We start from the raw sequence: 114,686 nt of genomic DNA, 5'->3' as shown, positions 1-114,686 counted from the left end.
CGGTGCGCATCTCGTCGGTGGTGGTCTCACCGAAGTAGCGCAGGTGCACCTTGGAGGACTTGTACGAGCAGTGCTCGCTCCACATCACCGAATACATCGCCAGCTCGGTGTCGGTGGGCCGCCGGCCCAGGATCTCCCGGATCCGCTGGTACTCGTCGTCCTTGAGACCCAACTCGTGGAAGGGTTGCGGCTGGTCGGGGCTGGTTGCGGCGTGCTCGACGGTGTCGATCGATGAGGGCTGCGCGCTCGTCACGCAGTCAGTCTAGGTTCACCCCGGCAAGCCGGCTGACTCTCGTACCGTCGAACTGCTCGGCCCACCAACCGGCCAACGCCGCGGGATCGGTGGAGTCGAAGGTGACGATTTCCAGTGTGGGCGTCGTAGCCCACGGCCCTAGGCCGGGGCCGAGTCGGGCGAAAGGAACGCGCTGAGCGCAGCCGCATAGGCGGGCACATCGTGCGCGCCCATCAACTCGCGCGCGGAATGCATGGCAAGTTGCGGGGCACCGACGTCGACGGTCGGGATGCCGGTGCGTGCGGAGGCCATCGGCCCGATGGTCGACCCGCAGGGCAGATCCGCGCGATGTTCGTACCGCTGCAACGCAACTCCGGCCTGGCGGCACGCCATCGCGAAAGCCGCTGCGGTGCGTCCGTCGGTGGCGTAGCGCAGATTCGGGTGCACTTTGACTACGGGCCCCCCGTTGACCTCGATGAGATGGCCCGGCTCGTGCCGCTCGGGATAGTTCGGGTGGGTCGCGTGGGCCATGTCGGCCGACGCCAGCAGCGAAGCGGGCAGCAGCCGCAGGTAGTCCTCCCGGGATCCGCCGCCCGCGAGCACGATTCGTTCCAGCACGGTCGTCAGGAGATTGGACTGTGCACCGTGATCCGAGGTCGACCCAACCTCCTCGTGATCGAAAAGCACCAGCACGGGCAGGAACTCGCCGGGCGAAGCATTCAGCAGCGCTTCCAGTCCCGCGTAGCAACTGGCCTGATTGTCCAGCCGCGGCGCGCTGAGCAGGCTGGCGTCCGCGCCGATCACCGCCGAGGGGGTCAGGTCGTGCGTCATCAAATCGGCGCCCAGCACGTCGGCGGCGGAAACCTCGGCACGCTCGGCGACGTAGGCGAGGAAGGACTCGACCGCGGTGCCGACCCCCCATACGCCGTTGACGTGCCGCTGCGGATCCAGCGTCAACGCCTTGCGATCGTCGGCCAGGTGGATGGCAAGCTGGGGCACCCGCAGGATGGGTTCGTCGATCCGGACCAGTTGGTGAGTCACCGTCGTGCCGTCGCGCAACGACAACCTGCCGCTGACACCCAGGTCGCGGTCCAGCCAGGAGTTCAGCCACGCGCCGCCATATGGCTGCAGCGCCACCACCTTCCACCCGGCCACCGACCGGTCGGGATGTTGTTTGACCCGCAGGTTGGGGCTGTCGGTGTGCGCGCCGACGATCCGGAACGGAGTCACACCGTCCAAGCCGTGCCAGGCGACCAGCGACCCCGCGCGGACGGTGAAGTAGCGGCCGGGCTGCGCCGGCCAGCGGTCGGTCTCGTCGAGTTCGCGGTATCCGGCGTCGAGCAACCGCGCGGCCACCGTGGCACAGACGTGGAAGGGCGACGGCGAGGCGTCGATGAACTGAGCGAGACCCGCGGCGCTCGCCGACATGGCGGACATGGTCACCATCATCGCTGTCCCGGACAGCACCGTTGGAGTTAGGGTCTGCAGCGTGCCTCCGGTTCAGCCCCAACCCGTTCTAGCACCGCTGACGCCCGCCGCCATCTTTCTCGTGGCGACCATCGACGAGGGCGGCGAAGCAACGGTGCACGACGCGTTGGGCGACGTCTCCGGCCTGGTGCGCGCGATCGGATTCCGCGAGCCCGCCAAGCGTTTGTCAGCGATCGCCTCGATCGGTTCCGACGCCTGGGACCGGCTGTTCTCCGGTCCGCGCCCGGCCGAGCTGCATCCGTTCGTCGCCTTGGCGGGACCGCGGCACACCGCACCCGCCACACCGGGAGACCTGCTGTTCCACATTCGGGCCGAGAGCCTGGACATGTGCTTCGAACTCGCGGGTCGCATCCTCGAGGCGATGGCCGGTGCGGTCACCGTCGTCGACGAAGTGCACGGTTTCCGGTTCTTCGACAACCGCGATCTGCTCGGCTTCGTCGACGGCACCGAGAACCCCGACGGCCCGATCGCGGTGAGCGCCACGGCAATCGGCGACGAAGACCCCGACTTCGCCGGCTCCTGCTATGTGCACGTGCAGAAGTACGTGCACGACATGACGTCGTGGAACTCGTTGACGGTCACCGAACAGGAGCGGGTGATCGGGCGAACCAAGCTCGAAGACATCGAGCTCGACGACAACACGAAGCCGGCCGATTCGCATGTCGCGCTCAACGTCATCACCGACGAGGACGGCGACGAGCTGAAGATCGTGCGCCACAACATGCCGTTCGGCGCGGTCGGCAAAGGCGAGTACGGCACCTATTTCATCGGCTACTCACGCACCCCCACGGTCACCGAAACGATGCTGCGCAACATGTTTCTGGGCGATCCCCCGGGTAACACCGACCGCATCCTGGAGTTCTCCACCGCCGTCACCGGCGGCCTGTTCTTCTCCCCCACCGTCGACTTTCTCGACGATCCGCCGCCACTGCCGCAACATAGACCGGCCGTTGCGGTACCCGGCCCGCCACCCCACGACGGTTCACTGCAAATCGGCAGCCTGAAAGGAACCTCCCGATGAACAACCTCTATCGCGATCTGGCGCCAGTCACCGAAGTCGCCTGGGCCGAAATCGAATTGGAGGCCACCCGGACATTCAAACGACACATCGCGGGTCGCAGGGTGGTCGACGTCAGCGAGCCCGGTGGTCCGGTGACGGCGGCGGTCAGCACCGGGCGACTCCTCGACCTGGAGTCCCCCGCCGACGGCGTGATCGCCCACCTCCGGGACAGCCGGCCCCTGGTACGGCTACGAGTGCCATTCGTACTGTCGCGCAATGAAATCGACGACGTCGAGCGCGGCTCCAATGACGCCGACTGGGAACCGGTCAAGGCAGCCGCCAAAAAGCTTGCGTTCGTTGAGGATCGAGGAATCTTCGAGGGCTATGGGCCGGCATCGATCGAAGGCATCCGCGGCGCCAGCTCCAACCCGCCGCTCACGCTGCCGGAGGACGCGCGTGACTTTCCCGACGTGATCACCCAGGCGCTGTCGTCGTTGCGATTGGCCGGGGTCGACGGACCGTATTCGGTCCTGCTTTCCGCCGACGCCTACACCAAGGTCAGTGAGACCACCGAGCACGGCTATCCCATCCGTGAGCACCTGCACCGGTTAGTGGACGGGGACATCATCTGGGCACCGGCCATCGACGGCGCTTTCGTGTTGACCACGCGTGGCGGCGATTTCGACCTGCAGTTGGGTACCGATGTGTCGATCGGTTACCTCAGCCACGACGCCGACACCGTGCAGCTGTATCTGCAGGAGACCCTGACCTTCCTGTGCTACACCGCCGAGGCTTCGGTGGCGCTCGCGCCGCCGGCGTAGCCCGAGAGCACCAGCACAGGCAGGAACTCGCCGGGCGAAGCATTCAGCAACGCTTCCAGTCCCGCGTAGCAACTGGCCTGGTTGTCCAGCCGCGGCGCGCTGAGCAGGCTGGCGTCCGCGCCGATCACCGCCGAGGGGGTCAGGTCGTGCGTCATCGTTGACGTGCCGCTGCGGGTCCAGCGTCAACGCCTTGCGATCGTCGGCCAGGTGGATGGCAAGCTGGGGCACCCGCAGGATGCTGTTGGGTGTCGGGTCAGCGCCGCGCCGTAGGTACCACAATGGCTCGGTAGTGGGCGACGGTCCTGCCCAAGTCTGCCCCTGGAGCCAAATATCTGCTGAGTGGGATGCCTGACCCAGAATATCCCGCGGCTCGATCTTCATCGATCCGGGCCGATGCATCGATGGCGCCGTTCGTGCATAATGGGATGGACAACCCATTACGGGGTGAAGGAGGACTTACATGCCGAAGGTTCATCACCATTACCTCGCCGTGGATGGCCGCCAACTGTTCTACCGCGAGTCGGGCAGTCCCGAGAGGCCCACAATCGTTCTCCTGCACGGCTTTCCGACCAGCTCATACATGTTTCGCAATCTCATCCCTGCTCTCGCAGGTCGCTATCACGTGCTCGCACCCGACCATCTGGGTTTCGGGTTGTCCGACGCGCCGCCGGTCGAGGAATTTCATTACAGCTTCGATTCGCTCACCGATTTGACTGCCGGATTGCTGCAACAGTTGGGAATCGATCGGTATGCCCTCTACGTCCAGGACTACGGTGCTCCGATCGGTTGGCGGTTGGCACTGCGCAACCCGGACGCGATCACTGCGGTCGTCACCCAGAACGGCAATGGGTACGACGCCGGCTTCGTGCCGCAATTCTGGCAGCAGGTGTGGGCATATCAGGACGACCCGTCCGCCGGCAACGAGGCCGCTATCCGAGGGTTCCTCAGCTTGGCGGCCACCCGGTGGCAATACCTCACGGGCGTCGCCGATCCGACGCTGGTGGATCCCGACTGCTGGCATCACGACTATGCACTGCTCGCGCGCCCCGGGAACGACTCGATACAACTGAAGCTGTTCCGCGACTACGCAACCAACGCGCCGATGTATCCCCGGCTGCACGAATACTTCCGCGCCACCGGGGTTCCGCTGTTGGCGGTGTGGGGCCGCGGCGATGAGATTTTCGGTCCGGCCGGTGCCGAAGCGTTCGCCACCGATCTGCCCGACGCCGAAATTCATCTACTCGAAGGCGGGCATTTTCTGCTGGAGTCGGCGCTGGATGACGTCGCCGCACTGATGCTCGGTTTCCTGGACCGGAATCTGGTACCAAGCTGACCAGCCGCCCGATATCAGTGGGCTGAATATCCCATAATCGCAGTGGCGGTCACGTTAGCCTGACGCGATGGATCCGGATGCCGACTCCCATCCGCGGTTGACGGCGAAGGGGCGTGCCACCCGCGATCGGATCGTGCTCGCTACCGCCGAGTTGATCGTGACCGACGGCCTCGCGGCATTCAACATGGACAACGTGCGCCGCGCCGCCTCGGTGAGCGGTTCTCAACTGGCGCATTACTTCACCGATAAGGGCGCCTTGATTCGTGCGGTGATCGGTCGCCAGATCGGCGTGGTGCTTGATTTCCATCGGCAGCCCAAGCTCGGCGGGTTGACCACCTTCGCCGACTTCGAGCGGTGGATCGATCTCAATATGCGCTACCTCAGACGCATCGAGTACACCGGCACACCGACCTACCACGCCCTGGCCGCCCAGCTGGCCAAGTCCGACAGCGCCACCCGGGAAGCACTTGCAGCGGGTTACCGGCAATGGATCGTGCTGCTCGAGCGCGCACTGCAGCAGATGAAAGACGACCGAGTTCTCGTCGCCGACGCCGACGTGCATGCGTTGGCCTCGGTCATTGTCTCCGCCCACCAGGGTGGCGGCACCCTGGCCTTCACCTATCGTGCCGAGTGGCCGCACGCCGACGCGATCCGCTTCGCGATCAACTATCTGCGCACCTTTGCGGTCGATCCCGCTGAACGGGTGGCGCGAGCGCCGCGGCGTGCGCGCGGACGTGCGTCCATCCCGACCCGAAGTGACGCGCCCGATGTTCGGTTGACCAGCAAGGGTTTGGCGACCCGGGCCCGCATTGTCGACGCCGCCGCCCGGCTGATCTTCGAGCGCGGGGTGGCGAATACCAGCATCGACGACGTGCGATCCAGTGCCGGGGTGAGTGGATCGCAGATCACGCACTACTTTCGCGACAAGCGTGAACTGACCCGGCACGTCATCGCCGCGCGTCACACTGGCGTGCAGGCCTTCCACACCCGCCCGGCGTTCGGCCGCCTGGACAACGTGGACGCCCTACAAGCCTGGGCCGACGCGTGTGTCGCCGATGTCGACTCCGTGTATCGGCTCGGAGGGTGCGTCTACGGTTCGCTGGCCGGTGAACTCATCGACGCCGACGATGACATCCATGCCGATCTGTCCGCCGGCTACGACGCCTGGATCGCGCTGTTTCGCGACGGCCTGCTCCAAATGCAGAGTCGCGGCGACTTGCGGCCCGAAGCGGATGCACGACATCTGGCAACATCTCTCGTCGCGGCACACCAAGGCGGTGCCATGCTGACCTTCGTGGCCGGTGATCCGGCTCCGATAACCGCCGCCGTGTATGCCGCCGTCGACTATGTGCGTTCGTTTTCCAGCCAACGCAAGGCCCCTCGTGCCCGATCGGGAAACCCCAGACGCGCCTCGAAATCCTGACCCGGTCTGGACATTATGGGTTGCCCAGCCCATAATAATGGGACATCTGGCCCATTACTGATGGAAAGTCTGAAAAGCTATGCCTGTCAAAGAAGTCAGCGTGTTGCCGAGCGCACCAGCCGTGGTGCGTGAATCGGCCGCCGTCGAAAACATGCGTGCCATCGTCTTGGAGCGGTTCGGCGGGCTGGACAGCCTGGTGTACACCGACATACCGAAACCGCTCCCCCGGAACGGCGAGGTGGTGATCGAGGTCAAGGCCTTCGGCATCAACCACGCCGAGTTGCACATGCGGCGAGGCGAGTGGGCCGAAGCTGCCGAGGTCAGTGGTATCGAATGTGTCGGCATCGTCGATTCCTGCCCGGGTGGCGAATTCCCGGTGGGTGCGAAGGTCGCGGCCTTGATGGGCGGCCTCGGACGGACTGTCAACGGCAGCTATGCACAGTTCACCCGGGTGCGCACGGGGAATGTCGCGCTCATCGAATCCGATCTACCGTGGTCGCAACTGGCTGCGTTGCCGGAAACGTACGCCACCGCCTGGACGTGTCTGTTCCGCAACTTGACCTTGCAACCCGGCCAGAGGCTGCTGATCCGCGGCGCCACATCGTCTTTCGGCCAGGCTGCGGTGAAAATGGCGGTCGCAGCCGGCGCCCACGTCGTCGCCACCGTGCGCAGTCCGAAACGCATCCCGATGCTGGAGGCACTGGGTGTAGAGCGCGTGGAACTGGAACGAACCAACCTGGCCGCTCACCTCGCCGAAGCCAAGAACCTGGATGCCGTCTTGGATCTGGTGGGAAACAGCACCATCCTCGACTCCCTCGACATGTTGCGCCGTGGCGGTTCGGCCTGCCTGGCGGGATGGCTGGGCGGACTCGCGCCGATCAGCGACTTCAACCCGCTGCTGCGGATGGCAAGTGGAGTGAACCTGAACTTCTTCGGCAGCTTCGTCTTCGGCACCCCCGGCTTCCCACTGTCCGACGTGCCGCTACAGGACATCGCCGAACAGGTCGCCGACGGCTTGCTGGATGCCCGCCCGGCACGGATATTCGGCTTCGATCAGATCCGCGAAGCACATCGGGTGATGGAGTCCGGCGATGCCGGCGGAAAGATGGTCGTCACCATCGATGCGGAGCGCAACTGAAGCCCGGAGCATGGTAACCCCGAACGCCGACGCCGAACGAGTTCGGCAATTCTCCCATGGTGTCTTCGCGGTGATCATCACCATCCTGGTGCTGAAATTGGAACCGCCGAAAGCTGATTCGTTCGGTTCGCTGCTGCCGCTATGGCCAACGGGTTTGAGCTACGTAGTCAGCTATTTGTTCATGGCGGTGGTGTGGGTCAATCATCATCATCTGTTCCATTACGCCCAGGCAGCCACAACAAGGCTGGTCTGGTCGAACTTCGCGCACCTGTTCTCGGTGTCGTTGATCCCGTTCACCACCGAATGGATTGCCGAATCCCGCCTGGCCGGGGCACCCGTGGCGGTATATGCGGCGGTGTTCGTACTGGTTGATGTCACCTATCTCGCGCTGTGCCGGGAAGCCATCGAGCGTTGTGCCGCCGAGGATGTGTCGCGACGGATGCGCACAATGTTGCACATGAGATCTTTCGTCACGATCGGCGGATTCGCGGCGGCGGCAGTCATCGCACCCAAGTGGTCAATGGCAGCGATGATCCTGATCTGCCTGTGCCTGGTCGGGTACTTGCGTCCCGACATCGGCGCACCTTCGAAGCGGGCTGCGCGGTAGCTGTGTCGCCTTCGATTCTGGTCTTCGACGTAAACGAGACATTGATTGATATCGACTCGACGGCAGCAGTTTTCGGTGAACTCTTCGGCGATCGCCGAGTGCTGCGCGAGTGGTTCGGTCAACTGGTGATGTATTCGATGACAGTGACTCTGGCTGAGCGGTATGTCGATTTCGGCGCCCTCGGTGAGGGCGTGCTGCGCATGCTCGGCCAAATTCACCAAGTGGATCTGACCCAGCATGACGTCAACCGGGTCAGCGCGGCGATGCGAATGTTGCCGGCGCATGCCGACGCCGCCGACGCGTTAGCCCTGCTGCGCAACAACGGCTTTCGACTGGTCACCCTGACCAATTCCCCGCACGTTCCTGGCCTGCCGACGCCACTGGAGAACGCCGGGCTGGCCGGTCTGTTCGAGCGGCAGCTCAGCGTCGACCCGTGCCGCGCCTTCAAGCCCGCGGCGGACGTCTACCGGCATGTCTGCCGGAAACTCGACGTGGCGCCCGATGAGTGCATGATGGTGGCGGCTCACGGCTGGGATCTTCTCGGAGCACAAAACGTAGGCTTCAGCACGGCGCTGGTCGTTCGCCCAGGCAACCAGCCGTTGCTCGTTCCGGGGCTCCCACAACCGGACCTCGTGGTGACGGACCTGCACGAGCTGGCTGAGCGCCTCACGGCCGCGAGGTAGCCGAGCTCGCTCACCGCCCGGGTAGCTTCATTGACAGAACCGAGCCGAAAGGACCGTGCAGCCATGCCGGAGGAGCAGGAGTTCGACGTCGTAGTGCTCGGCGCCGGTCCCGTCGGGCAGAACGTCGCCGACCGGACACGGGCCGCGGGCTTGAGCGTCGCAGTGGTCGAACGCGAACTCGTGGGTGGCGAGTGCTCCTACTGGGCCTGTGTGCCGAGCAAGGCGCTGCTGCGTCCGGTCCTCGCCGTCTCCGACGCCCGCCGCCTCGACGGTGCGCGCCAGGCGATCATCGGCCCCATCCATCCGGGAGGTGTCTTCGCCCGCCGCGACCGCTACGTGAGCGACTGGGACGACACCGGACAGGTCGAGTGGGTGGAAGGCATCGGCGCCACACTGATCCGCGGACACGGACGGCTGGATGGTCCGCGACGAGTTGTGGTCACCACACCCGGCGGCAAGGAGGTGGCGTTGTCGGTCCGGCATGCGGTAGTCGTCTGTACCGGGAGCCGGCCGGCGTTGCCCGACCTGCCGGGTCTGTACGACGCCCGGCCGTGGACCAACCGCGAAGCAACCGACAGCAGCGAGGTCCCGAACCGGCTCGCCGTGGTCGGCGCCGGGGGCGTCGGCGTCGAAATGGCAACGGCCTGGCAGGGATTGGGCGCTCAGGTCACATTGCTGGTCCGAGGATCACAGCTGTTGCCCCAGATGGAGCCGTTTGTCGGTGAGCTCGTCGGCCGCGGACTCGCCGACGCGGGCGTGGATGTACGCATGGGCGTATCGGTGCAGGAGCTGCGCCGGGCCTATCCCTATTGCCCGGTGTCGCTGGCGTTGAGCGACGGCACCGACCTGGAAGTCGACGAGATACTTTTTGCCACCGGCCGAAAACCGCTCACCGATCACATCGGCTTGGAGACGGTCGGGCTGACGCCGGGCAGTTGGCTGGATGTCGACGACACCTGCCGGGTCAAGGGAATCGAAGACGGGTGGCTGTACGCGGCCGGCGACGTCAACCACCGCGCGCTGCTGACCCATCAGGGCAAGTACCAGGCCCGCATCGCCGGTGCCGCCATCGGTGCGCGCGCCACGGGACGACCGCTGGACACCGAACCGTGGGGCGCGCACGCGACCACCGCGGACCATCACGCCGTGCCGCAGGCGTTCTTCACCGATCCTGAAGCCGCGGCGGTGGGACTGACCGCCGAGCAGGCCGCCCAGGCCGGCCGCCGCACGAAGGTCATCGATGTCGAGATCGGCGATGTCGTCACGGGCGCCAAGCTTTTCGCCGACGGATATGTCGGTCGGGCCCGCATGGTGGTCGACGTGGACAGCCGGCATGTGCTGGGCGTGACCCTGGTGGGTCCGGGTGTCACCGAACTGCTGCACGCGGCCACCATCGCCGTCGCCGGCGAAGTGTCCATCGACCGGTTGTGGCATGCGGTCCCCTGCTTCCCGACCATCAGCGAGCTGTGGCTGAGACTCCTTGAGGCTTACCGGGATTCGTTCTATGTCGTCGTCTAGCCGAGCCGGTTTCTTCGACACTCGCGTGGGTCTCATCCTGGCTCTGACGATCAACGGCCTGGCGGTGAGCGCGTACCCCGATATAGTTGCCGTCTCCCAGAAAGCGGAACGCTACGGCTTTGATTCGGTGTGGTTGTGCGACCACTTCCTGACCATCAGTCCCGACGACTACGTCAAGGACGCCGGCATTGCCGACGGACCCGCCGGTGTCGACTCCGGCGCGCAGCCCACGTCGCTGCCTTTGCTGGAGTGCTGGACGGCGCTGAGCGCGCTGGCTCGCGACACCACTCGACTGCGGCTGGGCACCAGCGTGCTGTGCAACTCCTACCGCCACCCTTCGGTGCTGGCGAAGATGGCCGCCACGTTGGACGTCATCTCCGACGGGCGCCTGGATCTGGGCCTGGGCGCGGGCTGGTTCGAGCGCGAGTTCAATGCCTACGGCATCCCGTTTCCGCCGGTCCGCGACCGGGTCTCGGCACTCGAGGAGTCGCTGCAGGTGCTCAGGGCGGTGTGGACAGAGGCGAATCCCAGCTACGCCGGTCAGTTCTACACACTCGACGGTGCCGTGTGTGATCCGCCGCCGGTCCAGCAACCCCATCCCCCGCTGTGGGTGGGTGGTGAAGGCGACCGCGTCCAAACCATCGCCGCCCGTTCGGCGCAGGGGCTCAACGTGCGGTGGTGGTCACCCGAGCAGGTGAGCCGGCGCCGGGACTTCCTGAACCGGGCGTGCGAGTCGGCCGGGCGTGACCCCGGCACGCTTCGGGTGTCGGTGACGGCGTTGCTGGCACCCACCGAATCCGTCGAGCAGGAAGCGCGGATCCGCGCGGAATTCGCTTCGATTCCCGAATCGGGACTCATCGTCGGGTCCCCCGAACGGTGCGTCGAGCGCATTGGGCAGTACCAACGCTGCGGAATCGATCAGTTCCTCTTCACGATCCCGCACGTCGTCCGGTCCGATTATCTCGATGTCGTTGGGCGTGAGATCATTCCCTCGATCAAGGCGGCCTGAGCTGGGCGCTGTCGCTCAGCGAATTCTCAACTGATTCTTGGCAATCGCTTTCCGTCGCAGAAGGATTCGCATAGCCGCCGGCCTCAGCATGGCTACCATGACTGCGCTTTCGGCCGAGCCCTTCAGCACCAGCCTGATCGAACGCTATCTGTATAGCCGCGGTCGGCGCTTCTTCCGGGGCCGGCACGACGGCGAGTTCTTCTTCGTCCTCTCCGACAGCCGGCGCCTGCACGTCCACCTCGAGATCCCGGCCCTGCACGCCGACGTGTGCACGATCCGGGTCACACCGGCGTGCTTCTTCCCGGCCATCGAGCGCGCCCACCTGTCTCAGTTCGCCGACAGCTGGAACGAGCACAACCGCGACATCACGGCGATCGTGCACGCATCGTCGGATCCGCAGCGCATCGGCGTCACCGCCGAGCAATCCCGCTGGTTCGGCGAGCAGGTCAGCTTCGACGACTTCGCGGCCTTCGCCGACCGCGCCCTCAGCGCCGCGATCGACCTCTTCCGCAGGCTGGACCCGGCCGTCGAACTGCCGACCGCGCCGTTGCTTCTCGACGCCGGCTGACGGTCAGCCGATCAGCACCTTGTCCACGCGCGGCTCGCCCAGTTTGCGGCCTATCGCACCCCACGGGTCGGCGTAGCAGCCCGGCGCGTCCCGGTACGCCGCACGTCGCCGCAGCAGCATCCGCGCCAGCGGTGCCACCAGTCGCATCGGATGGCGACGCCAACCGGTCGCCGCACGCATCTCGGCCAGCATGTCCGGCCAGCTGTGCTGCTGAAATGCCAATGCCTGCTGAGCCTGGGTGGTGTCCATCCAGTCGGTGACGAACCAGTCCTCGTCGCTGTCGGGATTGCCGGGCCGGCCGACCGGCAGCACATCGTTCAGACCGCGGGTGGCGGCGAGCGCGGCGCCGACCTCGCCCTGCCGCAACTTGTGCGAGTCGTCGCCGGCAACCAGCAGGATCTCGCCCACCACGGCATCCCGTGCGGCAGTGGTCGCGGCGGCGAATGCGGCCGCGACATCGCGGACATCGACGCTGTGCATCCGCCCGTCGGCCGGCAGCGCACTTTCGAAGAACAGCGCGTCGAGGGTGAACGGCATCGCACCGGGGTCGACGCTCATGACGCCGCCGAGTCGCAGGATCACCCAGTCCAGGCCGGAGTGGCGGACGTGCTGCTCGGCCTCGGCTTTGTGCGCGCCGTAGAGATCCGAGGGATCCACCGGGCTCTCAGCGGTGAGCAGTTCGTGGTGACGGTGCGGGTTGCGGGCGCCGTGCACGGCGTTGCTGGACGCCTGGATGAAGCGGGGTGGACGCCGGCACGACTCGGCGGCGCGCAGCAGCGAGACGGTGGCGTCGACGTTGACCAGGCGCGCCAGGTCAGGCTTGCCGTAGATGACCGGCGGGATGACCGCGGCCAGATGGATGATCACCGTCGGTTCGACCTCTGGGACCAAAGTCGCCACGGCGTCCGGGTCGGTCAGGTTGGCCCAGCGCGCCTTGACGCCCGCCGGCAGTGCCCTGGCGGCTTTGCGCTGGGCGGAGGTGCCGATGTCGGTGGCGACCACTTGATGGCCGTCCGCGGCCAGCCGTCGTACGGTCTGCGAACCGACGAGTCCGAATCCTCCGGTGACCAGAACTTTCTCGGGCATTCTCTCCCCTGACCTCGCCATATGTGCGGTATGCCACATCCGGTGATAATGACATTCTCTTAATTTGAGAGTAGCATGTTCTCTACGGACGTAGAGAGGTCTAAAGGGGTAATTCCCATCACAGGCCGGATATCAAACGCAATCGGAGAACATTCATGGGCGCCGCCAGCAACACCCCTGACCACCGCGAGATCGCCAAGTGGGATCCCGCGTTCACCAAGCAGGTCATCGATGCCGTCGCGCCCGCGATGAAAGTCTGGCATCGCGCGGAGGTGCGGAACCTCGACAACATCCCGCCGGCCGGCGGTGCGTTGGTGGTGTCCAACCACTCCGGTGGCATGTTCACCCCGGACGTGTTCATCTTCTCCCCGGCCTACTACGACGCTTTCGGCTACGACCGGCCGGTCTACACCCTGGGCCACTACGGCCTGTTCATGGGACCCATCGACGGCTGGCTGCGCCGACTCGGGGTGATCGAGGCAAGCCGGGAGAACGCCGCCGAAGCGCTGCACTCCGGCGCGCTGGTGTTGGTTTTTCCCGGCGGCGACTACGACTCGTACCGGCCCACGTTCAGCGCGAACACCATCGACTTCAACGGACGCACCGGCTACGTCCGGACGGCCATCGAGGCCGGGGTGCCGATCGTTCCGACGGTGTCGATCGGCGCTCAGGAGACCCAACTGTTCCTGACCCGCGGCAACTGGCTGGCCCGCCGCCTGGGCCTGAACAGGTTCAGGTCAGACATCCTGCCGGTCAGCTTCGGTTTTCCGTTCGGCCTGAGCGTGTTCTTCCCGCCGAACGTGCCGCTGCCCGCCAAGGTGGTCACCGAGGTGCTCGAGCCCATCGACATCCTCGCCGAGTTCGGTGAGGATCCCGATGTCGCCGAGGTCGACGCCCATGTCCGTGCGGTGATGCAGGAAGCGTTGGATCGCTTGGCCGGCCAGCGCCGGCTGCCCATCCTGGGCTGATCGGAGGCCGTGACGTGCGAAGGCTCAACGGCATGGACGCGATGCTGCTCTACAGCGAGACGCCCAATCTGCACACGCACACCTTGAAGGTGACCGTCATCGACGCGTCGGGCTTCGACGGGACGTTCGGATTCGACGTCTTCCGGCGGCATCTGCAGCGCAAACTGCACCAGCTGGAGCCCCTGCGCTACCGGCTGGTCGAGGTGCCGTGGCGGCTCAATCACCCGATGTGGCAAGAGAACTGCGCCGTCGATCTGGACTACCACCTACGGCGGGTGCAGATCCCGGCACCGGGTGGACGCCGCGAACTGGATCGGGTGATCGGCGAGATCGCGTCCACGCCGCTGGACCGTAGCCGACCCCTGTGGGAGTTCCACTTCGCCGAAGGACTGGCCGACGGCCGGTACGCCGTGATCGGCAAGGTGCACCACTCGCTGGCCGACGGCGTCGCTTCGGCGAACCTGCTGGCGCGCGCCATGGATCTGACCGAGATGACCCTCGTCGCGGGCGAAGAAGGCAGCGGCACAACGACGTTCGCACCGCTGGTGCGCCAGGCGATGCGTGACCATGTGCGGCAGATCGCCGAACTGCCGGGTCTGGTCAAGGACGCCGCGTTGGGGATGGCCCGGGTGCGCCGCCGCGCCCGCGAGCGCGGCAGCCATCCCGATCTGGCCGCCGGGTTCGACGCTCCGCCCACCTTCCTCAACCACGTCGTGTCGCCGCAGCGCCGATTCGCCAGCGCCGCACTGCCGTTGGCCGATGTCAAGGCGACCGCAGCCGACTTGGGTGTCACCATCAACGACCTGATCCTGGCCACCGCCGCCGGAGGCCTACGGACGCTGCTGCTCGACTACGACGGGATCGCCGATCGTCCGATCATCGCGTCGGTCCCGACGGCCACCGACAAGTCAGACCGCGTCAGCGGCAACGAGATCAGCGGTCTGTCGGTGTCACTGCCGGTTCACGTCGCCGACCCGATGGAACGGGTGCGGTTGGTGGCGTTGGCCACCCGGGTGGCCAAGGAAGATCACGAACTCCTCGGCCCCAGGCTGTACGGGCGACTGATGAACTACCTGCCGGCCGCCGTCGCCCCGGCGATGTTCCGGTGGCTGGGCCGGCGCGACGCGCCCAACAAGATCATGAACGTCGCGGTGTCCAGCGTCATCGGACCGCGTCGGCGTGGCCACTTCGGCGGCGCGCCGGTCACCGAGATCTACTCCACAGGCGTGCTGTCACCGGGCGCACCCGTCAACATCACCGTCTGGAGTTACGCCGACCAGCTCGGCGTCGCGGTACTCACCGACGACCGGACATTCGCCGACCCGCACGACGCGACCGACGCGATCAGCGCCTCCTTCGACGAATTGCGCACGGCCGCAGGGTCTTACGTGAGCCTGTCGGCCTGAGTCTCAGGCGGTCAGCACCGCGTCGAGCGCCGAGTAGAACAGGCCCAGGCCGTCGTCGGAAGGGCCGGTCAGCGCTTCGGTGGCGTGTTCGGGGTGCGGCATCAGTCCGACGACGCGGCCGTTGGCCGAGCTGATACCGGCGATGTCGTTGAGAGAGCCGTTGAGGTTGTCCCGGTAGCGGAACACCACCCGGCCCTCGCCTTCCAGCTCGTCGATGGTTTCTTTCGGCGCCACGTAGCGGCCCTCACCGGACTTCAGCGGGATCAGCACGTCCGCGTCGGACTCGAAACGAGACGTCCACGCCGTCGACGTCGAGGACACGCGCAGCCACACGTCGCGGCAGATGAAGTGCAGGCCGGCGTTGCGGGTCAGGGCGCCGGGCAGCAGCCCGGCCTCACACAGCACCTGGAAACCGTTGCAGATTCCCAGTACCGGCATGCCGCGACCGGCCGCGGCGACCACTTCGCCCATCACCGGCGCGAACCGGGCGATCGCCCCCGCGCGCAGGTAGTCGCCGTAGGAGAAACCGCCGGGCACCACCACGGCGTCGACCGCTTTGAGGTCGGCGTCGGCGTGCCAGAGGTTGACGGCCTCGGCTCCGGCCAGTCGCGCCGCGCGGGCGGCATCTACGTCGTCGAGGGTGCCTGGAAAGGTGATGACGCCGATACGGGCCGTCACCGCGGGTCCCGGCTGATCGTCCAGTCCTCGATCACGGTGTTCGCCAGTAGCGATTCCGCGATCTCGGCAAGCACGGAGTCGTCGACGGAGTCGTCGACCTCCAACTCAAACCGCTTGCCCTGCCGCACATCTGAGATCCCCGGATGTCCGAGGCGCCCCAGCGCGCCGACGATCGCCTGACCCTGCGGGTCCAGAATCTCCGCTTTGGGCATCACGTGCACGACCACCCGGGCCACGCGCTCCTCCTGTCGAAAGTGGGTCCACCCGGCAGACAACAGTCCAGGCGGCAGGCCGGAGCCAACTCTACCGGCGATCGGCGGGGTGTGGTCAGGCGACCAGAATCAGTCCGTCGCCGCCGAGGTCGGTGATCCGTCGGTGCGCTTCGCCGGCGGGGTCCAGGGCGGCTTCGGACAGCGCGGTCCAGGCGTTGAGCGTCAGCGGGTCTGCGGATCGGGACGATCTGGCGCGCGCGGTCCGGGCCGCCTGGAAGAACTTGGCGATGCGGGGATGCTCGAGGTTTACGTTCAACGCGTCGCACCGGGCACCGGCGATTTCGGCCAGCGCAATGCTGTTGACCCCGAGCAATACCGGCGGCCTGGGCGTCGGCAACGGAAAACCGGCCCAGGTCGCTTCCCTGGCGGGGTTCCACTGGGCGTCGCACAGGTCCAGCACCTCGATCAGACGCTGATGACGCAGCGGCATCGAGTCGGCCAACGGGATGCCGAGGAGTTGGTGCTCCCGCGACCACGGACTGCTCGGCGCGGCGCCGGCCCCGAGGCCGAACACGAAGCGCCCGCCGCTGATCTCCTGCGCCGAAGCGGCCGCCGCGACCGTGACTCCGGCCGGCCGGTTGGCCGCGTTCACCACCAGGGTGCCGATCCGGATCGACGAGGTGGCCGCGGCCAGCGCACCGGCCAGTGTGAAGCACTCCAGCATCCGGGTTCCCGAGAGCATCGCACCGGACAGGTGGTCGAACACCCACGCCGTGCCGAACCCCTCAGCTTCGGCGCGCAGTACCTTGTCCCGCAGCTCCGGCCACGGATGGATGGCCGCGCTGTACAGCACGTCGACGGTGACCATTCGCCGAACCTACCGGAAAGCCGCAGCAGCAGAGAACATTTCAGTGTTCACGGGCAGGAGCCGAGGTAGGCCTCGCACAACGGGGCGGTGATGGCGTCCAGGACCGCGGCGTCGGAGAGCACCGGCCACGGCACCTCCGGGGACCCCGTCGTCCACAATGTGAGCTCGCTGATCGTGCTGCTGGCCGCGTGCGCCACCAGATAGGTGTGCATGACGACCGGTCCGCTGATCACCGCCGCCATACGCGTCGGCTCGTCGTCGGTGACCGACGGCGACTGGGCGGGGGCGCCGAGCTGACAGCCGCGCAGCGCGGCGACCGCGGTGCCGTACACCGACGCCGCGACGGCGCCGCCCCGAGCTGTGTCGCCGCGCCAGTGCAGGATCAGCGCCTGCAGTTGCCACTGGCCGTCGGAATGAGTCACCAGCGCGCGGGACGAGACCGCGGAGTCGCGGCTGTCCCGCGGGAAGGCTGGGGTGTTGCAGACCTGCTCGAACCTGAATTGGGGTGTCGGGGCACCGCCGGTCATGGGCACGGCCACGCCCGCCAAGGCCGGCCACCGGTACACGGCGTCGAGCGGCACCGACGGGTGCTGAATCCAGGCCGTCGCCGGGATTTGATCGCAGATCGGCGGACACGTTTGCGGATCGGCGTGCGCGGGCGTCGCTACGATCACCGTCGCCACGGCGAGGACCAGGGTGCCGGCGACCATCATCGTCGCCAGAAACATCCTCAGCTGCACCGCCCCCATCAAGGCACAATCGTAAACATGCAACTGACCCATTTCGGGCATTCCTGCCTACTCGCCGAGTTCGGTCCAACCAAGCTGCTTTTCGATCCCGGCAGCTTCGCGCACGGATTCGAGGGCATCACCGGCTTGTCCGCCATCGTCATCACGCATCAGCACCCCGACCACGTCGACGTGTCCCGGCTGCCGGCGTTGCTGGACGGCAACCCGGACGCCGCGCTGTACGCCGACCCGCAGACCACTGCGCAGCTGGGCGAGCCGTGCCGCGCGGTGCACGTCGGCGACGAGCTTTCGGTTGGGCAGCTGACCATCCGGGCGGTCGGCGGGCGTCACGCCGTCATCCACCCGGAAATCCCTGTGGTAGACAACATTTCGTATCTGGTCGGCGACGGCGAGCACCCCGCCCGGCTGATGCATCCCGGTGACGCGTTGTTCGTGCCGGACGAGCCGGTGGACGTGCTGGCCACTCCCGCGGCGGCGCCCTGGATGAAGATCTCCGAGGCCGTCGACTACCTGCGCGCGGTGAACCCCGCGCGGGCGGTGCCGATCCACCAGGGCATCGTGGCGCCCGACGCGCGCGGCATCTACTACGGCCGGCTGACCGAGATGACCAGCACCGACTTTCAGGTACTCCCCGAGGAGGACGCGGTCACCTTCTAGCGCCGAGGGCGGTCACCTTTTAGTGCCGAGCAACTCAGGTGATGTCGGAGGCGGCGCCGCGCCCGGCGGCCCGACCCGAAAAGATGCAGCCGCCCAGGAACGTCCCCTCCAGGGCCCGGTAACCGTGCACACCTCCGCCGCCGAAACCCGCGACCTCTCCGGCCGCATACAGACCGGTGACCGGGGTACCGTCCGACTTCAACACCCGTGAATCCAGGTCGGTTTCGATGCCGCCCAACGTCTTTCGAGTCAGGATGTGCAGTTTGACCGCGATCAGCGGCCCGGCCTTCGGGTCGACCAGGCGGTGCGGCGCCACCACCCGTCCCAGTCGGTCGCCCAGATAGGTACGGGCCGCGCGGATCGCGGTGATCTGTCCGTCCTTGGTGAACTTGTTGGCCACCTCGCGGTCCCGGGATGTGACGGCAGCCTCGACGGTGTCGTAGTCCAGCGGCTGCACGTCGGGCAACTCGTTCATGGCATCGACCAAGTCGCGCAACGAGTCCGCGCTGACGAAGTCCACTCCCCGGTCGACGAACGCCTGCACCGGCCCGGGTGGACCGGATCGGGCACGGGAGCGCACCAACTGCCGAACGCTCTGCCCGGTCAGGTCGGGATTCTGTTCCTGCCCGGACAGCGCGAATTCCTTCTCGATGATCTTGGCGTTCAACACGAACCACGTGTAGTCGTAGCCCGTCTGAGCGATGTACTCCAGGGTCCCCAACGTGTCGAACCCGGGATACAGCGGGACCGGCAACCGGTTGCCCGCGCCGTCCAGCCACAACGACGACGGGCCGGGGATGATCCGGATGCCGTGCCGCGGCCAGATCGGGTCGTAGTTGGTGATGCCCTCGGTGTAGTGCCACATCCGGTCGGGGTTGATCACCCGCGCGCCGGCTTTCTGGGCGATGCCGATCATCCTGCCGTCGACGTGGGCCGGCACCCCGCTGAGTAGCTGCTTGGGCGCGCGGCCCATGCGCCGCGGCCAGTTCTTGCGCACCAGGTCGTGGTTGGCGCCGATGCCGCCGCTGGTGACGATCACCGCCGAGGCCCGAAACTCGAACTTGCCCACAGCCTTCCGCGACGACGGCACGCCGCGCGGCTCGTCGGAGGGCTCCAGCACGGTGCCCCGCACGCCGGTCACCGCCTCCCGCTCCACGATCAGCCGGTCGACCTGGTGGCGGTGGACGAACCGTACATTGGGCCGGTTGCGCAGTTGCCGGGCGAAGATCTCGACCAGCGCGGGCCCGGTGCCCCAGGTGATGTGAAAGCGCGGCACCGAATTGCCGTGTCCCTGAGCGTCGTAACCGCCCCGCTCGGCCCAGCCGACCAGTGGGAAGAGCTTCAGCCCGCGGGCCCGCAGCCAGCTGCGTTTCTCTCCCGCCGCGAAATCGACGTAGGCATGCGCCCACTGCTCGGGCCAGTAGTCCTCGGGCCGATCGAAGGCGGCCGTGCCCAACCAGTCCTGCAGGGCCAGTTCGTGACTGTCGCGGATCCCGAGCCGGCGCTGCTCGGGACTGTCGACGAAGAACAGGCCGCCGAACGACCAGAACGCCTGCCCGCCGACGTTGGCGCTGTTCTCCTGGTCCACGATGAGCACCCGCAACCCGCGGTCGACCAGCTCGCAGGCGGCAACCAGCCCGGCCAGTCCGGCTCCCACGATGATCGCGTCGGCTTCGAACCCGTCCGGGACGGGACTCGCATCGCTCATGTCGGTACAGGTTAGTGCCACCCGCACGGCGGCCCTCAACGAGCGCTAAGCGGCGTCCAGAACCGCCTTGTCGGCCTGCCAGGTATAGACCATCGGCGTGCACTGCTGCATCAGGGCCAGGTCGACGGCGTCCAGCATGGCCTGCCGCGGCCCGGGCTTACGCAGGTGCCGCGCCGCGACCGCGATCCGGACCACCCCGCCGCGCCGGGCGGTCCGCTCGGCCGAGATCACGACCATCCGGCACCACCACGGCTCGGCCAGGTAACCTTCGCCGATCCCGAGCACCCGCGCCCGCACGGTACTGTGCCGCACCAGATCGGTCACCCCGTAGGCATCAGCGAGGAGCCGGAAACCGTTGGCCGGCAAGGCTTTGACGACTCCCGGCGAGACCAGCCAACCCGGCGCGGCGAACAGTCGGGTGCGTAGCCCCAGATGCTCGAGCACCCGGTCGGCGCCCTTGAGCCGCAGGTTGGCCTCGTGGGCGTGCAGGGTGGCGAACTCCCCGCGCCTCCTCTTGGTCGCCGATTCGTCGTAACCGTGCAGGACCAGGGCGTCTCCGTTCGTGCGGCGCGCGGTCAGCCAGTCGACGGTGTGGGGGTCGCGGTCCAAGCGGTATTGCTCACCAAGGCGGGGTGCCACCAGAAACGAGACAGGGACGGAGCGGGCATCCATCTCCGCGCAGAAGTCCTGCACGTCGTCCAGGGTGTGTTCGCCGATCCCCGAGACCGAGACGATCAATTTTCCAGACACGCTTGTAGTTTGCCGAGGTCAGATGTCGAGACGGTGAAGGACACGCTGCCGGCAGGCGTCTATCGCGCCCGAAACGGACGACGCGTCGGGGCAGGCCCGATCGATTAGATATGCTCAGCAACGCCATGGACGAGGCAGTTGCCACACCCGTCGAGACCGTCGACTACCCCGACAAGCTGGACGCAGCGACCCTGCGGATAGCCGGCGTCTGCATTCTCGCCTCGATGATGATGGGCCTGGACAGCACCGTCGTCAGCGTCGCGCAACGCACCTTCATCGCCGAGTTCGAGTCGACGCAGGCCGTGGTCGGCTGGACCATGACCGGCTACACGCTGGCGCTGGCCACCGTCATCCCGATAGCCGGCTGGGCCGCCGACCGCTTCGGCACCAAACGCCTGTGGATGGGTTCGGTGCTGGCGTTCATGGTGGGCTCCCTGTTGTGCGCAATCGCGCCGAACATTCTGCTGCTCAATGTGTTTCGTGCGGTACAGGGCATGTGCGGCGGAATGCTGATGCCGCTGGGGTTCATGATCCTGACCCGCGTGGCGGGCCCGAAGCGGTTGGGCCGGCTTATGTCGGTGCTGGGCATTCCTATGTTGCTGGGCCCGATCGGCGGTCCGATCGTCGGAGGCTGGCTGATCGGCGCCTTCAGCTGGCCCTGGATTTTCCTGATCAATCTGCCGATCGGGTTGTGCGCGTTCGTCCTTGCCGCGTACGTGTTTCCGCGGGACGATCCGGCGCCCTCGGAGACGTTTGACGCGGTCGGAGCTCTGCTGCTCTCCCCCGGTCTGGCCACCTTCCTGTTCGGGGTCTCCTCCATTCCCGGACGCGGCAGCGTGGCCGACCGGCACGTGTTGATACCGGTGACCATCGGCCTGATCCTGATCGTCGCGTTCCTGTTCCACGCCTGGTTCCGCGCCGATCACCCGCTCGTGGACCTGCGGCTGTTCAAGAATCCGGTGGTCACCAACGCAAACATCACCGGCTTTCTGTTCGCGGTCGCCTTCTTCGGCTCCATGCTGCTGCTCCCCAGCTATCTGCAGCAGGTCATGCACCTGACGCCGATGCAATCCGGCCTGCACCTGATCCCGCAGGGCATCGGTGCGATGCTGACCATGCCGTGGGCCGGGATCTTCATGGACCGCAAAGGTCCCGGCAAGAGCGTCCTGTTCGGCATCTCACTGATCGCGGTGGGGCTCAGCATCTTCACCCTCGCTGTCGCCCGGCAGTCCGCCTACCTGCCGCTGATGGTGGCAGCCCTGGTCGTCATGGGCATGGGAACGGGTTGCACCATGATGCCGCTGTCGGGGGCTTCGGTGCAGGCGCTGGCTCCGCACGAGATCGCCCGCGGGTCGACGTTGATCAGCGTCAACCTTCAGGTGGGCGGTTCGATCGGGACGGCGCTGATGTCGATGGTCCTCACCAGCCAGTTCAACCGCAGCCAAAACATCACCGCGGCAAACGAACTCGTGCGGCTCCGTCAGGAGGCCGTACGGCGCCAGGTTCCCGTCGATCCCAACGCCATACCCCCGCGGACCCTCGATGCCGATTTCGCCAGCCATCTGCTGCAGGATCTTTCGCGTTGTTACACAGTGGTATTGACGATCGCGGCAGTCCTGTTGATCACGACCCTGATCCCCGCGTCATTCCTGCCCAAACGCCCAGCCGGCTAACCACCGGCGGTCGACAGCAGCCAGGCGTACTGGAACGCGGTTTCCTTCCATCGCTCGTAGCGACCGCTGATCCCGCCGTGGCCGGCCTTCATCTGCGTCTTCAACAGCACCGGCTTTCCGTCAGTGTTGCTGTGCCGCAGCGCCGCGACCCACTTGGCCGGCTCCACGTAGTACACCCGGGTGTCGTTCAGCGACGTCATCGCCAGGATGGCCGGATAGGGCCGTTCGGCCACGTTCTCATACGGCGAGTAGGACTTCATGTACGCGTACACGTCACCGTCGTCCAGGGGATTTCCCCACTCGTCCCACTCGGTCACGGTCAGCGGCAGCGAGGGATCCAGGATCGTGGTCAACGGGTCGACGAAAGGCACCTGCGCCAGTATCCCGGCGAACAGGTCCGGCGCCATGTTGACCACCGCTCCCATCAGCAGTCCACCCGCGCTGCCGCCGAGGGCCACCAGCTGCTGCGGGCGGGTCAGTCCGGAGTCCACCAGATGCGTTGCGACCGCGATGAAGTCGGTAAAGGTGTTCTTCTTCTGCAACAGCTTGCCGTGCTCGTACCACAGCCGGCCCATCTCGCCGCCGCCGCGCACATGGGCGACCACGAACACCATTCCGCGATCCAGCAGCGACAGTCTGGCGATGGAGAACCGCGGATCCTCACACAACTCATACGCGCCGTAGCCGTAAACCATTGCCGGTGCCGGGAATTCGATACCAGCCTTGTGCACGATGGAGATCGGGACGCGGGCGCCGTCGTCGGCGACCGCCCAGTCCCGCCGTTCCACATAGTCCTCGCGACGGTATCCGCCGAGCACCGGCTGTTCCCGCAGCAGGGCGCGTTCCCCGGTGACCAGGTCCATGTCGTAGATGCGCACCGGCGTCACGAAGGACCCGGCCCCGACCCGCAGCTTCGGTGAGTCCCAGTTCGGATTGGCGCCCAACCCCGAAGACATCAGCTCGGAATCGAAGGCGATCTCCTCGGGCTCCCCGTAATCGCCGCCGGCTTGCAACGGCCACAACTGAATTCGCGGCAGTGCTTCGCGCCGGTAACTGACCACCAGTTGATTGGCGAAGGCGTCCACGCCGTCCAACCGGACGTCGTCGCGGTGCGCGATCAGGGTGCGTTGCCGGCTCGGATCGTCCACCGGGGCGTCGACCAGGGTGAAGTTGACCGCACCGTCGTTGTGCAGGATCAGGAACCGCTGTTCGCCGCCGACCACCGCGTGCTCGACCGAGTACTCGACACCCTCGCGGCGGGGCAACACGACGGTGAACTCCGCGTGGGAATCGGCCGCGTCGGCGTAGCGCACCTCGGAGGTGACCGACGAACCCGCCCCGATCAGCACATAGGCGTTGCTGCGGGTGCGCCCGACCCCCAGCCAGAACCGTTCGTCGGGTTCGTGATAGACCCGCTCGGACGGCTCCCCCGCGCCGAGTCGGTAGCGCCACACCGTATCCGGGCGCCACGCCTCGTCGACCGTGCTGTAGTAGACGGTGCGATTGTCGGTCGCCCAGGTCGCGCCGGCGCCGATGCCCGGGATTTCGTCGGGATAGACCTCACCGGTGCGTAAGTTCTTGAACCGCAACGTGTACCGTTCGTCGCCGACGACATCGACGGAGTAGGCCAGCAGTTCGGCGTCCAGGCTGACGCTGGCCGCACCCAGCGCGAAGAAGTCATGACCGTCGGCTTCCACGTTCTCGTCGAGCAGCACCTGCTCGCCGGGAATATCGGTGTGTTCGTCGAACTGCGGCGGGGTCCAGTCGTCGGGATCGGTGACCGGACAACGGCAGTGGACGCCGTACTGCTTGCCTTCGAAGGTCCGCGCGTAGTACCACCAGTCGCCGCGACGGGTCGGCACGGACAGGTCGGTTTCCTTGGTGCGCGCCTTGATCTCCTCGAAGATCTTCTGCCGCAACGGATCCAGATCGGCGGTCTGTGCGTCGACGTAGGCGTTCTCGGCCTCGAGGTAGGCGAGGACTTCGGGGCTTTCCTTGTCGCGCAGCCATTCGTAGGGGTCGACGAAGACGTCACCGTGATGTTCGCGACGGGTGTCCAAACGTTTGGCGACCGGCGGCGAGAGCCGTTGCGTCATGCGCCGGGACCGATCCAGTCGCCGAACCGCAGACCCGAAATCCGTTCGTATGCCTCAATGTAACGACCGCGAGTGGCGTCGACGATGTCGTCGGGCAGGGGTGGCGGCGGCTCGGTACCGTGCCGGTCCCAGCCCGATTCGGCGCTGGTGAGCCAGTTGCGGACGAACTGCTTGTCGAACGCGGTTTGCACCACACCCGGGCGGTAGTCGGCGGCCGGCCAGTAGCGCGACGAATCCGGCGTGAAGATCTCGTCGGCCAACACCAGGTTGCCCTGGGGATCGGTGCCGAACTCGAATTTGGTGTCCGCGATGATGATTCCCCGGCTCAGCGCGTGGTCGGCGGCCTGCCCGTAGATCTGCAGGGTGCGGTCGCGCAACTCCTCGGCGCGCACATCGCCGACCAGCTCGATCACCCGGTCAAAGTCGATGTTCTCGTCGTGGTCACCCAGCGCGGCCTTGGTCGCCGGCGTGAACAACGGCGTGCTGAACTTGCTGGCCTCCACCAACCCGGGCGGCAGCGGAATGCCGCAGACCTTCCCGGTGGCCTGGTAGTCCAACAACCCTGAGCCGGTCAGGTAGCCGCGGGCCACGCATTCCACCGGGAGCATCTCCAGCCGGCGCACCACCAGCGCGCGGCCCAGCACCTCGTCGGGGATGCGCGGATCGTCCGGCGGTCCGGCCAGGTGGTTGGGCACCCCGTCGAGTTCCGTCACCAGACCGAAGAAGAACACGCTCATCGCGGTCAGGATGCGGCCCTTGTCCGGGATGGTGCTGTCCAGGATGTAGTCGTACGCCGAGATCCGGTCGGTGGCGACCAGCAGCAGATGGTCGTCGTCGACGCGGTAGATCTCACGCACCTTGCCGCTGGCCAGATGCTGGTAATCGGACAATGCGGGTCGCATCGGGTCAGCCTATCGGGCGCCGCCGCGGGAAAAGACAATCCCATTCTGCTGCCGGCTGTGCTGGTATCGGTGTCATGACCCGCTATCTGCCTTACTCGACCCGGCCCGTCCGTCTGTTCGGTCAACTGATGAGCGACATCATCGTTTCGGTGTGGACGGTGATCTGGGTGCTCGTCGGTTTCGCCGTCCACGAGGCCATCGCGACGATCGCCGAGGCGGGACGGCAAGTGGAGGCCGGTTCGAAAGGGGTCGCCGGAAACCTGGCCTCGGCCGGGCACAGCGCACACAACGTTCCGTTGTTGGGTGACGCGCTGAGCCAGCCGCTCAACGCGGCCAGCGAGGCGGCGCTGGACATCGCGGGCGCCGGGCACAACCTGGACACCACCGCGAGCTGGCTGGCCTGGGTGTTGGCGTTGGCGGTCGCGTTGCCGCCCATCCTGGCGGTCACGATGCCGTGGCTGTACCTGCGCGTCCGCTTCTTCCGGCGCAAGTGGATCGTGACAGCGCTGGCCGGCACCGCCGCGGGTCAGCAGCTGCTGGCGCTGCGCGCGCTGGCCAATCGTTCCCCGGCGAAACTGGCCGCGGTCAGTGCGGACCCGGTCGGCGGGTGGCGCTACGAAGATCCCGTCGTGATGCGGGGACTGGCGGCCCTGGAGCTGCGGGCGGCCGGGATCAGGTTCCGCACGGAATGATCGCCAGCTCCTCGGTGAGCGCCGCGATCGCATACCGGATCTGCTCTTCGGTGTGGCAGCTGGTGATGAAGAACCGCAGCCGCGCCTGGTCCTCCGGCACGGCCGGATACAGGATCGGGTTGACGTTGATGCCGCGCTTGAGCAACGCATTCGACAACTGCAGCGCCGTCAGCGAACTGCCGACGATGCACGGGACGATCGGGGTGCCCTCGCTGTCGCCGGTGTCCAGACCCGCCGCGCGGGCCAGGCGCAGGAAGAGCGCCGACAGCTCGTGCAGCCGCCGCAGATGGCTGGGCTCGCTGCGCATCACCCTGATCGCGGCCAGCGCCGCCGCCGCGATGGCAGGCGGCAGGCCGCCGCTGAAGATGAAGCCCGGCGTCGTGTACTTCAGGAATTCGATCAGCTCCCGGCTGCCGGCGACGTAGCCACCGCAGCCGGCCAGCGCCTTCGACATGGTGCCGCTCCACAATTCGACGTCGTCCCGGTCGACGCCGAAGTGCTCGCCGATGCCGCCGCCCGTCGCGCCGATCACACCGATGCTGTGTGCCTCGTCGATCATCAGCAGCGCCCGATGCTTGTTCTTGACGTCGATGAAGGCGGGCAGGTCGGCGATGTCGCCGTCTTGGCTGTAGATGCCTTCGATGACGATCAGCACCCGGCGATATTGGTGGCGGATGTTGCCCAGCAGTTCGTCGAGCGCGGCGGGATCGTTGTGCGGGAAGGGTCGACGGGTGGCCCCGGATAGCTTGCAGCCCTGCACGATACTGTCGTGCGCGAGGCTGTCGTGGATGACGAGGTCGCTCTCGCCGAGCAGGTGCCCGATCACGGTGACGTTGGTGGCGTGGCCGTTGACCAGTGCCAAAGCATCCTGCGTGCCAAGGAGATTCGCCAACTCCTGCTCGAGGTCGCGGTGGATCGGCTTCTCACCGGACAGCAGCCGCGACGCCGAGCAGGAGCTGCCCCAGCGGCGCACCGCGTCCGCCATGGCCTCGGCCACCCGCGGGTGACCGGACATGCCCAGGTAGTTGAAGCTCGAAAAGTTGACCACCTCAACGCCATTGATGAACGACGTACCAGTGGTGACGCCGTCGTTGACCACGAAGTAGGGATTGTCGATGCCGGCCGCTTCGACCTGCGCGATCCGGTCGGCCAGCGCTTTGACCTCCTCGAAATCGCCGATGCGGAACTGTGGGGTGACGGCAGGCTGCGGCGCATCCACCGCCCCCAAAGTCGATCCCTGTCCCCCGGCCATGACGATCACGTCGCCGACTGTCGTCTGAGGCCCGAACGCCGCCAGATCGACTGTCGCGCTGGGGAGTTGGCGCTGCAGGCCGCTGATCAGGTTGGTCACCATGATGGAGTCGAAGCCCAGGTCCCCGACGATGGCCCGGCCCGGGCGCAGTTGCTGGACGGGGAACCCACTGAGGCGGGCGATCTCGGCGCGCACGAGATCCGCCACGTCGGCCGCTGCCTCCGATTCGGGCTGTCCGGCCGGCAGTTCGGCTCCCTGGCAGGCGGCCAGCACCGCGGCTTGCTCGCGGAACAGGGCGATGAGGTTGTCCATCGTGGACTCCTTGCCGGTGCTGGGCGTGGCGATGCCGGGTGGGCCGGCTTGCTCGGTGATGGTGAAGCGCTTGCGGGTGAATTCGTAGCCGCTGAGTCGGTGCGTGAACCTGGCCTGCGGGGGATACAGCGCGCTCCATTCGGGATTCAGCCCGTCGCGGTAGAGCGCGACGACGGCTTCGGTGATGCCGTTGGCGACGCTCAGCGTGGGCGGCGCATCAGGATGCGACCGGGTGATCATGGGGCCCAGCGTCGGCTTGGATCCGAACTCGACGAGGTGTGTGGGTTGGGCTCCCAGTGCGTCGGTCACCGCATCGGCGAACCGGACGGTGGCGCGGATGTGCGCCGTCCAGTAGTCGGCGTCCATGGGTTCGTCGTCCCCGAGCTCTCTGCCGTGCCGGGTGGAGAAGATCGGGACTGCCGGTGACTGGTAGGAGCATTGCGCGGCGACCGCCGCGAACTGCGCGAGCATCGGTTCCATCAGCCCCGAGTGAAAAGCGTGCGACACGTTGAGCCGGCGCACCTCGACACCCGACCCGGTCAGGATCGTCGCCGCCCGCTCGATGTCGCCGCGTGCCCCGGACAGCACGAACTCTCCGGTTCCGTTCACTGCGGCGAGATCGACTGGCAGGTCGGGCATTTCGCTGATCGGTGCGCGCACCGCCAACATGGCGCCACCGTCGGACAGTTGCTGCATCAGTTGTCCGCGTGCCACCACCAGCCGGCACGCGTCGTCCAGGCTGATGACCTCGGCGACGGCGGCGGCAGCGAATTCACCGATGCTGTGGCCGAGCAGCCAGGCGGGCTGGGCCCCGGCCTGGAGGAGCGCCTGCGCCTGCGCGTACTGCACGGCGAATATCGCAGGCTGGGCGAATTCGGTGCGGTGGATGCGGTCGTCGTCCATCACCTCCCCGAGACGCAGGCCGAGATAAGGCAGCATCGTCGTCTCGACTCGCTCGAACGCGTCGCGGAAGGCCGCGCCGGCTGCGGCGAAAGCCGTGTGCATACCCGGATATTGGGTTCCTTGACCGCTGAACAGCCAGCCCGCCGACATGCCGCCCGCGGTGCCGGTGTCGAAGTCCGCACCGCGCAGCGACGCGACCGCTGAAGCGCGGTCGTCGGCGACCATCCCCATGCGCATCTTGCCCATGGCCTTGATCCTGTTGCTCGACCAGCACAGCTGCGCGAGCGGCACAGTGCTGTTCTCGAGGTCATCAGCAAGCCGAACAGCGTTGCGCTGCAGCCCTTCCAACGAATCGGCCGACAGCGTCAGCACACCACCTCCGGCGGCGGCCGGCGCGGCGTCTTCCGGGACGGCAGTGGCGAGCACCACGTGACTGTTGGTGCCGCCGATGCCGAAGCTGGAGACCCCGGCGTAGACGACCTCGTCCGGCAGCTCCATCGGCTCGGCAAGCAACCGCAGGCCACCGTCGTGCAGCTTCAGCTGTGCGTTCTCGTCGTCGGCGAATCGGGTGGGCGGGACCACCCGGTGGTGCAGGCTGAGCACCACCTTGATCAGGCCGGCGATACCCGCGGCGCCTTCGGTGTGGCCGAGGTTGCCCTTGATCGAGCCGATCGCGCAAGGCTTTTCCCGTCCGCGGCGGTGGGTGTGGGCGAGTGCTCGCGCCTCGATCATGTCGCCCAACAGGGTGCCGGTGCCGTGCGCTTCCAGGAAGCTGATCTGCGCCGGGACGATGCCGGCGGCGCGGTACGCCGCGGCGGCGAGCTGTTGCTGCGCCCAGCGGTTCGGCGCGGTGATGCCGTTGCTGCGGCCGTCGCTGTTGACCGCGCTGCCCTTGATCACCGCGTAGACGGGCAACCGCTCGGCTAGCGCGTCGGCCAGTCGCCGCAGCACGATCACCGCGACGCCTTCGCCCCGGCCGATCCCGTCGGCGGATGCGCTGAACGGCTTGCACCTTCCGTCCGGCGCGGCCAGACCGGCCTGGGTGTAGAACGCGTTCAGCGCCGGGGTGAGCGTCAGGTTGACCCCGGCGGCCAGCGCCTGGTCGCACTCGTGGTTGCGCAGCGCCTGGGCCGCCAGGTGCACCGCGACCAGTGACGAGGAGCAAGCGGTGTCGACAGCGAGGCTGGGGCCTTTGAAGTCGAACTGATAGGACAGCCGGTTGGCCGTCATGAAATAGCCGTTGCCCGTGCCGGTTTGGGCGGTGATCCGGCCGTAGTCGCGCATCTGCAGGTGTGCCCATTCGTTGGCCATCACGCCGACATACACCCCGGTGTGGGAACCGGCCTGCCCACGCGGATCCAGGGTGGCGTTTTCGATTGCGCGCCAAGCGGTTTGCAACAGCAACCGTTGCTGCGGGTCCATGGCTTCGGCTTCGCGGGGCGGGATACCGAAGAAATCGTTGTCGAAAGCGTCGGCGTCGGCGATCAGACCTGCGCTGCGGTGGTTGATGGTCCCGTCTTGCTGCAGCGCGGCGGCGTCCCACCGCGCGGACGCGGGGATCTCGTCGATGCCGTCCTCGCCGCCCATCAGCAGCCGCCACAGCGCGGCCGGGTCGCTCGCCTTGGGAAACCGGCAGTCCAATCCGACGACGGCGATGTCGGTCATTACGCGACGGCTTCTGACTGCTCCACTAGGGCCGAGCTGATGTACTCGGCGATGTGGGACAGGGTCGGGTAATCGAAGATCAGCGTCGGATCGACGTCGATGTCGTAGAACATCTCCATCTCGCCGACCAGACCGACCGCGCGAACCGAGTCGACACCCATGTCGGCCAACGGGACCATGGGGTCAAGCGTAGAGGGTGCGACCTCCAGAGACGAGGCGAGAGTGGCGGTCAGCCAGCGCAATATCGGGCGGTGGTTCGCGATCATGGCCTGCTCCTCGAGTCGTTGCGGAACTGCTGTTGCAAAGACTTTGAGGCGCAGCGCTTGAAGCGTTCTAAAGAGTTTCTTGGAGCCCTCAGCCGGGGGCCGGGCTGGCGTGCAGAACGTCGGTGAGTTCGGACTTCAGGAAAGCTGTGCGCATCGAGGCGCGCTGCACCTTTCCGCTTGTCGTGAGGTGGATTCCGGCGCGTCCGACGAACACCACACCCGGGGACGGAACCTCGAAGGCGCGTGCGACGGCGCGCTTGAGCGCGGTGGCGAGTTCGTCGTAGGTCGTCTCGGCCAGTAAGCCGTCCTTGACGGTCTGGATCACTACGAGTCGCTCGGCGTCGTCGACATCGACCGAGACGACGACTCCGCGCGAACCGGCCAGCGCGGGGTGCACGGTCTGCACGAACTCTTCGATGTCCTGTGGGTACAGGTTGCGGCCGTTGACGATCAGCAGATCCTTCCGCCGCCCGGTGACGTACAACTCACCGTCGTGCAGCAAGCCGAGGTCGCCGGTGCGCAGGTACGGGCCTTCGCCCCCGGCGGTGCGAGCGCGGAATCGCTCGGCCGTCTCCGCGGGACGGTTGTGGTAACCGCTGGCGACGCTGCGGCCCCGCAACCAGATTTCGCCGACGCGATCTTCGGGCAGGCACTCCAGCGTGTCCGGTTCGACGATGCGTACCTCGATGCCGGGTCCGGGTGCACCGGAACTGACCAGGCTGACCGAACGTCCCGCCCCGGGCGTGTACCGGTTCTGCTCGAGGTCCTCGGCATCGGCGTCGAGGTAACGCTGGGCACCGCGGCTGACGGTGGCGAGCAGCGTCACCTCGGCCATTCCATACGCGGGACGGGCGGCCGAGGCCGCGAAGCCGGCCGGAGCAAGCAAGTCCTGTAGTCGTTCGATGGTGCGGCGGCGGACGGGCTCGGCACCGTTGAGCGCCACCTGCCACGACGAGAGGTCCAGGCCGGCGAGTTGCTCCGGTGTCAGCCGCCGCGCGATCAGATCGTAGGCGAAGTTGGGTGCGGCGGCATGCGTGCCGCGATAGTCGCTGATCGCGTTCAGCATCCGGATCGGTTGTTTCAGAAACGCCAGCGGCGACATGCCCACGACATCGCTGAGGCTGAAATAGGCGACCAGCACACTCACCAGGCCCATGTCGTGGAAGTGTGGGATCCAGCCGACGACAACCGATTCGGCGGTCACCTCGAGAGCCTGCGCCAGGGCGGACACGTTGTTCAGGACGTTGTCATGAGTGACGGCAACACCTTTGGGGTCACCGGTCGAGCCCGACGTGTACTGCAGGAAAGCGACGGTCTCGGGTGAGACGTCCGGCATGGTCCACTCGCCGGAGTCCGCCAGCGCGCCGTCGTCGACGGCCACGCAGTGGATCTTGCGGTCTAGTCCGAGACCGTCGATGCCCGCGGCGAGCATGTCGCGCAGGCCGGCGCTGGTCAGCGTGAGGCTGGTGTCGGCGTCGCGCAATATCCCGGCAACGCGCTGCAGGCTTCGCTCGTCGTGGGGCAGGGGCGCGGGGACAGCGACGACACCGGCGTACACGCAACCCAGGAAACCGATCCAGAACTCGATGCCCTGCTCGAACAACAGCAGCACCGGGCGATCGGCCTGCGGGCAGGAATCGAGCCACACCGCCACTTCGCGGGCGCACCGGTCCAGCTCCCCGAACGTGGTGACCTCCGGGATCAGGTCTCGTCGGGACTCGCGCAGGAACGTGAATCTTCTTGTTTCGCAGTAATCCTCGAATTGAGATCGAAAGCAGGCGACCAGATCGGGGTGCGCGGTGTCTGGCTGTGCTTCATTCATCGCCGCTCCTGTGACCAGGCATCTTCTACGGCGTCATCGTAAACCGGTGCCGGCCGAATAGGCGGAATCCGGCTGAGCTAGACGTCGCGCAATTCGACGATCAGGTGCCGGATGCCGGTGTGCCGGTTGCTGCGGGTCCATTCGACCGGCTCGGCCAGCCGGACGGCGCCGAACCGGGACAGCAGCTCCTCGTAGAGCACCCGCAGCTCCAGGCGCGCCAGGTTCGCCCCCAGGCAGTAGTGCACTCCCTGTCCGAACCCCAAGTGGGGATTGGGTTTTCGGGTGATGTCGAATTCGTCGGCGCGGTCGAAGACATCGTCGTCCCGGTTGGCCGATCCTTCCCAGATCTGCACCTTCTGGCCCGCCTCGATCGACTGTCCGGCGAGGCAGACGTCGCGGGTGGCGGTGCGCCGCTTGGAAGGCGACGGAGAAGTCCACCGGACCATTTCCTCGATCGCCGTCGGCAACAGGCCGAAATCGGCCCGCAGCGACCGCAATTGGGCGGGATGCTCGGCCAGCGCCAACAACCCGCCCGCGACCGCATTGCGGGTGGTCTCCGCGCCGGCGCTGAAAAGCAGGCTGAAGAACAGGTACAACTCCAGATCGGACATGATCGCGTCGTCGGCTCCGGGCATGGTGGCGTTGGCGACCACAGACAACATGTCGTCGGTCGGCTCGGCGCGTTTGGCGGCGATCAGCTCCTGGCCGTAGGTGATCATCCGCGTCCCGGCTTCTTCCAGGGAGAGCTGCGCCAGCGACGCCTTGCGGGAAGCGCCGAAGTCGAACTGCGGCTCGATGGCCTCGAACAGCCAATGGCGTTCGGACTCCGGCACTCCGAGCAGTATGCAGATCATCTGCATCGGCAGTTCGGCGGCGATCTCGACCACGAAGTCGAACGGTTCACCGGGCACCACCGCGTCCAGCAGCCGGCGGGCCCGGGTGCGCAGGTCGTCCTCGACGCGGGTGATCATCCGCGGCGTCAGCCCGGAGCTGACCAGCCGGCGGATCTGCGAGTGCCGCGGGTCGTCCATCATGTTCAGCACCTGACCGGCGATGGCCAGGTCTTGCAGCAACGTGCCGCCGAACGGCCGGTCACCGCCCGTCACCGACGAGTAGGTCACCGGATCGCGCAGCACGGCAAGGGTTTCGGGGTAGGTGGCCACCGACCAGAAGCCTTCGCCGTCCGGGGTGTTATCGGTCGGTTCGTGCCAGTACACCGGTGCCTCGCGACGATGCACGGCGAACAAGTCGTGCGGAAAACCCTGGGCGAAGTTGCCCAGATCAGTGAAATCGATCTGGGTGAGCGTCACAGTCACAAGATCGCCGCGGGCGTGTACTTGGCCGCCTCCGGATAGCGCTCGACGAGTTTCTCGACCAGCGCTACGACCTCGTCCACTTGGTCCCCGGCGGCACCGACGAATGCCTTCCTGTCGGCCAGCGCGGCGTCCAGCGCGGCCCGGTCCAGCGGCAGCCGGGGGTCGGCGGCCAGTCGGTCCAGCAGGTCGGGCTCAGCGCCCCGTTCGCGCATGGCCAGCGCGGTGGCGACCGCATGCTCGCGGATCACGTGATGCGCGACTTCGCGTCCCACGCCCGCGCGCACCGCCGCGATCAACACCTTGGTGGTCGCCAGGAACGGTAGGTAGCGGTCCAGCTCGCGCTGGATCACCGCGGGATAGGCACCGAACTCGTCGAGCACCGTCAGGAACGTCTCGATCTGGCCGTCGATCGCAAAGAAGCTGTCCGGCAACGCAACCCGGCGCACCACCGAACAGAACACATCACCCTCGTTCCACTGCGCACCGGACAGCTCGGCGGCCATCGACGCGTAGCCGCGCAACACCACCTGTAGGCCGTTGACCCGTTCGCAGCTACGGGTGTTCATCTTGTGCGGCATCGCCGACGAGCCGACCTGTCCCTCGGCGAACCCCTCGGTGACCAACTCGTGGCCGGCCATCAGCCGGATGGTGTGCGCCAGCGACGACGGTCCGGCGCCCAACTGCACCAGCGCGGAGACCACGTCGTGGTCCAGCGAACGCGGATACACCTGCCCGACACTGTCGAAAACCGTTGAGAAGCCGAGGAATTCGGTGATCGAGCGTTCCAACTCGGACAGCTTGGCGCCATCCCCGTCGAGCAGGTCGAGCATGTCCTGGGAGGTGCCCATCGGGCCCTTGATGCCGCGCAACGGGTAACGGTCGATCAACTCGCGCAACCGGGTCAACGCGATCAGCGTCTCCTGCGCGGCCGAGGCGAACCGCTTGCCCAACGTGGTGGCCTGCGCGGCGACGTTGTGGCTGCGCCCGGCCATCACCAGGTCGCGATAGGTCACGGCGCGCTCGGCCAACCGCGCCACCACCGCGACCCCGTGCGCGAAGACCACTTCCAACGAGCGCCTGATCTGCAGTTGCTCCACGTTCTCGGTCAGGTCGCGGCTGGTCATTCCCTTGTGCACGTGCTCGTGACCGGCCAGTGCATTGAACTCCTCGATGCGGGCCTTGACGTCGTGCCGCAACACCCGCTCCCGTGCCGCGATCGAAGCCAGGTCCACATCGTCGAGCACCCGCTCGTAATCGGCGATCGCCTCGGCCGGCACCGGCACCCCGAGTTCGGCCTGCGCCCGGACCACGGCCAACCACAGCCGCCGTTCCGCAGTCACCTTGGCCTCGGGCGACCAGATCGCCACCATCTCGGCGCTGGCGTACCGCGCGGCCAGCACATTCGGAATGCTCACAGACAGCTAGCTTACGGTCGCGCGCGACTCCGTACGTTCGCTCGGGTCGCCGCACGTCGCTCTCAGCGGGCGGCGACCCGGAAGCTACATCGTCACGCCGTCGGTGGCCGCGGGCGCGCTGATGATCCGTATCTGTGGTTGATCGACTGGTGCGAGCACATCGATCAGATCGATCACCGTCGCCAACGCCGCCGCCCTCGGGTCACGGCCCTCGACCAGCGCCGACACCACCGAACCGTCGACCGCGCAGATCAGCGTGCACACGAGTTCGATCTGAACCGACCGGCCTGATCTTTCGATGGCCTCGGCGACCGCCTCCGCCCGTTGCCGCAGGCTGCGGCGCATGCTCTCCCGCAGAGCGGGCAGCCGGGTACAGGCGATGTGCCGTTCATATCGGGATATCAGTTGCTCGGCGAGTCCTGGTCCGGACACGTCCCCCACAAGCAGATCGACCAGCACCTCGGCGGTGGTCTCAGGCCCCCGACGCCGCCGCGACAGGCCGTTGACCCTGGCCCGCAGCTGCGCCACCTCGATCATCCCGATGTGTTCGACCGCGCGGGCGATCAAATCGTCGAGTGACGAGAAGTAATACGTGGTAGACGCCAAGGGCAGACCGGCCCGGCGGGCAACTGCCCGGTGCCGTACCGCTTCGAACCCGCCCTCGCCGAGCAGCTCGGCGGCAGCGCTCACCAGCGCGTACCGCCTACGTTCTCCTTTTGGAGTAACTGCTGCTGTCACGCCCACCCATGCTGCCAGTCAAAGTGGTACAGCATTGCCATTTTCGCCAAACGGACATGGCATGATGGCCCGCATGCCTGACATCAGTCGCCGCACCGTACTGGGCCTCGGTGCCAGCGCGGCATGCGGTGCGGTCGGCGCATATGCGCTCGACGTGCTGTTTGCGGCACGCACGTCCGACGCCGCCCCTATGCCCCGAACTGGCACAAACGTTCCATTGGCTCCGACACGGCCGCTGGATCCGGCACCCGCCGGACAGGTGGCGCCGACGATGGTGACCGGCTCGTTCAATTCGGCCGCGCGCGGCGGGATATCCACCAACTGGGCCATCGCGCGTCCGCCCGGCCAGACCAAGCCGCTTCGTCCCGTCATCGCGCTGCACGGCAAGGGCAACGACGCGGCCACCGTGATGGCCGGCGGCGTCGAGCAGGGTCTGGCCCAGGCCGTCAACGCGGGATTGCCGCCATTCGCGGTGGTCGCGGTCGACGGCGGCGGTGGCTATTGGCACAAGCGGGCCTCGGGTGAGGACGCCGGGGCGATGGTGTTGAGCGAGCTGCTTCCGCTGCTGGACGGCCAGGGTCTGGACACCTCGCGGGTGGCGTTTCTGGGGTGGTCCATGGGCGGCTACGGCGCTTTGTTGCTGGGCGGGCGGCTCGGCGCGGGCCGTACCGCGGCGATCTGCGCGGTGAGCCCGGCGCTGTGGACGTCGGCGGGGGCGGCGGCGCCCGGCGCGTTCGACGGGCCGGAGGACTACGCGGCCAACTCGGTCTGGGGGATGCCGGCGCTGGGGTCGATCCCGATCCGGATCGACTGCGGCGACAGCGATCCCTTCTACGGCGCGACCAAGCAGTTCATCGCCCAGCTGCCCAATCCGCCGGCGGGCGGGTTCTCCCCGGGTGGCCACAACGGCGGTTTCTGGAGCTCTCAGCTCCCGGCCGAACTCACCTGGCTGGCTCCGCTGCTCACCGCATAGTGCCGAGCTGGGGGCACCTCCCGCTTGCGGGGAGACGCAAAAGCTCCCTATTCCGGCCGGAAACGGGAGCTTTTGCGTCTTTTCGCGGACGTGCGACGATCCGGGCGTGAGCACATCGTTCGGTTGGGACTTCCCCTACGCCTGGCCACGCATGCCGATATTGGGCGCCAACGTGGTCTGTACGTCGCAACCCCTGGCCGCCCAGGCCGGACTGCGCATGCTCGCCGACGGCGGCAACGCCGTCGACGCGGCCATCGCCACCGCCGTCACGCTCACCGTCGTCGAACCAGTGTCCAACGGCATCGGAGCGGACGCCTTCGCCATCGTCTGGGACGGTAAAGAACTGCACGGCCTCAACGCCTCGGGCCGCTCGCCGGCGGCTTGGACACCGGAATACTTTGCCGGACAACCGGTTCCAGCGATGGGCTGGAACACCGTGACGGTGCCCGGTGCGGTGTCGGCCTGGGCCGGGTTGCACGCCGAGTTCGGCAAGCTGCCATTCGAGCGTCTCTTCGCACCTGCAATCGCCTATGGCCGCAACGGTTTTCCAGTGTCACCGACCGTGGCGTCGCAGTGGGCGGCTCAGGTCCCGGTGTTCGCAACCCAACCCGGATTCGCCCCCGCTTTCATGCCGAATGGACGAGCGCCCAGGCCGGGTGAAGTGGTCACGTTGCGCGATCACGCTGCCACGCTGGAAAAAATCGCCGCGACCAAGGGCGGTGTCTTCTATCGGGGGGAGCTGGCCGACCGGCTCGAAGCGCATTCGGCCACGCACGGCGGCGCGATGCTGGCCACCGATCTGGCCGCCCACCGCGCCGATTGGGTCGGCTTGATCGACGGGGACTACCGCGGGTACACGGTGCACGAGATACCTCCCAACGGCCAGGGCATCGTCGCGCTGATCGCGCTGGGCATCCTCGAACACTTCGACCTGTCGTCGTGGGCCGTCGATTCCGCCGACAGCGTGCATCTGCAGATCGAAGCGCTCAAGCTCGCCTTCGCCGACGCGCAGGCTCATCTCGCCGACATCGACCACATGACGGTGAGCCCGGGCCAGCTGTTGGACCGCCAATACCTCGAAGCCCGGGCTGCCCTGATCGATCCGGCTCGTGCCCTGCCGGCGTCGGCCGGGTCACCTCGGGGCGGCACCGTATATCTGACCGCCGCGGACGCCTCCGGCTTGATGGTGTCGATGATCCAGTCCAACTACATGGGCTTCGGATCCGGAGTAGTGGTGCCGGGCACCGGCATCGCACTGCAGAATCGCGGCTCCGGTTTCGCTGTGGCGCTGGGTCACCCCAACCGGGTCGGTCCGCGTAAGCGGCCCTATCACACCATCATTCCCGCGTTCGTGACCAAAGCCGGCTCGCCAGTGATGAGCTTCGGGGTCATGGGCGGGCCGATGCAGCCGCAAGGTCATGTCCAGGTGATGGTCCGCATCGCCGACTACGGACAGAATCCGCAGGCGGCCTGCGACGGCCCACGGTTCCGGTGGATCCAGGGACTGCAGGTCGCCTGCGAGAAAGGGTTCGCGCCGTCCACCCTCGACGAGTTGCGCCGGCGCGGACACGAGCTGCTGGTCGTCGACGACTACAACGCATTCGGCAGCTGCCAGGCGATCTGGCGACTGGACGAGGGCTATCTCGCCGTGAGCGATCCACGGCGGGACGGGCAAGCCGTCGCCTTCTGACTGGTAACCGAACTTTAAGTATTAGGTATGTTTTGGTTAACAGAAGGTAGCCAGACAGTGAACAGCGCTATACCCTGATCCGTGGGCCTGGTGCTGGAGGGTGCGCCGGGCGGTTACGAACGGTGCGGTGATTGGGTTGATTCAGGTAAGTCCCGGCATCGGGTTGAAGGTCGAAGAAGTGTTCGCCGGATACACGATTGTCCGGTTTCTGGGATCCGGCGGGATGGGCGAAGTCTATCTCGCTCAGCATCCGCGGCTGCCCCGCCTGGAGGCGCTCAAGGTACTGGGCAGCGACGTCTCGGCTGACGAGGACTATCGCCGGCGCTTCGTCCGGGAGGCAGACCTGGCGGCCGCCCTGTGGCATCCGAACATCGTGCGGGTCAACGACCGAGGCGAGTTCAACGGCCAACTCTGGCTGGCGATGGACTTCGTCGACGGAACCGACGCGGCGACCCTGGTCCGCGAGCACTATCCGGTGGGCATGCCCGCCGAGAAGGTGGCGCCGATCCTCACTGCTATCGCCACCGCACTCGACTACGCACATCAGCAGCACGACCTGATGCACCGCGATGTCAGCCCGGCGAACATCCTGCTCGCCGAGCCGGCAGACGGTGACCAACGAATCCTGTTGAGCGATTTCGGGATTGCCCGGGCGCTCGGCGACACCAGCGGCCTGACCGCGACCAACATGACGATCGGCACGCTGCCCTACGCCGCACCCGAACAGCTGACGGACGAAGAGATCGACGGGCGCGCCGATCAATACGCTCTGGCGGCGACCGTCTACCACTTGCTGACCGGATCACAGCTCTTCCCGCACACCAACCCGGCCGTCGTGATCGGGCGCCATCTGTCGGCCCCGCCTCCGCCACTGGCCGATACACACCCGATGCTCAGGGTGTTCGACCCGGTGCTGGCCGTGGCCCTCGCCAAGGACCCTGCCGACCGATTCGCCACCTGCACCGAATTCGCCGAGGCCTTCGAAGAGGCGGTCCGTTCCGGGCGGCACCCGGCAGCCTCGGCGACGACCATGCCCCGACCTCTCGCGGTCCGGCCGCCCAAGAGCGCCGGCTCCGTCGACGCCGACCAACGGCCACGACGCAAACGGTGGGGAACTTTCGCGGCCGCGGCCGCGGTTGTCGCGCTCACCGCCGTCGGCGCCAGCGGATACCCCGGCAGCAGCAAGACCACGGCGGCGGAGGGACCTGCGATGTCGGCGCCGCCGCAACCGATGGTGCAGAACGCGCCACCGATCGCACCGCAAGCGGCACCGATTCCGACTGCGGCGCCCGCCCCGGCTCCCGCGCCTGCGGCCGCCCCGGCTCCCGCGCCTGCGGCCTCCCCGGCCGCGCGAGCGCCCGAGGTTGCCCCGCGGGCGCCCGCGCCGACCCTGGCGACGCCCGCGCCCGCTGCGAAGGCCCCGACGCCGGTCGCGCAACCGGCAGCGCCTGCCCCGCAGCAACCGGCGCCCAGTCCCGACCAGGCCTACCTGAATCTGATGTCGGGGATTCCTGGTGTCACCGTCACCGACCCGTCGGTCGCGGTCGCCACCGGCCGTAACGCCTGCACGGTCCTGCAGAACGGCGCCAGCCCCAACGACGTCGCGAACGCGACCGTGAACGGCAACGAGGGAATCACGCCTTCGCAGGCCGCGGCGGGGGTAAACGCGGCAATCAGCGTGTACTGCCCGCAATATCAGCAGTAGGACGCTCAGACGCTGATCGCGCCTTCGGCGGCCCGCTGGCCGATGTCCGTCCGAAAGTGGCTGCCGGGCAACTTGATCGAACCGAGGATCTGGTACGCCTGCGCGCGGGCCTGTGACAGGTCGGCACCGGTGCCGACCACCGAGAGCACCCGGCCGCCGGACGACACGATCGCACCGTCGTCGCGACGTGCCGTTCCCGCATGCAGCACACCCTCCGCATCCGAGCCGACGACGACGTCCCCGACCCGGGGGCGACCGGGATAGTTCTCCGCGGCCAGCACCACCGTGACGGCCGCACCGTCCCGCCAACGCAGCTCACCGAAGTCGGACAGCTTTCCGCTGCCGGCGGCGTGGAGCAACTGTCCTAGCGGCGAATCCAGTAGTGCCAGCACCGCCTGGGTCTCCGGATCGCCGAAGCGACAGTTGAATTCGACGACCGCGGGACCGTTGGAAGTGATCGCCAGACCGGCATAGAGCAGTCCACTGAACGGGCTGCCACGCCGAACCATCTCGGCCGCAACGGGTTCGACGATCTGGTGGACGATTTCGCGGTAGACGGTGTCGGGCAGCCAGCCCAGCGGTGCATAGGCGCCCATGCCGCCAGTGTTTGGGCCGGTGTCGCCATCGCCGACCCGCTTGAAGTCCTGCGCGGGAAGCAGTGGCACCACGGTCGCACCGTCGACCACGCAGAACAGCGACACCTCGGGTCCGTCCAGGAAGGACTCCAACAAGACCGGATGCCCGGCCTCGAGCAAGGCGGCTGCGTGCGCGCGGGCGGTGTCGCGGTCCGAAGTCACCACCACACCTTTGCCGGCCGCCAACGAATCGTCCTTGACCACCCAGGCCGGGTCGCCGGAAGGCGGCCCGAATCGGTCCAGCGCGCCGTCCAAATGCGATGGATTGTCGACTATTTCACTCGACGCGGTACGCACCCCGGCCGCGGCCATCACATCTTTGGCGAATGCTTTGGAGCCCTCGATCAGGGCGGCACCTTTGCTAGGCCCGAAGCAGGCGATGCCGGCGGCGCGTACCGCGTCGGCCACACCGAGCACCAGAGGGACCTCGGGACCGATGACCACGAGGTCGGCGGCTACCTTGCGGGCCAGCGCGATCACCTCATCGCCGGAGGTGATGTCGACGGCGTGCTGCTCGGCCAGCCGGGCGGTGCCCGCGTTACCGGGCGCCACGATCAGGCCCGTCACCTCGGGATCTCTACTCAGCGCCAGCAATAGGGCATGTTCACGGGCACCGGAACCGATCACCAGGACTCGCACGACACGTCACACTAGCCGCAAGGCCCGCCCCTTGCGCGAGCAGACACAAAAGCCCCCATTTCGTGCCGAAATGAGGGGCTTTTGCGTCTGCTCGGCAACCGGCCGATCAATTGCGCACTAATCGCGCGTGTCCCCCCGATGCATCTTCACCGCGCTGTCGACATTGCCCTTCTTGTCCTCTTCACCACCCTCGGCCGCCGCCTTCCTGCGCTTCCGCACGACGGCGTCGACCGCACCGTTGAGCGCCGAACCCAGCGGGAACCCGAGATAGTGGGTGAGGAACAGCGCCATCTCCTTGAGTTCGGTCTCGGACAGCTCCTCGTTGAGCAGCGCGGCGTTGATCTGGATCTCAGCCAGATCGCGGCTGCCTACCGCGGTCACCGCCGTCAGCGTCATGATGCGCTTGTCGCGCATCGACAATCCCGGCCGGGTCCAGATGGAGCCGAAGAGATGATCGACGGTGAGGTCGAAGTACGCGTCGCCCTCGATGTTGGGCATCTCCCAGCCGTAGACCTCGTTCATCTTGTCCAGGCCCTTGCGGCGCAGCTCGTCCATCACGACTCCTTCGATGTGTGCGGCACGCCAAGGCTCGCGGCCAGTCGTTCGTAGGCGATTCGGGCCAGCGGGAGATCCACCGACACCGCCTCTCCCAATGCCAGCGCCAAGCTCAGGTCTTTCTCGCCGAGGCCCCGGGTGTGCAGGAAGGGCTGGTAGAGGAAATTGTCCGGCTCCAGGTCGTTCATGTCTTCGCGCACCATGATGGCCCCCGGCCCGCCGGTGAGCGCGTCGGTGTGGCGCACCACCCTGCCCAGAGCCTGCAGATCCAGCCCGGCTGCCTCGGCGAGCTTCATGGCCTCGCACGCCGCCGCATAGGAGGTGAACGTCAACATGTTGCGGGCCAACTTCATTCGCGTCCCTGCACCCGGCTCGCCGGCGTGGATGACCACCGACGCCCAATGTTTGAACGCCGGCTTGATCCGCTCGTAGACCTCGCGTTCGGCGCCCACCATCGTGGCCAGCTCGCCCTTGGCCGCGGCAGCCGCACCGCCGCTTACCGGCGCGTCGACGATATGGATGCCTTGGGGTTTGAGTTCAGCGGCCAACTCGGTGGCGGTGCTGTCGCTGATGGTCGAGTGAATCGCGATCACCGTGCCGGGCTTGGCCTTGCCGGCCAACTCGCCGACCACCTCACGCACCTGGGCGTCATTGAGCACGGTGATGTGGATGATGTCGGCGGCGGCGACGTCGGCGACGCTGTCGGCCAGGCCGGCACCCTTCTCGGCCAGCGGCGTCATCGCCTCGGTCCGGATGTCGTAAACCGTCACTCCGCCAGGCCATTCGGTCATCTTCGTGGCCATCGGCGCGCCCATGTTTCCCAGGCCGATGTAGCCGAGCTTGAGTTCGGTCATGGCCGGAAAATCTGTCCGCCGTCGACGTTGAAGATCTGCCCGGTGATCCAGGAAGCCTGGTCGCTCAGCAGGAACAGACACATCCCCACCAAGTCCTCGGGTGTGCCTATGCGGGACAGGGGAAGACCCTTCACGATGTCGTCGACGATCTCCTTGGGCGTGGAAGTCCGGCTGGCCTCGGTGTCGATGGGGCCCGGCGCGATTGCGTTGATCCGGATGTTCTGCCCGCCCAGTTCGCGCGAAAGTTGTTGAGTCAGACCGTTGATGCCGACCTTGGCCAGACCGTAGTAGTTCGCGTACAGGTACGCCGCGGTCGACGACTGGTTGACGATGGCCCCGCCACCGCGCTTGGCCATCTTCTTGTAGACCGCGCGGGTGCACCACAGCGCGCCGTCGAGGTTGACGCTCATGAACTTCCGGTAGTACTCGGGGTCCACCGTGAGCAGGAAGTCGATCTTCATGCCGCCGAAGATCGCGGCGTTGTTCACCAGGTAATCGATGCCACCCAGCTCGGCCAGCGTGCGGTCGGCCATCGCCTTGGCCGACGCCGGGTCCGACACGTCCACCGGGACGCTGATGGCGGTGCCGCCGTCGGCGACGATCTGCTTGGCCACTCCCTCGGCCGCGTCGGCGTTGATGTCAGCCACCACCACCGCCGCACCCTCGCGAGCCAGCGCCTCGGCGTAGGCCTGACCGATGCCGCCACCGGACCCGGTGACGATAGCTACCTTGTTGTCGAACTGTCCCACCCAGATCTCCTCTAATTCGCTGCTGTCGCAATGAGTTTGGTTTCCAGGTACTCCTCGAAACCGGCCAGGCCCATCTCACGGCCGTTGCCGGACTGCTTGTACCCGCCGAACGGCGCGTCCGCGGAGTACCAGACACCGCCGTTGACGTTGATGGTTCCTGCCCTGATCCTCGACGCGACATGAGCGGCCCGCTCGGGGTCGGCACCGTACACGGTGCCGGACAGCCCGTAGGGCGAGTCGTTGGCGATGCGCACCGCGTCGTCGTCGCCGTCGTGGGCGATCACGGTGAGCACCGGCCCGAAGATCTCCTCCCGCGACACACGGGCATCATTGCCCAGACCCGCGATCACGGTCGGTGAGATGAAGAAGCCGACATCCCGGCCTTCGGGACGGCCGCCACCGCACGCGAACGTGCCGCCCTCGGCGACCGCCGAATCCAGATAGCTCTGCACCCGGTCCCGCTGCCGGGCCGAAATCAGCGGCCCGCAAATCGTTTTCGGGTTGGTGGGATCGCCGGCCCGGATGCCGCCCATCGTTGCCGCCGCGATGGCGACCGCCTCGTCGTAACGGGCCCGGGGCACCACCAGGCGGGTGGTGATCGCACAACCCTGCCCGGCATGCATGCACACCGAGAAACCGGCAACCCCGGCGGCCGCCCCCAGGTCGGCGTCGTCGAGCACTACGAAAGCCGACTTGCCACCCAGCTCCAGAAAGACCTTTTTGATCGTCATCGCACCGTCGCTCATCACGCTGCGGCCGGTGGCGGTGGAGCCGGTGAACGAAATCATGTCCACCCGTGGGTCTTTGGCCAACAACGCCCCCACACTGTGGTCGCTGGAGGTGACGATGTTCACCACACCGGGCGGAAAATCGGTGTGTTCGGCGATGAGCTCCCCCAAAACCGCTGCGCACCAAGGTGTATCGGGCGCAGGCTTGAGGACGACGGTGTTGCCCGCGGCCAGGGCGGGACCTAGTTTCGCGAGGTTGATCTGGTGCGGAAAGTTCCACGGCGTGATGGCGCCGACGACACCGACGGCCTCCCGGGCGACGGTGCGCTTGGTGGGGATGCCCATCGGCGCGGCCTGACCGAGGTCCTGGTTCCACTCGTAGGACTCGGCGGTGTCCGCGGCGAACGCCAGGTCGTTGACCGGCCCCTCGAGCTGGGCCATCGAGGTCAGCATGCGCGGCGCGCCGACTTCGGAGATCGTGATCTCGCGCAGTTCTTCGATGTGCTGCTGCATGGCTTCCCGCAGCTGGCGAACGCAACGCACCCGCAACTCGGTGTTGCGCGACCAGTCGGTGTCGTCGAAAGCCCGGCGCGCGGCTTCGATCGCGCGACCCATGTCCTGAGCGTCGGCGTCGGCCGCGAGACCCAACACCTCCTCGGTGGCCGGGTTGACGGTCGGGAAGGTGCCCGCGCCGCCCTCCGATAACTTGCCGTCGATGAACAGTGCGCTAACGCCGTCGGCCAACAGGGCCATCTGCCACTCCCGAGAATCATCTTCAATGGACAGCTGTCCGATATCTTCGCATCGCACCATAGCCCCACGGTCCGCGGCGGTGCAAGACCCGATCCCGCAGGTCAGCTCGCAGTACTCGAACACGTCGGCCTGACATGCGGGTTTGGCCACGGGGCTTGCTTAGGGTCGCGATCATCCTCTAGTTTGGACATGTGTCCAGCGATGCACTGGTTTCGGACGCAGCCCAGGCCCAGCACCCGGCCGGGAGAATGCCGCGGAACCGCCGTCAGGAAGAGACGTTCCGCAAGGTGCTGGCCGCCGGCATGGCCACGATGCGGGAGAACTCCTACGCCGACCTGACGGTGCGTATGGTGGCCGCCCGGGCCAAGGTGGCGCCGGCCACCGCCTACACCTACTTCTCGTCGAAAAACCACCTGATCGCCGAGGTTTACCTGGATCTGGTGCGCAAGGTCCCCTACTTCACCGACGTCAACGACCCGATGCGCGCGCGGGTGGATCAGGCGCTGCGCCATCTGGCGCTGGTGGTCGCCGACGAACCCGAGGTCGGAGCCGCGTGCACGGCCGCCTTGCTCAGCGGCGGCACCGATCCCGCGGTACGCGCAGCCCGCGACCGGATCGGCGCGGAGATCCACCGCCGTATCGCGTCGGCCATCGGGCCGGGCGCCGAAGCCGGAACCGTGGCCGCGCTGCAGATGGCGTTCTTCGGCGCGCTGGTGCAGGCCGGCAGCGGCGAATTCACCTACCACGAGATCGCCGACCGACTGGCCGGCGTCGTGAACCTCATTCTCGCCGGAGCCGAAAAAGGCGGTGCAACATGACAACCCAGGTCGGTGATTCCGAGTTGGTGCTGGATCCTTACGATTACGACTTCCACGAGGACCCGTACCCGTATTACCAGCGGTTGCGCGACCACGCGCCGCTCTACCACAACGAAGAACTCGGCTTCTGGGCCCTGTCGCGGCACAGCGACGTGCACCAGGGTTTCCGCAACAGCACCACGCTGTCCAATCGCGACGGCGTCGCGCTGGATCCCATCTCCCGCGGGCCGCACGCGTCCAAGACGATGTCCTTCCTGGCCATGGACGACCCCGCGCACCTGCGGCTGCGGACCTTGGTGTCAAAAGGCTTCACCCCGCGCCGGATTCGCGAACTCGAGCCCCGCGTCACCGAGCTGGCCGTGCAGCACCTCGACGTCATGCTGGAGAAGGCCGGGTCCGGCACCGTCGACTACGTCGCCGAGTTCGCGGGCAAGCTGCCGATGGACGTGATCTCGGAGCTGATGGGGGTGCCGGAGCCCGACCGGGACCGCATCCGGGCCATGGCAGACGGCGTCATGCACCGCGAGGACGGCGTCAACGACGTTCCGGCGTCTGCGATCGAGGCCTCGATCAACCTGATCGTCTACTACCAGGAGATGATCGCCGAGCGTCGCAAGAAGCTGACCGACGATCTCACCTCGGCGCTGCTGGAAGCCGAGATCGACGGTGACCGGCTCACCGACGAGGAAGTCCTCGGCTTCATGTTCCTGATGGTGATCGCCGGCAACGAGACCACCACCAAACTCCTTGCCAACGCGGCATTCTGGGGGCACAAATGCCCAGACCAGCTGACCCCGGTGTATGCCGATCTGTCCCGCATCCCGTTGTGGGTCGAGGAAACCCTGCGCTACGACACCTCCAGCCAGATCCTGGCGCGCGTGGTCTCCGGACCGCTGGAGCTCTACGGCACCACCGTCCCGGAGAACGATGTGCTGCTGTTGCTGCCCGGCTCGGCGCACCGCGACGAGCGGGTGTTCGACAACCCCGACGACTACCTGATCGGTCGCGAGATCGGCTCCAAGCTACTGAGTTTCGGCAGCGGTGCCCACTTCTGCCTGGGCGCGCACCTGGCCCGGATGGAAGCCCGGGTGGCACTCACCGAGCTGTTCAAGCGAATCCGCGGGTACGAAGTGGACGAAGCCAACGCCGTCCGCGTCCACTCCAGCAATGTCCGCGGGTTCGCCCACCTACCGATGACTCTTCAAACTCACTGAAGGACCTCAGATGCCCCGCTTCGCTCCGCTACCCGAACGCCGGCCGGCCATCGTGGCCGGGGCCTCCTCCGGCATCGGAGAAGCCACCGCCATCGAATTGGCCGCGCATGGCTTTCCCGTCGCTCTGGGGGCGCGTCGCGTCGAGAAGCTCGACGACATCGTCGGCAAGATCAACGCCGACGGCGGTGATGCGGTCGGATTCCACCTGGACGTCACCGACCCGAACTCGGTGAAATCCTTTGTCGCACAGTCTGTCGACGCCCTCGGCGACATCGAGGTGCTGGTAGCCGGTGCCGGCGACACCTATTTCGGCAAGCTCGCCGAGATCACCACCGACGAGTTCGAGTCTCAGCTGCAGATCCATCTGGTCGGCGCAAACCGATTGGCCGCCGCCGTGTTACCCGGCATGCTCGACCGGCAACGCGGCGATCTGATCTTCGTCGGCTCCGACGTCGCGCTGCGCCAGCGACCGCATATGGGTGCCTACGGCGCCGCCAAGGCGGCGCTGGTCGCGATGGTCACCAACTTCCAGATGGAACTCGAAGGCACCGGGGTGCGGGCCTCGATCGTGCACCCCGGCCCGACGAAGACGTCGATGGGCTGGAGCCTGCCCGCCGAGAAAATCGGTCCCGCGCTAGAGGATTGGGCCAAGTGGGGCCAGGCCCGGCATGACTACTTCCTGCGTGCCTCCGACCTGGCGCGCGCCATCACATTCGTCGCCGAGACACCCCGCGGCGGCTTCGTCGCGAACATGGAGCTCCAGCCCGAAGCTCCGTTGGCCGCCACCACAGAACGCCAGAAGCTCGCGCTCGGCGAAGAAGGGATGCCGAAATGACCTCAACCGCAGTGGTGCCCCGGGTTTCCGGCGGTGAAGAAGAGCACGGCCATCTCGAGGAGTTCCGGACCGATCCGATCGGCCTGATGAAGCGCATCCGCGAGGAGTGCGGCGACGTCGGCTGGTTCCAGCTGGTCGACAAACACGTCATCTTCCTGTCCGGGGCGGAGGCCAACGAGTTCTTCTTCCGTTCTGCCGACGAGGATTTGGACCAAGCCGAGGCCTACCCGTTCATGACGCCGATCTTCGGCAAGGGTGTGGTGTTCGACGCCAGCCCGGAGCGGCGCAAGGAGATGCTGCACAACTCCGCGCTGCGCGGTGAGCAGATGAAGGGCCACGCCGCCACCATCGAGCGCCAGGTCAACGGGATGATCGCTGACTGGGGTGACGAGGGTGAGATCGAATTGCTCGATTTCTTCGCCGAATTGACCATCTACACCTCCACGGCGTGCCTGATCGGCGAGAAGTTCCGCAACCAGCTCGACCACCGATTCGCGCAGTATTACCACGACCTCGAGCGTGGCACCGACCCGTTGTGTTACGTCGACCCCTACCTGGACATCGAGAGTTTCCGGCTGCGCGACGAGTCGCGCGTGAAACTCGTTGCGCTGGTTCAGGAGATCATGGACAACCGGCTGGCCAACCCGCCCAAGGACAAGAGCGACCGCGACATGCTCGACGTGCTGGTGTCCATCAAGGACGAGGAGGGTAACCCGCGGTTCTCCGCCGACGAAGTCACCGGCATGTTCATCTCGTTGATGTTCGCCGGGCACCACACCAGTTCCGGGACGTCGGCGTGGACACTGATCGAACTGATCCGGCACGCTGACGCCTACGCGGAGGTGCAAGCCGAGCTCGACGAGCTCTACGCCGACGGCCAAGAAGTCAGTTTCCATGCGCTGCGCTCGATCCCGAAGCTGGACAACGTCGTCAAGGAGACACTGCGGCTGCACCCGCCGCTGATCATCCTGATGCGGGTCGCCCAGGGCGAGTTCGAGGTACAGGGCTTCCCTATCCACAAGGGCGACTTCGTGGCTGCGTCACCTGCGATCAGCAATCGGATTCCCGAAGACTTCCCGGACCCCGATGCTTTCCGGCCGGAGCGCTACAACAAACCCGAGCAGGCCGACATGGCCAACCGGTGGACCTGGATTCCGTTCGGCGCCGGCCGGCACCGCTGCGTCGGCGCCGCGTTCGCCCAGATGCAGATCAAGGCGATCTTCTCGGTTCTGTTGCGCGAGTACGACTTCGAGATGGCTCAGCCCGCCGACAGCTACCGCAACGACCATTCCAAGATGGTGGTTCAGCTGGCCCGGCCGGCCAAGGTCCGCTACCGCAAGCGCACGCGGGGCTGACGCGCATGGGCTCGTTCAGGATCGAAGTCGATCTGGATCTGTGCCAGGGCCATGCCATGTGCGAACTGGAGGCGCCCGACTACTTCCGGGTGCCCAAACGCGGCAAGGTCGAGATCCTCGACGCCGAACCGTCCGACGACGCCCGCGACGAAGTCGAGCGTGCCGTCGAAATGTGCCCTACCCAAGCGATATTCATCAAAGAGAAAGGTTGACAATGGCGTCGCACCCCCGAGAGTTATTGGACGACTGGGTTGAGCGGTGGCTGGAAGCCAACCGGGTGGCCGAGCGTGAAGGCGACTGGAAGGGCTTGGCCGACTTCTACGCCGAGGACGCCACCTACGGCTGGAACATCGGGCCCAAAGAGGACGTGATGTGCGTTGGCATCGACGAGATCCGCGACATCGCACTCGGGCTGGAGATGGAAGGCCTGGAGAACTGGCAGTACCCGTACCAGAAGGTGCTGATCGACGACAAGCAGGGCGAAATCGTCGGCTTCTGGAAACAGGTCGCCCTCGACTCCGACGGCGGCCAGTCCGAGATCTACGGCATCGGCGGCAGCTGGTTCCGGCTCAACGCCGACGCCAAGATCGAATGGCAGCGCGACTTCTTCGACTTCGGCCATGTGCAGGCGCTGTACCTGGATTTGATGAAAGCCGGCAAGTTGTCCCCGGGCATGCAGAAGCGCATCGAGCGCAGCCTGGCCGGTGAGAAGCTGCCCGGGTACTACCCGCTGGGTCAGGCACCCGTCCCGATCTGGTGAGCTCCGTGCTGGGCACCCAACCAAGCATTTGATTTGTTATGGGGGCTATGCTGGCGGTCAGAAGTGCCCTGTGGCACTCGTCACCACCGTGCCAGGCAAGATAGGTGCCGGGCACTCTCAATTCAACGGCGAAATGGGGTCGAATCCATCGTGAAGACAAAAGGCGCACTGATCTGGGAGTTCAACCAGCCCTGGTCCATCGAGGAAATCGAGATCGGCGACCCCGTCAAGGACGAAGTCAAGATCCAGATGGAAGCGGCCGGGATGTGCCATTCCGACCATCACCTGGTGACCGGCGGCATCCCGATGGCCGGATTCCCGGTGCTGGGCGGGCACGAAGGGGCCGGGATCGTCACCGAAGTCGGCCCCGGAGTCGAGGACCTTGCGCCGGGTGACCACGTGGTGCTCTCGTTCATCCCGTCCTGCGGACAGTGTCCGACCTGCCAGGCCGGCATGCGCAACCTGTGCGACCTGGGCGCCGGGCTGCTCGGCGGCGCGGCGGTTTCCGACGGCACCTTCCGCATCCAGGCTCGCGGACAGAACGTCTTCCCGATGACGTTGCTGGGGACGTTCTCGCCGTACATGGTCGTGCACCGCAGCTCGGTGGTGAAGATCGACCCGTCGGTGCCGTTCGAGGTGGCCGCGCTGGTCGGTTGCGGCGTCACCACCGGCTACGGGTCGGCAGTCCGCACCGCCGACATCCGGCCGGGCCAGGACGCCGCGATCGTGGGTGTGGGCGGGGTCGGCATGGCAGCGCTGCAGGGCGCGGTGGCCGCGGGGGCCCGCTACATCTTCGCGATCGACCCGGTGGAGTGGAAGCGTGACCAGGCACTGAAGTTCGGCGCCACCCACGTCTACCCCGACATCAACGCCGCGCTGATGGGCATCGCCGAGGTCACCTACGGCCTGATGGCGCACAAGGTGATCGTGACGGTCGGCGAGCTGCACGGCGCCGACATCGACAACTACCTCAATATCACTGCCAAGGGTGGGACCTGCGTGGCCACCGCCATCGGCAGCCTGCTCGACACCAACGTGACGCTCAACCTGGCGATGCTGACCCTGATGCAGAAGAACCTGCAGGGCACCATCTTCGGCGGCGGCAACCCGCAGTACGACATCCCCCAGCTGCTGGCGATGTACAAGGCCGGCAAGCTGAACCTGGACGACATGGTCACCACCCAGTACCGCCTGGAGCAGATCAACGAGGGCTACCAGGACATGTTGGAGGGCAAGAACATTCGTGGCGTAATCCGCTACACCGACGCCGACCGGTAGGCCCGCGATGACTCAGACCGCGCCATCCCCGGCGCTGGCAGCGTCACAGTCGTCATGGCGCTGTGTGCAAGCACACGACCGCGAAGGCTGGCTGGCGCTGATGGCCGACGACGTCGTCATCGAGGACCCGATCGGCAAGTCCGTGACCAACCCCGACGGCAACGGGGTGCGGGGCAAGGAGGCTGTCGGTGTCTTCTACGACACCAACATCGCGGCCAACAACCTGACCATCACCTGCGAGGAGACGTTCCCGTCCAGCTCACCTGACGAGATCGCCCATATCTTGGTACTGGACAGCAAGTTCGAGGGCGGCGTCACCAGTTCGGTGCGCGGGGTGTTCACCTACCACGTCAACGACGAGGGACTGATCGCCAACATGCGCGGGTACTGGAACCTGGACATGATGAAGTTCGGCCAGGAGTAGCGCCCCGCCCCTTGCGCCCGTCCCTTGCGCGAGCAGACGCAAAAGCCCCCAAAACCGCAGGTTTTTGGGGGCTTTTGCGTCTGCTCGGCCGTGGGACTAGCCGATGCGGCCGATGCCGGTGATGTTGCCCTGCATGATCTTGTTGCCCATCAGCACCATCGACGAGGTTTGAATCGGATCGCTGAGCAAGGTGGCCGACTTGGGTTGCTGGTACACCAGGCTGCCGGTGTTGGGGTCGATGACGGCGTAGGCGAACAGGTCCGCCGGTGTCGTCTGGTCCAGCCCGATACGCGTAATCGTGTAGATCAGGCCGTCTCCGGTGGACAGATGCGGCAACGCGGCGCTGCGAACTTTGCTCTCCCACACCGTATGACAACCCGGACCCGGGTTGTTCATGTCGACTCTGGTCATGCCTCCGACGAACGGCGCCGTCGGGGGAACCGCCGGACCGGCGTTCGGCGGCACCGCCGGATAGGGGTAGCCGTAGGTGCTGGCGATGAACATCGAATTGCCGACACCGATGGGTGAATTCTCGCTACCCGGCCCGCCCTGTGTCAGCACCGTCTGCTGACAAACCAGGTTTCCGGTGCCGGATTGGTAGACCAGCGCATGCACCTGCGGTTCGGCATTGTCGACGATGGTCAGGTAATCGGCGCCGGTGGGACCGAAATAGGTTGGAGTGGAACCGGTTCCCCAACTCAGTTGTCCGGGTTTGCGTGCCGGCCCGCGGTCGTAGTTCTGGCTCCACAGGACCTGGGGGTTGCCGCCACCGTTGAGGTTGATCTCGTAGAGGGCGTGCGTGGTGGCCACCGCAACCCGGTTTTGTGGCGAGGCCGAAATACTGTTCGCCACTTGCTGTCCGGCGGGCAGCTGCAGGCTGGCAACGCCGCCGCCGACCTTCGCGACACCCACCACGCCGTTGCCGGTGGCGAACCAGACGTTGCCCAAATAGTCGGGGACGACACCGACCGAGCTGTCGCCGGACGGTATCGCGCCGGACAGGTCGGTGGACTCGGTGACGACCAGGTGCCAAGCGCCCCGTTCGTCCCTGCTGTGCGCGACGCGAAGGAGATGGTTGGTGCCGTCGATCAGCACCATCTGGTTGTTGTTGTCCAGGTACGCATAGACACCGCCGAGCAGTCCGCCTTTGGCGATGTCCATGCTGGCCAGCGGAATCACTTGCGGCAGAACGCCTCCGGGGTCGATCAGGTGCAGCACCGGAGCCTGCTGGGTGATCGTGGTGCACAGTGCCAGCACCAGGCCGTCGGTGCCCTGCGTGATGGTCGGGCAGGCCGCCAGCAGCGGGAACGCCAAGATCGGGACCAGGCGGGCACCGGGTCCTGGTAGCGGCCCGGCGTCCGCAGATCCCGCGTCGTTGTGCATGGACGCAAGACCGTTGGGTGCCATGTACGGATTAGGCGGCGCCAGCGGCCCGAATGCGTCGGCGGCGCGGGCGGGGGTGATGGCCGGAAGCAGGGAGACAGCCCATGCGGTCAGCACTGCCAGCGCAATTGCCAACAGTTCCTTCGGCCATCGCGCCAAGGTGCCCTCCCGCGGTTTGGGTCACCTGGCAGTGTGGCGACCGTTGAGTACGACACCGCAACGGAGCGTTAACGATTCGGCGTCACGTCAGCCGGCGTCGGGTACGTCCACGCCGGCCGCCCGGACATCCTTCCCCTGGTTTCGTAAGCCAGTCACACGAATCCTGCTCTATATCAACGGTTCGCGAAGCGACGGCCAAGCTTCCCGTCGTCGTTGTCGCGTACACGCTGCCGAAGTTGGCGGCGCGTGCCACCGGTTGACGCGCGCTCCGGGCCCCCTAGTTCCTCAAGATTCCGGATGCCCACGGATGGCGCGTCGACAGCGCACCTATGCTGAGGCAATGGCATCGATCTTCACCAAGATCATCAACCGTGAACTACCCGGCCGCTTCGTCTATGAAGACGACGACGTCGTCGCGTTCCTGACGATCGAACCCATGACCCAAGGGCACACGCTGGTGGTGCCGCGGGAAGAAATAGATCAGTGGCAGAGCGTGGACGGCGCCGCTTTCGCGCGGGTCATGGAGGTGTGCCAGCTGATCGGCAAGGCGGTGACCAAGGCGTTCTCGGCGGAGCGTGCAGGGGTGATCATCGCCGGTCTGGAAGTACCGCACCTGCACGTCCACGTGTTCCCGACTCGCAGCTTGGGTGACTTCGGTTTCGCCAATGTCGATCGCAACCCGTCGGAACAGTCGCTCGACGAAGCGCAAGCGAAGATCAAGGCGGCGCTGGCCCAACTGCAGGGCTCCTAGCCGACCACAGGCGCGTTTGACCGAAAGTCGCCGATGTTGTTGTCGGCGTTAGTTTCTCGTCGGGTCGTAGGGTGTGTACCACCACCAGTCGGCGCGTTCGCCGGTAGGCCCGGGACAGGGTGGGACATCAATGGCATTGCGCTGACCAGCCAACTCCGCGAACTCCTCAAACAGCACATCAATGCGCTTGACCTCGTTCAACGGCTCAGCCGTTGCGGACATGACGTCATCATCGCAGCGCCCACCGACAACTCACGGCGAGCGGCGATCTCACCCCACCGAGGCGCGCACGTCGTCGACTCGGGGCAGGGTGACCCGGAAGCAGCATCCCTCGCCGGGTGCGGTGGTGACCGTGACGGCGCCGTCGTGCGCCCGTACCAGCGAGTCGACGATCGACAGCCCCAGCCCGCTGCCGCCGGTCGCGCGGGCCCGCGACGAGTCGGTGCGATAGAACCGCTCGAAGACGCGCTGCGCATCCTCCTGGCTCATGCCGGGCCCGGTGTCGGCGACCTCGAGCACGGCGTCGTCGCCGACGGTGCCCACCCGCACGGTGATATGAGCGGTCTCGGGCGTGTGCTGGATCGCGTTGGCCACCAGATTGCTCAGCACCTGGCGCAACCGGGGTTCGTCACCGAGCACCTCCGGGGTGCCGGGACCGTCGAGCACCTCCATGGTGATGCTGCGCTCGGGATCGATGGCGCGCCCGTCGTGCACGGCGTCGATGGCCAGCGCCAACAGGTCCACCGGACCCTTTTCCAGCGGACGTTGCACATCCAGGCGGGCCAGCATCAGCAGGTCCTCGACCAGCAATCCCATCCGGCCGGCTTCGCTTTCGATCCGCGCGAGCAACATCGACACGTCGCTGGCGGCACCCTGCCGGTAGAGTTCTGCGAACCCGCGGATCGTGGTCAACGGGGTACGTAACTCGTGGCTGGCGTCGGTGATGAACCGTCGCATCCGCTCCTCGGAACCGCGCGCGGCTTCAGCCGACGTCTCGGAAGCCGCCACAGCCTGCTGAATCTGGGCGAGCATTCCGTTGAGCGCCAACGACAGTCGGCCAACTTCGGTGCGGGGGTCGCGCTCGGTGACGCGACGATCCAGTTGACCCGCCGCGATCGAGGCCGCGGTCTGCTCGACTTCGGTCAACGGTCGCAGGCTCCGGTGCACCACCGCGAAGCCGGCGATCCCGACCACCACCAGCACCGCGGCGCCGATGCCGGCCTGCAGTAGGACCAGCGCGCGGACCGTGTGGTCGACGTCGGACAGGTCGATGGCCACGGTGGTCAGGCCCCCCTGCGGGCCGCGCACCGAGACCGCGCGCCACTCGATGTCGGAGTCGTCGACCGACGGCAACGTCGTCGGATTGGGTCCGACGTCGTTGTCGGGCGGCAACGCCGGTTCGGCATTGCGGTCGTTGATGGCCGTCATGCGCTGCCCGTCGGGTCCGATCGCACGGACGTAGAACTTCGACGGCGGGCGGGCCGGGTCGGGGCTTTCCCCATTGGGCCGGGTGTGTTTCCACGGCGCCTGCGCCCACGTGCGGGTGGCATCGAGCAACGTCGAATCGATCCGGCTGATCAGGCTGTGCCGCAGGATCGACGTGACGGCCACACCAGATGCCAGCAGACCGCACGACACCAGCACCAAGGTCGCCGCAACCAGGCCTACCCGCAACGGCACCGCGCGTCGATACCGTCTTACGGTTTCGGTGCCGGCCACGCTCAGCGCGGCTCCCGCAACACGTAGCCGACGCCCCGCAGGGTGTGCAGCAGTCGCTTCTCGCCGGTGTCGACCTTGCGGCGCAGATAGGACACGTAGGACTCGACGACGTTGACGTCGCCGCCAAAGTCGTAGCGCCACACGTGATCCAGGATCTTCGGTTTGCTCAGCACCGTGCCGGCGTTGATCACGAAGTAACGCAGTAGCGTGAATTCGGTGGGAGACAACGAAACCGGCTCGCCGGCCTTCCACACTTCGTGGGTCTCCTCGTCGAGTTCGATGTCGGCGAACGAAAGCCGGGTTTTGCGTGGCTCATTGGCGCGGCCCTTGCCGGCGCGCCGCAGGATCACCCGCAGCCGGGCAACGACCTCTTCCAGGCTGAACGGCTTGGTCACGTAGTCGTCGCCGCCGAGTGTGAGCCCGGCGATCTTGTCCTGCAACGAGTCTCGCGCCGTCAAGAACAAGGCGGGTGCATCGACGCCGTCGTCGCGCAGTCGCCGCAACAGACCGAAGCCGTCCATGCCCGGCATCATCACGTCGAGGATCAGCGCGTCCGGCTTGGCTTCGCGGGCACGATCCAGCGCTTGGGTCCCGTTGCTCGCGGTGAAAACCTCGAATCCCTGGAATTTCAGACTCACCGAGAGCAATTCGACGATGTTGGCCTCGTCGTCGACGACGAGGATCCGAGCTTCCGGTTGGGTCATCTCGTTCGGGTTGCCCAGTGTCATGGCGTCAGTCTCCCCGCCCTAACTCGTGCGTTTGCTTCGCGGCTCAATGTCGACCGCTAGTAGTCTGCCAGGATCGAGGAAATTGACTCAGACCCGCACGGGATTTCTCGGGCGCGTCGCGAATAGACTCAGCAGAATGAATCTCGCCAAATCCGTCATGGCGCTGGCGACTGCGCCGGCCCGAACCGGCCTGGCCGCCGCCGAGGCGAGCCTGAACCTGGCCGGGGCCGCGGTTGGTCTCGCCAAGCAGGTACTCGGTGACACCACCGGGCCGCGGGGATCCAACGCCATGGCCAACATGCTGGGCATCGACGACGCCCTGGCGCGCGCCAACCGGCTGGCCCGATTGCTTGACGACGACATGCCGCTGGGACGCGCGGTGGCACCCAACGGGCCGATGGACCGAATGCTGCGCCCCGGCGGGGTGGTCGACCTGCTGACGTCGGAGGGAGGCCTGATCGACCGGCTGACCGCCGAGGGCGGTGGGTTGCAACGCGCCCTGCAACCGGGCGGCCTGGCCGACCAGTTGCTGGCCAATGACGGCCTGATCGAGCGGGTTCTGGCCGAGGACGGGTTGGCCGACAAGTTGCTCTCCGAAGGCGGGCTGGTCGACAAGCTGACGGCCAAGAACGGTCCGCTCGAGCAACTGGCCGACGTGGCCGACACCCTGGCCCGACTGGCGCCCGGGATGGAGGCACTGGAACCGGCGATCGCGACCCTGCAGGAAGCCGTCATCTCGCTGACCATGGTGGTCAACCCGCTGAGCACCATCGCCGACCGCATCCCGCTGCCGGGCCGGCGGCCCCGCTCGTCGTCGCGGTCGGTGCGCTCGCAACGCATCGTCAACCCCGACTAGGCTGGCACCGGCTTTGCCGGCCTCCTTAGCTCAGTGGTAGAGCACTCGCCTTGTAAGCGAGCGGTCGTCAGTTCAATCCTGACAGGGGGCTCTGAACTGCATTCGGCAGGAGAGATGCCCAACCCCTGAGCTACGGCCTATGGCGCCTGCTGATCTGGTATCTCAGACCAGATGACAACCTGGCTTGAGTTCTGCCGCTGTAATACCAACTCACAGTCCCATACACTTGGTTTGTGCAGCTAGACCGCTTCGCCAATAGTCCGGTCGGAGACCTCAGAGCCATCGCGGGAACTGATGGCCGCAACGGTGAGTCGTACTCGCACGCAGCATTCGTTGCTCATCCCCTCGGCAATGAGCCGGACCTGCAGGGAGCTACCTGGCGTGTTGTCACGCGAGCGAGTCGGGCTTTGGCGCACCTCGACCAGGCATCGCGTCAGGTCCCGAACCCTCGTGTGCTTCGCCGCCCGATGCTCAGTCGCGAAGCGCAGAGCACGTCCGCTTTGGAAGGGACCTTCGCCCCGATCGACCAAGTGCTGGGGGCCGATTCTGCGAACCGGGAAGAGCACGACGCCGCGCTCAACGAAGTGCTCAATTACGTGAGTGCGGCAGATGCGGCTTTCGACTATGTCGGCGAACACCGCTCGATTACAACGAGTTTGATCCAGTGGGCGCACCGTGAGCTCGTAAGCGGTACGCAGTCGGAGACTCCGGATGCGGGCCGTATCCGACAATGTCAAGTTGCTATCGGCAGCCCCGACGGAACGATCGAGTCCTCGAGATTCGTCCCCATGCCCCCCGGTGCCGAACTCGACGCCGCCCTTCGGGATCTTGTCGAGTGGATCAACAATGGCGGCCGCGACCGAGATCCCCTGATAGCTGCCGCGATGACGCACTACCAATTCGAGACGCTGCACCCGTTCAACGACGGCAACGGTCGTCTAGGTCGTCTGCTCATAGCGCTGCAACTCATGGTCGATAGGCTTCTTCAAGAGCCGCTGTTGAGTGTGTCGCCGTGGTTCGAGGCTCGCCGAGAGGACTACCAGGACGAACTGGTGAGGATGTCCGCGACCGGTGAATGGGACTCGTGGATAACGTTTTTCAGCTCAGGTGTAGAGGCGTCGGCAGTTGATACCGCGAACAGAATCAACCGTATGCTCGAGGCTCAACGCGACTATGTGCAACGTCTCCAGAACAGCAACTATCGGGGCGGCGTCGCCCGGGACATCGTCGAGGCACTTGTCGAATCACCGATTGTGCGCGTGCCGGCGTTGGCCCGCCGGTTCCACCGGACGCCGCAGGGGATCGACGTTGCCGTCAAGCGCCTGACATCGCTGGGGATTCTGGTCGGCCCGGTTGGCACCTACGGCCGGTACTACGTAGCGCCGGAAATCTATCGCGCGATTACGTCCCCCAATCCACAAGTCGGAATGAGGTAGCCCCCTACTCAGTCCGTCGCCCGTCGCGCGCGTGACGATCCATCGGTCACGACCCAAACGGGGAGGCCTGATGTTTCCGGAACGCATTCTGGATTGCCGCGGCACGAACTCGGTGCTGCAGCTCAAGCGGGTGAGCAAGACCTACTCCCGAGGCGGCGAGCAGGTGCAGGTGCTCGTCGACTTCGACTTCACGTTGGAAGCCGGCGAGTTCGTCGTCGTCACCGGGCCGTCGGGGGCCGGCAAGTCCACCCTGCTGCACATCGCCGGCGGGCTCGACGCACCGGACAGCGGCGACGTGACGGTGTCCGGCCAGGACTTGGGGTCGATGAGCAAGGGCGCACGCGCGGCGTTCCGGCGCCGCAACCTGGGCTTCGTATTCCAGTTCTTCAACCTGGTGCCCATGCTGACCGCCGTGCAGAACGTGTCGTTGCCGCTGGTCCTGGACGGGGTACCGGCCCGCGCTGCCGACGCACGCGCTGAAGAACTGCTGGAACGGGTCGGGCTGGCCGATCGGGCCCAGCACCGGCCCGCCGAGCTCTCGGGCGGACAGATGCAGCGGGTGGCGGTGGCGCGCGCGCTGGTGGCCCGGCCGCCACTCATCCTCGCCGACGAGCCGACCGGGAACCTGGACAGCCATTCCTCGGCCGAAGTGCTGGATCTCTTGCGGTCGCTGTCGACTGAGCACGGCGCGGCGGTGGTGATGGTGACACACGATCGGGCCGCGGCAGGCTACGGCAGTCGCGAAGTGCATCTCGTCGACGGGCGAGCGTGTGCACCCGATCCCGCACCGGCGGCGGAACGGTCATGGTGAGGCTGCGTGCCGGGTGGACGTCCTTCCGCCGCATCCACCTGACCGCGTTGGTCGCCGACTGGCGCCGGACGCTGCTCAGCGTGATCGGGGTGGCGCTCGGAGTGACCGTGGTACTCGGCGTCTTGATACTGAAGACCGAGATGACCCGGCCCTTCGACTCCTACGGCCCATCGCTGGCCCACGCCGCGAACACTGGAGTCATCGAGGTCACGCCGAAGGTCAGCGGCCGCCTGCCGCCCGACACCGTCAACCGGCTGCAGTCCGAAGTTGCGGGGGCGCAGGCCGTTGTTCCCGTGGTCGCCGCCTTGACGCCGGTCGACTTCCCGCACACCGCCGACGGGAGCCACGGATTCTTTCTGCTCGGTGGGACCTGCCAGGTCGAGCTGTTGATCGGCTCGTTCAATTGCGAGCAGCGCGCCCACGACGTCAAACCCGCCGACGGTCCCGGCGTCCCACTGCAGATGCCCACGGCCATCGCGCAGCGGCACGGCCTGAAACCCGGTGACCCATTGCGAATTCCGGGCCTGCCGCCGGGGGCGGCGCACCTGGGATCGACCTTTCCGGAATTCGACCGCGTCCAGGGCATCAACGACGGCTACGTGTTGTTCGCCCCTTCCGCCGAGATCGCCGCCAGCCTGCTGTCCTCACCCGGCTATGCGACAGCGGCGTTCGTCCTGCCGCGACCGGGGACAGCCGTAACGGCCGAGCTGGACCGCGTGATCGCCGGCGTCGCGACGGCCGGGCCGCCCCGACCGCACCTGCCGGCCGTATTCGAAAGCGGCGCACAGAGTTTGAATCTCACGATGCTGGCCGGCATCATCGTCGGCGTCCTCATCGCCGTCAACACCATCCTGCTGGCCATCGAGGACCGCCGAGCGGTGCTGGGCACCATCGGCGCGATCGGTGCCAGGCCCGTCGGCCTGTTCGGCGGGCTGCTCGGCGAAGGAACTGCAGTGGGGCTACTCGGCGGATTGTCAGGTGTACCAACCGGTTTCCTATTCGGGACCTACCTGGTGGACACGTTCGGGCGGTCGATGCTGGCCGGGTCCGGCGGCACCGTTGCGGCGCACTTCACACCGAGTCTGATACTGGCCGGGGCAGGCGCCGGGATCCTCTGCGGAATTCTCGCGATGATCGGACCGGCGACAAAGTCGTTCCGCGACGGACCATTGGCATCGATGGCCAGCGCCGGCGGAGTGCAGCGCGCCAGGAAGATCCCGTTCTGGCCGCTGATCGTGGGGGCCGGCTTACTGGCGGCCGCAACCGTTTTGATGAAAATCTTCGAGCGCGGGTCGCTGCCGCTGAACGTCGGCATCGATGGGTTGACGGTGGGCTTGTTCGGGATCGTCTTGGTGACGCTGTGGCTGGCCCCGCGCGGCGCCGGACTGTTGATCGAGTTGCTGACGGTCGCCCGTCCCGCGGTGGGACGTCTGCTGAATGCCGACTTTCGGCGTTACGCACTGTTGTTCGCGTTCTCCGCCGCGCTACTCGCCGAAGCCACCAGCTTGGCCATCGGCTCACACAGCATGCAGGTGCTGGGCGCCGGCCAGGTGGCCGCGCAGAAGAACGACCGGCTTCCCGCCTCGCTGATGATTACGGCCCAATCGGTGCTGGATCAACGGGACGGCCGGATCGCCGATTCCACCTTCGATTCGGTGACCAGCGCAACCGGCGGGCGTCCGGTGTCCTCGCGCTGGCGGTCCACGATCTCGTCGGGGGCGCTGTCGCGTCTGGTCGTCGGCGTGACGCCGGGTGATTGGTACAGCCAGGCGTTGTACGAGCCGGCCCAAACCGGTGCCGAGTTCTGGAATGCCTTGCAGCGCGGTGAGATCGGACTGAGCCAGATCGCTGCCAGCCGGCTCGGCGGGGTGCCGGGGGGCACCGTCGAACTGCCCACCGTCACCGGGTCGAAGCGATACCGAGTGGCTGGGATCTTTGACGCACGGATGGTCAACGACGCCGCAGTCGGCGACATCGTCTTGGCCTCTGAGAGTTCGGCGCGCAGTGACTGGGCGGCCGCGCGTGACCAGGTGGCGGTGGCCTATCGGTCCGCGGCGGAGGCAACCGCCCACCGCGACGATTTCCTGAATCTGGAGGCCGGGCTGTGGGTGTATGACAACCAACAGTGGCAGTCGGTGGCTGCCAAGGGGATCACCCGATTCTTGAAGCCGTTCACCATCGGGGGGTACCTGGTCATGACTGCCGCCGGCATAAGCCTGCTGAATGTGTTTGTGCTGGGACTCATTCAACGCAAACGTGAACGGTCCGCCTTGCGGGCGATCGGGATGACCTGTCGCCAGGAACAGGCCGTGATCATCGCCAACGCCGGGCTCCTCGGACTGCTCGTGTCGGGTGTCGCGGTTCTCGGAGGCGTGGGCCTGACGTACCTGTGGTCGATGGGGTCACCGGTGTTCTACGGCACCAGGATCGACTGGGGCGTGGTGCCATTGCCGCTGCGGACGGCTGTGGTGGCCGTGTTCCTGCTTGTCCTGGCCGCCGCGGTATATCCGGTGATTCATGCACGGCGGCTGGAAACCGTTGGGATACTGCGTACCAGCTGAGCCCTCAGCCGTGGATCTCACGGTGCAGGGACGGGATGTCGTCACCCGTACAGCGAAACCGGTGCATGCGCTCCCGAGCGGCAGGGTTCGACAGAGCCTCGAACTCCCTAGGCGGCAAGGACATCTGGAGAACCAGCCCGCGACCGTCCGCACCTTCCATCAGGGCGCCAAGACCCGCGACCGGCAATGCCAGCACCAGGGTGCAATACGACGTGAGCGCGCCCTCGAACTGGACTCGGTAGACACCGAAGCTACTCAGGTTCGTGACGAGCGGGTTCCAGCGGGCCGGATTGAAAGCTGTGGTTACGCAACGTGCTGCCTCCCACGCATTGGCAGCGTCGAGGAACTGCTGATTGATTCGCATGTCGCAGTGTTGATCGGCGAAGTGGTCCACGCCGTGGCGAATGCGTGCTGCAATCGCGCCGACTGTCTCTCCGCGTCGCACGTCGACGTTCAAGGTGGTCACGATGTTGCCGATCAGCATGGGATCGAGACCGCACCGATTCCGCACGTTCACGACGACCGCGAGACTGCGGCAATCCACCGCGGGATCCGCTCTCATGATGGCTTCGCAGACGTGCGCACAGACGACATCGTTGGCGGACAGCCGCATTCGGCCGCCGTACGCGCCGCGCATGCGGGCGAGCTCGTCGTCGCCGAAGTAGAAACTCAGCGTCCGTTGCTTCCTCGCGTCCTTCGCCAGGTACAGCGCACTGCGGGCGAGTTCTGCGAGCCCGAGGCTACGTACCCCGGGCTGGGAAGCGCCGTCCGCGGGCAGATGCTCATCGAGGTAGGCGGCCCGATCTTCGACCAGCAACGGTTTCGGAAGCGGCTTGTCGGCGGCCGCGGCGACCCAACCGTTCATCAAGTGCATCAAGGTCTGCATGTCGCCGACCGCGTGGTGCCAGGAAACCCCGATCGCGGTCGCGTCATCGCGGAGCTGCGTGACACGTACCTTGCACAACGGACCCAGGCCCCACCGGGCCGTGACGCCGTTCACCGGGTCGACCAGCCATAGTCCGTCGTCCCTCGTCGTGGAAAGGATCGCCTCGCGCAGGGTACGACCGGACGACACAACCGTGAACGGCACACCCTGCGCTTGGCATCGAATTCGCATCGGGCCGTTGAGCATCGACATCCGTCCGGCGAAGATCGGCAGGTTCGTGAGGGTGCGTGCGAATGCCTGGGTCAGCAGCGTCGTGTCCAGGGGCCGCTTGAAGAAGAAGACGACGTGGGTCGCCAAATTGGCCACGATGGTGTCGCCGACATTGCAGCGGACCTCCAGCCGTCGCGCGTTCGACGGTTTGATCAGCTGGGTCGACACCGGGCTACCTCCGACGATTCACCACTACGCGGCCACCCTGCCTGGGGGTGTGAGCGATCCCGCGGAACACCGACTTCTCGCCAGGGGCGGAGTCGGTCTCGACGCAGAAGTCCCGCAACACCGTGCGCAGCACAACATCCATTTCGGTGATCGCGAAATCAGCTCCGGGGCAACGTCGCTCACCACCACCGAAAGCCAGCCATGCTGAAGCCGCCGGGCGGGTGCCCGAGAACCTGCGCGGATCGAACCGTTCCGGGTCTGGGAAGATCTCTGGGTTTCGCTGGAGATCGGCGATCCGCACCAGCACCGTGCGCCCGTGCGGGATCCGCCAGGCGCCGAGCTCGAAATGCGGCGCCACGTCACGGCGACCCGCCACATCGAGTACGGTCCGCACGCGCAGCAACTCCAGGATCGTGGCCCGACGGAACTCACTGCCTCCCGCATCGACCTCGCGGACCAGATCAGCCAACACCTCTGGGTGACGCCGCAATCGCTCGAATGCCCAACCCAGCGCTGATGCGGTGGTTTCGTGTCCCGCCACGACGAAGGCCAACAGTTCGTCGCACATGTCCGTCCGGGACATCCCGGTTCCGTCGTCGTGCCGGACGCGCAGCAACGCTGCCAGGATGTCGTTGCGCTCGCCGCGATGCGGATCGCGCTGCGCCCCGTCGATGAGGCTGAATACGTTCTCGTCGAATACTTTTCGGAGCCGGTCGAGCCTGCCCCACGGGCTGTGACGTCGCGCCCAGGCCGGTGGTGCGGGCGCGAACGCCACGAGCTGCCCGAGTTTGATATACGGCGGGACGACCTCGCGCAACCGTTCGAGTTCCGGACCGTCGGCGCCGAAGACGGTTCGCAGGATCACGCTCAACGTGATCCGGTTCATGGGTTCGAGGGCCCGAAATTCCTTATTCTCTTGCCAATTCGCGGTTTCACGCAGCGTCTCGGCCTCGATGAGCTGTTCGTAGTCCCTCAGGCATCGGCCGTGAAACGCCGGCGCCAGTTGCCGGCGGCGGTCGCGGTGCCGTCTGCCCTCGATCCCGAAACTCGATCCCGGCCCGAACCAGTTGCTGAGGTTCGGTTGCACGTTGATCATCTGTTCGGGATCCGCGGTGTACACAGCGCGCGCGAGAGCCGGGTCGGAGACGACCACCGACCGGCCGAAGAATGGGACATTGATCTCGAAAATGCGTCCGTGCCGCCGGATCCAGTGGTGCATCGCCCGCCGGCGGAAGAATGCAAATGCCGCACCTTGTACGAGCTTCGGAAGGCGCACCGATGGCGGCGTCGGTATCGATGTGCCGCAAGATTCGAAACAGGCCGCATCGGTCAACTGGTGCCCCACCAGAAAACTGTCGCCCCCGTGCGTGAAGGTGAGTTGCGTAGTGCACTACTCGATCTCGGCGGTCCCGTACGCGGAAGTACGCAGCGCGGCCGAAATACGTGTGAAACATATGACCTTTATTTGAGTTCCCTATCCTCGTCCTGTGCTGGGCTTGACATTGCCGGTTGAATCAGTGGGTTGACGATTTACCAGATACGTACATAGGGGGTTGGGTGGACCAGGACGGGACGCCGTTCGGCCGGTACCGGTTGATCGAGCTCATCGGTCGCGGCGGCATGGGCGAGGTGTGGCGGGCGTACGACACCGAGACCTCACGGATCGTCGCCGTCAAGGTGCTGCCCGAGAACCTGGTTTCCGACCCGACCTTCGTGCAACGGTTCCGCCGGGAGGCACTGGCCGCCGCGGGACTCAACGACCCGCACGTCATACCGATCCACCACTTCGGCGAGATCGACGGCCGCCTCTACGTCGACATGCGGCTGATCAAAGGCCGCGACCTGCAGACCATCATCGCCGAAGGAGTGATGGAGCCGGCCCGCGCGGTGATGATCATCGAGCAGATCGCCTCGGCACTGCACGACGCCCACCAGATCGGGCTGGTACACCGCGACGTCAAGCCCTCCAACATTCTGGTCACGCCGAACGACTTCGCCTACCTGATCGATTTCGGGATCGCCAGCGTGGCCGGGGAATCGCGGATGACCAACACCGGCAGCGTGATCGGCACCTGGGCCTACATGGCGCCGGAGCGGCTGAGCAAAGGCCAGGCCGATCCCCGCAGCGACACCTACGCCCTCGCGTGTGTGTTGCACGAGTGCCTGACGGGCAGCCAGCCGTTCCCGGGCAACAGCCTGGAACAGCAGATCGGCGGCCATTTGGGTTTGCCGGCGCCCCGGCCGTCGGCGCTGCGGCACGGCCTGCCGGTGCAACTCGACGGGGTCATTGCGATCGGGATGGCCAAGAATCCCGAGCAGCGCTATTCGACTCCCACCGAGATGGCTGCGGCGGCCAAGGCGGCAATCACCCAGCCGACGGTGCTGCCCCCTCCTCCGCGGAATACCGACCCGGGCCAATCGGAAACGCAGCGGGTGCCGATCGCGCCGGGCGCCCCGAGTCAGCAGCGGAACTACTATCCGCCGACTCCGAACCGCGGCCCGTCCAACACCGACCCGACGCAGTACCGCTCATACGGCCCGACCGACAATCGGGGCGGCCAGTACGGTCCGTCCAGTCCCAGCCAATCCGGCGGCGGATCGGCGCAGAGCGGGCAGACCACCAAACCGGACCCCAAGCGTCGTCGCCTCATCCTGGCGGGCAGCATCGCGGCCGTCGTCCTGGTTGTCGCCCTGGTCGCCGGCTTCTTGATGACCAAGGGCGGCGGTTCGGGCGGTGGTGGCGCCGCCACGGCACAGCCGGCGAATACCGGCCCGCTGACCGGCACCTACACCCTGACGTTCGGCCCGAGCATCGACATTGCCGGCAGGGAGCAGCAAGGCAGCGAACCGGCCGGCAAGGAGACCTGGAAGCTGCGGTCGGTGTGCGGCGACAAAGGCTGCGTGGCTACCGCTGCGAGAAGCAGTGGAAACCTCAAGCACCCGACGACTCTGACATTCGACGACATCAGCGGACGCTGGGTCGCCGTCACCCTGGACACCGAACGGTGCGGTAACGAGGACATCGAAGAGTGGCATTGGGTTTACTTGCGGCCCCGGCCGGACGGCAGCATGTCCGGCGAATGGATCGACGATTCCGTCAGGTGCTACAGCAAACGGAGCGTGACGTTCACCAAGACCGGTGACGCGGACATCTCCAGCTTGCCCGACCCGGTCACCCTGCCGGCACGCGTGAAATCCCCGGCACTGGGGCTGCACGGGTTCTATCGCTCGAAATTCAGCACGGCGGCCGGCCAGGCCAGACCGGGCGACCAGGACTTCAGCGTCGACACCTTCTGCCTGCGCGCCGGCGACCGCTGCCTGAGCCGTTTCGTGCTGACCGATTTCAGTGACCACCAGCTGTTCATCTTCGCCAACAACGCTTGGACGGAGAACTCCGAGGAAGATGTGCCCTGCTCGGCCGGCGGGACGAGCCATGTGCGGGTCACGGGCGTGTTCCCGTTGGCCAAGGGGGCCGCCGACCCGATACAGACGCTGTCCGGACACGGCATGGAAGAGGCTTCGGGCAGCACCTGCAAGGGTGGCCCCTACGATCAGGTCTTCACCCGCATCAGGGACTGAGCCGGCCGCGGGGATTCACCCCGCCACCAGTCGACACGAACGACGACAGAACTCGTCGCGCGCCGACACCGCAAACCCCTTTAGAAAGTCCCAAGAAACTCACAAGGCGCGGTCCGCAGACTTCACTTCAACAGTTACACCCCTATCCGTTCACACCGAAGTGACCAAGCAGGCCAACATGAGCAACGACATCCAGACGATGTTCCTTCACGGCGACCGCGTCGCCTACCGCGACGAAGGCGCGGGCGAAGTGCTGCTGCTGATCCACGGTATCGGCGGCAGCTCGAAGAACTGGAACGCGATCATCCCGACGCTGTCCAAGAAGTTTCGCGTCATCGCACCGGATCTGCTGGGGCACGGTCAGACCGACAAGCCGCGCGGCGACTACTCACTGGGCGCGTTCGCGGTGTGGTTGCGTGACTTCCTCGACGCGTTGGGGATCCCCCGCGTCACGGTCATCGGTCACTCGCTCGGCGGCGGCATCGCAATGCAATTCACCCACCAGCACCGCGACTACTGCGAGCGGCTGATCCTGATCAGCAGCGGCGGTCTGGGCGCCGAAGTGAACCGAACCCTGCGGCTGATCTCGCTGCCCGGATCCGAGATCGTGTTGCAGCTGGCCTCGTCGCGGCCGATGATCGCTGCGCGCAAAGCGTTTTCGGCGCTGCGGTCCAGCGACGAGCACAAGTCCCGGCTGGGCGAGCACTGGGAAGCGCACGCCGCGTTGTCGAACCGGGAGAACCGGCTGGCGCTGCTGCGCACGTTGCGCGCCGTCGTCGACCGTCGCGGCCAGTTCGTCTGCGCGCTGAGCAAGCTGCACTTCAACGCCAACGTGCCGGTGCTGATCATCAGCGGCGACCAGGATCGCGTGATCCCCGTCTCGCACGCCTACGCGGCCCACGAAGCAATGCCGCACAGCCGGCTGCACATCATCCCGGGTGTCTTCCACCACCCGCAGACCGAGCAGACCGACACCGTGGCGGGTCTCATCGACGACTTCATCGACGCGAACGGCGACTACACCAGCGCGGCCGTGTCCCTGGCCGACTGGTCGGCGGCGGCCGACTCGCGACGCGGCGGCCTGCGCTCCCGCGCGGTGATGCAACGCATCGGCCGTCGTCGCTCGCGCCGACACCTGCAGGCGGTGCCAGCAGCCAGCTGAACCCGCTGCGGTGGAACGGATTTCGCCGCGGTCAGGGGACCAGGACGGGCAGCAGGGGGATGTCGCCCTGCAACGCGTCGACCACATCCTCGACCACCGCGAACGGGAAACCGATGGTGGCCGTGGCGACTTCGTCGATACCGTCGCGAACCGCCGTGACGATCGCCGTGGGATCGCCGGAGAGCAGCGACATCCCGATGTCCCAGGCCGCGTACTGCGGCGCGGTGATCAGGTTGCGCCAGTCGACGAAGAGTGCGGTCGGCAGGTTCGCGGGCCCGACCGGGATGCCTTCCCAACTCACCAGCGTCCAGCCGCCTCGCGGATCACCCTGCACCACCACGGTGCCGGTGTTCTCGGGGAAGTGGGTGAGCATGAGCAGGAAATCGGGATTGTTCACGTTCATCATCGTCCCGACGGCCATGGTGAACGCGCTGGTGTAGGCCGCCGACGTGATGTTGCCGTCCGCGGCCACCTGAATCGGGGGCGTCAGGGCATGGTTGTAGATCGTTTCCAGCGCGCCGGTGAAGTGCTGGTTGAAGACGATCCCGTTGAAGTCGGAGGAACCCGGCGCGAGCATCGGCATCAACGGGAATCCGAACATCCAGGCGATCGGGCTGGCCAGATAGAGCAGGCCGGCGGGACTGATCTGCGGTAAGCCGTCGAACACTCCGGCGCTGATCTCGTTGAGTCCGGGCAGCACTTGCACGTTCGACCCCGGGAGCATGCCGGCCAGCGCCGCCGCGGTTTCCTGAGTCCTGGTCAGCTGCGACGCGAAGATGCCGGCGTAGGGGGCGTTCGGTGCCAGGATGTTTGCGACGGCCGTGGCCTGCTGTTGACCGAGGGCGGTGAGGGATACCCCCGGGATGGCCGTGTCGATCCAGCCTTCCAGGTTGGCCGAGGTCTGTCCGTGCCGCACCAGATCGATGACGATCGACTGGCCGCCGGCGGGATCGCCGAAAGACCCGGTGCCGATGAACAACCCCGCGCGGCCGACGGGGGCGCCAGCTGCGCCGGGGCCGCCGTTGCCGAAGAAGAAGGCCTGCCCGCCCGCGCCGCCGGTGCCACCGGCACCGCCCGCACCGCCGTTACCCATCAGCCAGCCGCCGAAGCCGCCCGCACCGCCGGTTGCGCCGCCGAAGCCGGCACCGCCGGCACCGCCGTTGCCGACCAGCCCGGCGTGCCCGCCGTTGCCGCCGACCGCGACACCTGCGGTGGGTGAATAACCGGCCCCGCCGTCGCCGAACAGCAGTCCCCCGGCGCCGCCGGTGGGTGCGGTCGCCGTCCCCGCAGCGCCGTTGCCGATCAGCGGGCGCCCGAGCAGCATGTTGGTGGGCGCGTTCACAATTGGATCCAGCGCCTGGCCGAACGGGCTGCCGATCCACGCCTGTCCGGCCGCGCGGACCGGGCCGTAGACCGCCGTCTGGAACGCGTCGGCCGCGGCGACGCGCAACGACGTGACGATCTGCGCCTCCGCGCCGGCGTAGGCCGCCGCCGCCGTATTGAGCGCACCGGTGAACTGCTCGTAATACGTGGCGGCCTGCGCCGCGGCCGCCTGATACGACTGGGCGTGCGTGCCGAACAACGATGCGACGGCGGTCGAAACTTCGTCGGCGGCCGCGGCCACTACCTCGGTGGTCGGGAGAGCCGCTGCGGCCGAGAGATGAGCGGCGTCGGCCGCGGCTGCGGCCAGCATGTCCGGCGCGACAAGCACAAATGACATCGCCTACCCCCGTTGGTATCGCGTATTAGACATGATCGCGCGCAGGCCGGGAAAAGACGGGGATATCGAAGAATTCGCTATTTGCTCTTACGGGATAGGAAGGCCCGCATATGGTGTTGCGGCTCCCCCGTCAGGAACGCCTGACCGAACTGTTCGACGCTGTCCTCGATCGCCGCGTGCACCGACATGTCGAACCACTTGTTGAGCAAGCGCTTCTGCTGGCGGACGGCGTGCGGACCGAAACCGGCCAGTCTCGAAGCGAGTTCGCCGATGCGGGTGTCCAGTGCCGACGGTGCGACGACTTCGTGCACCAGACCCCAGGTGGCGGCCGTGTCGGCGTCGATCGTCTCGCCCGTCAGCAACAGCCACGACGAATGCGACGCCCCGATCAATGCCGGCAGCAGCGCCGCGTGGATCACCGACGGTATTCCGACGGCCACCTCCGGCATCCCGAATCCGGCGCCGGATTCGGCGACGCGCAGGTCGCACGACGCCGCGACTTCCAACCCTCCGCCGAGGCACCAGCCCGCCAGCCGGGCGATGACCGGGACGGGACATTCCCGGATCGCCTCGCACAGACCCGCGAGTCGGCGGATGAACACCTCGGCGCTGGACGGTTCGAGGGTGACCATCTCGTTGATGTCGGCGCCGCCGATGAACGCCTTGTCCCCCGAGCCGCGCAGCACGACCACCCGCACGTCGTCACCGACCGCACGGAATGCATCGGTGAGTTCCGAGATCGCTTGACTGCCAATGATATTCAGCGGCTTGGAGTTGATCAGCCCGATGGTGGCCACACCGCCGTCAGTGCCGTATTCGACGAGGGTGTCGCCCATGCTCAGGAGGCGCTCTCCAACTCGTCGAGTGCCTCGCCGGTGTAGACGGCCAGTCGCTGCAGATGGGGCAGGGTGTCGCGACACCCGATGAACCCGAAGTTCATCGTGCTGGCATAGCTCTGCAGGGTGATGTTGAGCGCCTGGCTGTGCCCCACCAACGAAACCGGGAACGACGCCTCCATCCGACAGCCCCGGAGGTAGAGCGGATCCTGAGGTCCCGGCACGTTGCTGACACAGAGGTTGAACGTGTCGGGCCAAGGCGTCTTGACCTTGGTGAGCGAACCGGCCACCTGCAGCACGAACGGGGCCAACAGGGCAGTGGTGTACGCCAGGATCGCGTCCTTGTTCATCTTCGACAATTCGGCCTTGGCTACCCGGGTGGTGGCGGTGATGGTGTGCAGACGCTCGATCGGGTCTGCGATGTCGGTGCCCAGCGTGCCCAGGATTGCCGCGACGGCGTTGCCGCCCCCCTCGTCGTCCTTGGGTCGCACGTTGACCGGCAACATCGCGATCAACGGTTTGTCCGGGAGCTCGCCCAACTCGTCGAGAAACCTGCGCAGGCTGCCCCCGACGATCGTCAACGCGACGTCGTTGACCGTCGAGTCATTCTGCTTCCCAATGCTTTTCAGCCGATCCAGCTGGTAATGCTGGGTGGCGAAACGGCGGTTGCGGCTGATCCGCGTGTTCAGGATGGACCGCGGTGCCTGCGCCGAACCGATCAGGTTGCGGTACTCGTTGTCGTTGCGCAGTTGGGTGTTCACGATGGCCTTGGTCAGATCCAGCGTGGAGCGTCCCGCACCTGCGACGGACCCGAGCACACCACCCACCCCGCTCACCACGCCACCCAAATTGGTGACCAGACCGCCCAGGGTGCCCAGCACGCTGCTGGTCAGGCCGTTGCCGGATTCGTCCTTCGCCGCGGGCACCCGTCCGGGCGTGGGGATGTTGAAGAAGAGGGGATGCGTGGTGTCGTGGGGGTCGGTAGACAGGCTGCGCGCCAACATCTTCTGGCCGGTGTAGCCGTCGACCAACGCGTGGTGCATCTTGACGTAGATGGCGAACCGTCCGTCTTCGAGTCCCTCGATGAAATGCATCTCCCAAGGAGGCCGGCGCATGTCGAGGGCGTTACTGTGCAACCGCGACACCAGGATTCCGAGTTCGCGTTCATCACCGGGGCTGGCCAACGCCGAACGTCGCACGTGGTAGTCGAGGTCGAACTTGTCGTCGTGGACCCAGGATTGAATCGGGCTGCGCAGCAGGTCAGGATGGCTCAGTTTCAGATTCCACGGCTCGACCACCTCGTTGGCCTTGCTCTCGTCGACCAACTGACGCAAGAAGTCGTTCGGCGCATCCGGGGGCGGGGTGAACGGCATCAGTCCACCGACGTGCATCATCGTGCTCGCGGTTTCGCCGTAGAGGAACAACATGTCTTGCGGCCCTAGCCGCCTGGCCGTCTTGCTCACGCACCACTCCTTTGGATGAACAGGCTCCCGCTTGTGACCGTAGTCCAAATGAGTTCGGTTGACCCTAGCTCTTATTCACGGCTACAAACCGAAGGCAGGGCAGCAGGCTTCGGGGTCAGCAGGAGACCCCCGGGGCATGTGTCTATCCCGAGCCCAGCGGGACGCTGTTCGCCGCGCGCCTCGATGGCTGAGCTGTCGCAACTTCCCGTGCGGCATGGGTGTCCGGGACACCCTCGGCCACTGACAGAAGACGTTGCGGCGCAGCTGGATTCGTTGTGCCAGCAGGTCTGGTGGATCCGGGTGGCCATGGTGGGGATGAATCCACCGCTGCGGGCAAAGGGTGTGCGATACCCCTGCTTGGACCGTCAGGCCAGGTCGATTGCCAAAGTGACTGCCCCGCAAAATCTTCGCCACCGATTTACCCGGCATCGGCTGCTGAACGAGCAGACCGGGATAGCGGTCCGGCCCGGACAGGTTTCTCTGCCGATGCGCAGGCAGCCCGCATTGAGACGACCCGAAACTTCCGGGTTTACGAAATCGCTGAACGGGGTGGATGCCTGTCTTATTTGTGAAAACTCTATGAGTTGATGGCAAATAGCGGTAAATTTGCCAGCGGGGGGCCCTCCAGTACGAGCGGGCTCCCGGGGCACGAAGGAGAACAGCGGTGAAGCGTGGAGTCCTCGTCGGAGTAGCCGGTGTTGCCATAGTTGCTGTGAGTTGCGCAGGATGTTCCAGCAACAAATCCGATAAGGGTGCGCCCAACACCGCACCAGCGGCCCCGGCCGGCCCTCAGGTAATCGTCGACGGTCAGAGCCAGAATGTCAGTGGCGCGATCACCTGCACGCCGGCCGGGAACAACATCAACATCGGCATCGGCGACGCGGCCAATGGGATCGGTGCGGTGGTCAGCAAAGACAATCCGCCCATCGTCCACGCGGTGGGGCTGGGCGCCGTCAACGGCGTGGTGCTCGGTTATTCCGATGCAGCCCCAGGCCAGGGCGGCTCCGCAGGGGCCGCGGTGAGCGGCAAGTATTACCAGATCAAGGGCACTGCGACCGGCGCGGACGTCAGCAACCCAGCGCAGCCGAAGACGCTCACGAAGTCATTCGAGCTGGACGTGACCTGCCCGTAGCGCGGACCTACCAGACATCGTGCGGGCCGAAGCCCGAGAGGGGATGCAGCTAATGTCCATCAAACGAGTGGCCGCAGCTGCGGCAGTCGCGGCGGGTCTCGGTATGACCGCGACGGCATTCAATGCGGGTTTCGCCAGCTCGGCTCCGCAAGACCCGTGCCCTAATTGGGACAGAGCCTGTCAGAGCCGCAACTCGACCCCCGCCCCCAGCCCTAACCCGGGACCGGGTTACGGGGGCGGCGGATCCGTGCCGCCGCCGGGATCGTCCGTGCCGGGTGCCGGCACTCCTCGGCCGACGACCACCAAGCCGCCGGGTACCACACCCCGCACCACGGCGCCGCCGGCGAGCACGACGAACCAACCCAGCACCACGCCTTGGAGTTCGCCGCCGCCCACGACCACCACGAGCCCGTGGAACGGGACGCCGGCACCCACGACCACCACGAGCCCGTGGAACGGGACACCGGCACCCACGACCACCACGAGTCCGTGGAACGGGACACCGGCACCTACCACCACGGGGAGCCCGTGGAACGGGACACCGGCTCCGACGACCACGGGGAGCCCGTGGAGTGGATCGCCGGCGCCCACCACGTCTGGTCCGTGGGGCTCGACGACTCAGGGCGGTGATCGGTCCTCCTATCCGTCCACCACTCGCCCGGTGCTCGACGCACCGACCACTCAACCGCCGCACCCGCCGTATATTCCGCCGCGCGGCGAAATCCCACGTGGCACGGTGCAGATTGGCGGCCCCATCGACCTGCCGGTCGGGTTCTACGTCCCAGGCCGCGGAGCACCACCACCGCCGCGACAGAGCGGCTACGGATGGAACAACGGTCCGGCGCCCGGCCACCCGCCGCCCAATTGGGAAGGACCGGCGCCCTCGAATGGCTGGGACGGCGCGCCGCCACCCGGCGGTTGGAACCGCCCGTGGGAGGGGCCGACGCGTGACGTCGGCTATGGCCAGCAGTATTTCGCGCCGTTCAACTACAACTCGTATAGCGTCGTTCCGGTCTTCAACTGGCAATACGGTGGTTGGGGTTACTGGTTCATGGGCTTGTGGGTGCCGCTGTACTGATTGAACGGGGATGACGGGACGCCGCTGGCGGGGTGTCCGGTCATCGGACGTGCCGGGCCAGGAAGTCCAGAACAGCCCCGGCGAACACGTCATTGCGGTCGCCGGCGACCATGTGTCCCGCACCCCGCACGTCAGTGAATTCGACCTGCGGGAAACGCGCGAGGAACTCGTCGGCGCGCTCTTGGCTGACCAAATCGCTCACCTGCCCGCGCACCAGCAGCATTGGCAGACCGGTGCGCAAGATCGCTTCCACAGCGGCATGCATGCGGTCGGCGTCGGTGACCTCGAAGGGCGGGAAAGCCGCTGTGCCGCTGATGAACTGGGGATCCCAGTGCCAGTACCAGCGGTCGCCGCGGCGGCGCAGATTGGTGGTCAGCCCGTCCAGGTCGGTCGGTCGAGGGCGGTGCGGGTTGTACTCGGCGATGGCGTCGGCGACCTCCTCGAGTGAGGCGAATCCCGATTCCACCCGGTCGGACATGAAGGCGTGTATGCGGTCCGCCCCCGATTGCTCCATGTTCGGCACGATGTCGACGAGCACCACGGCACTGGCGATACCCGGGGCGATCTCGCCGGCCAGCAGCATCGAGGTGAACCCGCCCAGTGAAGCGCCGACCAACACCGGATCCGGCGGCAGATCGCGCAGCACCTCGACGACGTCGGCGGCGAAGGTGACCACGCGGTAGTCGCCTTCCCCGGACCAGTCCGACTCACCGTGGCCCCGCAGGTCGACCGTGACGGCCTGAAATCCGCGCTGTGCCACGGCTGCCGCCGCCCGGCCCCACGAACGTCGGGTCTGCCCGCCGCCGTGCAAGAACACCACGGCACGCGCCCGTGGGTCGCCTTGGCGGTCGGAGACGATGCGAACACCACCCGGTCCGTGGGTAACAAACGGTTGCGCTGCCGTCGCCATCAACGAATGGTAAGACGCCCTAACTGGAACGCGTTACAGTACGGGCCCGCCGATCCTGCAGTCGGCGCACGATACCCAGCCGTTCCCCGTCGCGTCCCGGTGCGAACAGCGGGATGACGACCGCCGCGACGGCGACGATGAGGGCCAGGACGGCGTAGGACGAACTGCTCGCCGACACGAACGCCTCCCTGCTGCGCTCGGCGAGCTGAAGCCCGTGCGGTCCCAGTTGCTGGGCGACGGCCAGCGCCTTGGACAGCGAATCCGATGCCGGCCCGCGCAGTTGGTCGGGATAGTCGCCGAGGGCGGCCGCGATGTGGTGGCTGTAGCTCCCCGCGAGGATAGAACCGGCCAGCGCGATACCCAGCGCACCGCCCACCTCGCGGGTCGCGTCGTTGACCGCGGACGCCACGCCCTGTTTCTGGTCCGGCGCGGCCGACATTATCGCCGAAGTCGTTGGCGCCGTTGCCAATCCGAACCCGGTCGCAATCACCATGAGCGGCCAGCACACCTGCAGATACGACGAGTCGGCGTCCAGCATGCACATACACAGGAAGCCGACCGAGACCAGCACCATGCTGGCGAACACCACCACCCGTAGTCCCAGCTTGGGGACGTACCACGACGACAGCGCCGAGAGCGTCAGCAGCGGTAAACCCATGGGGCTCAAGGCAATCGCGGCCACCAGCGCGGAGTAACCCTTGACCTGCTGCAGGTACTGCACCACCAGGAAGAAGAGCGCGAAGGTGGCCATGAACACGACCGTGATGGCGGCCGCGCCGGTGCCGAAGTTCGGGTTGCCGAACAACCGGATGTCGAGCAGCGGCTGGGGCCGCCGGAGCTCGATCCAGCCGAACACGACCGCAAGCACCGATCCGGCGATCAGACAACCGAAGACCCGCGGATCGCTCCAACCGTGTGCGGGTGCCTGCAGGATGCCGAACACGAATACCGCCACCGCCGCCCCGATGGTCAGCGCACCTGGCACGTCCAAGCGTGGGGCGTGGGCATCGCGGGACTCGGCGATCGTCAGGGTCGCCGCGAAAACCACCAGTCCGCCGATGGCCAGCGTCCAGAAGATCGACCGCCAGTCGAAGAACTCGATCAGCAACCCGGTACCGATCAAACCGAACAGGCCCGCCGTCCCGGCGACCCCGGCCCAGATTCCCACCGCCTTGGTGCGCGCTTCCGGCGGGTAGGCGACGGTCAACAACGACAACGTCGCCGGCATGACGAACGCCGCTCCCGCTCCGGCCAGCCCGCGCGCGGCGATGATCTGCACCGGACTGTCGAAGACCAGCGGCGCGGCCGATGCGATCGCGAAGATCGCCACGCCGACCAGTAGGGCGCTGCGCCGGCCGTACCTGTCGCCGATGGCCCCGGCAGGCAGCAGCAGGCACGCCAGCAACAGCGTGTAACTGTCCACGATCCAGGTCAGCTGCGTCTGGGTGGCCGCGGTCGCCAACGCGATGTCGCTGAGCGCGGTGTTCAGCGAAACCATCGACGCGATGACGAGCGCGACGCCCGTGCACGCGATGAACAATGTCCAGCTTCGGCGCCCGCGGGAACCTTGCGTGAACGCGTCGGGGGGTGATTGTTCGGACCGGTTCAGGGTTCTGACCGCGAAATCAGTCATCGGCCCGCTTCCTCTTGTTGGACAGGAGCTAAACAAGACTGTCAGTCTCTGAACGAGACTAGTAGTCTCAGTACCCGCTCGACTACTCGCGGAAACAGATCAGGTTCGTGAACCGCCGGGCACTCGATCCTTCAGCCACCGAACGATCCTGCTCACCGGATTACCCGACGAGCGCTGGGAATCCTTGATCCTGTTCAGGGTCTGCTCGCCCTCCGCGGCGTAATCCTTGACCGTTTCGTCGCCTTCTTCAGCGCGCATTTACCAATGCCTCCGTTCTCGTTCGTATCGACCTAGCCCGGCGTCAAACGCTCGGGCGGATCTTGTGGCGTCAGTCGCTCCGGGGACTCGGCCGGCGTCAACCTCTCCGGCGTTTCCGCGGGCGTGATCCGTTCGGGTGTCTCTTGCGGCGTGCCCCGCTCGGGTGCCTGGGGTTCGTCGGTCACTGACCACACCTCCCTTCGCCAGGTTGGCCTACCCGCGTCAGGTGCGTTTCAAAACAGAGGTAACCGGCGTCTCATCCGCCTGTGCGGGTGAACTTCATGTCGTACGGGCCGCCCTTACAGGAGCTGCCGGATTCATCTTTGGTACCGCTACCGGTAAGCAGCGTGATCGGATCCTGGGCCGGCTCCGGGAGCGGGAAGTCGCCCTTGATCCGCACGTGCGAGGTGCCGCCGGCCGGACAGGCGGCATCGTATTCGTCGTCCCGGATCCAGGCGTTATCGGCGAACAGCAGCAGCTGGGTCCCGCTGGACCCGTTCCGGACGAATCGGCTGTTACACCGGTCGCCGGTGCGCAGACAGAAGGTGTCCACGTTGTAGTCGGCTTCCTGCGGTTTCGGGGCGTTCGGGCCGGTGTAGGTGGTCAGCAGGTGGTAGAAGCCGTGCAGTGCCTGACCTGGGGACACCACCCTGGCCGGCAGCTCAGCGGGGTTGGCCAGGCTGGACAGATCCGCGTCGCCGCTGCGGGTGAACGTCACCGTTCGTTTGCTGTAGCAATCCAGCGAGTCGGTGATCCATTCGCCGACCATCGTCCCGTCGGCATGTGGCTGCAGCCAGACGTAGTTCCACTTCTCGATGCTCTTGTCGTTGCATTTGCCGCCTTCCAGGGCGACAGCGATCCAGCGGCCCCGAACGTCGTCGAAGATCAGTTTCGGCGTGTGGTTGTAGAGTCCGTCGGTTCGTTGCGCGGTGGCGACGCACTCGGTCCCGTTGGCATTGCACGCCGAACGCAGCAGCCAGGTCTCCTGGCCCGGCGGCTCGGAGTTGGGCACCTCCTTGCCCGCCAGCGAGACCTTGGGACCGAAGTCCGCGGTGTAGGTGCCGGTGAACGGGCCGCTGTCGGTGAGCTGGGTCGGTTGGGCGGCGCCGGAGTGTTCGGTGGTGTGCCCGGAGCTGCCGGTGCTGCCGCCACCACCGGTCAACACGACCGCGGCGACGACGACGAGGACGGTCAGCAGCACCCCCGCACCGGCCAGGATCAGCGGCGTACGGCGCCGTTTCGGGGCCGGCTTGTCGGGGCCGGCCTTCTCCTCGGGCACCGCCTGAAACGGGACCGGCGTGGCCGGCTCACTCGTCGCACGGTACTGAGTGGCGTCGTCGCTGCTCGGGACGTACGGGACCGGATCGGCGGCCGGGCGGCGCTGGGTCGGGTCGGTGGGGGGCCGGCGCAGACTCGGATCCGGGCCCGGCCGCTGCGCGGGGGCCGGCCGCTGGTGGCCGGGGTCGGGGCCGGGGCCGGCCGGGCGGTACTGGTTCGGGTCACTCGGCGGCCGGTACGGGGCCGGTCCACCTGGCGGGCGGCGCTGGTCCGGCGGGGGACGTCGCTGCCCCTGGTCGACGCGTCCGGGTCCACGGCCCGGTGGCGGCTGCCGCGGCGGACCGGGCGGCGGTGGGGCCAGCTGGGTCCGCTGCTGCACCGGTTCGGGCCGGCGCAACGGAATGGGCCGGGTCCCGGTGACCGCCTCCCGCGCCGCCGCCGCCATCTCGGTCACCGTCGGGTAGCGCTGATCAGGGCTTTTGGCCATCGCGGTAGCCACCACGTTGTCCAGCTCTTCGGGGATACCGCGACGCATGGTCGACGGCCTCGGCGGCGGCAGACTCAGATGGCCGCCGATCTGTTGTTCCAGGCTGTTCCCGGGGAACGGCTGCTCGCCCGTCAGGCACTCGTGCAGTACGCACCCGAGTGCGTAGGTGTCGCCACGTGGATCGGTCTGGCCGCTGGTCACCCGCTCCGGTGCCATATAGGCCCAGGTACCGATCACGTTGCCGGTGCCGGTCATGTGCGAATCCCCCGCCGAGCGGGCGATGCCGAAATCGATCAGATAGGCGAAGTCGTCTTCGGTGACCAGGATGTTGGACGGCTTGACGTCGCGGTGCACCAACCCGATCCGGTGCGCGGAACGCAGCGCGGAGGCGATCTGCTCGATGATGTTGACCGCGCGTTCTGGTTCGAGCGCCCCTTCGGCGATGATCGCCTGCAGATCGCGGCCGACGACGAGGCGCATGTCGACATAAAGGCGACCCTCGATCTCGCCGAAATGGTGGATCGGCACCACGTGCGGGTCGTTGAGGCCCGCCGCCGCCAGCGCTTCCCGGCGGAAACGCTGTTCGAAGGTGGGGTCGTTGGCCAGATTGGCGGGCAGCACTTTCACTGCAACGACACGCTGGGTCTCGGTGTCGTAGGCTCGCCAGACCTCGCCCATGCCGCCGCGGCCCAGCAGCTCGATGAACCGGTAGCGGCCGAAGGTCGTGCCCTGCACTCCGCCCCCTCAAGCGAACTTTGGTAGGTCAACAGTAGAGCCGCGCGGGCCGGCGCGCCCACTGGTTACTTAGCTAAGCACGAAATGGGGAACGCGGGATAGCTCGTCCGCCTGCTGAAACCCGCGGCGGCGGGACCTCGCGCCGCGATTACAGCGCGCTGATTCCGTTGTGCAGCACCATGGCACCGATCAACACCAGGACGACGGCCAGCATTGCGGCGTGGTTGGTCTCCATCCAGTCCTTGAGCCGGGTGAGCTTGTCGTCCAGACGGTCGCCGGCGCTGAGGTATCCCACGATGGGGATGGCGACCGTCGAGGCCGAGAGAACGACGAAGACCGCGGCGAAGAACCACTTTCCGCCGACATCCAGCGGGCTGGTTCCGATGGCCAACCCGCCCGCCAGGCACAGCAGCGACACCTCGAGCCGCACCACGGTCAGCACCAGGGCGACGATGCCGGCACGCCTGGGGGTGATGGTGTCGAACGCCCGCATCCACCGCGGCGCCGCGGATTCCCGGTTCCGGGTCAGCCAGCGGTAGACGCCGAACAGGATCAGCACCGAGCCCAGCACCACCCGCAACCAGGAAGCCCAGGTCGGCGGCGCTTTGTGCAGGCCGGCGAAAAGACCGGAGCCGGTGACGAAGATTCCGGTCAGCGCCGCCAGGCCCAACACCCAGCCGCCGAGGAACGCCAGAGCCGTCGGTCGCGGCCGCGGGGCGTGCAAAACCAGCACCGCGGGGATGATCGTCAATGGCGAGACCGCGATGACCAGAGCCAGCGGGACGAGCTTGGCAAGCAATGACGTCCAGATTCCTGTCACGGGCAGCAATCTTCGCACTGAACCTCCGGACCGGCACCGAACGGGCGCGGATGAGTGTCGCCGCCGCAAACGTCCGATCCGGGAGCGCCGCGTGCGATGATCCGGCACGGTGGGCTTTCTGCTCCGGCAAAGCTCCGGCGGAGGAGGATTCACGTGGCAAGTCAGGTGCATCTCGGGCACATTTTCCATCTCTCCGGTGCGCCGCTGGTGACCGATGCGGCCGCCGCTCTGGTGTCGATTCCCGACGGCGCGTTGGTGATTGGCGACGACGGCCGTGTTGCGTTCTGCGGAGAACGAGAGGACATCCCGGATCGGTACCGGACCGGGACGGTGTCCGATCATCGGCCCGGATTCCTGCTGCCGGGCTTCGTGGACACCCATGTGCACTTCCCGCAGACCTACGCCGGCGCCTCCTACGGCGGCGGTCAGCTGTTGGAGTGGCTGACGCTGTGCATGTACCCGTCCGAATCCCGTTACGCCGATCCGGCTTTCGCGCGACGGGCGGCGGCCGAGTTCTGCGACCGCCGGATCGCGGTGGGCACGACGGCGGCGATGGTGTTCGGGTCCGCGTTCCCGCACGCCCAGGACGCGCTGTTCGAGGAGACCGCGCGCCGCGGTCTGCGGATCGTCAGCGGACGCGGCATCCAGACCGGCGGTCCCGCGGCGGCCGCTGCGCTGATCACGTCGGAAGACGACGCCATCCGGCTGACCAGAGCCGAGATCGACAAGTGGCACGCGGCCGACACCGGGGACGTGCGCACCGCGCGCCTGCACGTCGCCATCGTCCCGAGGTTCTCCCTGGCGGTCAGCACACGAACGTTGAAAAGCCTCGGCGAACTGTATGACTCGGTGCGCGACGACGGTGTGTACTTCCACAGCCACCTCAACGAGAACAACCGTCCCGGCACCGGCGAGGTCGACGAAACCAAGGACGCCTATCAGGTCCACTCCTACCTGGACACCTACGACGGCAAGTTCCTGCCGGGGTCGGCTGTCGGCGGGTCGAGCATGCTCGGGCGACGCAGCATCATGGCGCACGCGGTGCATTGTCAGGACGTCGAGCTGGCGCGGATGGCCGAGACCGGCACCTCGATCGCGCACTGCCCGATCTCCCAGCAGTTCCTGGGATCCGGCACGATGCCGTGGCTGCGGACGGTTGCCTCGGGCGTGAACATCTCCGCCGGGACGGACTTCGGCGGCGGCGACGAGTGGCTCATCCCCCAGGTCGTCGGGGCGGCGTTCAAGGTGCACATCTCCGAGCCGGGCGACCAGGGTGTGTCGATGCATCCGGCGCAAATGTTGTTCCTGGGAACCCTCGGCGGTGCGCGGGCACTGGACATGGAGGACCGCTTCGGCAACTTCGACGTCGGCAAAGAAGCCGACTTCGTGGTGGTCGACCCGCGCCGTACGCCGGCGCTGGAAGCCTCGCTGAGTCATGGGGTGCGGGCCGACGATCCGGTCATGGCGCGGGACCAGACGCTGTTCGGGTTGCTGATGGGGATCCGCGAGACGTCGATTGCGGGGACGTATGTGCAGGGACGACGGCTGGAGTGACGGGACCTGGCGGTTGCCTGACGCTCGTAGACCTCGCGGGAACTGCTGACAGACACCCGTCAAGGCCGCGCCGAAATCACTAGACTGCGTGAAGTGCACACCCTGGGCGAAGCGAGGTCCGCGTTCGGATGAGAGCGTCGCTGGTGATCGGGATCGTCGCGGTGGCGGTGATCGCGGCGCTGGCCATGCCGATCAAGCAGCGCTGCGGTGCGCCGGGGCGCACCTGCGCCACCGCGGTGGACGCTGAGGGCGGCGTGCATTACTACTACGAAGTCGAACCGTTCGGGGTATTCATGATCGAGGTCATGACCGGAGTCGATATCCCGGTGTATTACACCTCCGGCGAGGAGATCGAGAGGGCCCGATGAACGCTCGTATCGCGGGGCTGGTCGCGGTGGCGATGATGCTCGGTGGCTCCCTGGCGGCAGTACCGGTACCCGACGTGGCCCTGGTGACCACCAGCGAGAACTTCTGCGGAGCAAGCTACCTGTGCCCGGCCGATCCCCCAGCCGACGGCGGCGACCAAGCCACCGCGGAGCGCCGGATCATCGACGGCTATGTCGCCAAGCAGGCCGGTTGCACCCCGGACTCACCGGCAGATCCGCGGTCGGTCACCTGGGATCCGCCCGGCTTCACACCCAACACCGGGGGTTCCGGAAACATCAACGACAGCAATCCGGGCCTGGGCGGCCATTTCGTGGCCGACTACGTCAACGGCCGCTGGCACATCGACTATCAGTACTGCTGACTCGCCTGCGCGGCGAACTGCATCCGGCCGAGCCGGGTTTGGCGAATTGCAGCCAGAACGTACGCCTGGCCGAAAATTGCCGCCGAGACGCTTCTGACCTGGTAAGCGGGTGAGTCTGCCCACATCGTTACAACTGGAGTGGGAGCTCCGCAGCAATCTGCCGCATACTGGACGTCATGCCTTTGACGACTGCACCGCAAACCGCTGGCCGGGGGCCAGCCGGTTGGCTGGTGGTTGGTCGAGGGCGGTAGTGGCGCGTTCCGGCGGTGCGCACCGGCACCGTGCCGTCAAGCAGCCGTCGAAGATCCGCAGACGGCTGTCGCGGACCTTGATGACCCTCGCCTCGGCGATAGCCGTGGGGATGACCGGGGCGGGCTACTGGGTGGCCCACGGCGCGCTGGGCGGCATCACGATTTCGCGGGCGCTGACCGCCGAGGACCCGCGGTCCACCGGCAACAACATGAACATCCTGTTGATCGGGCTGGACTCCCGCAAAGACCAGGAGGGCAACGACCTGCCCTGGTCGATCCTCAAACACCTGCACGCCGGCGACTCCGACCAGGGCGGCTACAACACCAACACGCTGATCCTGGTGCACGTCAGCGCGGACGGAAAAGTCGTCGCCTTCTCGATACCCCGGGACGACTGGGTGGCCTTCAACGGCGTTCCGGGATACAACCACATCAAGATCAAGGAGGCGTACGGGCTGACCAAGCAGTACGTCGCCAACCAGCTCGCCAACCAGGGCTCGATCTCGCAGCGCGAACTCGAGGCCCGTGGCCGAGAAGCGGGCCGCGCGGCAACCCTTCGCGCGGTGCGGAGCCTGACCGGCGTCCCGATCGACTATTTCGCCGAGATCAACCTGGCCGGCTTCTACGACCTGGCTCAGACGCTGGGCGGCGTCGACGTATGCCTGAACCATCCCGTCTACGACTCGTACTCCGGGGCCGACTTCCCGGCCGGGCGGCAGCGTCTCGACGCTTCCCAGGCGTTGTCGTTCGTCCGGCAACGGCACGGCCTGGAAAACGGGGACCTGGACCGCACGCACCGTCAGCAGGCGTTTTTGTCCTCGGTCATGCACGATCTGCAGAGTTCGGGCACATTCACCGACCTCGATCGGCTGAACAGCCTGATGGCGGTGGCCCGCAAGGACGTGGTGCTGTCCGCCGGCTGGGACGAGAGCCTGTTCCGTCGCATGGGCGAGCTTGCCGGCGGCAACGTCGAGTTCCGGACGCTGCCGGTGGTGCGCTACGACAACATCGACGGTGCCGACGTCAACATCATCGACCCGGCCGCGATCAAAGCGGAGATCGCCGCGGCGATCGGGACCGCGCCGTCCCCGTCCGCCGCACCGGTCACCACCAGCGCCAAACCCAATCCGTCGACCGTCGTCGACGTGGTCAACGCCGGCGCCATCAGCGGCATGGCCACCCAGCTGTCCAGCGCGTTGAAGAAGCGCGGCTTCACCGCGGGGCAGGTCCGCGACCGCCAGACCGGCGACCCGACGACCACCACCATCCAGTACGGCAGCGGCGCGGAAGCCGAGGCGCAGAGTCTGGCCACGCTGCTGGGCGTCGACGCCGCCAAACAGCCGGACACCAGCGTCGCACCGGGTCACGTCCGGGTGACCGTGGACACCAACTTCTCGCTGCCGGCCGCCGAAGAGACCACCACCTCTGCGTCGACCACGTCCACCACGACGACCACGTCCAGCGGCTATTACTACAACGGCGCTTTCACGCCTTACCCCACGCCGGATCGCGGCAAGCCGATCGACGGCGGCGGGGTGCCCTGCGTCAACTAGCTGCGTTTCCGGTCACGCTGGCGTGACGCTCGACGCTCAACGCCACTCTGGCGTGACGCTCGACGCTCAACGCCACTCCGGCGCCACGCTCGACGCTCAACGCCACTCTGGCGTGACGCTCGACGCTCAACGCCACGCTGGCGTGACGCTCGACGCTCAACGCCACTCTGGCGTGACGCTCGGCGCTCAACGCCACTCTGGCGTGACGCTCGGCGAAGCGAGCTAAGCGTGCGTGCCGCCGTCGATGCGGATCTCGGTGCCGGTGATGAACGCGCCGTCCTCGGAGACCAGCATCGCGATGACCCCGGCGACGACGGCCGGGTCGGCCATTCCGGTGCCGCTGGAGGTTTCCGTGGTGGGCAGGATCGGCAGCAGCCTGCCGAACAACGACCAGTTGGCGTCCTTGGGGATGTAGCCGCCGGTGGCGTCGGTGATGCCGGTTTTGATGCTGCCCGGCGCCACACACACCGCGCGCAGCCCGGCGGCGGCGTACTCCAGCGCCAGCGAATGGGTGAACGCCTGCACGCCGCCCTTGCTGGCGGCGTAGGCCGCCATGTACGGATGGGCGAAGGTCGCCGAGGTGGAGCTGAAGTTCACCACGGAGCTGCGGGCGTTCTCCAGTAGCGCCGGCAGCGCTTCGCGGACCACCAGGAACGTTCCGGTCAGGTTGACGGCGAGGATTTGGTTCCACAGATCCAGGCCGGTCTGGTGGGTGTGGGCGGCGCGCAGGATCCCGGCCGCATTGACCACGGAGTCCAGACCGCCGAGTGTCTCGACGGCCGAACGCACCCCGTCGACCACCGAGCGCTCGTCGGCGACGTTCATCTCGAGCACGGTGAGACGGTCGCTGGACAGGGCCTCCAGCCCCTCGGTGGCGATGTCGGCGCCCACCACCAGCGCGCCCTCGTCGAGAAGCCGGGACGCCGTGGCCCGGCCGATGCCCGACCCGGCGCCGGTCACCAGGATCCGTCGGCCGTCCAGGCGCTGCATTCAGACCACGCCGCGCAGCGCGTCGGCGCCGAACATCTGTTCCATCATCGACGAGTAGTCCGGACCGCGACGCACCATGTGTCCGCCGTCGACGTTGATGCACTGCCCGGTGATGAAACTGGCGGCATCGCTGAGCAGGAACATGGCCAGGTTCGCCACGTCCTCGACCTCACCGACCCGCGGCAGCGGCGTGCACAGCGCATAGTCGCCGCTGATCTCCGGTGACTGGATGACGCTGGCGTCGACCAGATCGGTACGGATCAGGCCGGGACGGATGCTGTTCGCGCGCACCCACGACGCCCCGAGTTCGTCGGCGGCCAGCTGCATCATGTGGTCGATGGCCGACTTGGTGACGCCGTACGGCCCGAACCAGCGGTGGGTGTTGCTGGCGGCGATGGACGAGATCGCCACGAACGACCCGCCGCCGCCGCGCACCAACTCCCGCGCGACGTGCTTGAGCACGTACATGGTGCCGTTGACGTTCAGGTCGACCGTGCGGCGCCAGGCCTCCGAGTCGGTGTGGGTCAGGGGCCCGATGGTCAGCGAACCACCGGCGCTGTGCACGGCGCCGTGCAGCCGGCCGTGCCAGGCCGTCGCGGCGTCGACCGCCCGGGTGACCTCGTCTTCGTTGGTGACGTCGGCGGGTTCGTAGCGGATCGAGCCGGGCAGTTGCAGCCCCTCGATCTCCTCGACGGCTTCGGCCAGCCGGTCGGCGCTGCGGCCCACGATCAGCACGGACGCCCCACCGTCCACCAGTCCGGTCGCTACCGCCTTGCCGATACCGCTTCCCCCGCCGGTGACCAGATACGTCCGGTCCTGAAAAGAAAGCTGCACTGAGATCCCTTTCGGTGAGTTACGGCTGATCGCGGCGCGCGACCTGGGTCGGTCGAGCGGTGCGCCAATCCTCGACGTCGGGCGGCAGACCGACAGGCGCTCTGTTCTCGTTGTGGGCCGCCCAGTGCGCGTGACCGAGCTCATGGATGTGGAACGCGTGCCGCAGCGCCTCGGTGAATCCCATCGCGTCCGACGCCGCGTTGACCGACGCCTTCACCAGTAGCGAGGCCATCGTCGGCCGCTCGGCGATGCGCCGCGCGAATTCCAGTGTCTTCTCGTCGAGTTCGTCGACCGGGAAGACCTTGGACACCATGCCCAGTCGGTAGGCCTCGTCGGCGTCCAGCGAATCACCGGTCAGCAGCAGCTCTTTGGCCTTACGCGCCCCGAATTCCCAAGGGTGGGCATAGTATTCGACGCCCGGCATACCCAACCGCACCGCGACCACGTCGCTGAATTTCGCGTTGTCAGCCGCGACGATCAGATCGCACGCCCAGATCAGCATCAGCCCCGCCGAGATCGCGTTGCCCTGCACCTGGGCGATGGTGATCTTGCGCAGATCGCGCCAGCGGGTGGTGTTCTCGAAGAAGAAGTGCCATTCCTGGTGATACAGCTTCTCCACGATCGGCTCCAGGGTGGCGCCGTAGGCGCGGAACGTGGGGTGCTGCGTCGGTCCCGGTTTGCGCTCGGCCAGCGCCGCCTCGGAACCCAGATCGTGACCGGCGGAGAAGTTGCGCCCGCGCGCGCCCAGGATGATCACCCGCACCGTGTCGTCGGCCTCGGCGCGCAGGAAAGCCTCGTCCAGCTGGACCAGCAGGGTGCGGTTCTGCGCGTTGTGTTCGGCAGGCCGGTTCAACCAGATCCGCGCGATGCGTCCCTCGTCGAGGGTTTCGTAGGCCACCAGCTCGGGGGGCTCGTAGGCCTGTGCTTCGGCGCTGTCCTGATCGGAGAGTGTCATTGGGCCCACCTCACATTGTCACGGGCTAGGTGTTTACACATTACGGACAGTCTGTAGCGGACCATCGCTGGGGCCAACGTGACGTCGAGCGGCCGAGCGTGCGCGGAATCCCGGCTCGTCCGGCCTGTCCGCGGACTCTGTGCACCCTCGCCGGAAGCGGGCAACGGGATGCGCATGGCGAGCTGCAACGTGACGTCCCTTACAGTTGTGGGATGCCTACTAAGACCGACCATGGCGAAATCGGCGACGTGGAACCGCTGGCCGACAGCACCGCGAGCCAGGCCCGACGCGTTGTCGCCGCCTACGCCAACGACGCCGACGAGTGCCGCGTCTTCTTGTCCATGCTCGGTATTGGGCCGGCGAAGCTCGACGGCTAATGGCTGCCAGAGGCGGCCGTACCTCCAAAACGCCCCCCTCCGCCGGCTACGGCGACTCTGACTTCGTCGTCGTCGCCAACCGCCTGCCGGTCGATCAGGAACGGCTCCCCGACGGCACCACCAGCTGGAAACGCAGCCCGGGCGGCCTGGTCACCGCCCTGGAGCCGTTGCTGCGCAAACGGCGCGGCGCCTGGATCGGCTGGCCCGGCGTCGTGGATTCCGACATCGAGACCCAGGACGCTCCGATCGTCCAGGACGACCTTCAGCTCTATCCGGTCCGGCTGAGCGCCGAGGACGTCGCGGACTACTACGAAGGCTTTTCCAACGCCACCCTGTGGCCGCTGTACCACGACGTCATCGTCAAGCCGATCTACCACCGCACCTGGTGGGAACGCTATGTCGACGTCAACCGCCGGTTCGCCGAAGCCACCTCCCGGGCCGCCGCCAAGGGCGGCACCGTCTGGGTGCAGGACTACCAGCTGCAGTTGGTGCCCAAGATGCTGCGCGAACTGCGCCCGGATCTGACGATCGGTTTCTTCCTCCACATTCCGTTCCCGCCGGTGGAATTGTTCATGCAGTTGCCCTGGCGCACCGAGATCATCGAAGGGCTGCTGGGGGCCGACCTGGTGGGCTTCCACCTGGCCGGCGGTGCCCAGAACTTCCTGATCCTGTCGCGGCGGTTGATGGGGGCCGAGACCTCACGCGGCGCTGTCGGGGTGCGTTCCCGTTTCGGTGAAGTGCAGTTCGAGAACCGCAACATCCGGGTAGGCGCCTTTCCCATCTCCATCGACTCCGGCGCGCTGGACCAGGCCGCGCGTGACCGCAACATCAAACGCCGCGCCCGCGAGATCCGGGCCGAGCTGGGCAACCCCCGCAAGATCTTGCTGGGGGTGGACCGGCTGGACTACACCAAGGGCATCGACGTGCGGCTCAAGGCGCTGGACGAGTTGCTCGCCGAAGGGCGCGCCAAACGCGACGACACCGTGCTGATCCAGCTGGCCACGCCCAGCCGCGAGCGCGTGGAGAGCTACCAGATTCTGCGCAACGACATCGAGCGGCAGGTCGGCCACATCAACGGCGAGTACGCCGAAGTCGGCCATCCGGTGGTGCACTACCTGCACCGGCCGGTCCCGCGTGATGAACTCGTCGCGTTCTTCGTGGCCAGCGACGTCATGCTGGTCACCCCGTTGCGCGACGGCATGAACCTGGTCGCCAAGGAGTACGTCGCCTGCCGCAGTGACCTGGGCGGCGCCCTGGTGCTGTCGGAATTCACCGGTGCCGCAGCCGAATTGCGGCAGGCCTATCTGGTCAACCCGCACGACCTCGAACGCGTCAAGGATGCGATCGAGGCGGCACTCAACCAGTCCGAGGAGGAGGGTCGGCGCCGGATGCGGGCACTGCGGCGCCAGGTGCTCGCCCACGACGTGGACCGCTGGGCCAGGGCGTTTCTGGACGCACTGACCGAATCGCGTCCCGACGGCTCTGACTGAACCCATGGTGCTGCCGCCGAAACGCTGTGATACTCAGATGCAGCAAGAGCACGGTAGAGGAGTTTGATGTGAGAATCCGTCGCGGACTTGCCATCGGCGCCGTCGCCAGCGCGACTGTCGCAGTAGGAATGGCGTTGGATTCCGACAGCCCTGCCTACGCGCTCGGGCCGCCGGCCGACGGTAACTATGCCCTCAACGAGGCCGGGGTGTCCGGTGCTGTCTGGGCGATCACGACGTTGTGCGCTCAGCCGTCGGGAACCCGCAATATGAACGACTATTCGGACCCGATCGTGATAGCGATGAACTGCGCACTGAACGTGGTCGCCACGACTCCGGCGAACAACACCCGCGCCGAGCATATCCAGAACTTCAGCGGGCGGGCCCGGATGAGCAGCATGCTGTGGAGCTTCGATGTGAAGAAATCGGAAGGCATTGCGTGGCCTGCCGCACATTGGCGTGCCCGTGCTGCACAAACAGGACCGCGACGCCCGAAGCCAGGACGGCAATCGCCAGCAACGCGGCCGCGAACGAGATCCAGCCGACGAGCCGGGTATGGGCCGGTCGGCGCCGCGGCGGGCGGAGCTTGCCCGCCGGCTTGCTCAGCTTGACCGAGCGTTCGACCCTGGGCTCGGCGACGACCGTCTCGGCAACGGCTTCGGTCGGCTCCGAACCTTTCGACTCGACTTTCGGAGGCCCCGCGGCGCGCGAAGCCTTGCGACGCACCCGCGGCGCCGTCAACTGGTCATCTGTCAACACCAAATCCAACTGCAATTCGTCAAAGCGCTTTAGGCGCAAGCATCAGGTCCACCCAATTCTCCGCGCTGGACGTGCCCGTCACGCCGGACGCGAAGATACCAGTGCCGCCGGCGGGATCGGTGAATCGGCCGGTCGCCTGGTCGTAGGTGGTGTAGGCCGGACCGCCGGCCTGCGGCTGGGCGCCCGTGCCCAGCGGAGGTGGCGGCGGCTCGAGGTACTTCGGATACGGCAGCTGCGGCGGCACCGGCGGCACGTTCGGTGGCATGTAGGACGGGTTGCCCGGTGGCGGCCCGCTGTCGTTGGGCGGCGGATGGTTGAACGCAGGCTGATGCGGCGCCGGACCCGGCCCCGGTATCACGCCCGGCGGCGGCGGACCGACGATCGGGATGCCCGGGTCGGGGTCGGCTCCCGGCGGAACGTACGGGAAGTGGTTGGGCGGCAGGATGTTCAGCCCGTTGGTGACCGGGGTGCCGTAGGGGACGGGCGGACCGCGCCACGGGTTGGAGCCGATCGGTACGAAACCGCGCGGGTCACGACACAGCTGGACAGTCGGTGCGCGCTTGCCGGGGAACTCCTGGCACGGGTAGTTACGGGCGCCGCGCACGTCGGTGGGGTCGTTCTGGGCGGCCTTGCAATACAGGTCACGAGGAATTTCGCGGACCGTCTCGTCGGCCGGCGTCCGCATCAACGGCGCCGGGATGAACCCGGTGCTGCACGGCGGCGGGTCGTTGAGGTCGAGCTTGAAGTCAAGTTTGGCGCCCTCGTCCTGCGGCGCGCCGCCGGCGGCGGTGGTGATCGCAGCGAACAGCGCCGGGAACACCACCAGGAGTTGCTCGATCGACTTGTGATAGATCACGCCCACCCGGCCCAGGTTGGCCAGGTTGGCCGCCAGGGCGGGGAACGACGGGCGGATGCCCGAGAACGTCTCGTTGGCCTGGTCGATCGCACCCGGGGCGGTAGCCAGCGTGTCGCGCAGCCTGGGGTCGGCGACCCGGACCTCGGTGGTCAGTCGGGCCAGCCCGTCGGCCAGCGACTTGATGTCGGCACCCGCCCGGACCTGGGCTTCCAGGAACGGGCCGGCCTGGTCGATCAGTTGCGAGACCTGCGGATAGTCGACGTTGGCCTCGTCCACCAACAACCGGGCCGATTCGATGAGCCTGGCCAATTCGGGGCCGGTGCCGTTGGTCGCCAGGAACGCCTCGTGCAGCACCTCGCGCAGCCGGGTGTTGCCGAGGCTGTTGACCAGCGTCTCGGCCTTCTTCAGCAGGTCGGCGACATCCTGACCGATCTGGGTGTTGGCGCGGGTGATCTTGGAACCGTTGCTCAGCTTGCCCGGCACCGGATTCGCCGGCGGCACCAGGTCGATGTACTGCTCACCGATCGCCGACACGCTCTTGACCGTGGCGGTGACATTGGCCGGAATCGGGGTGCCGCTGTTGAGCCGCATCTCGGCGGTGACGCCATTCGAGTTCAGCCCAACCGACTCCACCCGTCCGACTTCCACGCCGCGGTAGGTGACGTTGGCGTTCTTGTACAGCCCGCCGCCGGCGACGAAATCGGCGCTCACGGCGTAGGTTCCGACGCCGAACGTAGCCGGCAGCCGCAGGTAGAAGATCGCCATCACGGTCAGGGTGATCACGGTGATCAGCGCGAATATGGACAGCTGAATCTTGGTGAGTCTGTCGAGCATCTTCCCCCGCCTCTACTGTGCTGCCGTGCCGGGCGGAATCTTGAACGGGTCGGCCGCTTGTCCGGACAAGCTGGCCAGCGAGCCCATCAAGAACTCGGGCGGAGTGAGCACCTCATCCATGTGCATCATGTTCGGGTCCAGGGCGTAGCTGGTGGTGAAGAACGTCTCCCCGAGGCGACGCAGGGTCAGGTCGAAGGTGGTGAACACGTTGAGGTAGTCGCCGCGCACCGCCTGCTTGATCCCGAAGTTGGGGAACGGGAACGTCAACAGCAGCTGCAACGAGGTGACGAAGTTCTTCCTGTTGTCGTTGAGCTCTTTGACCACCGAGTACAGGTCTTTGAGGTCCGCGGCGAAGTCGGTCTTGGTCTTCGACAGCACATTCGAGGTGACGTTGGCCAGCCTGCGCAGCGAGCCGAACGCCTCGACGATGTGGTCGCGGTTCTTGTTGAGCACGCGGATCGCTTCGGGCAGCGTGTCCAGGGTGCGGCCCAGGTTGTCCTTGTCGCGAGCCAGGACCGCCGTGAACCGGTCCAACCCTTCCATCGCGGCGACGATGTCGTTGGCCTGGCGGTTGAGCCCGGACGTCAGCTCGGCGAGCCGCGGCACCAGGTCGACGAATTGGCCCTGCCGTCCGGCCACGGCGCGGTAGGTCTCGTCCGTGATCTCTTCCAGCGCACCGACATTGCCCTTGTTGACCACCACACCCAGCGCCGAGAACACCTCTTCGGTGGTCGGGAAGCGGCTGGTGTCGGCCTCCCGGATGCGCGAGCCGTCACGCAACCGCCCTTGCGCCGGCCGGCCCGTCGGCTCGGCCAGCTCGATGTGCATCGAACCCAGCAACGAGGTCTGCGACACCCTGGCGATCGCGTTGGCGGGCAGTTGCACATTCTTGTCCAGCGCCAGTTTCACCGCGGCGTAGAAGGATCCGTCGGGGCGCTGCTGGGCCGCGATCCCGGCCACGCTGCCGACGGTGACGTCGTCGACCATCACCGGCGAGTTCTGCGGCAGCGTCGCCACGTCCTTGAGTTCGACGGTGATCGAGTAGGCACCTCCGCCGTGCCCGGCGGTACCGGGCATCGACAGGGAATTCAACCCGCCGAAGGAACAACCGGCGAGCAGCGTGCTGCCGGCCGCCAACGCGCCGGCGCGCACCCAGATCCGTCTCATCTGCCGCCCCCTTGCTCGGCGGGCAGCGGTCCCGGAGGCGGACCGGGCGCCGCGGCCGGCGCGGGCCCTGGCGCGGGACCGTATCCCGGTGGGGCGGCGGGACCCGGCCCGGGAGCCGTCGGCACGAACAGGCTCTGCAGGTCGGTGACGTTGCCCGGCGAGTTGGGCTGCTGCCCCGAGCCCGTCGCGGGAATCCAGGTCAGTTCGGGAACCGGCGTCTGCGCTTTAGCCTGCGTAGCCGGGGTGTCGTAGATGATCTGGCCCTTGTAGGCGGTGATGGTGTTCATCGGGTGGAACATGATCGGCGGATAGTTCACGGTGAGCCGGCGCAGCACCGGTCCCAGCCGCTCGCGGCAGATCTCGGCGCGCCTGAAGTAGTCCGGCGACGACGGGCCGGCCGCGGTGTCGAACGAACCGCCGCAGATGAACTGCACCGGGTTCATGAAGTTGGGCAGCGACAGCAGGCCGTTGAGGGTGCCTTGCGCGGGGTCGTAGATGTTGTAGAAGTTCGCGATACCGGGACCTGCGACGTGCAGGACCTGCTCGATGTTCTCACTCTCGTCGCTCAAGGTCTGGGTGAAGTCTTTGAGCTGATTGACCGTTTCGATCAACGTCGAGTTGTTCTCCTGCAGGAATCCGCGGACGTCGGAGAGCGCCTGGTTGAGCGTGCCCAGGGTCTGGTCGAGGTCGCGCGAGCTGTCGGCCAGCACCTGCGACACCGAGGCCACATGCCCGGCGAACTGCACGATCTGCTCGTTACTCTGCGACAGCGCGTCCACCAGGATCTGCAGGTTCTTGACCGTACCGAAGATGTCGCCGCGCGAATCCCCAAGGCGCCCAGCGACTTGGGCGAGCTCACGCAGCGCGTTGTGGAACGACTCACCGTTGCCGTCGAGAGTGTCGGCGGCCTGGTTGATCGCCGCGCCCACCGGCCCCTGCATCTCGCCGGCCGCCGGACTGAGCGAGACGGACAGCTCGGTCAGCGACTTCTTGACCTCGTCCCATTCCACCGGAACCCCGGTGCGGGACAGGTCGATGCTCGCGCCGTCCGCCAACACCGGACCCGCGGTGTAGGCCGGCGAGATCTGGATGAACCGCGCCGCCACCAGGTTCGGCGACATAATCACGGCCTTGGCGTCCTTGGGGATCTTGACGTCGTCGGCCAACGTCATCGTGATCATCACGTCGGAGACCCGCGGCTGGATCGAGTCGATCTCGCCGACCGGCACACCCAGGATGCGTACCTCGTCGCCGGGGTAGAGGCCCACCGCGGAGGTGAAGTAGGCGGTGAGCTTGCGGCCGCTCTTGCCGGCGGAAAGCAGCACGTAGACACCACCCACCAGCGCCGCCACCAGTACGACGATGGCGATGGTCCGCAGCCCCTTGGTGCCGCCGAAACGTTGCTTGGTGGTCATGGCGACTTCGGCCTGATCGTCCAGCGTTCCTGGATCATTCCGCGCAGATAGTCGGCCAGGCTGTCGGGCAGCTTGCCCGGCTGGAAGACGAAGTCGAACATGGCCGCGACCAGCGGCGCCGGGATCGCGCCGAAGACGTTGACGTTGAAGCCGGGCCCCGATCCGACGACCTCACCCAGCTCGGTGGCGTAGGTGGGCAACCGCTTGAGGGCCTCGGCGATGTAGTCGCGCCGCTCGTTGAGGTTGCCCACCACCTGGTTGATCTTGGTCAGGGCCGGACCGAACTCCCGGCGGTTGTCGTTGACGAAGCCGGACAGCTGCGCGGAGACGCCTTGAATGCCGGAGATCAGCGCGCTGAGCGCGGCACGGCGCTCGTCGAGTGCCGCGAAGAGCTCATTGCCCTGGTCCACCAGCTTCCTGACCTGCCCGGCCCGGTCGGACAGCACCGCCGTCACCGACTTGGCGTGCGCCAGAAGACCCTGCAGCGCCTCGTCGCGGGTATTGAGCGAGCGCGACAGCGAGGTGACGCCGTCCAGCGCGCCGCGCAACCCCGGGGTCGCGTCGTGCAGGGTGTCGGTGAGCACCTTCAGCGCGCGCTCGAACTGCGGCTTGTTGAGGTTGGTGGCGTTGCCGCCGAGATCCTCGAGTGCACCGGCCAGCGTGTACGGCGTCGTGGTCCGGCTCAGCGGGATGACGCTCCCGTGCCCGCGGCCGCCCGGGCTCACCGCGACCGAACGCTCACCCAGGATGGTGTCGGTGCGGATAGCGGCCAGCGACTGGTCGCCTACCTCGACGTGGCGGTCGACGGTGAACGTGACCTTGGCGCTGTCCCCGGCCAGGGTCACGTCGCTGACCTTGCCCACCTTGACGCCCGAAACCAGCACGCTGTTGCCCTTGGTGATACCGGCCGCGTCGGTGAAGTAGGCCTCGTAGGTCCTGCCCTGCGGCCAGAACGGCAGCCCGGCGTATCCGAAGGCGATCAGGACGACGCAGGTCACCACGACCAGGCCGATGATGCCGGTGCGAAGCGGGTCGCGGTCACGCTTGCTGCTTGGCTTCCCCTTACTTGGCAAACGCGCACCTCCCCTTGCTGGAATCGACCTGGCCTCCGAGCCCGAGCCGGATGTCCGAACCTGCCGGGCCGTTGATCTTGATCGTGACCGAGCAGAAATAGATGTTGAAGAACGATCCGTACGTACCGAGCGCGGCCAGCCGCAGGTAGTCCTCGCCGAGCTGCTCGACGTCGTTGTTGATCTCGTCCTTGCGGGTGTCCAGTTCGGTAGCCAACGGCCGAGCATTCTCCAGCACGCCCTGCAGCGGGCGGCGTGAATTCCTCAGCAAGTCGGTCAGATCCGTCGTCGTCGACGCCAGCGGCGGGATCGCGCCGGCGATCGAGTCGCGGTTGTTGGCCAGTCCCTCGACCAGTTGTTGCAACTGGTCGACGCTGGTCGAGAATTGCGCGCTGCGCTGGTCGATGGTGCTCAGCACGGTGTTGAGGTTGTTGATCACGTCGCCGATGAGCTGGTCGCGCTTGCCCAGCGTCGTGGAGAAGGCGCTGGTGTCGGCGAGCACGTTGGACAACGCCCCGCCGTGGCCCTGTAGCAATTCGATGACGGCGCCGCTGATCGCGTTGATCTTGTCCGCGTCCAAGCCTTTGAGCACCGGCTTGAGTCCGCCCAGCAATGCGTCGAGGTCGAGCGCGGGTTGGGTGTGCGCGGAGTTGATGGTCCCACCGGCAGGAAGCTTGCGCAGTTCTCCGGGGCCGGAGGTGATCTCCAGATACCGGTCGCCCACCAGGTTTTCGTAGCGGATCAACGCCCGGGTGGACGAATACAGCGTGTAGCGCTCGTCGACGCCGAACTCCACGTCGACGGTGTTGTCCGGGTTCAGTTTGACCCCCGACACCGCCCCGACCGGGACCCCGGCGATGCGCACCTTCTGTCCGCCCTTCAGCTTCGAGGCGTTGATGAAGGTGGCGTGATACTTCTGCTCCGAACCGAACCGGAAGTCACCGAACACCACTACCAGGCCCGCGCTCATCACCAGCATGACGATGGTGAACAGGCTGACCTTGATCACCATCGAGCGGTGCGACGGCATTGCCCCGCTGGCCATCAGAAGTCGTCCCTCTCGGCCAGGGCGCCGTGGAAGAGGAACTGCAGCGTGGAAGGCGCGTCGAATTGAAACTCGGTGTAGGGCTCATACGGGATGAGCGCGTTGTCGGTGACCAGGAACGGTGCCCGGTAGAAGGATCCGCCGGTCTGCTTGGTCGGAATGTTGGGCAGGCCTCGGCAGTTCGGCCCGCCGGAGGCGTTGACGATCGGGAGGCTCTCCGGATAGGTGTAGGCGGGCGCGCCGATGACGAAACTCGAGGACGTGAACAGACCGGCTTTCTTGACTCCGAGCAACGGGGCGAACTCCTTGATGCCCCGGTCGATACCGGCGAACAGGCAGCCGAATTCCGGCGAGTACTCCCCGGTCACCTTGAGCGGGGCGCGGAGCCGGTTGACGGTGTCGATCAGATTCTGTTCGGCCGGCGCCAACGTCTCGTAACCGTTGTTGGCCAGGCCGATGGTGGCCAACAACGTGGTGTTGAGGTTGCTCTGCTGATCCACCACCGTCCGGTTGATGGTCGGCAGGTTCTCGAACACGGTGTTCAGGTCGGGGGCGGCCGCACCGTAGTAGTCCAGCGCGGTGCCGCCCTTGCGGAAGACGTCCTGCAGCGCCGGTAGCTTCGGATTCACTTGGTGGGCGAGGGTACTGGTCCCCGACAGCAGCGCGCCGAGGTCGTCGCCGTGGCCACGCAGGCCTTCGGACAGCGCGCTGAGCGTGCCGTTCAATTCGATCGGGTCGACCTTGTGCAGCACATCGATCAGCGATTGGAAGAGCGTGTTGACTTCCAGCTGCACCGCCGCGGCCTGCACTTGGGCGCCGTTACGCAGCGGTGGAGCCGCCGGTTTGTCGGCTGCGGGCGGAATGAACTCCACAGACTTGGCGCCGAAGATGGTGTTGCCGGCGATGTGCACCGTTGAGTTGGACGGGATGTAGTGCATGTCGTTGCTGTAGATGGCCAGCTTCAGCCGTGCCTGGTCACCGCTGTAGGTGATGTCCTCGACCTTGCCGACCTGGATGCCGCGGAACTTGACCTTCGCGCCGGGTTCCATCACCAGCCCGGCCCGCTGCGAGGAGACCGTGACCGTCTCGGTGGAGGTGAACGCCGCCGAATAGGACAGGTAGGTGAAGACCGCCGAGGCCACCAACACCGAGCCCAGCACCGCCGCGGCCACTCGGCCGGCGGTGCGTCGCGATCCAGTGTCTGACATCGCCGCTATCCCGAGAGATTGAAGTTGCCGGACGCGCCGTAGACGGCGAGCGAGATGAACAGGGTGATGACGACGACGACGATCAGCGACGTGCGGACCGCCTGCCCGACGGCGATGCCGACGCCAACCGACCCACCGCTGGCGTTGTAGCCGTAATACGTGTGCACCAGCATCACCGCGATCGACATCACGATGGCCTGCAGGAACGACCACAGCAGGTCGGACGGGATCAGGAAGGTGTTGAAGTAGTGGTCGTAGAGGCCGGCGGACTGGCCGTTGACGAAGACCGTGGTGAAGCGCGCCGCGAAGAACGCGGCCAGCACCGATAGCGAGTACAGCGGCACGATCGCGACCAGGCCGGCGATCAACCGCGTCGACACCAGATACGAAACCGAGTGCACGGCCATGCATTCGACGGCGTCGATCTCTTCGGAAACCCGCATGGCGCCCAGCTGTGCGGTGGCGCCGGCGCCGATGGTGGCAGCCAGCGCGATGCCGGCGATGACGGGTGCGACGACACGCACGTTGAGGAAGGCCGACAGGAACCCGGTCAGCGCCTCGATGCCGATGTTGCCCAGCGACGAATAGCCCTGTACCGCAATGACGCCGCCGGATGCCAGCGTAAGGAAAGCCGCGACCCCGACCGTGCCGCCGATCATCACCAGCGCGCCCGCGCCCAGCGTCATCTCGGCGACCAGACGGATGGTCTCCTTGCGGTAGCGGGTGACGGCGTTGGGCACGTAACGGAACGTCTCGCCGTAGAACAACGCCTGCTCGCCGAAGTTGTCGACCGGTTCGGCGAACCTCGATAAGAAATTGCGCAGGCGAAAGGTGACGTCGTAGCTCATCGCATGTTCACCATCGCTCGAACTCCCCCCATCGTTACCCCGTCCCTCACTTGGCCGAGATTCTGACGCCGATGGCGGTCATGACCACGTTGATGACGAACAGACAGATGAAGGCATACACGACGGTTTCGTTGACCGCGTTGCCGACGCCCTTCGGGCCGCCCTTGACGGTCAGACCGCGATAGCAGCCGACCAGCCCGGCCATCACCCCGAACAACAAAGCCTTGACTTCGGCCAGGATCAGCTCGCGCAGGCCGGTGAGCACGGTCAACCCGTTGATGAACGCGCCGGGGTTGACGCCCTGCAGGAACACCGAGAAGGCGTAACCGCCCGATAGGCCGATGATGCAGACCAGGCCGTTGAGCAGCACCGCGACCAGTGTCGACGCCAACACCCGGGGCACCACCAACCGCTGGATCGGGTCGATGCCCAGCACCCGCATCGCGTCGATCTCCTCGCGGATGGTGCGCGCACCCAGGTCCGCGCAGATCGCGGTGGCGCCGGCGCCGGCCACCACCAGCACCGTGACGACGGGGCCAAGCTGGGTGATGGTGCCGAAAGCCGTCCCGGCACCGGACAGGTCGGCGGCGCCGATCTCGCGCAACAGGATGTTCAGGGTGAAGGCGACCAGCACCGTGAAAGGGATGGAGACCAGCAGCGTCGGCACGAGGGAGACGCGCGCGATCATCCAGGTCTGATCCAGGAACTCCGCGAATTGAAACGGCCGCCGGAACGCGGCGCGTGCGGTCTCCATCGACATCTCGAAGAAGCCGCCGACGGCCCGGGCGGGAACCGCAACTCGTTGCAACAAACCGGGTCCTCCAATCTGCGGCTCGCGGCGATTTTTCTTGACCGGAAACACACCGTTGGATGACTCGTTGCTTGGTGTGAGCGGGCTCATATTAACTAGAACAAGTTCTGGGTGTCGATGAACCCCGCAATTTTTTGCAGCGAAGATGCACACCTGGTACTTCGGCACTGTCGCCTTGCGGGTCGTCTTTCGGGATCAGTCCATCAGCGCGGTGGCGGCGAAGTTGCGATCCGGGTCCCGGCCGGCGAAGTAGCCCTGCATAGTCGTGCTCAGCTCAGCGGGCTCCCAGGCCGCGGCGCCGGCATCGAACTGGTGCTCCACCGTCGGCGCGGCAACCAGCGTCACCTTCGGGCCGTAGACGATGAACACCTGCCCGTTGACCTCGGCCGCCGCCGGGGAGGACAGGAACCCGACCAGGGTCACCACGTGTTCGGGTGAGAGCGGGTCGATCTCGCCGTCTTCCGGCGCGGCACCGAACACGTCGGCCGTCATCGCGGTGCGGGCGCGCGGGGCGATCGCGTTGGCGCACACCCCGTAGCGGCTCAGCGCGCGGGCAGCGGTCAGCGTCAGCGAGATGATGCCCGCCTTGGCGGCGCCGTAGTTCGCCTGCCCGACCGGGCCGACCAGTCCGGCCTCCGAGGACGTGTTGACGATGCGTCCGTAGACGCGGCCTTCCTTGGCTTCTTTCGCCTTGGCGCGCCAGTACGTTGCGGCGTTGCGGGTGAGCAGAAAGTGGCCGCGCAGGTGCACGGCGATGACCTGGTCCCAGTCCTCGTCGGTCATGTTGAACAGCATCCGGTCGCGGGTGATGCCGGCGTTGTTGACGACGATGTCCAGCCCGCCCAGTCCGTCGGCGGTGGTCAGCAGTTCGTCGGCGGTTTCGCGGGCGCTGATGTCCCCGGCGACCGCGACCCCCTTGGATCCGGCCGTGCCGATCTCGTCGAGGACATCCGAGGAATCCAGCGCGGCGGCGATGTCGTTGACGACGACGGTGGCGCCCAACCGGGCCAGGCCGATCGCCTCCGCGCGGCCCAGGCCGGCGGCGGCACCGGTCACCACCGCGACCTTGCCGGACAGATCAGTCGCGTTGTTGCTGCTCAATTTATGAATACCTCTAGTTTCTGGTCAGTCTTCCCGTAACAGGGCTGCGCGCGGGCATTCGGCGATCGACTGCTCGGCCAGATCCTCCTGGTCACTGGGAATGGGATCGGTCTTCACCACGGCATAGTCCTCGTCGTCCAGGTCGAAGATATCCGGGGCAATGCCTAAGCACACGGCGTTACCTTCGCACCGGTCACGGTCCACTTTCACTCGCACGGCATCCTCCTGGAACCTGGGCTGGGAGTTAGGGAATACGCGTTATTCGAACTCGGTCTTTGTCTAGCATTTGTCTAGCACCACCATAGGGCTCCGGTCCGCATCAGGGAACGGTCGCTGGATTCAGAGACTAGAACGTGTTACAACCGGGGTGGCCGATGGGTATCCGCTGGTGTCGATGACGGCGGCTGCGCCGGTACCTGGAATTGACGCGATCGCTTGATCGGAGGCGGCGGGAATGCACATCAGTTACACCCCCGAACAGGAGGAGCTGCGTCGCGAGTTGCGCTCGTACTTCGCCGGTCTGATGACTCCGGAGCGTCGCGAGGCGCTGAGTTCGGTACAGGGCGAGTACGGCACCGGCAACGTGTACCGCGAGACCGTCGCGCAGATGGGCAAGGACGGGTGGCTCACCCTGAACTGGCCGAAGGAGTACGGCGGTCAGGACCGCTCGCCGATGGACTCGCTGATCTTCACCGACGAGGCCGCCATCGCCGGCGCTCCGGTGCCGTTCCTGACCATCAACAGCGTGGCGCCGACGATCATGGCGTTCGGCACCGACGAGCAGAAGAAGTTCTTCCTGCCCAAGATCGCCGCCGGGGACCTGCACTTCTCGATCGGCTATTCCGAGCCGGGTGCCGGCACTGACCTGGCGAACCTGCGTACCACCGCGGTGCGCGACGGCGACGACTACGTGATCAACGGCCAGAAGATGTGGACGAGCCTCATCGCCTACGCCGACTGGGTGTGGCTGGCTGTGCGCACCAACACCGAAGCCAAGAAACACCGCGGCATCTCGATGCTGGTGGTGCCCACCACCGCGGAAGGTTTTTCCTGGACCCCGGTGCACACCATGGCCGGCCCGGACACCAGCGCTACCTACTACACCGACGTGCGGGTTCCGGTGACCAACCTGATCGGCGAGGAGAACGCGGGCTGGAAGCTGGTGACCAACCAGCTCAACCACGAGCGCGTCGCGCTGGTCTCGTCGGCGCCGATTTTCATGGCCCTGCGGGAGGTCCGCGAGTGGGCGCAGAACACCAAGGACGACGGCGGGGCGCGGCTGATCGACTCGGAGTGGGTGCAGATCAATTTGGCCCGCGTGCACGCCAAGGCCGAGGTGCTCAAGCTGATCAACTGGGAGCTGGCTTCTGCCGATGCCGCGTCGTTGAACCCGGCGGACGCCTCGGCGGCCAAGGTGTACGGCACCGAGCTGGCCACCGAGGCCTACCGCCTGCTGATGGAGGTGCTGGGCACCGGAGCCACGCTGCGGCAGGACTCCCCCGGCGCCCTGCTGCGCGGCCGGGTCGAGCGGATGCACCGGGCGTGCCTGATCCTGACCTTCGGCGGCGGCACCAACGAAGTCCAGCGCGACATCATCGGCATGGTCGCTCTGGGCCTGCCCCGCGCCAGCCGCTGACCCTTCACAGAACGGGACATTTCATGGATTTCTCGACGACCGAAGCAGCCCAGGACCTCGGCGGCCTGGTCGACAGCATCGTCGACGCGGTGTGCACACCTGAGCGTCAGCGTGAGCTCGACGGCCTCGAGCACCGGTTCGACCGCGAGCTGTGGCGCAAGCTGATCGACAGCGACATCCTGACCAGTGCCGCCCCGACCCAGGTCGGCGGCGACGGCTTCGGGGTGCTCGAGCAGGTCGCGATCCTGGTGGCGCTCGGGCACCAGCTGGCGGCGGTGCCGTACCTGGACTCGATCGTGCTGGCCGCCGGCGCCCTGGCCCGGTTCGGTTCCGAAGAGCTGCAACGCGATTGGGGCGCCCCCGCGGTGAGCGGTGAGAAGATCCTGACGGTGGCGCTGGACGGCGAGATGGGCGAAGGTCCGGTGCGGGCCTCCGGCCATGGTGATGGCATTCGGTTGACCGGCACCCGCACCCAGGTGAGCTTCGGCCCGACCGCCGACGCGTTCCTGGTTCCAGCCGAAACCGATTCCGGCACAGTCGTTTTCCTGGTCGCCGCGGACGACCCGGGTGTGACGGTCACCCCGTTGCAGACCACCGGACTGGGCAGCGCGGGACATCTGGCGCTGGACGGCACCGAGGTGCCCGCCAGCCGCAAGGTAGGTGACGCAATCGTCGTCGCCTGGTTGCGCACCCTGGCCACCCTCGGCCGCAGTGCCTACCAACTCGGGGTGCTGGAGCGCGGTCTGCAGCTGACAGCCGAGTATGCCCGCACCCGTGAGCAATTCGACCGTCCGATCGGCAGCTTCCAGGCGGTGGGTCAGCGGCTCGCCGACGGCTACATCGACGTCAAGGGTCTGCGGTTGACGTTGACGCAGGCCGCTTGGAAGGTGGCCGAGGACATTCCCGCCGAGATCGACGTCGCGTCCGCGGCGTTCTGGGCCGCCGATGCCGGGCACCGGGTTGCGCACAGCATCGTGCACGTGCACGGCGGCGTCGGCGTCGACACCGACCACCCGGTACACCGTTATTTCCTGTCCGCCAAGGAGACCGAGTTCGCGCTGGGCGGTGCCACCGGGCAGCTGCGCCAGATCGGTCGCGAATTGGCCGAAACCCCGGTCTAGCCACTGCCCCTCGGCGCCGAGCGTGAGGCTGGCCGCACATTCGACGCCGAGCGTGACGCTGGATGCACACTCGAGAGGGTTTTGAGTTGAGCGCCGACCCCACGGTCACCGAACTGCTGGTCCCGCTGGCCGAGATCGACGACCGCGGCGTCTACTTCGAGGACTCGTTCACCAGTTGGCGTGCACACCTTCGGCACGGTGCTGCCATAGCGGCCGCGCTGCGTGCCCGACTGGATCCGGCGCGTCCGCCGCACGTCGGCGTGCTGCTGCAGAACACGCCGTTCTTCTCGGCGATGCTGGTGGCCGCAGCGATGACCGGCATCGTGCCGGTAGGGCTGAACCCGGTGCGCCGCGGCGCGGCGCTGGCCCGCGATATCGATCACGCCGACTGCCAGCTGGTGCTGGCCGACAGCGGATCGGCCGAGACGTTGGACGGCATCGACCACGTCGACGTCGACTCGCACGCCTGGGCCGACGAGGTGGCCGCCCATCGGGATTCCCTACCGGTGTTCCGATCCGCCTGTCCCACAGACCTTTTCATGTTGATCTTCACCTCGGGAACCAGCGGCGAACCCAAGGCGGTGAAGTGCAGCCACGGCAAAGTGGCCAGTGCCGGGCAGCGCATGGCGCAGCGTTTCGCGCTCGGCCCCGACGACGTCTGCTACGTGTCGATGCCGCTGTTCCATTCCAATGCGGTCCTGGTCGGCTGGGCGGTGGCCGCGGCCTGCCGGGGTTCGCTGGCGTTGCGGCGCAAGTTCTCGGCATCGCAGTTTCTGCCCGATGTCCGTCGCTACGGTGCGACCTACGCCAACTATGTGGGCAAGCCGCTGTCGTATGTGCTCGCCACCCCCGAGCAGCCCGACGACGCCGACAACCCGTTGCGTGCGGTCTACGGCAACGAAGGCGTACCCGCCGACATCGAACGCTTCAGCGCCCGGTTCGGCTGTCTGGTGCAGGACGGGTTCGGCTCCACCGAAGGCGGCGTGGCGATCGCCCGCACCGCCGACACCCCGCCCGGCTCGCTGGGCCCGCTGCCGCAGGGGATCGCCATCGTCGACCCCGACACCGGGGAGCTCTGCCCGCCCGGCGTGGTCGGCGAAGTGGTCAACACCGCCGGGCCGGGACGGTTCGAGGGCTACTACAACGACGCCGCCGCCGAGGCCGAGAGAATGGCCGGCGGCATCTACCACAGCGGCGACCTCGCCTACCGCGACGAAGCCGGCTACGCCTATTTCGCCGGGCGGCTCGGCGACTGGATGCGCGTCGACGGCGAGAACCTGGGCACCGCCCCGATCGAGCGGGTGCTGCTGCGCCACCCGGCGGTCGTGGAAGCCGCGGTGTACCCGGTGCCCGACCCGGTGGTCGGCGACCAGGTGATGGCCGCGCTGGTGCTGTCGCCCGGCGCGCGATTCGACGCCGACGAGTTCCGCGCGTTCCTGGCCGCACAACCCGACCTGGGCCCCAAACAATGGCCGTCGCAGGTGCGGATCAGCGCCGGGTTGCCGGGGACGGTGACGTTCAAAGTGCTCAAACGGCAGCTGTCGGCCGAGGGCGTCGACTGCGGCGAGCCCGTCTTCGCCATTGGCCGCTGATCGACCCCGTTGGCCAGCGCAAACGCGCGTCGACGGGAACAGATCCCGCTATTACGCGCGAATCCAACAACCCGCCGCCGAGACGCGATACGATCCGCGCCTAACCGCTTGCAGCATTGCGTACCCGACCGCGTCGGGCCGTTTTGAACCAGTGCGAGGTGCCGGATGTCATACCTGCTCGTAGTGCCCGAGACGATGACGGCGGTAGCCACGAATCTGGCCAGTATCGGATCGACGATCACAGCGGCCTCAGCTGCTGCTGCAGCGCCGACCACCGGTCTGTTGTCGGCCGCCGCGGACGAGGTGTCGGCGGCCGTCACCCAGTTGTTCACCCAGCATGCGCAGGGTTATCAGACCCTCGCCGGGCAGGCCGCGGCGTTCCACGCTCAGTTCGTGCAGGCGGTGACTTCCGGCGCCGGATCCTATGCCGCCGCCGAGGCGGTCAACCTGCGATTGGCCGCCGCCGCGGCAACCGACCCCATCCAGGCGCTGCTGTCTCGTCCGATCATCGGCAACGGCGTCAATGCGACGGCCCCGGGCGCCCCCGGCGGTGACGGCGGGTGGCTGTTCGGAAACGGCGGCAACGGGGCCGCGGGGGCGGCAGGCCAGGCCGGCGGTGCGGGTGGCTCCGCCGGGCTGTGGGGTAACGGGGGCATCGGCGGTGCCGGTGGCAGCGGCGGCGCGCCGGGTGGCGCCGGCGGCAACGGCGGTCTGCTGTTCGGTGTCGGGGGCGCCGGCGGACTCGGCGGCGTGGGGGCCGCCGCCGGTCTCGGCGGGCTGGGCGGGCACGGTGGCAACGGCGGGCTGCTGATCGGCAACGGCGGCTTCGGCGGTCAAGGCGGCCAGGGCGGCGCGGGCGGCGGCACCGGCGGTCACGGCGGCGACGGCGGCAACGCCGGCTTCCTGCTAGGGGCGGGTGGCAACGGTGGGGCCGGCGGCATCGGTGCGCCCGGCGCGCTCGGCGGTGGCATGGCAGGCGACGGCGGCACCGGCGGCAACGGCGGGGCGGGCGGGTTGTTCATGAACGGCGGTGTCGGCGGAGCCGGCGGCCAGGGTGGCAATGGCGGTCCCGGCATCGACTCTTTGAACCCCGCCGTGGTAGGTGGCTCCGGCGGGCTGGGCGGTAACGGTGGTGCCGGCGGGCAAGGCGGCGCCGGACCGGTGTTGTTCGGCCACGGCGGTGCGGGCGGCCTCGGCGGCCAGGGCGGGACCGGTGGCACCGGAGGGTTGGGCGCCGACAGCTCCGTCGGCATCGGCGGCACCGGAGGCACCGGCGGCACCGGTGGAGCCGCCGGACCTGGCGGCTCCGCCGGGGTATCCGGCTTCCTCTCCAACGGCGGGCTCGGTGGGGGTGTCGGTGCCGGCGGCACCGGAGGCACCGGCGGCGACGGCGGCAAGGGCGCGGGCGGCACCAACGCCTCTGTCCCCGGTACCAACGGCACCAATGGGTTCGCAGGCGGCAAAGGTGGCGGCGGCGGCCAAGGCGGGGCGGCGGTGCCGGGCGGCGTCGCCGGTACCGGTGGCACCGGCGGGGCGGGTGGCACAGGCGGTCTGGGCGGCAACGGCGCGGACGCCGTCGGCAACGGCAATGCGGGTGGCAAAGGCGGGGACGGCGGCATGGGCGGCGCGGCCGGGCTCGGCGGTGCGGCGGGCACTGGAGGTGGCGGAAAGGCCGGCGCTCTCGGAGCGGGCGGCGACGGCGGCAACGGCGGCAACGGAGCCAAGGGCAGCGTCGGGTCCAACGGCAAGAACACCTTCATCTTTAACGCCAGCCCTGGGGACGGCACTGACGGCGGAGCGGGTGGCAATGGCGGTGCCGGCGGTGGGGCCGGCGGCACGGGCGGCACCGGGGGCACCGGTGGTCACGGTGGGAACGGCGCCGACGGTGGCAACGGCGGCAGCAACACCTCCGTTAGCAACACGCTCCAGGTCACCGGCGGCAAGGGCGGCGCCGGCGGGGCCGGAGGCGCGGCCGGGGCTGGCGGCGCGGCCAACGGTGGCACCGCGGGTGCGCTGGGCGTCGGCGGCAACGGCGGCGACGGCGGCGACGGCGGCAACGGCAGCAAGGGTGGCGGCGGCGGCAACCAGGGCTCCAACAACGGCCTGCCCGGCGGAAACGGCATCGTGGGTGGCGACGGCGGCAAAGGCGGTGCCGGCGGGGCCGCCGGCGCCAACGGCGGTACCGGCGGCGACGGCGGCGACGGCGGTACGGGCGGCACCGGCGGCAACGGCGGTAACGGCGGCGGCGGCATAAGCGGCACGGCTGCGGCTCCCGCGGGAGGCACGGGCGGCTCCGGCGGTACCGGCGCCAATGGCGGCGCGGGGGGCGGCGGTGGTGACGCCGGCGGACCAGGTGGCAGTGGCGGTAAAGGCGGCACCGGTGGCACGGCCGGCAACGCGGGCGACGGCGGCACCGGCGGCAATGCGGTGCAACCCAATGCCGGCGTGGTGGACGCGCCGGACGGCGGCCAGGGCGGCACCGGCGGGCAAGGCGGTAAAGGCGGCCAAGGTGGCACCGGTGGTGCGGCCGGCGTCGGTGGTATCGGCGGGACCGGCGGCACCGGGGGCAACAGCGGCAACGGCGGCAAGGGCGGCCTCGGCGGTAACGGGGCGGTCGGCGGTACCAGCAACAGCAGCGGCGCCGTCGCCGGATCCGGCGGCGCGGGCGGCGAGGGCGGCAATGGCGGCAATGGCGGCACCGGTGGCACCGGCGGTGCCGGGGCCACCAACGCGGCCGCGGGCACCGGCGGGACCGGCGGCAACGGCGGCGACTCCGGTGCCGGCGGCAATGGCGGCAAAGGCGTCGCCGGTGGCAATGCGGAGCCCGCAAAGGGTGGCGTCCCGTCAGCGGGCGACGGCGGAGCCGGCGGGAATGCCGGCAACGCTGGAGCCGGCGGCACCGGCGGCACCGGCGGCGCCGGTCTCACCGGCGGCCAGGGCGGCAATGGCGGTAACGGGGGCAAGGGAGCGGTTGGCGGCATCGGCGCCGACGGCGCCGACGGTTCGCAGACCTTCACAGCCACATACGATGCAACCCGCTCCGGCGGGGATGGTGGGACTGGCGGCTACGGCGGCAGGGGCGGTGATCCGGGTCTCGGCGGTGCCCCCGGCGGCGCTGGCGGCTTCGGCAATCTGGGCAAGGGCGGCGACGGCGGCAACGGCGGCGCCGCCGGCAAGGGTGGCATTGGCGCCAACGGTGTCAACACGCCGATCCCCACGACGGTGGGGCAGGCCGGTACCGGCGGCAACGGCAGTCCCGACGGCACCACTGCGACCGGCGGTGATGCTGGCACCGGTACAGTCGGCAGCCCCAGCAGTGGTTCTCCGAATGGTCAGGTTCAGCAGGGCGGTAACGGTGGCAACGGCGGCGCCGGAGTCAACGCTGCCGCAGGCGGCACCGCGACCGGTGGCAAGGGCGGCCAGGGCGGCGACGGCAGCCTGTTCGGCGGACCCGGCGGCAACGGCGGTACGGGTGGCACTGCCACCGAAAGCGGCACTTCCGGAATTGCCGCAGCCGGAATCGGGGGCAACGGCGGAGACGGGAATGGCGGTGACGGCGGCAAGGGCGGAACGGGCGGCAATGCCACCGTGACCGGCGATGCCGGGAAGGCTACCGGCGGCAACGGCGGAAACGGCGGCGACGCCAATCCCGCCATCTTCTCGAGCGTGGCGTTCAGCAACGGCGCCGACGGCGGAGCCGGCGGCAACGGCGGAAACGCCACCGTCGCTACCAACGGGCAGGCCTTCGGCGGCAAGGGTGGCAACGGGGGCAGCGGCGACAACGGCACGGTCAATGCCGGCATCGGCGGCAACGGTGGGCTCGGCGGTGCGGCAGGTGCCGGCGGCAGCAACGGTGGCAGCGGCGGTATCGGTGGGGCGGGCGGTGCCGGCGGCGCCGGCGGCGACGGTGTCATCGGCGGTAAGGGCGGCGCCGGCGGCAACGGTGGCTTCACCACCGTCGGTGCGGGCTCGACTGGCTTAGGCGGCGTCGGCGGCAACGGCGGCACCGGTGGCGCCGGCGCCATCGGCGGGGCTGGCGGCGTTGGCGGCAACGGCGGCCAGGGCGGTGCAGCGGGAAGCAACGGCGGCACCGCGGGCAACGGTGGTGCGGGCGGCGTAGGAGGCGAAGGCGGCGACGGCGGCAAGGGCGGCGACGGCGGCACCGCCGGAACCGGCTCGTCGTCCGGCACCGGTGGCACGGGCGGCACCGGTGGCACCAGTGGCGCCGGCGGTCTGGGCGGATCCGGCGGCCAGGCTGGCAACGGCAACTTCGGCACCAGTGGCGGAACGGGCGGAACAACCAACAGCGGCTCGGCCGGCACCATCACCGGCGGCGGCACGGGCGGCACCGGCGGCGCCGGCGGCACCGCGGGCGCCGGCGGCATCGCTTGACGTTGTCGTGCAACGGTTTTCACGGTGCCCCGGCACTCGACCCGGCGACCTGCGGCATCGCCGTCTCGGGTACCCGGCGCTTCTCCTGGGGCAGCTGGTCGACCGGCGTGGCGTGGTCCACGATCAAAGTCCCGCTGGCCATCGCAGCGCTGCAGGCTGACCGCCGCAGCGCGGAGCCCCTGGTAGTCAAGGCCATCACCGAATCCGACAATCCCGCCTCCGAGCAGTTGTGGTCGCAGCTCGGCGAACCGGCCGAGGCGGCAGGGCGGGTTCAAGCTGTTCTGGCCGCCGCCGGGGATTCGTCGACCATCGTCGAATCTCAGCGCCTCCGAACGGGATTCACCGCATTCGGCCAAACGCCCTGGCCGCTCGACCGGCAGGCGCTGTTCGCGGCGAACATGAGCAGCGTCCCGGAGGCCACCATCGTCATCGAACTCATGCACCGCCTGATTCCCGAACAGCGATGGGGTCTGGCCGCCAAAGGCATTCCCGCCAAAGGTGGTTGGGGACCCGGCCAGAAATCCGGATACCTGGCCCGCCAGTTCGGCATTGTGCCTGCGGCAGCAGACCATCTGGGCGTGGCGCTGGCCGCCGAGGCCGAATCGTTCGAGGCGGCAAAGACTGTCGTCAACCAGCTCGCGGACTGGCTGTACGAACAACTACCCCAGCAGTGACGGCACCACCGCGTCGATCAGATGTGGGCCCGGTTCCGCGAACGCGTCGCGCAGCGCGTCGGCCAAGCCCTCGGCTGTGTTCACCCGCCGCGCAGGTATCCCCATGCCTTCGGCCATCTTCACGAAATCCATTGTCGGGCGCGATATGTCGAGCAGGTCCACCGCCTTCGGTCCCGGCGCGGACCCGGCTCCCACCCGCTGCAACTCGAGGCGCAGGATGTCGTAGGCGCCGTTGTTGTAGATGATCGTGGTGACGTCGAGGTTCTCCCGGGCCTGCGTCCACAGCCCTGAGATCGTGTACATCGCCGACCCGTCGGACTCCAGGCACAGCACCGGGCGATCCGGGGCCGCCACCGCGGCACCCACCGCGGCCGGGATGCCGTAGCCGATCGCTCCCCCGGTCAACGTCAGCCAATCATGCGCCGGCGCACCGGCGGTGGCCTGCGGCAGCAGCGGACCCGAGGTGTTGGATTCGTCGACGACGATCACCCGTTCGGGTAGCAACGCACCGATCACGTCGGCCGCCGACGCTGCCGTCAACGAGCCCGACGGCAGCTGCGGACGCGACGGCGCCGCTACCGGCGCCGTCGTCCCCGGAGCCAGCTTCTCGGCCAACGCCACCAAAGCCAGTCCCGCGCCGCGACTTTCGGCCAACACGTGCACCTGACACCCCGCCGGCACCAGATCGCTCGGCATATCGGGGTAGGCGAAGAATGACACCGGCGACTTGGCGCCGGCCAGCACCAGGTGCTTGGCTCCGTTCAGCTGCGCGGCCGCGGCCTCGGCGAAGTAGCCGAGCCGTTCGACGGCGGGCACGCCGGCGCCGCGCTCCAGCCGCGTCGGGAACGTCTCGCACAACAAGCGTGCACCGGTGGCCTCGGCGATGCGCGCCGCCGCGGCCAACCCTTCTCCATAAGTGGCGTCTCCCCCGATCAGGATCGTCGTCGGCTCGCCGGAACGCAGCACCGCGGCCACCGAACCGTCGTCGATCCTGGCGCCCGACCACGACGTCGCGACCGCTCGCGCGGGTTCGGCCCCGTCCGACCAGGAGGCGTCGGCGGGCAGGATCAGCGTCGCGACGTGTGCCCCGGACACGCTGGCCGCGATTGCCTCGGCGGTGTCGGCTGCGACCTCACCGGCGGCCGAACTGCGGCGCACCCATCCCGAGACGGTGCCGGCAACCGCGTCGATGTCGGATTCCAGTGGGGCGTCGTACTTCTTGTGATAGGTGGCGTGGTCGCCGACGACCACCACCATCGGCACCTTGGCGCGCCGCGCGTTGTGCAGGTTGGCCAGCCCGTTCCCAAGACCCGGGCCCAGGTGCAGCAACACCGCGGCCGGGCGGCCGGCGATGCGGGCGTAGCCGTCGGCGGCGCCGGTGGCCACCCCCTCGAAAAGCGTTAGCACACCACGCATCTCGGCCACGGTGTCCAACGCCGCCACGAAATGCATCTCGGAGGTACCGGGATTGGCGAAGCACACGTCGATACCGCCGTCGACCAATGTGTTGATCAGCGCCTGAGCACCGTTCATCTGTCCACCTTTCCGTGCAGTTCCGGCAGCTTGAAGACCCGTTCGGCGTTGCGCCGCAGGAAGTCCCGACGGGCCTCGTCGCCGAGTCCGAGTTCGTCGAGACCTGCCAGGGCGTGGGTGTGGGCGATCATCGGATAGTTGGTGCCGAACAGCACTTTGCGTTGCCCGGTACCGGTTTTCATGAAGCGTACGAGCTCGTCGGGCAACCGCTTGACGGTGTAGGCAGAGGTGTCGATGTAGACGTTCTCGTGTTTGCGGGCCACCGCGACCATCTCCTCGGTCCAGGGATAGCCGACGTGCCCGCACACGATCACCAGTTCCGGGAAGCCCAGCGCCACCTGGTCGATGTAGGGAATCGGGCGCCCGGCCTCCGACGGTCGCAGCGGGCCGGTATGCCCGACCTGGGTGCAGAACGGCACCCCCGACTCCACGCATTGCGCGAACAGCGGATAGTAACGGCGATCGGTGGGCGGCGCATCCCACAACCACGGCACCACCCGCAGGCCGACGAACCCGTCGGCAACCCGTTGGCGCAGTTCGCGAACCGCGACCATCGGACGGTTCAGGTCGACGGCGGCCAATCCGGCAAACCTGTCGGGATGCGATGAAACCCATTGCGCGACTTCATTGTTGGACACCAGATCCTGGCCGCCCGGACCCAGCCACGCGCTCAGCAGGCCGAACTCGACGCCCGCCGCGTCCATCGAAGCCACCGTCGCTTCGATCGGGAGGTCGGCGTCCGGGATCGACCCACCGGTCCAGCGCCGCAGCGAGTCGAGCATGTCGCTACGCAGGAACCGTAAGGTCGGGTGCTGCATCCACACATCGATCGTCATCGCGGTTTCGACTCTAGACGTCGAGTGCGGTGCGGGCGGCGGCGTATGTCTGCCGCGCGTACCCGCCGCCGAACAGCACCACGTGTGCCAGCAGCGGGAACAGCTGGTGCAGTCCGACCCGGTCGCGCCAGCCGGGTTTCAGCCGATGCACCCGCTGGTAGCCCTCCAGGACGGATTCGTAATGCGGGCAGCCGAACAGCGCCAGCATGGCCAGGTCGGTCTCCCGGTGACCGCCGTGGGCGGCGGGGTCGATCAGCACCACCCCGTTCCGGGTCCACATCACGTTGCCGCTCCACAAGTCCCCGTGCAGGCGTGCCGGCTCGTCGTCGTCGTCGTAGTCACCGGCCCGGCAGCGTGTCATGACCGCATCGAGAGCTGTGCGGGTCGCGGCATCGAGTCGGGCCGCCGCGCGGTCAGTCATCGGGGCCAGCCGCTCGTCGGCGTAGAACGAGCCCCAGCGACGGTGGTGCCGCAACGACATGGGCAGCGGCTGCGACAACGGTCCGAAGAATCCGGGCCCGTCCCACCCGTCGGGTCCCGCGCCGAAGGCCACCGCGCCCGCGTCGTGCGTGACCGCCAGTCGGGTACCGAAGACACGCGCCGCTTCGGGGTCGGGAGCTACCGCGTCGAGTCGGCCCAACGTCAGACTGGTCGCGTCGACAGCGACCACCCGCGCGCAGGGGACGCCGCCCTCGACTCCGCCCAGCCACCGCAGCCCGGCGGCCTCGCAGGCGAAGAATCCTGCCGGGGCGCCCCGTCGCTGCTTGACAAAGTCGCTCAAGCGGTTACGTGAGCGGCATGCACATCGTCGGCCTGGCGAGCCTCGGTCTGCTCCTTGGCCCAGCGGTAGTCCGGCTTGCCGGCCGGTGAACGCTTCACCTCGTCGACGAACCAAAGACTGCGCGGCACTTTGTATCCCGCGATCTCCGAGCGCACGAAGCTGTCCAGTTCCGCCAGCGTCGGCCGCGCCCCCTGACGCGCCTGCACCACGGCCGCGACGTGCTGACCGTAGCGCGGGTCGGGCACACCGACCACCAGTGCGTCGAAGACGTCGGGGTGCCCCTTCAAAGCCGCTTCGACTTCTTCGGGGTAGATCTTCTCCCCGCCGCTGTTGATCGACACCGAACCGCGGCCCAGCATCGTCACGGACCCGTCCTCTTCGACCAGCGCCCAGTCGCCCGGAATCGCGTAGCGCACACCGTTGATCGTCTTGAACGTCTCGGCGGTCTTCTTCTCGTCCTTGTAGTAGCCGACGGGGATGTTGCCCTTCTTGGCGATGAAGCCGCGCACCCCGGAGCCGGGCTTGACCTCGTTGCCTTCTTCGTCGAGGACGACGGTGCGGTGGTCGATGGTGACCCGCGGGCCACCGCTGTGCGGCGCGTCCTTGGCCACGATGCTGGTGCCACCGAAGCCGGTCTCCGAGGAGCCGATCGAGTCGGTGATAACCCGGTTCGGCAGCAACTCCAGGAGTTTCTCCTTGATGCTCGGCGAGAACAGGGCCGCCGTGCTGGCCAGCAGGAACAGCGACGAGAGGTCGTACTCATTACCCGCGTCCTGATGCGCCAGCAGCGCATCGAGCAACGGACGGGCCATCGCGTCGCCGGTGAAGAACAGCAGGTTCACCTTGTGGTCGTGGATGGTGCGCCACACCTGGTCGGCGTTGAATTCCGGTGCCAGGACGGTGGTTTGGCCGGAGAACAGCGACATCCAGGTGGCGGATTGGGTGGCGCCGTGGATCATCGGCGGGATCGGGTACCGGATCATCGGCGGGTTCGCGGCGGCGGCCTTGGCCAGGTCGTACTCATCCTTGACGAATTCGCCTGTGGCGAAGTCGGTTCCGCCGAACAACACGCGGTAGATGTCTTCGTGGCGCCACATCACGCCCTTCGGGAAGCCCGTCGTGCCACCCGTGTACAGCAGGTAGATGTCGTCGGCGCTGCGCTCGCCGAAGTCACGCTCGGGCGAGCTGTCGGCGATGGCGGCGTAGAACTCGACGCCCCCGTAGCGCTGGTAGTCGTTGTCGCTACCATCCTCGACCACCAACACGGTCTTGACGTTCGGCGTCTCCGGCAGCACGTTGGCGACCCGGTCGGAGTACTGCCGCTCGTGCACCAGCGCGACCATGTCGGAGTTCTCGAACAGGTAGCGCAGTTCGCCCTCGACGTAGCGGAAGTTGACGTTGACCAGGATCGCACCGGCTTTGATGATGCCGAGCATCGCGATCACGATCTCGATGCGGTTGCGGCAGTACAGACCGACCTTGTCGCCCTTCTGCACTCCTTGGTCGATCAGGTAGTGCCC

General features: G+C 67.1%; 101 protein-coding genes, 1 tRNA gene and 3 pseudogenes (2 of these 105 only partly in view). 48 read left to right on the top strand and 57 right to left on the bottom strand.

The features are described 5' to 3' along the window. From purL to AC5Y46_RS03585, 3 genes and pseudogenes are all read right to left on the bottom strand, one after another. On the bottom strand, positions 1-253 hold the beginning of the coding sequence (gene purL / locus AC5Y46_RS03595; protein WP_499943550.1) for a phosphoribosylformylglycinamidine synthase subunit PurL. 2,033 nt of this gene lie to the left of the window's left edge; 253 of the gene's 2,286 nt are visible here — the first part of the coding sequence; it begins with the start codon at positions 251-253; its stop codon lies off the left edge, out of view. Between the two features lie 19 nt (positions 254-272). After that, positions 273-368 (bottom strand): annotated as a pseudogene (locus AC5Y46_RS03590) (VOC family protein); the annotation flags it as partial. A 23-nt stretch (positions 369-391) separates the two neighbouring features. Then, complete coding sequence (locus AC5Y46_RS03585; protein ID WP_499943680.1) at positions 392-1,660, bottom strand: M18 family aminopeptidase; 1,269 nt, start codon at positions 1,658-1,660, stop codon at positions 392-394. A gap of 7 nt (positions 1,661-1,667) precedes the next feature. Between AC5Y46_RS03585 and AC5Y46_RS03580 the strand changes: the two genes are divergently transcribed. Together AC5Y46_RS03580 and AC5Y46_RS03575 are read left to right on the top strand one after the other, a co-directional pair. Continuing rightward, positions 1,668-2,741: a Dyp-type peroxidase gene (locus tag AC5Y46_RS03580; RefSeq protein ID WP_499943681.1), complete on the top strand. Its 1,074-nt coding sequence runs from the start codon at positions 1,668-1,670 to the stop codon at positions 2,739-2,741. Further along, on the top strand, positions 2,738-3,541 hold the full coding sequence (locus tag AC5Y46_RS03575; protein ID WP_499943551.1) for a family 1 encapsulin nanocompartment shell protein: 804 nt from the start codon (positions 2,738-2,740) through the stop codon (positions 3,539-3,541). Before AC5Y46_RS03580 ends, AC5Y46_RS03575 begins: the two co-directional genes overlap by 4 nt. On the opposite strand, the pseudogene AC5Y46_RS03570 reads toward AC5Y46_RS03575, so the two are convergent. Continuing rightward, a pseudogene (locus tag AC5Y46_RS03570) lies at positions 3,517-3,778 on the bottom strand (M18 family aminopeptidase); the annotation flags it as partial. The gene AC5Y46_RS03575 and the pseudogene AC5Y46_RS03570 sit on opposite strands and share 25 nt — an antisense overlap. Positions 3,779-4,001: 223 nt before the next feature. Here AC5Y46_RS03570 and AC5Y46_RS03565 point away from each other — a divergent pair. The 8 genes from AC5Y46_RS03565 (at position 4,002) to AC5Y46_RS03530 (ending at position 11,820) form a co-directional block, all read left to right on the top strand. After that, on the top strand, positions 4,002-4,874 hold the full coding sequence (locus AC5Y46_RS03565; RefSeq protein ID WP_499943552.1) for an alpha/beta fold hydrolase: 873 nt from the start codon (positions 4,002-4,004) through the stop codon (positions 4,872-4,874). Between the two features lie 67 nt (positions 4,875-4,941). Then, entirely contained in the window at positions 4,942-6,297 is a 1,356-nt protein-coding gene (locus AC5Y46_RS03560; RefSeq protein ID WP_499943553.1) for a TetR/AcrR family transcriptional regulator, read from the top strand. A 79-nt stretch (positions 6,298-6,376) separates the two neighbouring features. After that, positions 6,377-7,435: a zinc-binding dehydrogenase gene (locus tag AC5Y46_RS03555; protein ID WP_499943554.1), complete on the top strand. Its 1,059-nt coding sequence runs from the start codon at positions 6,377-6,379 to the stop codon at positions 7,433-7,435. A gap of 10 nt (positions 7,436-7,445) precedes the next feature. Then, positions 7,446-8,042, top strand: a complete 597-nt coding sequence (locus AC5Y46_RS03550; RefSeq protein ID WP_499943555.1) for a TMEM175 family protein — start codon at positions 7,446-7,448, stop codon at positions 8,040-8,042. Between the two features lie 2 nt (positions 8,043-8,044). Continuing rightward, complete coding sequence (locus AC5Y46_RS03545) at positions 8,045-8,725, top strand: haloacid dehalogenase type II (protein WP_499943556.1); 681 nt, start codon at positions 8,045-8,047, stop codon at positions 8,723-8,725. A 63-nt stretch (positions 8,726-8,788) separates the two neighbouring features. After that, complete coding sequence (locus AC5Y46_RS03540; RefSeq protein WP_499943557.1) at positions 8,789-10,243, top strand: dihydrolipoyl dehydrogenase family protein; 1,455 nt, start codon at positions 8,789-8,791, stop codon at positions 10,241-10,243. Next, positions 10,230-11,252: a TIGR03619 family F420-dependent LLM class oxidoreductase gene (locus tag AC5Y46_RS03535; RefSeq protein ID WP_499943559.1), complete on the top strand. Its 1,023-nt coding sequence runs from the start codon at positions 10,230-10,232 to the stop codon at positions 11,250-11,252. The genes AC5Y46_RS03540 and AC5Y46_RS03535 overlap by 14 nt, the downstream gene beginning before the upstream one ends. 97 nt (positions 11,253-11,349) lie before the next feature. Further along, a complete protein-coding gene (locus AC5Y46_RS03530) occupies positions 11,350-11,820 on the top strand; it encodes a hypothetical protein (protein ID WP_499943560.1) in 471 nt (156 codons plus the stop codon). A 3-nt stretch (positions 11,821-11,823) separates the two neighbouring features. On the opposite strand, the gene AC5Y46_RS03525 is transcribed toward AC5Y46_RS03530, so the two are convergent. Then, positions 11,824-12,906 carry an NAD-dependent epimerase/dehydratase family protein gene (locus AC5Y46_RS03525; RefSeq protein WP_499943561.1) on the bottom strand — a complete coding sequence of 361 codons (1,083 nt, stop codon included), beginning with the start codon at positions 12,904-12,906 and terminating at the stop codon, positions 11,824-11,826. 155 nt (positions 12,907-13,061) lie between these two features. Here AC5Y46_RS03525 and AC5Y46_RS03520 point away from each other — a divergent pair, with 155 nt between their 5' ends. Together AC5Y46_RS03520 and AC5Y46_RS03515 are read left to right on the top strand one after the other, a co-directional pair. Beyond that, positions 13,062-13,874, top strand: coding sequence for a lysophospholipid acyltransferase family protein (locus AC5Y46_RS03520; RefSeq protein ID WP_499943562.1), 813 nt, complete (start codon positions 13,062-13,064; stop codon positions 13,872-13,874). A gap of 14 nt (positions 13,875-13,888) precedes the next feature. Beyond that, on the top strand, positions 13,889-15,280 hold the full coding sequence (locus tag AC5Y46_RS03515; protein WP_499943563.1) for a WS/DGAT/MGAT family O-acyltransferase: 1,392 nt from the start codon (positions 13,889-13,891) through the stop codon (positions 15,278-15,280). A gap of 3 nt (positions 15,281-15,283) precedes the next feature. Here AC5Y46_RS03515 and purQ read toward each other — a convergent pair whose 3' ends face one another. From purQ to AC5Y46_RS03495, 4 genes are all read right to left on the bottom strand, one after another. Next, positions 15,284-15,958, bottom strand: coding sequence for a phosphoribosylformylglycinamidine synthase subunit PurQ (purQ, locus tag AC5Y46_RS03510; protein WP_499943564.1), 675 nt, complete (start codon positions 15,956-15,958; stop codon positions 15,284-15,286). Beyond that, positions 15,955-16,194: a phosphoribosylformylglycinamidine synthase subunit PurS gene (purS, locus tag AC5Y46_RS03505; protein ID WP_499943566.1), complete on the bottom strand. Its 240-nt coding sequence runs from the start codon at positions 16,192-16,194 to the stop codon at positions 15,955-15,957. The genes purQ and purS overlap by 4 nt, the downstream gene beginning before the upstream one ends. 91 nt (positions 16,195-16,285) lie before the next feature. After that, positions 16,286-17,038 carry an LLM class flavin-dependent oxidoreductase gene (locus AC5Y46_RS03500; RefSeq protein ID WP_499943568.1) on the bottom strand — a complete coding sequence of 251 codons (753 nt, stop codon included), beginning with the start codon at positions 17,036-17,038 and terminating at the stop codon, positions 16,286-16,288. Positions 17,039-17,085: 47 nt separating this feature from the next. Continuing rightward, a complete protein-coding gene (locus tag AC5Y46_RS03495; protein ID WP_499943569.1) occupies positions 17,086-17,829 on the bottom strand; it encodes an ATPase in 744 nt (247 codons plus the stop codon). Between AC5Y46_RS03495 and AC5Y46_RS03490 the strand changes: the two genes are divergently transcribed. Next, positions 17,806-18,444 (top strand): MBL fold metallo-hydrolase, encoded by a 639-nt coding sequence (locus tag AC5Y46_RS03490; protein ID WP_499943570.1) that lies wholly within the window; start codon positions 17,806-17,808, stop codon positions 18,442-18,444. The two genes, AC5Y46_RS03495 and AC5Y46_RS03490, sit on opposite strands and share 24 nt — an antisense overlap. Before the next feature lie 34 nt (positions 18,445-18,478). Here the strand turns inward: AC5Y46_RS03490 and AC5Y46_RS03485 are convergent, their stop codons facing one another. Then, positions 18,479-20,173 carry an FAD-binding dehydrogenase gene (locus AC5Y46_RS03485; RefSeq protein WP_499943682.1) on the bottom strand — a complete coding sequence of 565 codons (1,695 nt, stop codon included), beginning with the start codon at positions 20,171-20,173 and terminating at the stop codon, positions 18,479-18,481. A 24-nt stretch (positions 20,174-20,197) separates the two neighbouring features. Continuing rightward, positions 20,198-20,902 carry a DUF2334 domain-containing protein gene (locus tag AC5Y46_RS03480; protein WP_499943571.1) on the bottom strand — a complete coding sequence of 235 codons (705 nt, stop codon included), beginning with the start codon at positions 20,900-20,902 and terminating at the stop codon, positions 20,198-20,200. A gap of 110 nt (positions 20,903-21,012) precedes the next feature. On the opposite strand from AC5Y46_RS03480, the gene AC5Y46_RS03475 reads away from it, so the two are divergent. Then, complete coding sequence (locus AC5Y46_RS03475; RefSeq protein WP_499990117.1) at positions 21,013-22,575, top strand: DHA2 family efflux MFS transporter permease subunit; 1,563 nt, start codon at positions 21,013-21,015, stop codon at positions 22,573-22,575. On the opposite strand, the gene AC5Y46_RS03470 is transcribed toward AC5Y46_RS03475, so the two are convergent. Together AC5Y46_RS03470 and AC5Y46_RS03465 are read right to left on the bottom strand one after the other, a co-directional pair. Continuing rightward, entirely contained in the window at positions 22,572-24,671 is a 2,100-nt protein-coding gene (locus AC5Y46_RS03470; protein WP_499943572.1) for a S9 family peptidase, read from the bottom strand. The genes AC5Y46_RS03475 and AC5Y46_RS03470 overlap by 4 nt on opposite strands. Beyond that, entirely contained in the window at positions 24,668-25,573 is a 906-nt protein-coding gene (locus AC5Y46_RS03465; RefSeq protein WP_499943573.1) for a phosphoribosylaminoimidazolesuccinocarboxamide synthase, read from the bottom strand. The genes AC5Y46_RS03470 and AC5Y46_RS03465 overlap by 4 nt, the downstream gene beginning before the upstream one ends. 74 nt (positions 25,574-25,647) lie before the next feature. Here AC5Y46_RS03465 and AC5Y46_RS03460 point away from each other — a divergent pair, with 74 nt between their 5' ends. Further along, a complete protein-coding gene (locus AC5Y46_RS03460) occupies positions 25,648-26,265 on the top strand; it encodes a hypothetical protein (RefSeq protein ID WP_499943574.1) in 618 nt (205 codons plus the stop codon). Here AC5Y46_RS03460 and AC5Y46_RS03455 read toward each other — a convergent pair. The 6 genes from AC5Y46_RS03455 to AC5Y46_RS03430 all read right to left on the bottom strand — a co-directional run bounded on the left by AC5Y46_RS03455 (position 26,246) and on the right by AC5Y46_RS03430 (position 35,960). Continuing rightward, entirely contained in the window at positions 26,246-30,397 is a 4,152-nt protein-coding gene (locus AC5Y46_RS03455) for a type I polyketide synthase (RefSeq protein WP_499943575.1), read from the bottom strand. The two genes, AC5Y46_RS03460 and AC5Y46_RS03455, sit on opposite strands and share 20 nt — an antisense overlap. Next, complete coding sequence (locus AC5Y46_RS03450) at positions 30,397-30,663, bottom strand: acyl carrier protein (protein ID WP_499943577.1); 267 nt, start codon at positions 30,661-30,663, stop codon at positions 30,397-30,399. The genes AC5Y46_RS03455 and AC5Y46_RS03450 overlap by 1 nt, the downstream gene beginning before the upstream one ends. Before the next feature lie 88 nt (positions 30,664-30,751). Continuing rightward, entirely contained in the window at positions 30,752-32,485 is a 1,734-nt protein-coding gene (locus AC5Y46_RS03445; protein ID WP_499943578.1) for a fatty acyl-AMP ligase, read from the bottom strand. A 77-nt stretch (positions 32,486-32,562) separates the two neighbouring features. Continuing rightward, complete coding sequence (locus AC5Y46_RS03440; protein ID WP_499943579.1) at positions 32,563-33,795, bottom strand: cytochrome P450; 1,233 nt, start codon at positions 33,793-33,795, stop codon at positions 32,563-32,565. A gap of 2 nt (positions 33,796-33,797) precedes the next feature. Further along, positions 33,798-35,216 carry an adenylosuccinate lyase gene (gene purB, locus AC5Y46_RS03435; protein WP_499943580.1) on the bottom strand — a complete coding sequence of 473 codons (1,419 nt, stop codon included), beginning with the start codon at positions 35,214-35,216 and terminating at the stop codon, positions 33,798-33,800. 84 nt (positions 35,217-35,300) lie between these two features. Then, a complete protein-coding gene (locus AC5Y46_RS03430; protein WP_499943581.1) occupies positions 35,301-35,960 on the bottom strand; it encodes a TetR/AcrR family transcriptional regulator in 660 nt (219 codons plus the stop codon). A gap of 55 nt (positions 35,961-36,015) precedes the next feature. Here AC5Y46_RS03430 and AC5Y46_RS03425 point away from each other — a divergent pair, with 55 nt between their 5' ends. The 3 genes from AC5Y46_RS03425 to AC5Y46_RS03415 all read left to right on the top strand — a co-directional run bounded on the left by AC5Y46_RS03425 (position 36,016) and on the right by AC5Y46_RS03415 (position 40,322). Next, positions 36,016-36,927 carry an alpha/beta hydrolase-fold protein gene (locus AC5Y46_RS03425; RefSeq protein WP_499943582.1) on the top strand — a complete coding sequence of 304 codons (912 nt, stop codon included), beginning with the start codon at positions 36,016-36,018 and terminating at the stop codon, positions 36,925-36,927. A gap of 106 nt (positions 36,928-37,033) precedes the next feature. Beyond that, a complete protein-coding gene (locus AC5Y46_RS03420) occupies positions 37,034-38,617 on the top strand; it encodes a gamma-glutamyltransferase family protein (RefSeq protein ID WP_499943583.1) in 1,584 nt (527 codons plus the stop codon). Between the two features lie 127 nt (positions 38,618-38,744). Further along, positions 38,745-40,322: a serine/threonine-protein kinase gene (locus tag AC5Y46_RS03415; protein WP_499990114.1), complete on the top strand. Its 1,578-nt coding sequence runs from the start codon at positions 38,745-38,747 to the stop codon at positions 40,320-40,322. Positions 40,323-40,327: 5 nt separating this feature from the next. Here the strand turns inward: AC5Y46_RS03415 and purD are convergent, their stop codons facing one another. From purD to AC5Y46_RS03390, 5 genes are all read right to left on the bottom strand, one after another. After that, positions 40,328-41,596 (bottom strand): phosphoribosylamine--glycine ligase, encoded by a 1,269-nt coding sequence (purD, locus tag AC5Y46_RS03410; RefSeq protein ID WP_499943584.1) that lies wholly within the window; start codon positions 41,594-41,596, stop codon positions 40,328-40,330. A gap of 117 nt (positions 41,597-41,713) precedes the next feature. Continuing rightward, on the bottom strand, positions 41,714-42,151 hold the full coding sequence (locus tag AC5Y46_RS03405; RefSeq protein ID WP_499943585.1) for a carboxymuconolactone decarboxylase family protein: 438 nt from the start codon (positions 42,149-42,151) through the stop codon (positions 41,714-41,716). Then, positions 42,151-43,005, bottom strand: a complete 855-nt coding sequence (locus AC5Y46_RS03400) for an NAD(P)-dependent oxidoreductase (RefSeq protein WP_499943586.1) — start codon at positions 43,003-43,005, stop codon at positions 42,151-42,153. The genes AC5Y46_RS03405 and AC5Y46_RS03400 overlap by 1 nt, the downstream gene beginning before the upstream one ends. After that, complete coding sequence (locus AC5Y46_RS03395) at positions 43,002-43,754, bottom strand: SDR family oxidoreductase (RefSeq protein WP_499943587.1); 753 nt, start codon at positions 43,752-43,754, stop codon at positions 43,002-43,004. The genes AC5Y46_RS03400 and AC5Y46_RS03395 overlap by 4 nt, the downstream gene beginning before the upstream one ends. Before the next feature lie 11 nt (positions 43,755-43,765). Further along, on the bottom strand, positions 43,766-45,235 hold the full coding sequence (locus AC5Y46_RS03390) for an aldehyde dehydrogenase (protein ID WP_499943588.1): 1,470 nt from the start codon (positions 45,233-45,235) through the stop codon (positions 43,766-43,768). A 191-nt stretch (positions 45,236-45,426) separates the two neighbouring features. On the opposite strand from AC5Y46_RS03390, the gene AC5Y46_RS03385 reads away from it, so the two are divergent. The 8 genes from AC5Y46_RS03385 (at position 45,427) to AC5Y46_RS03350 (ending at position 51,919) form a co-directional block, all read left to right on the top strand. Next, positions 45,427-46,053, top strand: coding sequence for a TetR/AcrR family transcriptional regulator (locus AC5Y46_RS03385; protein WP_499943589.1), 627 nt, complete (start codon positions 45,427-45,429; stop codon positions 46,051-46,053). Further along, positions 46,050-47,267, top strand: a complete 1,218-nt coding sequence (locus AC5Y46_RS03380) for a cytochrome P450 (protein ID WP_499943590.1) — start codon at positions 46,050-46,052, stop codon at positions 47,265-47,267. The genes AC5Y46_RS03385 and AC5Y46_RS03380 overlap by 4 nt, the downstream gene beginning before the upstream one ends. A gap of 10 nt (positions 47,268-47,277) precedes the next feature. Continuing rightward, positions 47,278-48,102 carry an SDR family oxidoreductase gene (locus tag AC5Y46_RS03375; protein ID WP_499943591.1) on the top strand — a complete coding sequence of 275 codons (825 nt, stop codon included), beginning with the start codon at positions 47,278-47,280 and terminating at the stop codon, positions 48,100-48,102. Next, positions 48,099-49,457 (top strand): lanosterol 14-alpha demethylase, encoded by a 1,359-nt coding sequence (gene cyp51, locus AC5Y46_RS03370; RefSeq protein ID WP_499943592.1) that lies wholly within the window; start codon positions 48,099-48,101, stop codon positions 49,455-49,457. The genes AC5Y46_RS03375 and cyp51 overlap by 4 nt, the downstream gene beginning before the upstream one ends. A 5-nt stretch (positions 49,458-49,462) precedes the next feature. After that, positions 49,463-49,669, top strand: a complete 207-nt coding sequence (locus AC5Y46_RS03365) for a ferredoxin (protein ID WP_499943593.1) — start codon at positions 49,463-49,465, stop codon at positions 49,667-49,669. Between the two features lie 2 nt (positions 49,670-49,671). Further along, on the top strand, positions 49,672-50,217 hold the full coding sequence (locus tag AC5Y46_RS03360) for a nuclear transport factor 2-like protein (RefSeq protein WP_499943594.1): 546 nt from the start codon (positions 49,672-49,674) through the stop codon (positions 50,215-50,217). A gap of 150 nt (positions 50,218-50,367) precedes the next feature. Continuing rightward, entirely contained in the window at positions 50,368-51,495 is a 1,128-nt protein-coding gene (locus AC5Y46_RS03355) for an NDMA-dependent alcohol dehydrogenase (protein ID WP_499943595.1), read from the top strand. Positions 51,496-51,502: 7 nt separating this feature from the next. Beyond that, positions 51,503-51,919 carry a ketosteroid isomerase family protein gene (locus tag AC5Y46_RS03350; RefSeq protein WP_499943596.1) on the top strand — a complete coding sequence of 139 codons (417 nt, stop codon included), beginning with the start codon at positions 51,503-51,505 and terminating at the stop codon, positions 51,917-51,919. Between the two features lie 96 nt (positions 51,920-52,015). Here the strand turns inward: AC5Y46_RS03350 and AC5Y46_RS03345 are convergent, their stop codons facing one another. Further along, a complete protein-coding gene (locus tag AC5Y46_RS03345) occupies positions 52,016-53,461 on the bottom strand; it encodes a hypothetical protein (RefSeq protein WP_499943597.1) in 1,446 nt (481 codons plus the stop codon). Positions 53,462-53,801: 340 nt separating this feature from the next. Between AC5Y46_RS03345 and AC5Y46_RS03340 the strand changes: the two genes are divergently transcribed. Further along, positions 53,802-54,212, top strand: a complete 411-nt coding sequence (locus tag AC5Y46_RS03340) for an HIT family protein (protein ID WP_499943598.1) — start codon at positions 53,802-53,804, stop codon at positions 54,210-54,212. Between the two features lie 270 nt (positions 54,213-54,482). On the opposite strand, the gene AC5Y46_RS03335 is transcribed toward AC5Y46_RS03340, so the two are convergent. Both AC5Y46_RS03335 and AC5Y46_RS03330 read right to left on the bottom strand, forming a co-directional pair. Beyond that, the gene (locus AC5Y46_RS03335; protein WP_499943599.1) at positions 54,483-55,931 is read right to left on the bottom strand and encodes a sensor histidine kinase; all 1,449 of its coding nucleotides are present in this window, start codon (positions 55,929-55,931) and stop codon (positions 54,483-54,485) included. A 2-nt stretch (positions 55,932-55,933) separates the two neighbouring features. Then, entirely contained in the window at positions 55,934-56,659 is a 726-nt protein-coding gene (locus tag AC5Y46_RS03330; RefSeq protein ID WP_499943600.1) for a response regulator transcription factor, read from the bottom strand. A 136-nt stretch (positions 56,660-56,795) separates the two neighbouring features. Here AC5Y46_RS03330 and AC5Y46_RS03325 point away from each other — a divergent pair, with 136 nt between their 5' ends. The 5 genes from AC5Y46_RS03325 to AC5Y46_RS03305 all read left to right on the top strand — a co-directional run bounded on the left by AC5Y46_RS03325 (position 56,796) and on the right by AC5Y46_RS03305 (position 62,323). Next, complete coding sequence (locus AC5Y46_RS03325) at positions 56,796-57,515, top strand: hypothetical protein (RefSeq protein WP_499943601.1); 720 nt, start codon at positions 56,796-56,798, stop codon at positions 57,513-57,515. 19 nt (positions 57,516-57,534) lie between these two features. After that, positions 57,535-57,606, top strand: a tRNA-Thr gene (locus AC5Y46_RS03320). A gap of 142 nt (positions 57,607-57,748) precedes the next feature. Next, positions 57,749-58,951: a Fic family protein gene (locus tag AC5Y46_RS03315; RefSeq protein WP_499943623.1), complete on the top strand. Its 1,203-nt coding sequence runs from the start codon at positions 57,749-57,751 to the stop codon at positions 58,949-58,951. Between the two features lie 70 nt (positions 58,952-59,021). Then, positions 59,022-59,762, top strand: coding sequence for an ABC transporter ATP-binding protein (locus AC5Y46_RS03310; protein WP_499943624.1), 741 nt, complete (start codon positions 59,022-59,024; stop codon positions 59,760-59,762). After that, a complete protein-coding gene (locus AC5Y46_RS03305) occupies positions 59,756-62,323 on the top strand; it encodes an ABC transporter permease (RefSeq protein ID WP_499943625.1) in 2,568 nt (855 codons plus the stop codon). The genes AC5Y46_RS03310 and AC5Y46_RS03305 overlap by 7 nt, the downstream gene beginning before the upstream one ends. A gap of 4 nt (positions 62,324-62,327) precedes the next feature. Here the strand turns inward: AC5Y46_RS03305 and AC5Y46_RS03300 are convergent, their stop codons facing one another. After that, complete coding sequence (locus tag AC5Y46_RS03300; RefSeq protein WP_499943626.1) at positions 62,328-63,647, bottom strand: acyltransferase; 1,320 nt, start codon at positions 63,645-63,647, stop codon at positions 62,328-62,330. A 4-nt stretch (positions 63,648-63,651) separates the two neighbouring features. Further along, entirely contained in the window at positions 63,652-64,866 is a 1,215-nt protein-coding gene (locus AC5Y46_RS03295; protein WP_499943627.1) for a cytochrome P450, read from the bottom strand. A 338-nt stretch (positions 64,867-65,204) separates the two neighbouring features. Here AC5Y46_RS03295 and AC5Y46_RS03290 point away from each other — a divergent pair, with 338 nt between their 5' ends. Beyond that, entirely contained in the window at positions 65,205-67,226 is a 2,022-nt protein-coding gene (locus AC5Y46_RS03290) for a serine/threonine-protein kinase (RefSeq protein ID WP_499990108.1), read from the top strand. Between the two features lie 178 nt (positions 67,227-67,404). After that, positions 67,405-68,388: an alpha/beta fold hydrolase gene (locus AC5Y46_RS03285; RefSeq protein WP_499990107.1), complete on the top strand. Its 984-nt coding sequence runs from the start codon at positions 67,405-67,407 to the stop codon at positions 68,386-68,388. Positions 68,389-68,419: 31 nt separating this feature from the next. Here AC5Y46_RS03285 and AC5Y46_RS03280 read toward each other — a convergent pair whose 3' ends face one another. The 3 genes from AC5Y46_RS03280 to AC5Y46_RS03270 form a co-directional block, all read right to left on the bottom strand. Further along, positions 68,420-70,108 carry a PE domain-containing protein gene (locus AC5Y46_RS03280; protein WP_499990106.1) on the bottom strand — a complete coding sequence of 563 codons (1,689 nt, stop codon included), beginning with the start codon at positions 70,106-70,108 and terminating at the stop codon, positions 68,420-68,422. Positions 70,109-70,185: 77 nt separating this feature from the next. Continuing rightward, a complete protein-coding gene (locus tag AC5Y46_RS03275) occupies positions 70,186-70,944 on the bottom strand; it encodes an enoyl-CoA hydratase (protein WP_499990105.1) in 759 nt (252 codons plus the stop codon). Between the two features lie 2 nt (positions 70,945-70,946). Further along, positions 70,947-72,407: a WS/DGAT/MGAT family O-acyltransferase gene (locus AC5Y46_RS03270; RefSeq protein WP_499943633.1), complete on the bottom strand. Its 1,461-nt coding sequence runs from the start codon at positions 72,405-72,407 to the stop codon at positions 70,947-70,949. Positions 72,408-73,071: 664 nt separating this feature from the next. Here AC5Y46_RS03270 and AC5Y46_RS03265 point away from each other — a divergent pair. Beyond that, on the top strand, positions 73,072-73,539 hold the full coding sequence (locus AC5Y46_RS03265; RefSeq protein WP_499943634.1) for a lipoprotein LpqH: 468 nt from the start codon (positions 73,072-73,074) through the stop codon (positions 73,537-73,539). 43 nt (positions 73,540-73,582) lie between these two features. Next, positions 73,583-74,617, top strand: a complete 1,035-nt coding sequence (locus AC5Y46_RS03260; RefSeq protein ID WP_499990103.1) for an MAP_0585 family protein — start codon at positions 73,583-73,585, stop codon at positions 74,615-74,617. A 40-nt stretch (positions 74,618-74,657) separates the two neighbouring features. On the opposite strand, the gene AC5Y46_RS03255 is transcribed toward AC5Y46_RS03260, so the two are convergent. The 6 genes from AC5Y46_RS03255 to AC5Y46_RS03230 form a co-directional block, all read right to left on the bottom strand. Next, positions 74,658-75,527: an alpha/beta fold hydrolase gene (locus AC5Y46_RS03255; protein ID WP_499990102.1), complete on the bottom strand. Its 870-nt coding sequence runs from the start codon at positions 75,525-75,527 to the stop codon at positions 74,658-74,660. Between the two features lie 19 nt (positions 75,528-75,546). Beyond that, positions 75,547-77,160, bottom strand: a complete 1,614-nt coding sequence (locus AC5Y46_RS03250) for an MFS transporter (RefSeq protein WP_499990101.1) — start codon at positions 77,158-77,160, stop codon at positions 75,547-75,549. Between the two features lie 99 nt (positions 77,161-77,259). Further along, the gene (locus AC5Y46_RS03245; protein WP_499990100.1) at positions 77,260-77,418 is read right to left on the bottom strand and encodes a hypothetical protein; all 159 of its coding nucleotides are present in this window, start codon (positions 77,416-77,418) and stop codon (positions 77,260-77,262) included. Between the two features lie 32 nt (positions 77,419-77,450). After that, positions 77,451-77,603: a hypothetical protein gene (locus AC5Y46_RS03240; RefSeq protein ID WP_499990099.1), complete on the bottom strand. Its 153-nt coding sequence runs from the start codon at positions 77,601-77,603 to the stop codon at positions 77,451-77,453. A 71-nt stretch (positions 77,604-77,674) separates the two neighbouring features. Further along, entirely contained in the window at positions 77,675-79,918 is a 2,244-nt protein-coding gene (locus tag AC5Y46_RS03235) for a serine/threonine-protein kinase (protein WP_499990098.1), read from the bottom strand. Positions 79,919-80,066: 148 nt separating this feature from the next. Beyond that, positions 80,067-80,756 (bottom strand): GAP family protein, encoded by a 690-nt coding sequence (locus AC5Y46_RS03230; protein WP_499990097.1) that lies wholly within the window; start codon positions 80,754-80,756, stop codon positions 80,067-80,069. 135 nt (positions 80,757-80,891) lie between these two features. Between AC5Y46_RS03230 and AC5Y46_RS03225 the strand changes: the two genes are divergently transcribed. The 4 genes from AC5Y46_RS03225 to AC5Y46_RS03210 all read left to right on the top strand — a co-directional run bounded on the left by AC5Y46_RS03225 (position 80,892) and on the right by AC5Y46_RS03210 (position 84,844). Further along, a complete protein-coding gene (locus AC5Y46_RS03225; protein WP_499990095.1) occupies positions 80,892-82,292 on the top strand; it encodes an amidohydrolase family protein in 1,401 nt (466 codons plus the stop codon). A 128-nt stretch (positions 82,293-82,420) separates the two neighbouring features. Beyond that, positions 82,421-82,660, top strand: coding sequence for a hypothetical protein (locus AC5Y46_RS03220; RefSeq protein ID WP_499990094.1), 240 nt, complete (start codon positions 82,421-82,423; stop codon positions 82,658-82,660). After that, positions 82,657-83,040 carry an integrase gene (locus AC5Y46_RS03215; protein ID WP_499990093.1) on the top strand — a complete coding sequence of 128 codons (384 nt, stop codon included), beginning with the start codon at positions 82,657-82,659 and terminating at the stop codon, positions 83,038-83,040. The genes AC5Y46_RS03220 and AC5Y46_RS03215 overlap by 4 nt, the downstream gene beginning before the upstream one ends. Positions 83,041-83,290: 250 nt before the next feature. Continuing rightward, on the top strand, positions 83,291-84,844 hold the full coding sequence (locus AC5Y46_RS03210) for an LCP family protein (protein WP_499990092.1): 1,554 nt from the start codon (positions 83,291-83,293) through the stop codon (positions 84,842-84,844). Here the strand turns inward: AC5Y46_RS03210 and AC5Y46_RS03205 are convergent. From AC5Y46_RS03205 to AC5Y46_RS03190, 4 genes are read right to left on the bottom strand one after another with little or no spacing between them, the layout of a single operon-like run. Then, positions 84,837-85,040 (bottom strand): hypothetical protein, encoded by a 204-nt coding sequence (locus AC5Y46_RS03205; protein WP_499990091.1) that lies wholly within the window; start codon positions 85,038-85,040, stop codon positions 84,837-84,839. The two genes, AC5Y46_RS03210 and AC5Y46_RS03205, sit on opposite strands and share 8 nt — an antisense overlap. Positions 85,041-85,066: 26 nt before the next feature. After that, positions 85,067-85,834 carry an SDR family NAD(P)-dependent oxidoreductase gene (locus AC5Y46_RS03200; protein WP_499990090.1) on the bottom strand — a complete coding sequence of 256 codons (768 nt, stop codon included), beginning with the start codon at positions 85,832-85,834 and terminating at the stop codon, positions 85,067-85,069. After that, on the bottom strand, positions 85,835-86,668 hold the full coding sequence (locus AC5Y46_RS03195; protein WP_499943646.1) for an SDR family oxidoreductase: 834 nt from the start codon (positions 86,666-86,668) through the stop codon (positions 85,835-85,837). It lies immediately after the preceding gene. A 19-nt stretch (positions 86,669-86,687) separates the two neighbouring features. Continuing rightward, positions 86,688-87,623, bottom strand: a complete 936-nt coding sequence (locus tag AC5Y46_RS03190) for an enoyl-CoA hydratase (protein WP_499943647.1) — start codon at positions 87,621-87,623, stop codon at positions 86,688-86,690. Between the two features lie 212 nt (positions 87,624-87,835). Here AC5Y46_RS03190 and AC5Y46_RS03185 point away from each other — a divergent pair, with 212 nt between their 5' ends. The 3 genes and pseudogenes from AC5Y46_RS03185 to AC5Y46_RS03175 form a co-directional block, all read left to right on the top strand. After that, positions 87,836-88,000 (top strand): hypothetical protein, encoded by a 165-nt coding sequence (locus AC5Y46_RS03185; RefSeq protein WP_499943649.1) that lies wholly within the window; start codon positions 87,836-87,838, stop codon positions 87,998-88,000. Continuing rightward, positions 88,000-89,490, top strand: a complete 1,491-nt coding sequence (locus AC5Y46_RS03180; protein WP_499990088.1) for an alpha,alpha-trehalose-phosphate synthase (UDP-forming) — start codon at positions 88,000-88,002, stop codon at positions 89,488-89,490. The genes AC5Y46_RS03185 and AC5Y46_RS03180 overlap by 1 nt, the downstream gene beginning before the upstream one ends. Before the next feature lie 68 nt (positions 89,491-89,558). After that, positions 89,559-89,933 (top strand): annotated as a pseudogene (locus tag AC5Y46_RS03175) (hypothetical protein); the annotation flags it as partial. Here the strand turns inward: AC5Y46_RS03175 and AC5Y46_RS03170 are convergent. The 11 genes from AC5Y46_RS03170 to AC5Y46_RS03120 all read right to left on the bottom strand — a co-directional run bounded on the left by AC5Y46_RS03170 (position 89,860) and on the right by AC5Y46_RS03120 (position 100,817). After that, positions 89,860-90,243 (bottom strand): hypothetical protein, encoded by a 384-nt coding sequence (locus tag AC5Y46_RS03170; protein ID WP_499990290.1) that lies wholly within the window; start codon positions 90,241-90,243, stop codon positions 89,860-89,862. The pseudogene AC5Y46_RS03175 and the gene AC5Y46_RS03170 sit on opposite strands and share 74 nt — an antisense overlap. 22 nt (positions 90,244-90,265) lie before the next feature. After that, entirely contained in the window at positions 90,266-91,936 is a 1,671-nt protein-coding gene (locus AC5Y46_RS03165; RefSeq protein WP_499990087.1) for a virulence factor Mce family protein, read from the bottom strand. A 12-nt stretch (positions 91,937-91,948) separates the two neighbouring features. Then, positions 91,949-93,103: an MCE family protein gene (locus AC5Y46_RS03160; RefSeq protein ID WP_499990084.1), complete on the bottom strand. Its 1,155-nt coding sequence runs from the start codon at positions 93,101-93,103 to the stop codon at positions 91,949-91,951. Further along, a complete protein-coding gene (locus AC5Y46_RS03155) occupies positions 93,100-94,518 on the bottom strand; it encodes a virulence factor Mce family protein (protein ID WP_499990083.1) in 1,419 nt (472 codons plus the stop codon). Before AC5Y46_RS03155 ends, AC5Y46_RS03160 begins: the two co-directional genes overlap by 4 nt. Then, on the bottom strand, positions 94,515-95,591 hold the full coding sequence (locus AC5Y46_RS03150) for a virulence factor Mce family protein (protein WP_499990081.1): 1,077 nt from the start codon (positions 95,589-95,591) through the stop codon (positions 94,515-94,517). Before AC5Y46_RS03150 ends, AC5Y46_RS03155 begins: the two co-directional genes overlap by 4 nt. After that, a complete protein-coding gene (locus AC5Y46_RS03145) occupies positions 95,581-96,633 on the bottom strand; it encodes an MCE family protein (protein ID WP_499990080.1) in 1,053 nt (350 codons plus the stop codon). The genes AC5Y46_RS03150 and AC5Y46_RS03145 overlap by 11 nt, the downstream gene beginning before the upstream one ends. Beyond that, positions 96,633-97,841: an MCE family protein gene (locus AC5Y46_RS03140; protein WP_499990078.1), complete on the bottom strand. Its 1,209-nt coding sequence runs from the start codon at positions 97,839-97,841 to the stop codon at positions 96,633-96,635. The genes AC5Y46_RS03145 and AC5Y46_RS03140 overlap by 1 nt, the downstream gene beginning before the upstream one ends. A 5-nt stretch (positions 97,842-97,846) precedes the next feature. Then, on the bottom strand, positions 97,847-98,689 hold the full coding sequence (locus AC5Y46_RS03135) for an MlaE family ABC transporter permease (protein ID WP_499943662.1): 843 nt from the start codon (positions 98,687-98,689) through the stop codon (positions 97,847-97,849). A 46-nt stretch (positions 98,690-98,735) separates the two neighbouring features. Further along, a complete protein-coding gene (locus AC5Y46_RS03130) occupies positions 98,736-99,500 on the bottom strand; it encodes an MlaE family ABC transporter permease (protein ID WP_499990076.1) in 765 nt (254 codons plus the stop codon). Between the two features lie 195 nt (positions 99,501-99,695). After that, positions 99,696-100,610 (bottom strand): 3-oxoacyl-ACP reductase, encoded by a 915-nt coding sequence (locus AC5Y46_RS03125; protein WP_499943686.1) that lies wholly within the window; start codon positions 100,608-100,610, stop codon positions 99,696-99,698. A gap of 15 nt (positions 100,611-100,625) precedes the next feature. After that, entirely contained in the window at positions 100,626-100,817 is a 192-nt protein-coding gene (locus AC5Y46_RS03120; protein WP_499943664.1) for a ferredoxin, read from the bottom strand. 238 nt (positions 100,818-101,055) lie between these two features. On the opposite strand from AC5Y46_RS03120, the gene AC5Y46_RS03115 reads away from it, so the two are divergent. From AC5Y46_RS03115 to AC5Y46_RS03095, 5 genes are all read left to right on the top strand, one after another. Next, positions 101,056-102,237, top strand: coding sequence for an acyl-CoA dehydrogenase (locus AC5Y46_RS03115; RefSeq protein WP_499943665.1), 1,182 nt, complete (start codon positions 101,056-101,058; stop codon positions 102,235-102,237). A gap of 23 nt (positions 102,238-102,260) precedes the next feature. Continuing rightward, the gene (locus AC5Y46_RS03110; RefSeq protein ID WP_499990075.1) at positions 102,261-103,358 is read left to right on the top strand and encodes an acyl-CoA dehydrogenase family protein; all 1,098 of its coding nucleotides are present in this window, start codon (positions 102,261-102,263) and stop codon (positions 103,356-103,358) included. A gap of 62 nt (positions 103,359-103,420) precedes the next feature. Beyond that, on the top strand, positions 103,421-104,950 hold the full coding sequence (gene fadD17, locus AC5Y46_RS03105) for a long-chain-fatty-acid--CoA ligase FadD17 (protein ID WP_499990074.1): 1,530 nt from the start codon (positions 103,421-103,423) through the stop codon (positions 104,948-104,950). 165 nt (positions 104,951-105,115) lie between these two features. Further along, entirely contained in the window at positions 105,116-109,342 is a 4,227-nt protein-coding gene (locus AC5Y46_RS03100; protein ID WP_499990073.1) for a PE family protein, read from the top strand. Then, entirely contained in the window at positions 109,339-110,016 is a 678-nt protein-coding gene (locus tag AC5Y46_RS03095; protein ID WP_499990072.1) for a hypothetical protein, read from the top strand. Before AC5Y46_RS03100 ends, AC5Y46_RS03095 begins: the two co-directional genes overlap by 4 nt. Here the strand turns inward: AC5Y46_RS03095 and AC5Y46_RS03090 are convergent. The 4 genes in view from AC5Y46_RS03090 to AC5Y46_RS03075 are tightly spaced (at most 13 nt apart) and all read right to left on the bottom strand, a layout consistent with a single transcriptional unit that may run on beyond the window. Beyond that, positions 110,002-111,549 (bottom strand): acetolactate synthase large subunit, encoded by a 1,548-nt coding sequence (locus AC5Y46_RS03090; protein WP_499990071.1) that lies wholly within the window; start codon positions 111,547-111,549, stop codon positions 110,002-110,004. The genes AC5Y46_RS03095 and AC5Y46_RS03090 overlap by 15 nt on opposite strands. Then, the gene (locus tag AC5Y46_RS03085; protein WP_499990069.1) at positions 111,546-112,385 is read right to left on the bottom strand and encodes an amidohydrolase family protein; all 840 of its coding nucleotides are present in this window, start codon (positions 112,383-112,385) and stop codon (positions 111,546-111,548) included. Before AC5Y46_RS03085 ends, AC5Y46_RS03090 begins: the two co-directional genes overlap by 4 nt. 13 nt (positions 112,386-112,398) lie before the next feature. Continuing rightward, positions 112,399-113,166, bottom strand: coding sequence for a fructosamine kinase family protein (locus tag AC5Y46_RS03080; RefSeq protein WP_499990068.1), 768 nt, complete (start codon positions 113,164-113,166; stop codon positions 112,399-112,401). Then, positions 113,163-114,686: the 3' portion of an acyl-CoA synthetase gene (locus AC5Y46_RS03075; RefSeq protein ID WP_499990263.1), read on the bottom strand. 159 nt of this gene lie beyond the right edge of the window; the window shows 1,524 of its 1,683 coding nt (coding positions 160-1,683); the start codon falls outside the window, past its right edge; the stop codon is at positions 113,163-113,165. The genes AC5Y46_RS03080 and AC5Y46_RS03075 overlap by 4 nt, the downstream gene beginning before the upstream one ends.

The sequence above is a fragment of the Mycobacterium sp. NGS59 genome, assembly GCF_059812345.1.
This window is presented reverse-complemented; position numbering and strand designations above follow the sequence as displayed.

What these genes read in the sequence shown, in the direction of transcription:
- AC5Y46_RS03310 (WP_499943624.1), top strand. Translation starts at nt 59,022, where the DNA reads ATGTTTCCGGAACGCATTCTGGATTGCCGCGGCACGAACTCGGTGCTG.
- AC5Y46_RS03085 (WP_499990069.1), bottom strand. Translation starts at nt 112,385, where the DNA reads ATGACGATCGATGTGTGGATGCAGCACCCGACCTTACGGTTCCTGCGT.
- AC5Y46_RS03305 (WP_499943625.1), top strand. Translation starts at nt 59,756, where the DNA reads ATGGTGAGGCTGCGTGCCGGGTGGACGTCCTTCCGCCGCATCCACCTG.
- AC5Y46_RS03405 (WP_499943585.1), bottom strand. Translation starts at nt 42,151, where the DNA reads ATGGACGAGCTGCGCCGCAAGGGCCTGGACAAGATGAACGAGGTCTAC.
- AC5Y46_RS03495 (WP_499943569.1), bottom strand. Translation starts at nt 17,829, where the DNA reads ATGCCCGAAATGGGTCAGTTGCATGTTTACGATTGTGCCTTGATGGGG.
- AC5Y46_RS03445 (WP_499943578.1), bottom strand. Translation starts at nt 32,485, where the DNA reads ATGAATGAAGCACAGCCAGACACCGCGCACCCCGATCTGGTCGCCTGC.
- AC5Y46_RS03330 (WP_499943600.1), bottom strand. Translation starts at nt 56,659, where the DNA reads ATGACACTGGGCAACCCGAACGAGATGACCCAACCGGAAGCTCGGATC.
- AC5Y46_RS03135 (WP_499943662.1), bottom strand. Translation starts at nt 98,689, where the DNA reads ATGAGCTACGACGTCACCTTTCGCCTGCGCAATTTCTTATCGAGGTTC.
- AC5Y46_RS03160 (WP_499990084.1), bottom strand. Translation starts at nt 93,103, where the DNA reads ATGAGACGGATCTGGGTGCGCGCCGGCGCGTTGGCGGCCGGCAGCACG.
- AC5Y46_RS03560 (WP_499943553.1), top strand. Translation starts at nt 4,942, where the DNA reads ATGGATCCGGATGCCGACTCCCATCCGCGGTTGACGGCGAAGGGGCGT.
- AC5Y46_RS03280 (WP_499990106.1), bottom strand. Translation starts at nt 70,108, where the DNA reads ATGTCATTTGTGCTTGTCGCGCCGGACATGCTGGCCGCAGCCGCGGCC.
- fadD17 (WP_499990074.1), top strand. Translation starts at nt 103,421, where the DNA reads ATGCACACTCGAGAGGGTTTTGAGTTGAGCGCCGACCCCACGGTCACC.
- AC5Y46_RS03145 (WP_499990080.1), bottom strand. Translation starts at nt 96,633, where the DNA reads ATGGCCAGCGGGGCAATGCCGTCGCACCGCTCGATGGTGATCAAGGTC.
- AC5Y46_RS03470 (WP_499943572.1), bottom strand. Translation starts at nt 24,671, where the DNA reads ATGACGCAACGGCTCTCGCCGCCGGTCGCCAAACGTTTGGACACCCGT.
- AC5Y46_RS03185 (WP_499943649.1), top strand. Translation starts at nt 87,836, where the DNA reads ATGCCTACTAAGACCGACCATGGCGAAATCGGCGACGTGGAACCGCTG.
- AC5Y46_RS03525 (WP_499943561.1), bottom strand. Translation starts at nt 12,906, where the DNA reads ATGCCCGAGAAAGTTCTGGTCACCGGAGGATTCGGACTCGTCGGTTCG.
- AC5Y46_RS03100 (WP_499990073.1), top strand. Translation starts at nt 105,116, where the DNA reads ATGTCATACCTGCTCGTAGTGCCCGAGACGATGACGGCGGTAGCCACG.
- AC5Y46_RS03365 (WP_499943593.1), top strand. Translation starts at nt 49,463, where the DNA reads ATGGGCTCGTTCAGGATCGAAGTCGATCTGGATCTGTGCCAGGGCCAT.
- AC5Y46_RS03275 (WP_499990105.1), bottom strand. Translation starts at nt 70,944, where the DNA reads ATGGGCGACACCCTCGTCGAATACGGCACTGACGGCGGTGTGGCCACC.
- AC5Y46_RS03180 (WP_499990088.1), top strand. Translation starts at nt 88,000, where the DNA reads ATGGCTGCCAGAGGCGGCCGTACCTCCAAAACGCCCCCCTCCGCCGGC.
- AC5Y46_RS03140 (WP_499990078.1), bottom strand. Translation starts at nt 97,841, where the DNA reads ATGTCAGACACTGGATCGCGACGCACCGCCGGCCGAGTGGCCGCGGCG.
- AC5Y46_RS03575 (WP_499943551.1), top strand. Translation starts at nt 2,738, where the DNA reads ATGAACAACCTCTATCGCGATCTGGCGCCAGTCACCGAAGTCGCCTGG.
- AC5Y46_RS03245 (WP_499990100.1), bottom strand. Translation starts at nt 77,418, where the DNA reads ATGCGCGCTGAAGAAGGCGACGAAACGGTCAAGGATTACGCCGCGGAG.
- AC5Y46_RS03455 (WP_499943575.1), bottom strand. Translation starts at nt 30,397, where the DNA reads ATGACCGACATCGCCGTCGTCGGATTGGACTGCCGGTTTCCCAAGGCG.
- AC5Y46_RS03250 (WP_499990101.1), bottom strand. Translation starts at nt 77,160, where the DNA reads ATGACTGATTTCGCGGTCAGAACCCTGAACCGGTCCGAACAATCACCC.
- AC5Y46_RS03375 (WP_499943591.1), top strand. Translation starts at nt 47,278, where the DNA reads ATGCCCCGCTTCGCTCCGCTACCCGAACGCCGGCCGGCCATCGTGGCC.
- AC5Y46_RS03340 (WP_499943598.1), top strand. Translation starts at nt 53,802, where the DNA reads ATGGCATCGATCTTCACCAAGATCATCAACCGTGAACTACCCGGCCGC.
- AC5Y46_RS03555 (WP_499943554.1), top strand. Translation starts at nt 6,377, where the DNA reads ATGCCTGTCAAAGAAGTCAGCGTGTTGCCGAGCGCACCAGCCGTGGTG.
- AC5Y46_RS03460 (WP_499943574.1), top strand. Translation starts at nt 25,648, where the DNA reads ATGACCCGCTATCTGCCTTACTCGACCCGGCCCGTCCGTCTGTTCGGT.
- AC5Y46_RS03350 (WP_499943596.1), top strand. Translation starts at nt 51,503, where the DNA reads ATGACTCAGACCGCGCCATCCCCGGCGCTGGCAGCGTCACAGTCGTCA.
- AC5Y46_RS03530 (WP_499943560.1), top strand. Translation starts at nt 11,350, where the DNA reads ATGACTGCGCTTTCGGCCGAGCCCTTCAGCACCAGCCTGATCGAACGC.
- AC5Y46_RS03580 (WP_499943681.1), top strand. Translation starts at nt 1,668, where the DNA reads ATGGTCACCATCATCGCTGTCCCGGACAGCACCGTTGGAGTTAGGGTC.
- AC5Y46_RS03115 (WP_499943665.1), top strand. Translation starts at nt 101,056, where the DNA reads ATGCACATCAGTTACACCCCCGAACAGGAGGAGCTGCGTCGCGAGTTG.
- AC5Y46_RS03380 (WP_499943590.1), top strand. Translation starts at nt 46,050, where the DNA reads ATGACAACCCAGGTCGGTGATTCCGAGTTGGTGCTGGATCCTTACGAT.
- AC5Y46_RS03285 (WP_499990107.1), top strand. Translation starts at nt 67,405, where the DNA reads ATGAGCAACGACATCCAGACGATGTTCCTTCACGGCGACCGCGTCGCC.
- AC5Y46_RS03500 (WP_499943568.1), bottom strand. Translation starts at nt 17,038, where the DNA reads ATGGTCACCGTCGACGTGCTGTACAGCGCGGCCATCCATCCGTGGCCG.
- AC5Y46_RS03190 (WP_499943647.1), bottom strand. Translation starts at nt 87,623, where the DNA reads ATGACACTCTCCGATCAGGACAGCGCCGAAGCACAGGCCTACGAGCCC.
- AC5Y46_RS03255 (WP_499990102.1), bottom strand. Translation starts at nt 75,527, where the DNA reads ATGGCGACGGCAGCGCAACCGTTTGTTACCCACGGACCGGGTGGTGTT.
- AC5Y46_RS03585 (WP_499943680.1), bottom strand. Translation starts at nt 1,660, where the DNA reads ATGTCGGCGAGCGCCGCGGGTCTCGCTCAGTTCATCGACGCCTCGCCG.
- AC5Y46_RS03360 (WP_499943594.1), top strand. Translation starts at nt 49,672, where the DNA reads ATGGCGTCGCACCCCCGAGAGTTATTGGACGACTGGGTTGAGCGGTGG.
- AC5Y46_RS03520 (WP_499943562.1), top strand. Translation starts at nt 13,062, where the DNA reads ATGGGCGCCGCCAGCAACACCCCTGACCACCGCGAGATCGCCAAGTGG.
- AC5Y46_RS03475 (WP_499990117.1), top strand. Translation starts at nt 21,013, where the DNA reads ATGCTCAGCAACGCCATGGACGAGGCAGTTGCCACACCCGTCGAGACC.
- AC5Y46_RS03490 (WP_499943570.1), top strand. Translation starts at nt 17,806, where the DNA reads ATGCAACTGACCCATTTCGGGCATTCCTGCCTACTCGCCGAGTTCGGT.
- AC5Y46_RS03535 (WP_499943559.1), top strand. Translation starts at nt 10,230, where the DNA reads ATGTCGTCGTCTAGCCGAGCCGGTTTCTTCGACACTCGCGTGGGTCTC.
- AC5Y46_RS03090 (WP_499990071.1), bottom strand. Translation starts at nt 111,549, where the DNA reads ATGAACGGTGCTCAGGCGCTGATCAACACATTGGTCGACGGCGGTATC.
- AC5Y46_RS03260 (WP_499990103.1), top strand. Translation starts at nt 73,583, where the DNA reads ATGCAGCTAATGTCCATCAAACGAGTGGCCGCAGCTGCGGCAGTCGCG.
- cyp51 (WP_499943592.1), top strand. Translation starts at nt 48,099, where the DNA reads ATGACCTCAACCGCAGTGGTGCCCCGGGTTTCCGGCGGTGAAGAAGAG.
- AC5Y46_RS03155 (WP_499990083.1), bottom strand. Translation starts at nt 94,518, where the DNA reads ATGACCACCAAGCAACGTTTCGGCGGCACCAAGGGGCTGCGGACCATC.
- AC5Y46_RS03550 (WP_499943555.1), top strand. Translation starts at nt 7,446, where the DNA reads ATGGTAACCCCGAACGCCGACGCCGAACGAGTTCGGCAATTCTCCCAT.
- AC5Y46_RS03295 (WP_499943627.1), bottom strand. Translation starts at nt 64,866, where the DNA reads ATGCACCACTGGATCCGGCGGCACGGACGCATTTTCGAGATCAATGTC.
- AC5Y46_RS03425 (WP_499943582.1), top strand. Translation starts at nt 36,016, where the DNA reads ATGATGGCCCGCATGCCTGACATCAGTCGCCGCACCGTACTGGGCCTC.
- AC5Y46_RS03540 (WP_499943557.1), top strand. Translation starts at nt 8,789, where the DNA reads ATGCCGGAGGAGCAGGAGTTCGACGTCGTAGTGCTCGGCGCCGGTCCC.
- AC5Y46_RS03220 (WP_499990094.1), top strand. Translation starts at nt 82,421, where the DNA reads ATGAGAGCGTCGCTGGTGATCGGGATCGTCGCGGTGGCGGTGATCGCG.
- AC5Y46_RS03390 (WP_499943588.1), bottom strand. Translation starts at nt 45,235, where the DNA reads ATGGCCCTGTTGGCCGACGGCGTTAGCGCACTGTTCATCGACGGCAAG.
- AC5Y46_RS03110 (WP_499990075.1), top strand. Translation starts at nt 102,261, where the DNA reads ATGGATTTCTCGACGACCGAAGCAGCCCAGGACCTCGGCGGCCTGGTC.
- AC5Y46_RS03565 (WP_499943552.1), top strand. Translation starts at nt 4,002, where the DNA reads ATGCCGAAGGTTCATCACCATTACCTCGCCGTGGATGGCCGCCAACTG.
- AC5Y46_RS03200 (WP_499990090.1), bottom strand. Translation starts at nt 85,834, where the DNA reads ATGCAGCGCCTGGACGGCCGACGGATCCTGGTGACCGGCGCCGGGTCG.
- AC5Y46_RS03165 (WP_499990087.1), bottom strand. Translation starts at nt 91,936, where the DNA reads ATGCTCGACAGACTCACCAAGATTCAGCTGTCCATATTCGCGCTGATC.
- AC5Y46_RS03215 (WP_499990093.1), top strand. Translation starts at nt 82,657, where the DNA reads ATGAACGCTCGTATCGCGGGGCTGGTCGCGGTGGCGATGATGCTCGGT.
- AC5Y46_RS03400 (WP_499943586.1), bottom strand. Translation starts at nt 43,005, where the DNA reads ATGACCGAACTCAAGCTCGGCTACATCGGCCTGGGAAACATGGGCGCG.
- AC5Y46_RS03450 (WP_499943577.1), bottom strand. Translation starts at nt 30,663, where the DNA reads ATGATCGCGAACCACCGCCCGATATTGCGCTGGCTGACCGCCACTCTC.
- AC5Y46_RS03465 (WP_499943573.1), bottom strand. Translation starts at nt 25,573, where the DNA reads ATGCGACCCGCATTGTCCGATTACCAGCATCTGGCCAGCGGCAAGGTG.
- AC5Y46_RS03325 (WP_499943601.1), top strand. Translation starts at nt 56,796, where the DNA reads ATGAATCTCGCCAAATCCGTCATGGCGCTGGCGACTGCGCCGGCCCGA.